Source organism: Nodosilinea sp. AN01ver1 (assembly GCF_050565655.1).
Taxonomy (GTDB): Bacteria; Cyanobacteriota; Cyanobacteriia; order Phormidesmidales; family Phormidesmidaceae; genus Nodosilinea.
The window spans coordinates 1-112,383 of sequence record NZ_JBNXVS010000017.1; the positions used below are offsets into that span (position 1 = coordinate 1).

General features: G+C 58.4%; 99 protein-coding genes, 1 pseudogene and 1 riboswitch. Of the genes and pseudogenes, 59 read left to right on the plus strand and 41 right to left on the minus strand.

Annotated elements, in window-relative coordinates; all coding sequences use genetic code 11:
• Positions 1-289 precede the first annotated feature (289 nt).
• Positions 290-3,955, plus strand: a complete 3,666-nt coding sequence (locus ACQ4N7_RS14420) for a CAAX protease (protein ID WP_430712203.1) — start codon at positions 290-292, stop codon at positions 3,953-3,955.
• A 33-nt stretch (positions 3,956-3,988) separates the two neighbouring features.
• Here ACQ4N7_RS14420 and ACQ4N7_RS14425 read toward each other — a convergent pair whose 3' ends face one another.
• Complete coding sequence (locus ACQ4N7_RS14425; protein ID WP_430712292.1) at positions 3,989-4,342, minus strand: resolvase; 354 nt, start codon at positions 4,340-4,342, stop codon at positions 3,989-3,991.
• A 437-nt stretch (positions 4,343-4,779) separates the two neighbouring features.
• On the opposite strand from ACQ4N7_RS14425, the gene smc reads away from it, so the two are divergent.
• From smc to ACQ4N7_RS14450, 5 genes are all read left to right on the plus strand, one after another.
• On the plus strand, positions 4,780-8,496 hold the full coding sequence (gene smc, locus ACQ4N7_RS14430) for a chromosome segregation protein SMC (protein WP_430712204.1): 3,717 nt from the start codon (positions 4,780-4,782) through the stop codon (positions 8,494-8,496).
• A 164-nt stretch (positions 8,497-8,660) separates the two neighbouring features.
• Complete coding sequence (locus ACQ4N7_RS14435) at positions 8,661-9,263, plus strand: hypothetical protein (RefSeq protein ID WP_430712205.1); 603 nt, start codon at positions 8,661-8,663, stop codon at positions 9,261-9,263.
• 104 nt (positions 9,264-9,367) lie between these two features.
• Positions 9,368-10,741, plus strand: coding sequence for a flotillin family protein (locus ACQ4N7_RS14440; protein ID WP_430712206.1), 1,374 nt, complete (start codon positions 9,368-9,370; stop codon positions 10,739-10,741).
• Positions 10,738-12,030 carry a flotillin family protein gene (locus ACQ4N7_RS14445; protein ID WP_430712207.1) on the plus strand — a complete coding sequence of 431 codons (1,293 nt, stop codon included), beginning with the start codon at positions 10,738-10,740 and terminating at the stop codon, positions 12,028-12,030. Before ACQ4N7_RS14440 ends, ACQ4N7_RS14445 begins: the two co-directional genes overlap by 4 nt.
• A gap of 207 nt (positions 12,031-12,237) precedes the next feature.
• A complete protein-coding gene (locus ACQ4N7_RS14450; RefSeq protein WP_430712208.1) occupies positions 12,238-13,161 on the plus strand; it encodes a PRC-barrel domain-containing protein in 924 nt (307 codons plus the stop codon).
• Between the two features lie 12 nt (positions 13,162-13,173).
• Here ACQ4N7_RS14450 and ACQ4N7_RS14455 read toward each other — a convergent pair whose 3' ends face one another.
• The 3 genes from ACQ4N7_RS14455 to bchD all read right to left on the minus strand — a co-directional run bounded on the left by ACQ4N7_RS14455 (position 13,174) and on the right by bchD (position 18,295).
• Complete coding sequence (locus tag ACQ4N7_RS14455) at positions 13,174-14,166, minus strand: pentapeptide repeat-containing protein (protein WP_430712209.1); 993 nt, start codon at positions 14,164-14,166, stop codon at positions 13,174-13,176.
• Positions 14,167-14,183: 17 nt separating this feature from the next.
• Positions 14,184-16,106: an adenylate/guanylate cyclase domain-containing protein gene (locus ACQ4N7_RS14460; protein ID WP_430712210.1), complete on the minus strand. Its 1,923-nt coding sequence runs from the start codon at positions 16,104-16,106 to the stop codon at positions 14,184-14,186.
• Positions 16,107-16,249: 143 nt separating this feature from the next.
• A complete protein-coding gene (gene bchD / locus ACQ4N7_RS14465; RefSeq protein ID WP_430712211.1) occupies positions 16,250-18,295 on the minus strand; it encodes a magnesium chelatase ATPase subunit D in 2,046 nt (681 codons plus the stop codon).
• Between the two features lie 334 nt (positions 18,296-18,629).
• On the opposite strand from bchD, the gene ACQ4N7_RS14470 reads away from it, so the two are divergent.
• The 4 genes from ACQ4N7_RS14470 (at position 18,630) to ACQ4N7_RS14485 (ending at position 25,686) form a co-directional block, all read left to right on the plus strand.
• Positions 18,630-19,238 (plus strand): hypothetical protein, encoded by a 609-nt coding sequence (locus ACQ4N7_RS14470; RefSeq protein ID WP_430712212.1) that lies wholly within the window; start codon positions 18,630-18,632, stop codon positions 19,236-19,238.
• 109 nt (positions 19,239-19,347) lie between these two features.
• A complete protein-coding gene (locus ACQ4N7_RS14475) occupies positions 19,348-19,746 on the plus strand; it encodes an allophanate hydrolase-related protein (RefSeq protein WP_430712213.1) in 399 nt (132 codons plus the stop codon).
• 686 nt (positions 19,747-20,432) lie between these two features.
• Positions 20,433-23,549 (plus strand): PAS domain S-box protein, encoded by a 3,117-nt coding sequence (locus tag ACQ4N7_RS14480; protein WP_430712214.1) that lies wholly within the window; start codon positions 20,433-20,435, stop codon positions 23,547-23,549.
• A gap of 7 nt (positions 23,550-23,556) precedes the next feature.
• Positions 23,557-25,686: a putative bifunctional diguanylate cyclase/phosphodiesterase gene (locus ACQ4N7_RS14485; RefSeq protein WP_430712215.1), complete on the plus strand. Its 2,130-nt coding sequence runs from the start codon at positions 23,557-23,559 to the stop codon at positions 25,684-25,686.
• Here the strand turns inward: ACQ4N7_RS14485 and selD are convergent.
• Positions 25,683-27,974, minus strand: a complete 2,292-nt coding sequence (selD, locus tag ACQ4N7_RS14490) for a selenide, water dikinase SelD (protein WP_430712216.1) — start codon at positions 27,972-27,974, stop codon at positions 25,683-25,685. The genes ACQ4N7_RS14485 and selD overlap by 4 nt on opposite strands.
• Before the next feature lie 143 nt (positions 27,975-28,117).
• On the opposite strand from selD, the gene ACQ4N7_RS14495 reads away from it, so the two are divergent.
• The gene (locus ACQ4N7_RS14495) at positions 28,118-28,822 is read left to right on the plus strand and encodes a PRC-barrel domain-containing protein (protein ID WP_430712217.1); all 705 of its coding nucleotides are present in this window, start codon (positions 28,118-28,120) and stop codon (positions 28,820-28,822) included.
• Between the two features lie 42 nt (positions 28,823-28,864).
• Here ACQ4N7_RS14495 and ACQ4N7_RS14500 read toward each other — a convergent pair whose 3' ends face one another.
• Complete coding sequence (locus tag ACQ4N7_RS14500; RefSeq protein WP_430712218.1) at positions 28,865-29,995, minus strand: cob(I)yrinic acid a,c-diamide adenosyltransferase; 1,131 nt, start codon at positions 29,993-29,995, stop codon at positions 28,865-28,867.
• Between the two features lie 128 nt (positions 29,996-30,123).
• Here ACQ4N7_RS14500 and fraC point away from each other — a divergent pair, with 128 nt between their 5' ends.
• From fraC to ACQ4N7_RS14515, 3 genes are read left to right on the plus strand one after another with little or no spacing between them, the layout of a single operon-like run.
• The gene (gene fraC / locus ACQ4N7_RS14505) at positions 30,124-30,714 is read left to right on the plus strand and encodes a filament integrity protein FraC (protein WP_430712219.1); all 591 of its coding nucleotides are present in this window, start codon (positions 30,124-30,126) and stop codon (positions 30,712-30,714) included.
• The gene (locus ACQ4N7_RS14510) at positions 30,708-31,739 is read left to right on the plus strand and encodes a DUF5357 family protein (RefSeq protein ID WP_430712220.1); all 1,032 of its coding nucleotides are present in this window, start codon (positions 30,708-30,710) and stop codon (positions 31,737-31,739) included. Before fraC ends, ACQ4N7_RS14510 begins: the two co-directional genes overlap by 7 nt.
• A gap of 29 nt (positions 31,740-31,768) precedes the next feature.
• Positions 31,769-32,548 carry an ABC transporter permease gene (locus ACQ4N7_RS14515; protein ID WP_430712221.1) on the plus strand — a complete coding sequence of 260 codons (780 nt, stop codon included), beginning with the start codon at positions 31,769-31,771 and terminating at the stop codon, positions 32,546-32,548.
• Between the two features lie 172 nt (positions 32,549-32,720).
• Here ACQ4N7_RS14515 and ACQ4N7_RS14520 read toward each other — a convergent pair whose 3' ends face one another.
• The 6 genes and pseudogenes from ACQ4N7_RS14520 to ACQ4N7_RS14545 form a co-directional block, all read right to left on the minus strand.
• Positions 32,721-33,311: an HdeD family acid-resistance protein gene (locus ACQ4N7_RS14520; protein ID WP_430712222.1), complete on the minus strand. Its 591-nt coding sequence runs from the start codon at positions 33,309-33,311 to the stop codon at positions 32,721-32,723.
• Positions 33,312-33,511: 200 nt separating this feature from the next.
• Positions 33,512-34,792: a M14 family metallopeptidase gene (locus ACQ4N7_RS14525; RefSeq protein WP_430712223.1), complete on the minus strand. Its 1,281-nt coding sequence runs from the start codon at positions 34,790-34,792 to the stop codon at positions 33,512-33,514.
• A 28-nt stretch (positions 34,793-34,820) separates the two neighbouring features.
• Positions 34,821-35,627 carry a cyanophycinase gene (locus tag ACQ4N7_RS14530; protein WP_430712224.1) on the minus strand — a complete coding sequence of 269 codons (807 nt, stop codon included), beginning with the start codon at positions 35,625-35,627 and terminating at the stop codon, positions 34,821-34,823.
• Positions 35,628-35,789: 162 nt separating this feature from the next.
• A pseudogene (locus tag ACQ4N7_RS14535) lies at positions 35,790-35,912 on the minus strand (arginine deiminase family protein); the annotation flags it as partial.
• Positions 35,913-36,116: 204 nt separating this feature from the next.
• A complete protein-coding gene (locus ACQ4N7_RS14540) occupies positions 36,117-36,611 on the minus strand; it encodes a DUF1269 domain-containing protein (RefSeq protein WP_430712225.1) in 495 nt (164 codons plus the stop codon).
• A 147-nt stretch (positions 36,612-36,758) separates the two neighbouring features.
• A complete protein-coding gene (locus tag ACQ4N7_RS14545; RefSeq protein ID WP_430712226.1) occupies positions 36,759-37,148 on the minus strand; it encodes a response regulator in 390 nt (129 codons plus the stop codon).
• 432 nt (positions 37,149-37,580) lie between these two features.
• Here ACQ4N7_RS14545 and ACQ4N7_RS14550 point away from each other — a divergent pair, with 432 nt between their 5' ends.
• On the plus strand, positions 37,581-37,958 hold the full coding sequence (locus ACQ4N7_RS14550; protein ID WP_430712227.1) for a Lin0512 family protein: 378 nt from the start codon (positions 37,581-37,583) through the stop codon (positions 37,956-37,958).
• A gap of 68 nt (positions 37,959-38,026) precedes the next feature.
• Here ACQ4N7_RS14550 and ACQ4N7_RS14555 read toward each other — a convergent pair whose 3' ends face one another.
• Positions 38,027-39,085, minus strand: coding sequence for a potassium channel family protein (locus tag ACQ4N7_RS14555; RefSeq protein ID WP_430712293.1), 1,059 nt, complete (start codon positions 39,083-39,085; stop codon positions 38,027-38,029).
• 322 nt (positions 39,086-39,407) lie between these two features.
• Here ACQ4N7_RS14555 and ACQ4N7_RS14560 point away from each other — a divergent pair, with 322 nt between their 5' ends.
• From ACQ4N7_RS14560 to ACQ4N7_RS14570, 3 genes are all read left to right on the plus strand, one after another.
• Positions 39,408-41,492 (plus strand): M3 family metallopeptidase, encoded by a 2,085-nt coding sequence (locus tag ACQ4N7_RS14560; protein ID WP_430712228.1) that lies wholly within the window; start codon positions 39,408-39,410, stop codon positions 41,490-41,492.
• 467 nt (positions 41,493-41,959) lie between these two features.
• Positions 41,960-42,904, plus strand: a complete 945-nt coding sequence (locus ACQ4N7_RS14565; protein ID WP_430712229.1) for a DUF2382 domain-containing protein — start codon at positions 41,960-41,962, stop codon at positions 42,902-42,904.
• Positions 42,905-43,033: 129 nt separating this feature from the next.
• A complete protein-coding gene (locus tag ACQ4N7_RS14570; RefSeq protein WP_430712230.1) occupies positions 43,034-43,831 on the plus strand; it encodes a YsnF/AvaK domain-containing protein in 798 nt (265 codons plus the stop codon).
• Between the two features lie 160 nt (positions 43,832-43,991).
• On the opposite strand, the gene pth is transcribed toward ACQ4N7_RS14570, so the two are convergent.
• The 3 genes from pth to psbH all read right to left on the minus strand — a co-directional run bounded on the left by pth (position 43,992) and on the right by psbH (position 45,439).
• Positions 43,992-44,609: an aminoacyl-tRNA hydrolase gene (pth, locus tag ACQ4N7_RS14575; RefSeq protein ID WP_430712231.1), complete on the minus strand. Its 618-nt coding sequence runs from the start codon at positions 44,607-44,609 to the stop codon at positions 43,992-43,994.
• Positions 44,610-44,631: 22 nt separating this feature from the next.
• Positions 44,632-44,991, minus strand: coding sequence for a TatA/E family twin arginine-targeting protein translocase (locus ACQ4N7_RS14580; protein ID WP_430712232.1), 360 nt, complete (start codon positions 44,989-44,991; stop codon positions 44,632-44,634).
• A gap of 244 nt (positions 44,992-45,235) precedes the next feature.
• A complete protein-coding gene (gene psbH / locus ACQ4N7_RS14585) occupies positions 45,236-45,439 on the minus strand; it encodes a photosystem II reaction center phosphoprotein PsbH (protein WP_026073000.1) in 204 nt (67 codons plus the stop codon).
• 74 nt (positions 45,440-45,513) lie between these two features.
• Here psbH and psbN point away from each other — a divergent pair, with 74 nt between their 5' ends.
• From psbN to ACQ4N7_RS14605, 4 genes are all read left to right on the plus strand, one after another.
• Positions 45,514-45,645, plus strand: a complete 132-nt coding sequence (psbN, locus tag ACQ4N7_RS14590) for a photosystem II reaction center protein PsbN (protein ID WP_040697336.1) — start codon at positions 45,514-45,516, stop codon at positions 45,643-45,645.
• 239 nt (positions 45,646-45,884) lie between these two features.
• Entirely contained in the window at positions 45,885-46,175 is a 291-nt protein-coding gene (gene rpsP / locus ACQ4N7_RS14595; protein WP_106920757.1) for a 30S ribosomal protein S16, read from the plus strand.
• 32 nt (positions 46,176-46,207) lie between these two features.
• Positions 46,208-46,552, plus strand: coding sequence for a KH domain-containing protein (locus ACQ4N7_RS14600; RefSeq protein WP_430712233.1), 345 nt, complete (start codon positions 46,208-46,210; stop codon positions 46,550-46,552).
• Between the two features lie 41 nt (positions 46,553-46,593).
• On the plus strand, positions 46,594-47,577 hold the full coding sequence (locus tag ACQ4N7_RS14605; RefSeq protein ID WP_430712234.1) for a PhoH family protein: 984 nt from the start codon (positions 46,594-46,596) through the stop codon (positions 47,575-47,577).
• Positions 47,578-47,618: 41 nt separating this feature from the next.
• Here the strand turns inward: ACQ4N7_RS14605 and ACQ4N7_RS14610 are convergent, their stop codons facing one another.
• Together ACQ4N7_RS14610 and ACQ4N7_RS14615 are read right to left on the minus strand one after the other, a co-directional pair.
• Positions 47,619-48,485: a 6-carboxytetrahydropterin synthase gene (locus ACQ4N7_RS14610; RefSeq protein WP_430712235.1), complete on the minus strand. Its 867-nt coding sequence runs from the start codon at positions 48,483-48,485 to the stop codon at positions 47,619-47,621.
• A gap of 54 nt (positions 48,486-48,539) precedes the next feature.
• Entirely contained in the window at positions 48,540-48,794 is a 255-nt protein-coding gene (locus ACQ4N7_RS14615; protein WP_430712236.1) for a hypothetical protein, read from the minus strand.
• A riboswitch (Glutamine riboswitch) is annotated at positions 48,755-48,840 on the plus strand. Its footprint overlaps the gene before it by 40 nt.
• A gap of 45 nt (positions 48,841-48,885) precedes the next feature.
• Here ACQ4N7_RS14615 and pirA point away from each other — a divergent pair.
• A complete protein-coding gene (gene pirA, locus ACQ4N7_RS14620; protein ID WP_430712237.1) occupies positions 48,886-49,302 on the plus strand; it encodes an arginine synthesis PII-interacting regulator PirA in 417 nt (138 codons plus the stop codon).
• Between the two features lie 352 nt (positions 49,303-49,654).
• Here the strand turns inward: pirA and ybaK are convergent, their stop codons facing one another.
• Positions 49,655-50,149: a Cys-tRNA(Pro) deacylase gene (gene ybaK / locus ACQ4N7_RS14625; RefSeq protein ID WP_430712238.1), complete on the minus strand. Its 495-nt coding sequence runs from the start codon at positions 50,147-50,149 to the stop codon at positions 49,655-49,657.
• A 288-nt stretch (positions 50,150-50,437) separates the two neighbouring features.
• Complete coding sequence (locus tag ACQ4N7_RS14630) at positions 50,438-52,609, minus strand: glutamine synthetase III (protein ID WP_430712239.1); 2,172 nt, start codon at positions 52,607-52,609, stop codon at positions 50,438-50,440.
• A gap of 821 nt (positions 52,610-53,430) precedes the next feature.
• Here ACQ4N7_RS14630 and asnS point away from each other — a divergent pair.
• From asnS to ACQ4N7_RS14645, 3 genes are read left to right on the plus strand one after another with little or no spacing between them, the layout of a single operon-like run.
• Positions 53,431-54,816 carry an asparagine--tRNA ligase gene (gene asnS, locus ACQ4N7_RS14635; RefSeq protein ID WP_430712240.1) on the plus strand — a complete coding sequence of 462 codons (1,386 nt, stop codon included), beginning with the start codon at positions 53,431-53,433 and terminating at the stop codon, positions 54,814-54,816.
• A 28-nt stretch (positions 54,817-54,844) separates the two neighbouring features.
• Entirely contained in the window at positions 54,845-55,174 is a 330-nt protein-coding gene (locus ACQ4N7_RS14640; protein ID WP_430712241.1) for a DUF433 domain-containing protein, read from the plus strand.
• 2 nt (positions 55,175-55,176) lie between these two features.
• Entirely contained in the window at positions 55,177-55,527 is a 351-nt protein-coding gene (locus tag ACQ4N7_RS14645; RefSeq protein ID WP_430712242.1) for a DUF5615 family PIN-like protein, read from the plus strand.
• A gap of 65 nt (positions 55,528-55,592) precedes the next feature.
• Here the strand turns inward: ACQ4N7_RS14645 and ACQ4N7_RS14650 are convergent, their stop codons facing one another.
• Both ACQ4N7_RS14650 and ACQ4N7_RS14655 read right to left on the minus strand, forming a co-directional pair.
• Entirely contained in the window at positions 55,593-56,918 is a 1,326-nt protein-coding gene (locus ACQ4N7_RS14650; protein WP_430712243.1) for a recombinase family protein, read from the minus strand.
• 3 nt (positions 56,919-56,921) lie between these two features.
• Positions 56,922-57,266 carry a hypothetical protein gene (locus ACQ4N7_RS14655; RefSeq protein WP_430712244.1) on the minus strand — a complete coding sequence of 115 codons (345 nt, stop codon included), beginning with the start codon at positions 57,264-57,266 and terminating at the stop codon, positions 56,922-56,924.
• A gap of 299 nt (positions 57,267-57,565) precedes the next feature.
• Between ACQ4N7_RS14655 and ACQ4N7_RS14660 the strand changes: the two genes are divergently transcribed.
• Positions 57,566-58,528: a ribonuclease Z gene (locus ACQ4N7_RS14660; protein WP_430712245.1), complete on the plus strand. Its 963-nt coding sequence runs from the start codon at positions 57,566-57,568 to the stop codon at positions 58,526-58,528.
• A 53-nt stretch (positions 58,529-58,581) separates the two neighbouring features.
• Here ACQ4N7_RS14660 and ACQ4N7_RS14665 read toward each other — a convergent pair whose 3' ends face one another.
• The gene (locus ACQ4N7_RS14665) at positions 58,582-59,001 is read right to left on the minus strand and encodes a hypothetical protein (RefSeq protein ID WP_430712246.1); all 420 of its coding nucleotides are present in this window, start codon (positions 58,999-59,001) and stop codon (positions 58,582-58,584) included.
• A 582-nt stretch (positions 59,002-59,583) separates the two neighbouring features.
• Here ACQ4N7_RS14665 and ACQ4N7_RS14670 point away from each other — a divergent pair.
• A complete protein-coding gene (locus tag ACQ4N7_RS14670; protein ID WP_430712247.1) occupies positions 59,584-60,339 on the plus strand; it encodes a HEAT repeat domain-containing protein in 756 nt (251 codons plus the stop codon).
• Positions 60,340-60,428: 89 nt separating this feature from the next.
• Here ACQ4N7_RS14670 and ACQ4N7_RS14675 read toward each other — a convergent pair whose 3' ends face one another.
• From ACQ4N7_RS14675 to ACQ4N7_RS14705, 7 genes are all read right to left on the minus strand, one after another.
• Positions 60,429-61,349 carry a DMT family transporter gene (locus ACQ4N7_RS14675; protein WP_430712248.1) on the minus strand — a complete coding sequence of 307 codons (921 nt, stop codon included), beginning with the start codon at positions 61,347-61,349 and terminating at the stop codon, positions 60,429-60,431.
• Positions 61,350-61,402: 53 nt separating this feature from the next.
• Positions 61,403-62,233 carry an AraC family transcriptional regulator gene (locus tag ACQ4N7_RS14680; RefSeq protein WP_430712249.1) on the minus strand — a complete coding sequence of 277 codons (831 nt, stop codon included), beginning with the start codon at positions 62,231-62,233 and terminating at the stop codon, positions 61,403-61,405.
• Between the two features lie 150 nt (positions 62,234-62,383).
• Complete coding sequence (locus ACQ4N7_RS14685; protein ID WP_430712294.1) at positions 62,384-63,490, minus strand: LptF/LptG family permease; 1,107 nt, start codon at positions 63,488-63,490, stop codon at positions 62,384-62,386.
• Positions 63,491-63,705: 215 nt separating this feature from the next.
• On the minus strand, positions 63,706-64,434 hold the full coding sequence (gene lptB / locus ACQ4N7_RS14690; protein WP_430712250.1) for an LPS export ABC transporter ATP-binding protein: 729 nt from the start codon (positions 64,432-64,434) through the stop codon (positions 63,706-63,708).
• Positions 64,435-64,810: 376 nt separating this feature from the next.
• The gene (locus tag ACQ4N7_RS14695) at positions 64,811-66,058 is read right to left on the minus strand and encodes a glycosyltransferase family 4 protein (RefSeq protein WP_430712251.1); all 1,248 of its coding nucleotides are present in this window, start codon (positions 66,056-66,058) and stop codon (positions 64,811-64,813) included.
• 142 nt (positions 66,059-66,200) lie between these two features.
• The gene (locus ACQ4N7_RS14700) at positions 66,201-67,082 is read right to left on the minus strand and encodes a hypothetical protein (protein ID WP_430712252.1); all 882 of its coding nucleotides are present in this window, start codon (positions 67,080-67,082) and stop codon (positions 66,201-66,203) included.
• 820 nt (positions 67,083-67,902) lie between these two features.
• The gene (locus ACQ4N7_RS14705; RefSeq protein ID WP_430712253.1) at positions 67,903-68,442 is read right to left on the minus strand and encodes an LptA/OstA family protein; all 540 of its coding nucleotides are present in this window, start codon (positions 68,440-68,442) and stop codon (positions 67,903-67,905) included.
• A 229-nt stretch (positions 68,443-68,671) separates the two neighbouring features.
• Between ACQ4N7_RS14705 and ACQ4N7_RS14710 the strand changes: the two genes are divergently transcribed.
• Both ACQ4N7_RS14710 and ACQ4N7_RS14715 read left to right on the plus strand, forming a co-directional pair.
• Positions 68,672-69,721 (plus strand): threonine aldolase family protein, encoded by a 1,050-nt coding sequence (locus tag ACQ4N7_RS14710; RefSeq protein WP_430712254.1) that lies wholly within the window; start codon positions 68,672-68,674, stop codon positions 69,719-69,721.
• A gap of 93 nt (positions 69,722-69,814) precedes the next feature.
• A complete protein-coding gene (locus tag ACQ4N7_RS14715) occupies positions 69,815-70,819 on the plus strand; it encodes an NAD(P)-dependent alcohol dehydrogenase (RefSeq protein WP_430712255.1) in 1,005 nt (334 codons plus the stop codon).
• Positions 70,820-70,831: 12 nt separating this feature from the next.
• Here ACQ4N7_RS14715 and ACQ4N7_RS14720 read toward each other — a convergent pair whose 3' ends face one another.
• Positions 70,832-71,359, minus strand: a complete 528-nt coding sequence (locus ACQ4N7_RS14720) for a plasmid pRiA4b ORF-3 family protein (protein ID WP_430712256.1) — start codon at positions 71,357-71,359, stop codon at positions 70,832-70,834.
• 131 nt (positions 71,360-71,490) lie between these two features.
• Positions 71,491-71,829, minus strand: coding sequence for a hypothetical protein (locus tag ACQ4N7_RS14725; protein WP_430712257.1), 339 nt, complete (start codon positions 71,827-71,829; stop codon positions 71,491-71,493).
• Positions 71,830-71,904: 75 nt separating this feature from the next.
• On the opposite strand from ACQ4N7_RS14725, the gene ACQ4N7_RS14730 reads away from it, so the two are divergent.
• From ACQ4N7_RS14730 to ACQ4N7_RS14830, 21 genes are all read left to right on the plus strand, one after another.
• A complete protein-coding gene (locus tag ACQ4N7_RS14730) occupies positions 71,905-72,495 on the plus strand; it encodes a chromophore lyase CpcT/CpeT (RefSeq protein ID WP_430712258.1) in 591 nt (196 codons plus the stop codon).
• A 98-nt stretch (positions 72,496-72,593) separates the two neighbouring features.
• On the plus strand, positions 72,594-75,188 hold the full coding sequence (leuS, locus tag ACQ4N7_RS14735; protein ID WP_430712259.1) for a leucine--tRNA ligase: 2,595 nt from the start codon (positions 72,594-72,596) through the stop codon (positions 75,186-75,188).
• A 151-nt stretch (positions 75,189-75,339) separates the two neighbouring features.
• Positions 75,340-76,203 (plus strand): ABC transporter permease, encoded by an 864-nt coding sequence (locus ACQ4N7_RS14740; protein ID WP_430712260.1) that lies wholly within the window; start codon positions 75,340-75,342, stop codon positions 76,201-76,203.
• 94 nt (positions 76,204-76,297) lie between these two features.
• Entirely contained in the window at positions 76,298-76,723 is a 426-nt protein-coding gene (locus ACQ4N7_RS14745; protein WP_430712295.1) for a DUF4351 domain-containing protein, read from the plus strand.
• 212 nt (positions 76,724-76,935) lie between these two features.
• A complete protein-coding gene (locus ACQ4N7_RS14750; protein ID WP_430712261.1) occupies positions 76,936-78,258 on the plus strand; it encodes an ABC transporter ATP-binding protein in 1,323 nt (440 codons plus the stop codon).
• A gap of 11 nt (positions 78,259-78,269) precedes the next feature.
• Positions 78,270-78,995, plus strand: coding sequence for a class I SAM-dependent methyltransferase (locus ACQ4N7_RS14755; RefSeq protein WP_430712262.1), 726 nt, complete (start codon positions 78,270-78,272; stop codon positions 78,993-78,995).
• 91 nt (positions 78,996-79,086) lie between these two features.
• Positions 79,087-80,640 (plus strand): class I SAM-dependent methyltransferase, encoded by a 1,554-nt coding sequence (locus tag ACQ4N7_RS14760; protein ID WP_430712263.1) that lies wholly within the window; start codon positions 79,087-79,089, stop codon positions 80,638-80,640.
• Positions 80,637-81,548: a class I SAM-dependent methyltransferase gene (locus ACQ4N7_RS14765; protein WP_430712264.1), complete on the plus strand. Its 912-nt coding sequence runs from the start codon at positions 80,637-80,639 to the stop codon at positions 81,546-81,548. The genes ACQ4N7_RS14760 and ACQ4N7_RS14765 overlap by 4 nt, the downstream gene beginning before the upstream one ends.
• A 55-nt stretch (positions 81,549-81,603) precedes the next feature.
• Positions 81,604-81,936 carry a DUF433 domain-containing protein gene (locus ACQ4N7_RS14770; protein ID WP_430712265.1) on the plus strand — a complete coding sequence of 111 codons (333 nt, stop codon included), beginning with the start codon at positions 81,604-81,606 and terminating at the stop codon, positions 81,934-81,936.
• A 6-nt stretch (positions 81,937-81,942) separates the two neighbouring features.
• On the plus strand, positions 81,943-82,296 hold the full coding sequence (locus ACQ4N7_RS14775; RefSeq protein WP_430712266.1) for a DUF5615 family PIN-like protein: 354 nt from the start codon (positions 81,943-81,945) through the stop codon (positions 82,294-82,296).
• A gap of 175 nt (positions 82,297-82,471) precedes the next feature.
• Positions 82,472-82,936, plus strand: coding sequence for a cupin domain-containing protein (locus tag ACQ4N7_RS14780; protein WP_430712267.1), 465 nt, complete (start codon positions 82,472-82,474; stop codon positions 82,934-82,936).
• Positions 82,937-82,942: 6 nt separating this feature from the next.
• Entirely contained in the window at positions 82,943-84,058 is a 1,116-nt protein-coding gene (locus ACQ4N7_RS14785; protein WP_430712268.1) for a DegT/DnrJ/EryC1/StrS family aminotransferase, read from the plus strand.
• Entirely contained in the window at positions 84,055-84,825 is a 771-nt protein-coding gene (locus ACQ4N7_RS14790; RefSeq protein WP_430712269.1) for a class I SAM-dependent DNA methyltransferase, read from the plus strand. The genes ACQ4N7_RS14785 and ACQ4N7_RS14790 overlap by 4 nt, the downstream gene beginning before the upstream one ends.
• Entirely contained in the window at positions 84,822-86,084 is a 1,263-nt protein-coding gene (locus tag ACQ4N7_RS14795; RefSeq protein WP_430712270.1) for a glycosyltransferase family 4 protein, read from the plus strand. Before ACQ4N7_RS14790 ends, ACQ4N7_RS14795 begins: the two co-directional genes overlap by 4 nt.
• A gap of 187 nt (positions 86,085-86,271) precedes the next feature.
• A complete protein-coding gene (locus ACQ4N7_RS14800) occupies positions 86,272-87,177 on the plus strand; it encodes a glycosyltransferase family 2 protein (protein ID WP_430712271.1) in 906 nt (301 codons plus the stop codon).
• A 9-nt stretch (positions 87,178-87,186) separates the two neighbouring features.
• Positions 87,187-88,107, plus strand: a complete 921-nt coding sequence (locus ACQ4N7_RS14805) for a glycosyltransferase family 2 protein (RefSeq protein ID WP_430712272.1) — start codon at positions 87,187-87,189, stop codon at positions 88,105-88,107.
• Positions 88,108-88,376: 269 nt separating this feature from the next.
• Complete coding sequence (locus tag ACQ4N7_RS14810; RefSeq protein ID WP_430712273.1) at positions 88,377-88,802, plus strand: hypothetical protein; 426 nt, start codon at positions 88,377-88,379, stop codon at positions 88,800-88,802.
• Positions 88,803-89,203: 401 nt separating this feature from the next.
• Positions 89,204-89,569 (plus strand): hypothetical protein, encoded by a 366-nt coding sequence (locus ACQ4N7_RS14815; protein WP_430712274.1) that lies wholly within the window; start codon positions 89,204-89,206, stop codon positions 89,567-89,569.
• A gap of 84 nt (positions 89,570-89,653) precedes the next feature.
• Positions 89,654-89,992 (plus strand): hypothetical protein, encoded by a 339-nt coding sequence (locus ACQ4N7_RS14820; protein WP_430712275.1) that lies wholly within the window; start codon positions 89,654-89,656, stop codon positions 89,990-89,992.
• Positions 89,993-90,031: 39 nt separating this feature from the next.
• A complete protein-coding gene (locus ACQ4N7_RS14825) occupies positions 90,032-90,400 on the plus strand; it encodes a hypothetical protein (RefSeq protein ID WP_430712276.1) in 369 nt (122 codons plus the stop codon).
• Between the two features lie 30 nt (positions 90,401-90,430).
• Positions 90,431-91,072 carry a hypothetical protein gene (locus ACQ4N7_RS14830; RefSeq protein ID WP_430712277.1) on the plus strand — a complete coding sequence of 214 codons (642 nt, stop codon included), beginning with the start codon at positions 90,431-90,433 and terminating at the stop codon, positions 91,070-91,072.
• A 17-nt stretch (positions 91,073-91,089) separates the two neighbouring features.
• On the opposite strand, the gene ACQ4N7_RS14835 is transcribed toward ACQ4N7_RS14830, so the two are convergent.
• Positions 91,090-93,402, minus strand: coding sequence for a ComEC/Rec2 family competence protein (locus ACQ4N7_RS14835; protein WP_430712278.1), 2,313 nt, complete (start codon positions 93,400-93,402; stop codon positions 91,090-91,092).
• 195 nt (positions 93,403-93,597) lie between these two features.
• Here ACQ4N7_RS14835 and ACQ4N7_RS14840 point away from each other — a divergent pair, with 195 nt between their 5' ends.
• The 5 genes from ACQ4N7_RS14840 (at position 93,598) to ACQ4N7_RS14860 (ending at position 99,498) form a co-directional block, all read left to right on the plus strand.
• Positions 93,598-95,016: an SPOR domain-containing protein gene (locus ACQ4N7_RS14840; protein ID WP_430712279.1), complete on the plus strand. Its 1,419-nt coding sequence runs from the start codon at positions 93,598-93,600 to the stop codon at positions 95,014-95,016.
• A gap of 99 nt (positions 95,017-95,115) precedes the next feature.
• Positions 95,116-95,814 carry a PspA/IM30 family protein gene (locus ACQ4N7_RS14845; protein WP_430712296.1) on the plus strand — a complete coding sequence of 233 codons (699 nt, stop codon included), beginning with the start codon at positions 95,116-95,118 and terminating at the stop codon, positions 95,812-95,814.
• A gap of 256 nt (positions 95,815-96,070) precedes the next feature.
• Positions 96,071-97,366, plus strand: coding sequence for a cytosine permease (codB, locus tag ACQ4N7_RS14850; protein WP_430712280.1), 1,296 nt, complete (start codon positions 96,071-96,073; stop codon positions 97,364-97,366).
• Between the two features lie 112 nt (positions 97,367-97,478).
• Positions 97,479-98,801, plus strand: coding sequence for a phospholipase D-like domain-containing protein (locus ACQ4N7_RS14855; protein ID WP_430712281.1), 1,323 nt, complete (start codon positions 97,479-97,481; stop codon positions 98,799-98,801).
• Positions 98,802-99,024: 223 nt separating this feature from the next.
• Positions 99,025-99,498 (plus strand): N-acetyltransferase family protein, encoded by a 474-nt coding sequence (locus tag ACQ4N7_RS14860; RefSeq protein WP_430712282.1) that lies wholly within the window; start codon positions 99,025-99,027, stop codon positions 99,496-99,498.
• A gap of 1 nt (position 99,499) precedes the next feature.
• On the opposite strand, the gene ACQ4N7_RS14865 is transcribed toward ACQ4N7_RS14860, so the two are convergent.
• From ACQ4N7_RS14865 to ACQ4N7_RS14880, 4 genes are all read right to left on the minus strand, one after another.
• A complete protein-coding gene (locus ACQ4N7_RS14865; protein ID WP_430712283.1) occupies positions 99,500-100,414 on the minus strand; it encodes a branched-chain amino acid transaminase in 915 nt (304 codons plus the stop codon).
• A 270-nt stretch (positions 100,415-100,684) separates the two neighbouring features.
• Positions 100,685-104,368: a Yip1 family protein gene (locus tag ACQ4N7_RS14870; RefSeq protein WP_430712284.1), complete on the minus strand. Its 3,684-nt coding sequence runs from the start codon at positions 104,366-104,368 to the stop codon at positions 100,685-100,687.
• The gene (locus ACQ4N7_RS14875) at positions 104,361-105,287 is read right to left on the minus strand and encodes a PHP domain-containing protein (protein ID WP_430712285.1); all 927 of its coding nucleotides are present in this window, start codon (positions 105,285-105,287) and stop codon (positions 104,361-104,363) included. The genes ACQ4N7_RS14870 and ACQ4N7_RS14875 overlap by 8 nt, the downstream gene beginning before the upstream one ends.
• Before the next feature lie 53 nt (positions 105,288-105,340).
• Positions 105,341-105,868 (minus strand): hypothetical protein, encoded by a 528-nt coding sequence (locus ACQ4N7_RS14880; RefSeq protein WP_430712286.1) that lies wholly within the window; start codon positions 105,866-105,868, stop codon positions 105,341-105,343.
• A gap of 227 nt (positions 105,869-106,095) precedes the next feature.
• On the opposite strand from ACQ4N7_RS14880, the gene ACQ4N7_RS14885 reads away from it, so the two are divergent.
• A complete protein-coding gene (locus ACQ4N7_RS14885) occupies positions 106,096-106,677 on the plus strand; it encodes a hypothetical protein (protein ID WP_430712287.1) in 582 nt (193 codons plus the stop codon).
• A 254-nt stretch (positions 106,678-106,931) separates the two neighbouring features.
• On the plus strand, positions 106,932-107,381 hold the full coding sequence (gene ndk, locus ACQ4N7_RS14890) for a nucleoside-diphosphate kinase (RefSeq protein WP_106872266.1): 450 nt from the start codon (positions 106,932-106,934) through the stop codon (positions 107,379-107,381).
• A 435-nt stretch (positions 107,382-107,816) separates the two neighbouring features.
• Here ndk and mtnC read toward each other — a convergent pair whose 3' ends face one another.
• The 3 genes from mtnC to ACQ4N7_RS14905 form a co-directional block, all read right to left on the minus strand.
• Positions 107,817-108,530, minus strand: coding sequence for an acireductone synthase (gene mtnC, locus ACQ4N7_RS14895; protein ID WP_430712288.1), 714 nt, complete (start codon positions 108,528-108,530; stop codon positions 107,817-107,819).
• Positions 108,517-109,068 (minus strand): 1,2-dihydroxy-3-keto-5-methylthiopentene dioxygenase, encoded by a 552-nt coding sequence (locus ACQ4N7_RS14900; RefSeq protein WP_430712289.1) that lies wholly within the window; start codon positions 109,066-109,068, stop codon positions 108,517-108,519. Before ACQ4N7_RS14900 ends, mtnC begins: the two co-directional genes overlap by 14 nt.
• A 62-nt stretch (positions 109,069-109,130) precedes the next feature.
• Complete coding sequence (locus ACQ4N7_RS14905; protein ID WP_430712297.1) at positions 109,131-109,760, minus strand: methylthioribulose 1-phosphate dehydratase; 630 nt, start codon at positions 109,758-109,760, stop codon at positions 109,131-109,133.
• A 198-nt stretch (positions 109,761-109,958) separates the two neighbouring features.
• On the opposite strand from ACQ4N7_RS14905, the gene ACQ4N7_RS14910 reads away from it, so the two are divergent.
• The gene (locus ACQ4N7_RS14910) at positions 109,959-110,357 is read left to right on the plus strand and encodes a response regulator (protein ID WP_430712290.1); all 399 of its coding nucleotides are present in this window, start codon (positions 109,959-109,961) and stop codon (positions 110,355-110,357) included.
• A 123-nt stretch (positions 110,358-110,480) separates the two neighbouring features.
• On the opposite strand, the gene ACQ4N7_RS14915 is transcribed toward ACQ4N7_RS14910, so the two are convergent.
• A partial coding sequence (locus ACQ4N7_RS14915) for a hybrid sensor histidine kinase/response regulator (RefSeq protein WP_430712291.1) occupies positions 110,481-112,383 on the minus strand: 1,903 nt, incomplete at its 5' end.

Sequence of the window (112,383 nt, forward strand, 5' to 3'; positions counted from 1 at the left end):
TGTCCTTGAGGCTCGCTGCCGCACCTTGCTGTCAATGCAATCCGAGATTAAAGCCTTGACCAACTATCACTGGTGGCCCGCATGAAGAGCCCGATCCTTTCGGGGGTATGTTATCCGGATTTAGTATTATTCACGCAGCGCATAGCCTGAAGCATCTCAGCCGCGGAACCCGCCTCAGAACCAGCGCCGGTTGCGTAATTGCTGTTCAAAATCCTTCATTTAACCTAACAGAGGCCGTTTTGGCTCTACCCTTAGAGTAAAATCCCCCCATACCATTGAGGCTGGGCCAATGCTCGATCGCTTTTGGGAAGTGCTGGGGTACGTCTTTGCCCTCAACGAGCAAGCCTTTCGCATTGCCACCACGATCCCCAATGGGCAGGGGCTGGCGCTGGTGCTGGTGCTACTGGCGGGGCTGTCCCAGGGCATTGGTCAAAGCATCATTTTGTTTATCAACCAGGTGCGGCCCGCCCGGTTTGCCCTCAGCCTGAGCATCAATGCGGTGCTGTTTGCTTTTGGCTTTTTGGCCCTGGTGCTGGGCACCTGGCTAGTCACCCTACTGCCCTGGACACGAAGCATCCCCTTTGGCTATCTGGTAACGGTGCTGGGGGCGGCCTACGCGCCGCTGCTGTTTGCGTTTTTGGGGGCGCTGCCCTACCTGGGGATGCCCATTCTCAATCTGCTGGCGGTGTGGCACCTGCTGGCCATGGTGGTGGGGGTAGCGGCGATCGCAAACCTGGGCATCAGCAACGCCTTTGGCTATGTGGCCCTGGGCTGGGTAGTGCTCCAGGTGCTGCAAAACACCGTTGGTCAGCCCATCGCCAACCTGGGCAAGCGGATTGCCAGCCGGGCTGCTGGAGTCGAGTTGATGACCAACCGCCGCGACCTGGTCGAGTCGTACCGCGCCAACCTGGCCGAAACCTCCACCCGCTGGCAGGAGGAGTTTAACCAGCGCATGGCCGCGTTTAACCAGGGCAGCGTCATGGCCGCCGTGACGGGGGAACCAAACGCTCTAGCGATGGCCGGGGCCGGGGCAGCGACCGCAGGCGAATCGACCGTCGCTGTCAATGCTGGCCCCAATGCCGAACGCCTGGGCCACAGCCTGAAGCCGCTGCTGGGCTTGGTTGCGATCGCGCTGCTGACAGCGATCGTGCTGACCCTGCTGCGGCCCCTGCGCCAGTGGTGGTTTGGCTGGTTGGCGGGTCTGCCTGCCCCGATGCAGCTGATGCTGAACCTGATCTGGATTGGCCTGGTGGCCCTGGTGGTGGCCGGGCTGCTGGCCCCGCTCGAAACCCTAGGCTGGTGGGCCGGCTGGTACGAAGACGAGATCAACACCACCGTCAACGCCGGCAATCTGGCCGACCCCGTGGCCGACCCCAGCCAGATCAGCCGCTACGTGGTCTACCTCGACGGCATTGGCATCTCCAGCTTTGAGTACCTGCCCGACATCGAAGAATTTCTCGACACCCTGGCTCCTACCCTGCCCGAAAATGTGGCGCTGATTCGTGGCATTATGCCCTACTCGGTGATGAACGCACCCCTCGACCAGGACCGGCCCCTGTCGTTTTTGTGGCGCTACGCCGACCGGCTGCGCTTTGCCAACCCCATGAGCCTGCTGGGTCTGCTGGTCAATATTCGCAACGTGCTGATCGTGGGGGTGTCTGCCGACAAGCGCTACGGCCCGCTCTACAACCAGGGCATTGCCCAGGTGGTGTTCAATGGGCTGGTCAAGAACGGCTACCCGGTGGGCAGCGGCATTCCCGTCACCCTGGTGGGCTACAGCGGCGGCGGGCAGATGTCCTGCGCCAGTGCCCCTTACCTGAAGCGGGCGCTGGGGGCTCCCATCGACGTGATCTCTTTGGGCGGGGTGATCAGCGCCAACATCAACCTGCTTAAGCTCGAGCACCTCTACCACCTGGTGGGCGACAAGGACGTGGTCGAAAAGCTCGGCCCCAAAATTTTTCCGGGGCGTTGGAAACTGTTTCCGCTGTCCTACTGGAACCGGGCCAAGCGGCGGGGCAAGGTTTCGTTCGTTTCGCTGGGGCCGGTGGGGCACCAGGTGCCGGGGGGCATTCTCGACCCCAAGCTGATCTTGCCCGACGGTCGCAGTGCGCTGGGGCAAACCATCGACACCATCAACGCCATTCTGCGGGGCGACATGCTGGAGACGGGGCTACAGCGCCGCAGCCAGGCCAACAACTACGACATTTTTTGCGCCAATCCTCTGGTGCAGTACCAGAGCTACCCCCTCGACCAGCAGCCCGATGCCGATCGTTATGTGCCGATTAGCGACTGGATTGGGCGGCTAATTCTGCCCGCTAAGGACAGGCGATTTGGCGGTGTCTTCTACGAAATCCACCACGCGCCGAGCGATCATCACCGGCTGGTGGGCCAGGTGGTAAAGCTGCGCTGGTCGAACAATCCCCTCACCCAAAAACTGGTGCAGGCGGTCACCCACGACGTGCACTTTAGCGCCGATGCCGAATACGCCAGCCGCTTTGGCGGCGTGATTAACCCGGTGCGGCTCAACCACTGGCTGCGGGTCGATCCACTGGAATCGCTGGCCGGGTCGCTGCCTGAGGACGACATGATTGTGGTGGTAGAAACGCCCCAGGTCATGCTGGATAGAGACGGGGTGACGCTGTTTATTGATGCCCAGCCTATGGAGGTGACCGGGCGCTACTACGGCCTGGTGCAGTTTATTGAGCCCGTTGTGGGTACCGATCAGTGGCGAGTGCGGCACTTCGATCGCGGCAGCCGGGCCTTTGCTGGCCCCGAGGAGATGGTGAGTCTGCCCCCGGTCGCCAGGATGGAGGTTTACGGCAGCAACCCGTCTACCACCAAGGGAATTGAGACCTCGCCCTACAACGAGTCGGGCTGGTACATCTACGGCGCGCCGGATGCCAGCGGTACCTTTGTGGTGCAGTCGCTTGGCCCCCGTGCCCTGTTTCGCCTGCAGCCCCAGCGGGTGGTGCTTGGTGGTGCGAAAGCGGCCTACCGCTACATTCGCAAGGAAGCGTGGGCCGATGTAGTGGCCCAGAAGGGCAAGATCGGCTCAGTGCTCTGTACCGCCCAAGACAATGGCCGTCCGGAGGCCATCGCAGCGGCTATCGACGACTGGCAGGTGGGCGATCGCGCCCTCATTCTGCATACCTACGGCGGCATCGGCGGCGAGCAGAAAGAACCTGCGGCCTTTAGCCCCATTTTCTTTGGCCACTTTGCCTACGGTCGGGCTGAGGTGGTGCACGATCGATTGGCTGACGAGCGCCGGTTTGAGATTCGTTACTACCAGGTCTACGCCCACAACATCGACGGGCTGATTGCGGGCACCCTGCACTGGTCGCGGTACCAGGGCGATCGCCAGCGGGGCTGGCTGGGCACCCGCCCCACCTGCGACATTCTGGTCAAGCTCGATGCCTTTAGCCGCTACTACTACTTTGACGACGAGCGCAGGTCGCCCCTCACCCGCATGGAGGCCCACCTGCAGGCCATGACCGCCCGCTACCGCATTGGCGACGGCACGGGGGGCACCTTTGTCGGCCCCTCCAACAACTGCTCCCAGGACTCCAACCAGGCGCTATTTGCCAGCCTGCAAAGCATCGGCACTAGTCTCTACCGCCACGCCGACGCCCTGATCGATCAACACCCCGACCAGGCCGAGCCCCTGCACCAGCTCGCCCTCTTTAACAAAGACCTCAAAGATACGCTTCAGCCCCTGGGCGGCCTGCGCCCCGCCTGGGAGAAGAACGAGTTTAACCTGGGCAGCTCCATCGAAGACGAGCCGATTCGCAACTTAATTATGGGCCTGGGCAGCTGGCGCACGGTGTTTCCCCGCAAGGCCAGCGACGTGGTGGTGCACAAGTTTCTCAAGTACGGCGCGTCGGCCTGGGTGCTGCGCACGAGCCAGGTGGGCGGGCACGACCCAGCCATTGAGCCGATCGCGCCAATGACGTTCTAGCCCAGATAGCTTGAGCGGCAGCGACGTAGGGCTCTAATCGCCCGTTAGCCGGTTCAGATAGCGCTCAATCAGCAAAATGGCCACAATATCGTCAATCGGGCGAGAAATTTTGCGTAGCGACTGCGGTATCAGCCCCCCCAGCCCCGATGGCGGATACATCTGCCAGTAGCGATCGCGCGCCTCCAGCGTCGTATACCGTTCATCGACCAGCATGATGCGTGGCGGGTCGGGAAGCTGGCTGAGCGTATCTTTCCAGCCCTGAGACGCGGTTTGGTCGCCCAGCACAATCATCGAAATCGGAAATCGCTGGCGCAGCGCCGTAATCTCGTCCAGCACGGCCTCGGCGGCGATTACCTGCTGGTAGCGCAGCATGCGGTCTAGCCCCATAATGGCGAGGCCACACTTCTGCCGTCCGGGGTCAAAGCCCAAAATCACCGGTTGAGACAGGGGTGGCGGAGTAGGCTGGCTCACGGGGTTTGGGGGTAGACTGTCTCCTTCATTGTGCCACCCTGATCCGATTTGCTCAGAAAATTGCGGTTCCAGCGATGCAAGGGGCAAACTAATGGGGGTTTTGCACTAAACTTAGTCGGCAGCACCACAAGATGGCGCTATGGATCCTAAAGGCTGTTGTCAACAAATAACTGATGGCCCAAGCATCAGCGGTTACGGCCTTTAACCCGCCCTGGTTTGTTCTGAGAAGTCGGGCGCAGCCGCGCTGATGGGCTCAGGATCGTGGCCAAAATCGATGACACGCCCAGAATTAGGGTGGCCAAAAGAAAAGCTCTATAGTACACTTGTTTCAAGCCCGAGGTTAACGCTGGCCAGTGCACATTAAGCGCGTCGAGTTGTCCCATTTTAAGTCGTTTGGGGGTACGACCCAGGTTCCACTGCTGCCTGGGTTTACGGTTATTTCTGGCCCTAACGGCTCGGGCAAGTCAAATATTCTCGATGCGCTGCTGTTTGGACTGGGCCTGGCCAGCTCTAAGGGCATGCGGGCCGATCGCCTGCCCGACCTGGTCAACCAGAGCCAGATGAGTCGGCGCGCAACCTCTGAGGCCAGTGTCACGGTTACCTTTGACCTCAGCGATGTGCCCGCCGAACTGCTGATGGAGGGCGTCGACGATGGGGCGAGCGATTCAAACGGCAGCGGTAGCTCGACCAACGGCAACGGCAGTAACAGTCACGGCGAGAACGGCAACGGCAGCAACGGCCATTCCCCGACGCTGGATATCTCGACCGCTGAAGATTCTGGTGCGAACCTGGTTCCCCTACCCGTGGGGCGCGAGTGGAGCGTGACCCGCAGGCTGCGGGTGACCAGCCAGGGCACCTACACATCGAACTACTACATCAACGGCGAACCCTGTACGCTCAACCAGCTCCACGAGCAGCTGCAGCGGTTTCACGTTTACCCCGAAGGCTACAACGTGGTGCTGCAGGGGGATGTCACCAGCATTATTTCGATGAACTCCCGCGAGCGGCGAGAGATTATTGACGAGCTGGCCGGAGTGGCGGCCTTCGATCGCAAGATTGACCAGGCCCGGGGCAAGCTAGAGGCCGTGCGCGACCACGAGGAGCGCTTTCGCATTGTGGAGCGCGAGCTGCAGGCCCAGCTAGAGCGCCTGGCCCAAGATCGGCAAAAAGCCGAAAAGTATCAGCGCCTCAAAGAAACCTTTCAGGCCAAGAGCCAGTGGGAGGCGGTGCTGCTGTGGCAGAGCCAGCAGCGAGCGATCGCGGCCCTGGAGCAGACCATCGAGCAGGGCGAGGCCAAGTCCACTGCGCTGGCAACGACTATTGCCCAGGGGCAGGGAGCGATCGCCACGTTAGAAGCCGAACTGGCCACCCTTAACGCCCGCATTCGAGCTATGGGCGAAGACGAGCACCTGGCCCTCCAGGCTCAGGTCGCCACCCACGAAGCCGAGCTGCGCCAGCTTCAGCGCCAGGAGCAGGAAAACCGCGCCGCCACCAACCAGGCCGCCGCCCAGCGCCGCGACACCGAAATTGCCCGCCAGCAGCAGCAGCGCGACCTGGAGCAGGTGGGTCAGGCGATCGCATCCCTGACCACTGGCGAACTGGTCGCCCTCAGCGCCGCCAAAGATCGGGTGCAGCAGGCCCTGGAAGAGCGCCGCCAGGCCACCCTGGCGATCGCCTCCGCTTCCCAGACCAGTATTCAGCAGCAGAGCCAGATGCGCCAGGCGATCGAAACCCTGCGCCGCGAGCTTGAGCCCCAGCGCACCGAGCAGATTCGCCTCCAGGAGCGGCTGCGTCAGCTAGAGCAGCAGATTGAGGCGCTTCACGAGCAGAGCAGCACCCTGGGAGATAGTCCTGCTGCCGCTGAGGATGCTAGCCTCGCCCAGCGGCTGGCGGCAGCGGAGCAGGCTATTCAAGACACCGCCGCCAAAATTGCCGCCGCCGAAGCCGAGCTGTCGGTGCAGCGCGATACCCAAACCCGCCTGCAAAAAGAGCAGCGCGACAAGCAGCGCGATCTCGACAAGCTAGAGGCCCAAACCCAGGCCATGCAGGAGAGCCAGGGCACCCACGCCACCCGGCTGCTGCTGGAGAGCGGCATGGCGGGCATCAGCGGCCTGGTCGCTCAGCTGGGCAGGGTCGACCCCAAGTACCAGCTGGCCCTTGAAATCGCCGCCGGAGCGCGACTGGGCTACCTGGTGGTCGAAGACGACCGGGTGGCGGCCCAGGGCATTCAGTTCCTCAAGCAGCGCAAGGCCGGGCGGGCCACCTTCCTGCCGCTGAACAAAATTCGCGCCCCCCGCTTTACCCCAGTGCCTGACTGGAAGCGCCCCGACGGGTTTTTAGACTACGCTGTCAATTTAATCGACTGCGAGCCGCGCTATCGCGATATTTTTGGCTACACCTTCGGCAGCACCGTGGTGTTCGACACGCTGCAGTCGGCCCGGCAGTACCTGGGCGACTACCGCATCGTCACCCTGGAGGGCGAGATTCTCGAAACCAGCGGGGCGATGACCGGGGGCAACGTGTCGTCGCGCTCCGGCAGCCTGCACTTTGGCACCGTCGAACCCGCCGAATCTAGCGAAGCCCAGGCTCTGCGCCAGCGGCTGAGCGACATCGAGGTGATGCTGGAGCGCTGCGATCGCGACCTCAGCGCCACCGCCGCCGCTCTGCAAACCCTCACCCAGTCGCTGATGGCCCAGCGCCAGCAGTACCGCGAGCTACAGCTGGCGGGCGAGCAGCAGCAGGCCCAGCAGCAGCAGCAGGCCCAGCAGCGAGCTACCCTCGCCACCCAGCTCAGCCAGCACCAGCAGGAGCTGGCCAGCACCCAGACCCGCCTGCAAGAGCTGGCCGAGTTGCTACCCACCCAGGAGGCTGAAATCGCCCGTCAGCAGCAGGCCCTCAGCGAGCTAGAGCAGTCGGCGGCCCACAGCGAGTGGCAGCAGGCCCAGGCGGCGGTGGGGCAGCTCGAAGCTCAGCTCAGCGATCGCCAGCAGGAACTCCAGGCCGCCGAACGCCATCTGCAAGATCTGCACACCCAGCGCCAGCAGCTCGATCTCGCCCTCAACCAGGCCCAGCAAACGCTGACGACCCTGGCCCAGCAGCAGGGCGATCGCGATGGTCAGCTCACCCAGATCCAGCAGCAGCAGACCGCACTCAACGGCGAAATTGCCCAGCTGCGCCAGCAGATGGCGGCTCTCGACCAAACCCTCGCCACCGAAAAAGCCGCCCGCGACGAGCTGGAGCAGCGCCTGCGGGCCCAGCGCACCCAGACCCAGCAACAGGAGTGGGAGCGCCAAAAGCTGATCGAAACCCAGCAGGAGCGTCGTCAGCAGCTCGCCGAGGCCCAGGAATTGCTGGCTACCCAGGCGGCAGAGCTGCCCGACCCGCTGCCCGAGATTCCGCCCGAGACCGATTTAGAGGAGCTGCGCAAAGAGCTGCGATCGCTCCAGCGCCGCATGGAAGCGATGGAACCCGTCAACATGCTGGCCCTCGAAGAGTACAACCGCACCGAAGAGCGGCTGGGCGAACTCACCCACAAGCTCACCACCCTCGAAGAAGAGCGCACCGAGCTGCTGCTGCGCATCGAAACCTTTACTACCCTGCGCCGCCAGGCGTTCACCGAAGCCTACAACGCCGTCAACGAAAACTTTCAGGCCATCTTTGCCGAACTCTCCGACGGCGACGGCCATCTTCAGCTCGAAGACCCCGAGGACCCCTTCAACGGCGGCCTCAACCTGGTGGCCCACCCCAAGGGCAAGCCCGTGCGGCGACTGGCCTCCATGTCGGGGGGCGAGAAATCGCTTACGGCGCTGGGGTTCATCTTTGCCCTGCAGCGCTACCGCCCTTCTCCCTTCTACGCCTTCGACGAGGTTGATATGTTTCTCGACGGGGCCAACGTCGAGCGCCTCTCGCGCATGATTAAGCGCCAGGCCGAGTCGGCCCAGTTTATTGTGGTCAGCCTGCGCCGGCCCATGATCGAGTCGGCCCAGCGCACCATTGGCGTCACCCAGGCGCGCGGAGCCTACACTCAGGTGCTCGGCATCGACCTGCAGGCCCAGAGCGCCACGCTGTAGGCATCGCGTTTGCGCCGGGTGGGCTGCACAGTGCGCCAAATACTCCATCTACCCAAAGCAGGATTTCAATTAAGGACGGTAAAGAAAACGGGCGTGGGTCATGGCGGCGCGAGTACCCTGGCAACGGGAACTAACATCAGACGCCCACGAGGTCTCGTCAAGCCATGCTGGTCTACGGTCTTTGCTTTACAGTCGGCGGCATTTTTGTGCTGCTGGCGGCCGCTGGCGGACTCGATGGAGTCGATTTTGCGGCTGACTTTGATATCGATGCCGAAATGCCCGTCGATGTGGATGATATCGATGTCGGCACCCAGATCGACCAAACGCTGACGGCCCTGCGCAACCGCTGGTGGCTGCCTTTCCTCAGCCTGCGGTTTTGGACCTTTGCCCTCTGCTTTTTTGGCCTTACGGGGCTGCTGCTTACCTGGGTACAGCCCGATTTGGCCAGATGGCTGACCACCCTTTTGGCGCTGATGATGGGGCTGTTTTGTGGGCTGGTAGCGGCCCTGGTGCTGCGATCGCTCGCCCGGCAGCCGGTCAGCAGCCTGATTCGCCCCGACGAGTTGACCGGCCAGATCGCCACGGTAGAAATTCCCTTCGATGCCCACAGCCGGGGCAAAGTGTGTCTGCGCCTGCGCGACTCGACCATAAGCTTCTTCGCTATGACCCAGGAGGAGCGGGAATTTCAGAAAGGAGACTCCGTGCTGGTGGTGGGGTTAGAGCACAACAAGCTGTGGGTAGCGGCGGCGGAAGAGGTAGAGGGATAGGGGTTTGCATTTTGACCTTTGCATTTTGAATTCAAAGGCAAAGTTCAAAATGCAAAATTTTCGACAGGAACGAGATCCATGAGGTCTAAAGGAACGCATTGGGTATGGCGGACGGCATGAACAGAACAGAGCTAGACACGGTGGCGTTGGTGCCGCCCTCTCAGCCAGTGGTTGGGCAGACCGGCGGTCGAGCCTTAGGGGGTGGGGCGATCGCCGTCCTCATCTTTGCTATTTTGATAACGATCTGGGGCGTCAATGCCCTGGTACAAATTTGTGACCCTAACAAAATTTTGATCATCTCGGGCCGCAAGTACCGCCGCCCCGATGGCCAGACCACCGGCTACCGCGTGATCTATGGTGGGCGCACCTTCCGCATTCCCATTCTTGAAACGGTCAAAACTATGGATTTGACCACCATGCCCGTGCCCATTGAGGTCACTAACGCCTACTCCAAGGGGGGTACACCGCTGGATATTCAGGCGATCGCCAATGTTAAAATTGCCCGTGACGAAGCCCTGGTGGGCAATGCGATCGAGCGCTTTTTGGGTCGGGGTGCCGAAGAAATTGCCCGCGTCGCCCGTGAAACTCTGGAGGGCAACCTGCGCGGCGTAGTTGCGACTCTGACGCCAGAGCAGCTCAACGAAGACCGGCTAGAGTTTGCCGAGCGGATCGCTAGCGACGTGCGCAACGACCTGGTCAAGCTTGGGTTACAGCTCGACACCCTAAAAATTCAAAGTGTCTCGGATCAGGTTGACTACCTCAACTCCATCGGGCGTCGCCAGATTGCCAACGTGGTACGCGATGCCGAAATAGCCGAGTCGAACGCCGTGGCCGAAGCCGAACAAATCGAGGCCGACAGCACCCGCCAGGCCGAAGTCGCCCAAACCCAGGCCCGCACCGTCATTCAAGAAAAAGAAAACGAGCTGCGCCGGATTACCGCCGAAGTCGAAAAGCAGGCCCGCATTGAAGAAGAGCGCACCCTGGCCGCCGCCGCCGAGGCCCGCGCCCGCGCCCAGCGAGAGCTACAGGCCATTCGCGCCCACCTGGAACAGGCTCGACTGGAGGTAGAACAGGTGCTGCCCGCCAAGGCTCAGCAGCGCGCCCAAGAGTTCCAGGCTCGCGGCGCTTCCGCCACCCTCGAAGAAAACGCTAAAGCCTCAGCCCAGGCTAGCCAAATGCTAGTCAAAGTGTGGCAAGACACGGGGGTGGATGCCTCCCAAATCTTTCTGGTGCAGCAGCTCGAAATGGTGCTGAAAGAGGCCGGTCAGATTCCTGGCCGCCTTCACCTCGGTCAGGTAAACGTGATCGATAACGGGGACGGCAAGGCGATCGCATCGCTGCTCAACGCCTATCCCGAAATGGTGAAGCAGTTTCTGCGCCAGTCCGAAGAAATTCTTGGCATTCCCCTGGCCGCCAGTCTAGCGACCCCGGTGCCGCCCCAGCCGAACGCCCCTATTCACCCTCTGGAGAAACTATGAGCCTGATTTTTGCTCTGCTGGTGGTCATGTTTGGCGCTACCGGCAGTCTCCTACTGATCATCAAAAACCTCTACTACATCTGCCAGCCCAGTGAAGTGCTGATTTTTGCGGGCGATCGCAGCACGGTCAGCGATGGTCGTCGGGTTGGCTATCGCCTGGTCAAAGGCGGCAGCAGCATTCGCAAACCCCTGCTGGAAAAAACCTTCCGCATGGAGCTCACCAACATGATCATTGAGCTGCGGGTCACCAATGCCTACTCCAAGGGCGGTATTCCTCTCCGCGTCGACGGCGTGGCGAATATCAAAATTGCTGGCGAAGAACCCGCTATTCACAATGCGATCGAGCGGCTGCTGGGCAAAAGTCGCGAAGAAATCGAAAAAATTGCCCGCGAAACCCTGGAGGGCAACCTGCGCGGGGTGCTCGCCACCCTTACCCCCGAACAGGTCAACGAAGACAAATTGGCCTTTGTGCGCAACCTGCTCGACGAAGCCGACGACGATCTGGCCCAGCTCGGCCTGATTCTCGACAACCTGCAAATTCAAAACATCTCCGACGATGTTGGCTACCTCAACTCGATCGGGCGCAAGCAGCGAGCCGACCTGCTGCGCGACGCCCGCATCGCCGAAGCTGAGGCCAAAGCCCAGTCCGCGCTCCAGTCCGCCGAAAACCTGAAGCGCACCTCTCTGCGCCAGATCGAAGCCAAAATTGAAACCACTCGCGCCGATGCCGATCGCCGCCTGCAAAACGCCCTCAGCCAGCGCCAGGCTGCCATCTCCGAAGCCGAGTCTGAAATTGCCGCCGAAGTGGCTCGCACCGAAGCCGAACTCGCTGTTCAGCGCGAACGCCGTAACCAGGTCGAGCAGCAGCTGCAGGCCGATGTCATTGCCCCCGCCGCCGCCGCCTGTCAACAGGCCCAGGCCCAGGCCAAGGGCGACGCCGCCAGCATTGTCGAAGACGGTCGCGCCCGCGCCGAGGGCATTCGCGAACTGGCCACCACCTGGAAAGCTGCTGGCGACCACGCCCGAGAGATCTTTCTGTTTCAAAAGCTAGAGGCGCTGCTGGTCAACCTGGTCGCCACCGTGCCCGACGTGGAGGTAGAAACCATCACCGTGATTGATCCCGGCGGTGGCAGCAGCGCCACCAAGCTGGCCAGCTTTATGGAGCAACTCAAGCAGACCACAGGGTTAGACCTCACCCAGACGGTGCAAACCCTGGGCAAGGGCAGCCTGCCCTCAGCTCCGCTAGCCCCGCCGATGAGCACTCACCCAGATCAAGGATCCGAAAGCTAGCCAGACTGTTATCAAGGCCATCATCCTCCGTAGCGCAGGTCGTCTAGCCTGGTCTGGTAGTTCGGTCTTCCCTCCTGTAGAATTAGACGATTCTAGTTAAGATAACTATTCAGGCTAAAGGGTTCTATCGTCTTTTAGTAAGGCGATTTACTGGCTAGTCCTGGCCTTTTAGCGATCTGTTGTCTCGGTTTACGAGATGGATTAAACATGACCTTAGACAAATATCGTCTTCGCTCCGACTTCTTGGGTACTCAGGTAATTACCCGCAACTCTGGCCAGCGACTGGGAATCGTCAGCCAGGTTTGGGTTGATGTTGACCAGCGAGAAGTCGTGGCCATTGGTCTGCGAGAAAATATTATGTCTGGGCTGGTGTCGAGCACTCAGCAGGTCATGGCCCTGACCAACATTCGCCAGATTGGCGACGTGATTTTAGTGGATGACGAAGCTGCGCTAGACGACGAAATGAGCGTTGCCCCCTACAGCACGTTAGTCAACTGCGAAGTGATTACCGAAACTGGCGAGCCCCTGGGTCGCGTGCGCGGTTTCAAGTTTGACGTCACCAATGGCCGCATCGAAACCATTGTGATCGCTTCCTTTGGGCTACCCCAAATTCCTGACCAGGTGATTAGCACCTACGAACTCTCCATCGACGAAGTGGTCAGCAGCGGCCCCGATCGCCTGATTGTCTTCGAAGGTGCCGAAGAAAAAATGGTGCAGCTCAGCGTTGGCCTGCTAGAGCGCCTGGGCATCGGCAGCGCCCCCTGGGATCGCAACGACGACAGCGAATACATCATGCCGGTATCGACTGCGAACCAGCTGCCCTCTGGGGTACAGGTACCCGCCGAATTTAGCAAAGCTCGACCGGCTGCCGCCGAAGAGCGCTGGAGCGACGACGACTGGGGCGAACCCGAGCGCATCGAAGAGCCGCTTCAGGCGCAGCAGCCCGCCGAGCGCTATCAGGCGGCCACCCTCGACGAGCAGAGCGACTACAAAGCCTACGACGCCGATTTTCAGGACGTTACCGAAGACGTTTGGACTGAAGAAGACGAGGGTCAGCCCTACGAGCCCAAGCCCCTCAACATTCCCCAGAAGAAAAAGGTCACCGAGTACGAAGAAGAGCTGGACTATTAGCCTGGCTCGCTACTACCCGTGAATCGTACCGTCGGGCATGGTCGCTCCAGTCAGAATGACGTTGGTTAGGGTGGTGCTGCTAATTTCGGCCCGCTCTAGAATTGCTTCGCTGAGGTTGGCGTCGGTGAGGTCGGCCCGGCCCAGGTAGGTTTCGACCAGCAGGGCTTTAGTCAACACTGAGCGGCGCAGGTTGACCCGAGCCAGGTCAGCCCGGCTAAACCGGGAGTTGGCCAGGTCGCAGTCATCCATTTGGGCCAGGGCCATAACGGCTTCGGTAAAGTCGGCTCCCTTAGCGCTGGTATGGTTGAGGTTGGCCTGGCTGAGGTTGCTGCGCGGAAATCGACAGTGGGTCAGATCGGCGGACTCTAAGCAGCTTTGACTGAGATCAACATCGCTGAGGTTGGCATTGCGCAGCAGTGCCCCCTGTAGGTTAGCGCCCTTCAGGTTGGCATCGCGCAGCACGGCCTCGCTCAGATTAGCCCCGCTGAGGTCAACGTAGGCCAGATCCGCGCCCGACAGGTTAGTGCCTCGCAGGTCGGCGAGGCGCAGCTTGGCTCCCCGCAGGTTGGTTGTGTACTTGCGGTTTTCCTGGCGCAGGTTGGCCCCGCGCAGACAGGCTCCGGTGAGGTTGGCCCCGCTGAGGTCGGCGTTGCGTAGGTCAGCCCCAGTGAGGTTGGCGTCGAGCAGGTCGGCGAGGGTCATATCGGCGCTGCGCAGATCGGCTCCCTGCAGGCTGGCCCCGTGCAGGTCGGCATCGCGCAGCATGGCCGCCGACAGATCGGCCTGATTGAGATTGGCACCGCCCAGGCGCGCCTTCGATAGATTGGCCTGGCGAAACCGTACCCGCGTCAAAAAGGCCAGCATCAGGTTGGCATTCTCAAGATCGGCCTGCACCAGGTTTGCCCCAATTAAATCGGCCCCGGCCAGATCGATGCCAACCAGGGTCTTGCCTTTAAAGTCCATCTCGCCACGGGCATAGGCATCGAGCAGTTCACGGGCATTCATATCGAAAACCAGGGGCCTTAGGCGGAGGATCGGGCAGAGGAGCGAGCGGAGGAGTGAGCCACTACGGCGGGGCGATCGCCACGGCTGGTCAACTCGCGCCCAGCGGCAGGGGGGTGAGGCTGACTGGGAACATCGGCCCGCCCTGGGGCTAGGGGCTCTAGGGGGACGTTGGGGTCCTGGGGGTAGTAGGCTCGCATGGCCTGGGTAATGGCGCTCGCCACCTGGCCGCCATCGCCAGCCCGACCCAGGCAGTGGGCAATAATGGATAGCTTACTGTCTAAATCGGTGTAGGTGGGGCAATATTCGAAGGTTTGCTCAAGCAGGTCGTTGAGCGTGCGCCGATTGAGGTTTGACCAGTCCTGGGGGGTGTAGCCAAAGGGGCCGTGCAGGCAGGAGTACAGCAGAATTTTAGCGCGCAGGGGATTGGCGTACTGCACGATATCGCCCCGCAGGTCGAACAGAGATGAGCGATCGCGCCGGGGACCACCATCCTCATGGCCTGCGCCCAAGGGGTGGGAGAGGGTGCCGTGGAGGGTGGTTAAATCGGCGGGCTGCTCAGGCCCAGCCAGACTGGTGAGGGTAGTGTAGCCGCCCTCGCTGCCGCCGGAGGGGCCAGAGGGTTCGGCCAGGGCTGTCGACTCGGCCAAAACTGTCGATTCGACCAGGGCTGTCGGTTCAGCTAGAGCGGTGGCGTCGGGTAATACCCCAGACTGACTTTGGTACAGGGGCTGAAAGCCCGCCACGATCTGGTTAGCCAGGCGCGTATACTGCTGACGTCGGTTGAGGTGCTTAACAATGCGGCCCAGGCGGTAGCGCAAATCTTGAGGCTTGGGCGCTACTATCAGCGTCTGCTGAATCAGCGCCGGCAAATGAATCTGGTTGAGGCGGCTGGGGTCATTTTCCCAGCTGCCATAGCAGATGCAGTGGAGCAGCTTGCGCAGCCGCAGAGCCTCAAGGCTACGGTCAAGCTGGTCGGCCAGGGTCTGACATTGTTCTTCTACCGAGCGTACCGTCAGCTGAGTAAAGCCTGACTCGGCCCCGTCGGGGTTTTGAAACAGCGATCGCCCGTACCAGGGCTGAAGCTGTTTGAGAATGGCGTCAGTCACCTCGCTGTAGATATCCTGGCGGTTTAATCCCACCACCACCCGCTTGAGCTGAACTTCAAGGTCGGCCAGGGCAGGGTAGCGATCGCGCAGCGACAGCAGCAGCACTCGGAGGTCAAACTGTTCTAGTACTTTGGGGTCGTTTTCCCAGGCCTGCTGGTAGGTGGCAAACACCAGTTTTTTGATCCGCAGGCTTTGGGTGTGCGTATTGAGGACGCGAACGGCGTTGTCTAGCAGCGCCTCGGTGGTCATTGGCAGGGTGCAGGTGTGGTCCTCAGACCCGTGGGGGCCTGGCTCGGTATCTTCGGCCTGGAGGGCAAGCTGGTAGGCGGGCACCGGCTCGTCAATATTTTTGAGGTGTAATGGCCCCAGGAAGGTGGCATGCAGGGTAAGCCGAGCCTTCACCACGTCATAAATAGTGCGCGACACGCATAGGCCGCGGGGTTTGGCGTAGGTTTGCAGCCGGGCGGTGATATTCACCCCGTTGCCCATCACGTCTTGCTCGCTGACTAGAATATCGCCCAGGTGAACACCAATGCGGTGATCTAGGTACTGATCGGGCTCTAGCCCCTCGGCCAGTTCGACCAGCCTTCGCTGCATTTCTAGCCCGCAGGAGACCGCCTCAACAGCGCTCAAGAAGTAGATCAGCAGGCCGTCGCCCGTTGACTTGAGTACGGTGCCCCCAAACTCTCGGCAGATATCGCCAATCAGCGTCAGGTCGCGGTCGATCAGTCGCAGAGTGCGCTCTTCGTCTACCGACATGCGGGTGCTGAAGCCGACCGCGTCGGTAATCATGATGGCAGCGAGCAGGCGTTGCCCCTGGGATAACGATGACACTCGACGTTCCATGGCGACTCGCAATGGTGCACAGCAGGTATGGGCCGCATCTAGGACAGGGGCAGACCCCCAGACGCTCATACTTTACATATTGCCCGTCTAGACCGGGCAACGCGCCAAATAGAGGCCAAAAGCAGAACGGTTTACCCACTCTTCATATCGGCGATCGCCCCGCGAGCCATAGAAGCAATGGCCTGGTCGGTCGCCTTGGGCAACTGGTAATATCGGCCCCCGGCGGTCTTCGCCAATTCTTTACCAAACCCGGTGGAGACAAACTTGCGCTCGGTGTCGATGATCAAGAGCTGATAGCCTACCCCGCGAATGCGTCCGGCAATCTCCAGCAGCTCCTGCTTGATGTCGGGCTTAGGGGCGTCGGGCTCCGGCAGTTCGCCCAGCGAGCGCGCCAGGGGCACGTTGCCGCGACCGTCGGTAATCGCCACAATCACGACGCTGCCCACATCCCCCGACTGCTGCGCATTGACGCCTACCCGCACCGCCTGGGTGAGGCCGTGGGCCAGGGGCGAGCCGCCGCCGCAGGGCATGCGCTCTAGCCGCCGCCGGGCCATGGCGATCGAGCGGGTGGGGGGCAACAAGACCTCCGCCTGCTCGCCCCGAAACGGAATCAGCGCCACCTGGTCGCGGTTTTGGTAGGCCTCGGTGAGCAGCTCCAGCACCGCCCCCTTGGCCGACTGCATGCGGTTGAGCGCCATCGAGCCCGAGGCATCGACGACAAAAATAATTAGCGATCCGGCCTTGCGGGCCAGGCGTTTGGCGCGAATATCGCCCTGCTCGACAATGACGCGGCGGTTGGGCTCGCGATCGCGGCGGGCCTTTTGGTAGGGGGCAGCGGCCCGCAGGGTGGCATCGACCGCGATGCGGCGCACCGGCCCCTGGGGCAAGAAGGGCTTGATATAGCGACCCCGCTCTTCTGAAAAAATCAGGTTGGCGCTGCCCGATTTGCCCTGGCGGCCCATGGTTTGAGCAAACAACAGCATCGACGGATCGATGATCACGCCCTCGGGGTCAAAGACAAACTCCTCTGGAATGCTCGGCGGGCTGTCGTCCTCGTCGGGGCTGTCGTCCTCTTGATCCTCCTCCTTGTCTTGATCCTCCGTATTGTCCTGGGGTTCGTCTTGATCCTGGTCGGAGGGCGGTGGCGGCGGTGGCGGCGGCGGCTCTTCGGGCCTGTCCTGGGGCAGCAGGGAGCGGGGCACAATCACCAGCTCGACCGCCACGCGCAGGTCATCGGCGGTCACTTCGGCGCGGCCTTCCAGGGCGGCGTGGGCCTTGGCCACCCGTACCGCAAACAGCTCGGCCCGGTGGCCCTGAATGCCGCCCCGCAGCGCCTCTGTCACCAGGTACTGGATCTGCTCACGGCTAATAGTGACGTCTTTTAGCCACTCGCGAGCCAGAATGATTTGAGTTTTAAGAGCGTCAATTTCGTCGGCATAGGCGGCCAGCACCGCCTGGGGATCGTTGGCAAACTGGGTCGATTGATCGACTGCAGCCACCCGATCGGTGAGGCTCATGACCCCATCGGCAGAGAGGGCGATCGCAATGCGATCGAGCAGGTGCTGGCGCAGCGGCCCGGCCTCGGGGTTGTAGGTGGCAATTAGCAGCGGTTCGCAGGGGTGCTGAAAGCTCAGGCCCTCACGCTCGATCTGGTTACGGCGGGCGGTGAGAGCCGCCAGCAGCAGGTTGGCCACCTGGTCGTCGAGCAGGTTGATGTCGTCAACGTAGAGCACACCCCGGTTAGACTCGGCCAGCAGGCCCGGTTGAAACACGCTCTCCCCGGCCTGAATCGAGCGCGCCACATCGACTGAACCCAACAGCCGATCTTCGGTAATACCCAGCGGAATTTGCACAAAAGGGGCGGGAATAACGCGGGTGGGCAGGTCAGCAAGATTGGGGGTAGGGCCAAAGCGATCGCGGGTTTGGTCATCCCACAGCTGGGGGGTTGTGGGGTCGGCATTGCAGCAGGAACCTTCAACCACCTCAATGGGGGGCAGGAGCTGGTGCAGCGCTCGGGCCATCACCGACTTGGCCGTGCCGCGCCGTCCGGCAATGACGACTCCGCCCAGGTTGGGGTCGACCGCCGCCAGCAGCAGGGCCATTTTAATCGCCCCCTGCTCGACCACCGCCGCCAGGGGAAATACAACCGGAATTGGGGAATCTACTGTAGCCGTCATGGCGCAGGCAACGTACTCAGAATGGGCAAGGGGTCAGTCTTTTACCTTATCAGGAATTGCCAAACCCTACCCCTGTCCTGGTCTGGCCCAAACCAAATCGGCTGCTCTCACAGCAGGCCAACGGACCCAACAGGACAGGCATAGTGTTGCGTTATGTTGCTATCGGCTCTTAACTTCCGTATTTTCCTCAATCAAAGCTTTATTAAGCCAGCGAAACCTCCGTTATTTCAACATTGGGAAATTACTGACTATCCCCCATGCTGTTGAGTAAACCTACTGTTGTCGGGATTGTTCCCCCGGTAATGGCCCCACCCACCGCAACTTTTCCTGCCCTATGAGCGTTTCCCCCCGCCTCGATTCTCTGGCCTCTTTGGCGGCTGTGCCAACTTCGGCCATGGCTTGCAAGCTGCTGTTTGACCGCGATCTATACGCGCCCTGCCACGTTCGCGTCCCCGACACCGACCACCGGCTGTCGGCTATCTATGTAGACAACCAGTTCTACAGCTTTCTCAAAATTGTGCCCGAGGCTCGCAAGGCTGTTGATATCGTGCTGCGGCTGGGCAAACGAGACCACACCGCCGCGATAACGCTGACCCGGCGGGGCTATGCGGTGTGGGCCCACGAACCTGGAGCCCGCTATGCGCCCCCAGCCCGGCAGCCAAACTATGGCATTCGCCCTGTGTTTGGGCCTCAGCCCTGTCTTATGGTGGCCGACAAAAGCGCCTACCAGACCTGCCGCCTACAGGTGCCCGATGTCACCAAACCGCTGATGGCATTGACCTACAACAATCGCTACTACAGCTTCTTTAAACAAGACACTGATGCGGCCAGGGTGCTTGAAATTGCCGCCAAGCTGGCTCGTCGAGGCGACGAAACACTGCTGGTGATCGAGCCGCCGACGCTGACTCTGGCATTGCTAGAACCCAACGGTCGTCTGGTCTGAGGGCGGCGACGAAGGGTTGTATACAAAAAAGTGTGTCGGGGGCAGCGTGATCCTCTAAGGTTGTAGTCTATAAACTCTTTTGCGCTACCCCTGGACTGGAATGCTCGCCATGACTGACGCTACGGAAACTATCACCGTCTTTATTTGTGGTTCGGCCCTGCGTGGTCAGCCCGACAACCAAAATCTGCAGGATGCCGAGTTTGCAGGAGCCACAGCAACGGCTCCTATTTACCGCTTGCACGCGGTGAAGGATGGCTGGCACCCGGGTATTTACGAGGTTGAGTCGGATGGGATTGCTATTCCGGGAGAGCTATACATGATGACGGCGGAGCAGTATGCCTACCTGAAGGATAACGAGCCGCCGCACATGTATCCCCACGAGGTAAAGCTGGCGGATGGGGGAACCGCGATCGCGTTTCTCTACCCCAAAGAGCTGATTGATAAGCATGGCTGGCCAGATATTTCGACCTACGGTGGTTGGGCCGCCTACAAAGCGGCCACGGCGTAGACGCTGAGCAGTACGACATGTTTAAACGGCTCCATAGTCGTCTTTTAACCTGTGTCTAATCGGCTTATTTAGCTGATTAGACATTTTTTTTGTCGCTGCTTTGAGCCCTGGCCACAGCTTTCGTGTAGCCAGAGTCCCTGGGTTAGAACAATCAAGAGTTTTAGGAACGTCTAAACGTCCAAATGCTTTTAGGGGAACTACCCTAGCCAGACGGACTAAAGCTATACGGCTGTGATAGTCTCTCAAAAAACTTTGCTTTGCACTGTTATCTGAGTAGCTTGACTTCGTTAGTATGAGTACCTTACCTATGCTGATGAGAGGCAGGTTTCGCACATTTCTGCGGCTCAGGCAGAATAGCTATATGGACTACTGTAAATTTTACGCTAGAGAAAAATAGCTTTTTTTTATTTCGGGAATTTTTACTAAAAGACTGGCTAGATCTGTAACAGCCCCTGGTACTCAATTCGCTGAGCGGGGGGTGCTGATGCAGCGGCTCTGGACGGGAGCAAGCCAACGCCCCTGGGGACTGCCCCCTGGCCGGGGCAGCTCTGCCCAATTGGCGCTGTGTAGAGGGTGCACGATCGCTGTTGTTGGTTATCTCAAAGGCTTAGCTCTGGGGGCGCTGTTGGTCGCTTTCGCCGATTTTGGGCAAGACGTCCGTTTGGTGGTTGTGCAAGGAGATAACAATGGCTGAGACAACGGGTGTAGATCGGTTATCGCCCTATATTCTGCTGGCCGATGACAACGATGACACACAGGTCTTAGTGACGCTGCTGCTGCAGGAGCACGGGTATACCGTTGAGGGAGTGACCGATGGTAGGGCGGCCCTAGGGGCTATTCGCCGTCGCCGTCCCGATCTAATTTTGCTAGATGTGATGATGCCGCACCTGGATGGGCTGGAGCTGCTGCGATCGCTGCGGGCCGATGCCCAAACTTGTGAGCTGCCGATCATTTTGATCTCGGCGCGGGCGAGGGAAGACGACCGGATTGAGGGACTGGAGGCCGGGGCCGATGCCTACCTGACCAAGCCTTTTTCCCATCGAGAACTGCTGGTGCAGGTGGAAACCTGCCTCAAGCTGGCCAACATGCGGCGCGAATCGGCCCAGCGGGAGTATCAGCTCCGTACTATGGCTGAGGCGGCTCAGCAGTTGGCTGAGGCGGCGGCGGCCCGGCTAACCCAAATTTTAGAAAGCATGGGGGATGCGTTTATTGCCCTCGATCGCGACTGGCGCATCACCTACCAAAACGCCGCCAGCGAGAGGATCAACAACCAGTCGCGAGCAGCGGTACTGGGCAAAACCTGCTGGCAGGTATGGCCAGGGCTGGTAGGCTCTGAGCTGGAGGTTTACTATCGTCGGGCGATGGCAGAGCAGAGGTCGATTGCCGTCGAACATCACTACGTTGAGACTCCCAACCACGACCTCTGGCTGGAAGTGCATGCCTATCCGACCCCTGAGGGGCTGAATATTTTCTATCGCGACATTACCGAGCGCAAACGCCTAGAAGCCGAACGCAAACGGATTGAGGCCAGCCTGCAGGCGCAGCAGGTGCAGTTGCAGCAGCAGCTGGCTGAAATTGAAACTATCTATCGGTCGGCCCCCATTGGCCTCAATGTGCTCGATCGCGAGCTGCGCTTTGTGCGCGTCAACGAGCAGCTGGCCGAGATCAACGGGCTGCCGGTAGAGGCCCACCTGGGCCATACGGTACGGGAGCTATTGCCCAATTTAGCTGAGCAGGCCGAGGCTATGCTGAACACGATTTTAGATACCGGTGAGCCGCTGCTCAATATTGAAATTAGCGGCGAAACTCCAGCTCAACCGGGGGTGCAGCGCACCTGGGTAGAAAGCTTTTGGCCGCTCAAAGACGGCGATCGCGTGATTGGCATTAGCACCGTCTGTCAGGAAATCACCGATCGCAAACGGATGGAGGCGGAGCGCCAGCAGGCTCTGAGCGACCTGCACCAGGCCAAGGCCGAACTGGAACAGCGGGTGGCCGAACGCACCGCCGATCTGCAGCAGATGAACGATGACCTGCGCCAGCGTAAGTCTGTTCTGCGCAGCTTTTTCAACAGCGCCGCTATGCCCATGGGGGTGATAGAACTCTATAGCGATGATATTTTACACATTTCAGATAACTGGGCCGCCGCCGAGTTTTTTGGCACAACCCCAACGGCGATGGAAAATCGGTTTGCCAGCGAGCTGGGCGTGCCTGTGGCTACCATTCAGCGCTGGATTGGCTACTACCGTGAGGCTGAGCGCACCCAGGCTCCCGTCAGGTTTGAATACGGCCACAGGACCGCTGAGGGCGCACAACGCTGGCTGGCTGGCAGCGTTTGCCCGATTGCCAACAACTCCAGGGGGTATCCTCGATTTTCGTACATTGTCGAAGACATTACCGAGCGCAAACAGGCCGAAGCCACCCTGGCCCGTAGCGAAGAGCAGCTGCGGCTGACCCTGGAATTTACCCACATCGGCAGCTGGGACTGGGACGTGCAGCAGAATGTGGTGGTTTGGAATGACAATCACTTTAAGCTGCTCGGGTTAGATCCCAGAGATACAGACGATCCGTATCAGTGCTGGCGCAGGGCTATTCACCCCGACGACCTGGATCGCGTTGAGCAGGCACTGCAAAATGCCCTGCATCAGCACACCGACTACGAGGCTGAGTACCGTGTGACCCACCCCGATGGCCGTCTGCACTGGCTATTGGGCAAGGGCCGGGGCCTTTACGACGCCGACCAGAACCCGGTGCGCATGCTGGGGGTGATTATTGACATCAGCGATCGCAAGCAGGCCGAGCAGCTGCAAGAATTTCAGGCCGTTATTACCCGCAATATGGCTGGGGGCGTCTGCGTGGTCAGGGCCGACAACGGCAAAATTGCCTATGCCAACCGCAAATTTGAGCAGATGTTTGGCTATGACCCCGGTGAGCTAAATGGGCAGCACGTCTCTATCGTCAACTACGAAACCGATGAATTTAGCGCTGAGGATGTCAACCAGGCCATTCGCCAGATGGTTTTAGCCAGTCAGGAGGCTACCTACGAAGTTCACAATGTGAAAAAAGATGGCACGCCATTTTGGTGTAGCGCTACTACCTCTGTCTTTGAGCACCCCGAGTATGGCACTGTGCTGGTGGCGGTGCAGCAGGATATCAGCGATCGCAAGGAATTTCAGGAAAAGCTCCAGGCCTCTTTAAAAGAAAAAGAACTGCTGCTCAAGGAAATTTACCATCGGGTTAAAAATAATCTTCAGGTGGTTTACAGCCTGCTCAACCTGCAGTCTCGTAGCGTGCCTGACTCGGTAGCTTTGTCGGTGCTGCGAGATAGCCAAAGCCGCATTCGGGCCATGGCGCTAGTGCATGAAAAGCTTTACAAATCCTCCGATTTGACCCGCATTGATCTGGCTGACTATATTCACAGTCTGGCCTACAGCCTGCTTGAAACCTATCGTTCGAGCCGCAATCATATTTCTCTACACCTAGAGATTGAGCCCTGCAGTTTAGATATCGAAACCGCTCTACCCTGCGGCCTGCTGCTCACCGAGCTAATATCCAACTCGCTTAAATATGCGTTTCCGGATGGCCGAGCGGGTGAAGTTACCATTACTCTATCTCTTGACCCCGATCGTCAAGTTTTTCTGAGGGTGGGAGACAATGGAATGGGTCTACCAAGCAATTTTGATCTGCGGCAGGTGTCTTCGCTAGGCCTGAGCCTGGTGCGCAACCTGGCCCACCAGATCGGGGGAGAGGTGGCGATCGCGCCTCAAACCGTTGGCTCTGCTTTTGAAATTGTGTTTCCGGCGTAAGCATTCTATGGATAAAAAGACCATTCTGGTCGTTGAAGATGAAATTGTAGTCGCTATGGACCTACAGGCGACACTGATTGATTTAGGTCATGAGGTGCCTGAAATTGTCATTTCCGGCGAGGCGGCTATTCAAAAAGCCCTCGAGCTGCGCCCCGATTTGGTTTTGATGGATATTCACCTCAGCGCTGACCTCGATGGAATTGACGCGGCGGCGGCTATTACTCAAGTCTTAGATATTCCAGTCGTTTACCTGACCGCCTACGCCGACGAAAAAACGCTTCAGCGGGCCAGCCTTACGGCTCCCTTTGGCTATATTCTCAAACCTTTTGAGGTCAGAGAACTGCGGGCCAATATTGAAATTGCCTTCTACAAACACAGCCTCGAAAAAACTATTAAAGAACACCGTCAGTGGCTGTTGGCCGTCTTAAACAGCATCAGCGAAGGCGTTGCCGCCAGCGACCCCACTGGCCTGATCAAGTTTATGAATCCGGTGGCTGAAGCCTTGAGCGGCTGGTCGCAGGCGGAGGCCGTGGGGCGATCGCCCGCCGAAGTGTTTCACTTTATGGATGAGATGACGCGCCGCCTGATCGACAATCCCCTGCTCAAGTCGCTGCACGAAGACCAAACGGTATATTTGCCAGAAAACGCGCTGCTGCTCTCCAAACAGGGGCATGAAATTCCGGTGTCCGACAGCGCGGCTCCGATCTACAGCGATCGGGGCCAGCTGGAGGGAGCGGTAATGGTGGTGCGCGACAGCACTGAGCAGCGCCGCATAGAGGCCCAGCTTCAGCACAACGCCCTGCACGATGCTCTGACTCAGCTGCCCAATCGGGGGCTGTTTTTAGACCGCCTGCAGCAGGCGATCGATCGATCGCGGCGATCGCCCGGGTTTAGCTTTGCGGTCATGGTGCTCGACCTCGATCGCTTTAAGAGCATCAACGATACCCTGGGGCACCTGCTGGGCGACCAGCTGTTGGTTGAGGTTGCCCCCCGGCTCAAGACCCACCTGCGGGCCGTCGATACCGTGGCCCGCTTTGGCGGCGATGAGTTTGCGGTGCTGCTAGAAGACATCAGCGATGTGGCTGTGGCCTGCCGCGCGGCGGAGCGCATCTTAGGCGAAATTAAGCAGCCGTTTACCATTGAAAACCATGAGCTGCTGATTACGGCCAGCATTGGCATCGTCATGAACTCCATCCCCTACGAGCAGGCCACCGATCTGCTGCGCCATGCCGATATCGCCATGTATCGCGCCAAGAAGCGAGGGCGGGGTGACTACGAACTCTTCGATACGGCCATGCACAGCCAGGCGCGAGACCTGATGCAGCGAGAGCATGCCCTACGCCAGGCGATCGCCTACAACCAGCTAACGGTGCACTACCAGCCCATTGTTGCGCTAGCCACCCACGAAATCACCAGCCTAGAAGCCCTGGTGCGCTGGCAAAAGCCCGATGGCGAGCTGATTTATCCAGACCAGTTCATTGCCCTGGCCGAAGAGATGGGTATTGTCACCACCATCGACCAGTGGGTGCTGCGGCAGGCCTGCCAACAGCTACGGGCCTGGCAGCGAATGGGCCTAGGGGCCTGGGTTCTCGTCGGTGGGCAGCTCACCAGGCAACCCGATAGCACCAGTTTGCCTCCGGCCCTGTCGATCAACGTCAACCTGTCCACCTATCATTTTGGGCAGAAGAACCTGGTCGAAACCTTTGCCGACGTTTTGCAAGAGACCGACATAGACGGTCACCACTTGAAGCTAGAAATTACCGAAAGCGTATTTATTGAAAATGCCAAAGAAGCGGCAGCCATGCTGGCGGATCTAAAGCAGCTCAACGTTCAGATCTGCCTCGACGATTTTGGCACTGGTTATTCGTCTCTCAGCTATCTGCATCAGTTTCCCATTGATATTGTCAAAATCGATCGCTCCTTCGTTCAAGGCATGGACACCGACACAGAAAAGCTTGAAATCGTGCGCGCCATCCTCAATCTGTGCCATACCCTGGGTATGGCCGTCACCGCCGAAGGCATTGAAACCCCTCAGCAGCGCGACATTTTGCTGGATCTGGGCTGTGAGTATGGCCAAGGCTACCTGTTTGCCAGGGCGATCGATAGCGCGACCATTACCCAAGACCTGCAGCGTTAAGGGTTGATGTCTGTCAGGGTCAAAGGCCAGGTTTTGTCGCTGGCCGCAACCTCCCCAATCAAGGCCGCAGCCGTATAGCCCTGATGATGGAGTACCGTCAGGCAGGGTTGAGCCAACGCCGCCGGTATAGCGGCCAGCAGCCCTCCGGCGGTCTGGGGGTCAAACAGCAGCGGGTAGAGGGGATGGCGGGTAGTAGTGGGATCGATAAATTCAGCCGCCTGCAGGTTTTGGGGCTGAAGGGTGCTGACTATGCCTGCAGCCAAGGTTTCAGCGGCCCCGGCCAGGACAGGCAGCGCGTCGAGGTAGAGGGTAGCGGTGACCCCGGAGGCGCGCCCCATTTCGAGCAGGTGACCGGCCAGGCCAAAGCCGGTGACATCGGTGCAGGCAGTGGCTCCGTGGGCGCGAAAGATCTCGGCGGCGGCCTGGTTGGGGGTGAGCATATGGGCGATCGCCGCCTCGATCCATCTCCCCTTCGCTTTGCCCTGCATCTCAGCCGCAAATAGGGTACCGGTGCCCAGGGGCTGGGTCAAAATCAGCACGTCCCCAGGCCGCATGCCGCCCTTGCGCAGCAGCTGGGTGGGGTCGGCCACACCGTTGCAGGCAAAGCCCAGGGCAAGCTGAGGGCCAACGACAGTATGGCCACCGACCAGGGGCGTGCCGCTGGCGAGAAGCCCTTTTTGGGTGCCCGCCAGGATTTGGTACAGCATCTCGGCCTGTTTGGCCGGGGTAGCGTAGGGAACCTGCACGGTGGCCAGCACGGTGTGGGGTGTTGCGCCCATGGCGTACAGGTCGCTGAGGCAGTGCTTAAGGCAGATCTGGGCAAAGATAAACGGGTCGTCGATCAGGGCAGTGAAATAGTCGACGGTGTGCACCATCACCTGACCGGGGGGCACGGTAACGACGGCGGCATCGTCTGGAGCATCTAGCCCAATCAGCACGGCGTCGCTGGGCAGCGCGGGAAAGTCTTGCTGCACCCGACGCAGGGCCTCGGAGAGGGCGGTGCTGCCGACTTTTGAGCCACAGCCGGCGCAGGGGGGGGAGGAAGGGGGGGGAGGTGAGGAGGATGGGGGAGATGAGGGGGGGGAGGAAGGAGGAGGGGAGGACATCTGGCCGATAGGGAGATCCTGGAAGCGGGCCATGAACTTGCGATCGATGTGGTCTTTCCAGCGGTGGGCCAGAGGCGACTGAATTGAAAGGGGGCCGCGATCGGCGATCGCGCTGCCGTTGCCGGTTTCGATCAGGCTGAGAAACTGCCGCTGGGGGCGAAAGGGTTTGAGCGACTGACCCTGAATGTAGCGGCGCAGGTTGTTGGTCAAAGGCGGCCCCTGGCGCACGGCAAACACTCCGGCTTTGGGGCGAGGGTGGTGCACCATGGTAGCCACATCGCCCACGGCAAACACGTTGGGGTGGGAGAGGGTTTGCAGGGTATCCCCTATCTGAATGAAGCCCTCATCGGTGAGGGAGAGGCCGGACTGCCGGAGCCAGGCGGGGGCGGCGGCGCTGGTGACCCAAAAGAGGCGATCGCAGGCTACCGTCAGCCCAGATGCCCCCTGCACCAGGCGCTGCCCGGTGGTTTCGTCCAGTGCCACCTCGACCACCGCTTCGCTGAGGTGGAGGTGAATGCCGCGCGACCTCAGCACTCGCTCCAGGCGGCGGCGGGTCCAGCGGTTGCGCTCGGCGGCCAGCTCCTGGCCTCGGTGAAACAGGTGCAGGGTGAGATTGGCCGGTGATGCTCCCAAATCGTTCAGCAGGCCCACCAGCCGTTCGTGCAGGGCAATGGTGAGCTCTACCCCGCCCACGCCACCGCCCACCACGGCCAGGGTCAGCGGCCGCTGCGGATTCGCTTCGACGCTTTCCACCAGTTCCTGCCACTGGCGCAGCAGCTCGGGCACGGGCTTGGCAGCAATGGCATAGTCAGCGGCTCCGGGTACCGTCACCGTCGCCGGGGTGCTGCCGGTGTCGATCGACAGTACATCGTAGGCGAGGGGTGGATGATTGGCGCACAGCACCCGCTGCTGGGCCAGGTCGAGCCCGACGGCGCGATCGACCATTAGACGGCACTGGGCAAAGCGGGTGAGGGGGCGCAGGTCGATGTGGGCCTCGTCAAAGCTGTAGCGCCCGGCCACGTAGCTAGGCAGCATGCCCGAGTAGGGCGTATCGACCAGATCGCTGAGCAGCGTGAGCCGCACCCCCGGCAGAGGAGCCATGCCCCAGCGCCGCAGCACCAGGGCGTGGGTGTGGCCGCCGCCCACCAGCAGCACGTCGGTTGTAATCGGTTCAGTCTGCATCACGGCCTGTCGTTATCTGTTCACTGCGCTCTATTGCCCTAATGTATGCCTACTGAGGCCGAACTTGCCTGCCGCTCGAGCGATGGAGGAGCAAAACTGACTCGATAAGCTGGTGATTTGAGATGAATTTAGGGGGGGCTAGTATGCCTTTACATCGACTTGAAGATTACTATCCTGACTATCGCGAAACCCTGGCCGATGGGCAAATGGATAGAATCGGCTCCTATTCGGTCTACGCACAGGGTGAAGACAAGGTGGGTTCAGCCAAAGATGTACTGGTCGATGACTCCGGTCGTTTTCGCTACTTAGTTGTGGATACTGGCCCCTGGATTTTTGGCAAGACTGTTTTGCTGCCCATTGGGCTGGCCCGTTTTGACTACGACAGCACCCGCATTTACGTGGATGATTTAACCAAGTCTCAGGTTGAGCATCTGCCTACTTACAGCGATGACATGGTAGTGGATGAGCACCACGAAGAGCAGGTGAGAAAGGTGTACCAGCCGATTGCCCAGGGCCGCTCCAACCGTCAATTTTTTGGCAATAACTACGGCTCTACCGATCGACCCAGCGAAACCGTGGGCGATCTGCGCCGGATGCCGCCGCTCGGTAATACTGGGTCCGCTAGTGCAGACGAGGGCGACCTGCGGCGAATGGGGCCTCTAACGGGCGGCGATCTCACCACCGTAGCCGACCGCCAAACCGCTATTCGTCAACAGGATTTGCCCCGGCACAGCCCCAGCCTCTACGACCAGGAAATGGGCTACTACGGCCTCAGCGAAGAGGAGAACCACGGCCTCTTGCGCTCCTACGAGGAGCGTTTGATCGCGCGTCGCTATCAGCAAGACTAGCCCAGTCTGGAGATCGCTTAAACCAGGCCGCAGGCTATACGGCTAGAAGTCGACGCCCCGCTTGAGGTCGATGCCTTTTTCGGCGTAGTGTTTGTGGTTAAACACCTCGGAGTGGGTGCTGGCCAGCTCAAAGTAGGCGGGGCGATTTTTGCAGCGCCCGGTGATAATCACCTCGGTGCCGCGCGGCTTGCGTAGCAGCGCCTGCACAATGGGCTCTTCGGGCAAAAGCTCCAGATCAACGGTGGGGTTGAGCTCGTCGAGAATAATGGTTTTGTAGAGGCCGGAGGCGATCGCCGTGCGGGCAATTTCCCAGCCCCGCTCGGCCTCGACGTAGTCGATTTCCTGCTGCTGACCGCGCCAGACAATGGCATCGCGACCGCAGCGCTGGTGGTCGACCAGGTTGGGGTAGATCTTGCGCAGGGCCGCGATCGCCGCGTCTTCGGTATAGCCGTTGCCCCCTTTGAGCCACTGAATAATCAGCACCCGGTGAGAAAAATCCTGGCTGATGCCGCGACCGATCGCCTGCAGCGCTTTGCCCAGGGCGCTGGTCGATTTGCCTTTGCCAGAGCCCGTGTAGATCTCGATGCCCTCGATGCCCTCGATGCCCTCGGGTTTGGGCTGGGGCTTCATTTCGGAGTGCAGATTGGCGACGTCGAGCAGGGGCTGGGGGGCACCGCGCCCGGTGGCGATAATTTCCAGGTGGTCGGGCTTGTTGCGCAGGGTTTTGGCCACTTCATCCACGTCGAGCAGGCCCAGGTCGAGCACCGGATTGATTTCGTCGAGCACGACTACGGAATAGAGGCCTGAGGCGATCGCGCCCTTGGCCACATCCCAGCCCCGCTGCGCCTCCTGTTTGTCGAACTTGGTGATGTCTTCAGGGCCAAAAAACTCGGCCCGCCCGGTACGCACCTGGTCGATCAGGTGGGGAAAGCCCCGCTGCAGGGCCTCAATGGCGGCATCTTCGTCGTAGGTGCGGCCCGGCCCCTTGAGAAACCGCAGCAGCAGCACCCGGCTCTCCAAAAAATTCTGAATGCCCAGGCCGATCGATCGCAGCACCACCCCCAGGGCTACCTGCGACTTGCCCTTGCCCTCACCGTCGTAGACGTGAATTTGCCCCGTCAGCCGCTCGTTGCCCTGCTGAGCGGTGCGAATGCCAATGCCGGTTCTAACCATGGGTGTTGCGTATTGCGTAGTTTGTTGATGGGGCCGCTACAAAATCTTAGCGAAAGCTGGGTCGAGGTTATACCCTTGATAGTGCACCAAGAAACCCCGGTTAAACCCCGGCGTTTGTCGCCCGCCCTATGCCCCTCAACGATGTATTGTCAGAACTCGGCATGATGCCGCTGCGGGCGATCGCCTTTCAGAGTCTGCTGCTGATGGTGGCGATTGTGCTCGAAGCCATGGTGCTGCGCCAGCAGCTGCGCCTGGGCTACCGCACCAGCATGCAGTACGCCGCCACCCTCAACCTGCTGGCCACCAGCCTGGGCTGGGTCGCGTTTCTAGCGATCGAAGCAGTGCTGCCCCTGGCCCTGCGCAGCCAAATTATTAGCTACGTGTTGTTCAACCGCTTTTACGCCAACAGCTGGCTCGACGTGCTGCCGGTAGTGGTCGTGGTGGTGGCGATCGCCGCCTTCTTTGTCACCTACTGGATCAAGCTTCAGGGTCTGCTCTGGCTGCTGCAGCTGCTGGGGCAAAAGCCCGTCGATACCACCCCAGAGGCGATCGAAAGCAACCGCCGCCAGCTCTACGCGCGGGCTCGCCGCGCCCAGGTCGAAGGACAGCGGAGCAGCTCACCTCGGGCCCTGGCGGTACTACAGGCCAACGCCCTTAGCTTTACCGTTATTTTGGTGCTGTTGCTGGTCGTCAATCAGACCGAGGTACTGGGATGGTAGGAGGGCTATTAAGTTTTCTGCGTCAAACGCTGATCGAGGTGGGCAACCTGCTGGGCAATCTGGTGCCGCCGCGCTACTTTTCCTGGCAGACCGTCATTTACCTGAGTCTGTTTTCGTGGCTGTTGTCGCTGCTGGCCCGCCTGCTCGACACCACGGCTTTCACCATCGGGCTACTGGCGACCATGAGCTGGATCTTTCTGGCGATCGGGGTCGGCTGGGCGCTCGAGGCCAACAAAGCCCGGATTTTTGGCGTCCCCATCGCCCCCTGGGTATCGGGGGCTATTCTATGCCTGTTTTTGTTTGGCTCCTGGGGCGGGCGGTGGCTACAGCCGGCCCTGGTGACCTGGCCTCTGGTGTCGTTTGCGGTCATCGCGGTACCGACCCTGGTCAGCTGGGATTTTTCGTTCAAAAATCCGCCCCCCGTCGAGCGGCAGCGGCTGGCGCTGCTGTTTTGCCTCAGCCTGCTGTTTAGCAGCTGGTTTCAGTTTTATTTTCGCATTCAAACCTGGGTGCGCGACTACCCCAGCCTGGTGGCCGACAGCGTTGAGAACAGCGCCTTTGTCTACCGCATACCGGGGCAGACCGTTGCCCTACCCGCCGGGGTCACCCACCTGACCGTGGCCGAAGAGCTGCTGCGCGAACAGGTAGACAACAAGCCCTGGCCCTCGGTCGAGCGGTGGCTGCTCAACCTCGACGGCCAGCGCCAGGTCATGCGGCAGCGGGTGCGCAGCCAAACGGGGCGCGCTACACCCCTCGAAAACTCGCTCTGGCAGCTCGATTTTCAACCGATGTCTAACGGCGATGGCTATACCCTCAAGCTGTGGGCGATTTGGTCGGGGCCAGCGGCCAGCCCCAGCGGCTATTACCTAGAAAAAACCTGTCTGCTGATGCCCGTCAATCGCGGCGGTCTGGTACCCGAGAATGCGCCACCGGGCTACAGCACGACTCAGTGGGCCAGTCTGACCTGCGATTTGGAAACGCCGCGTTTGGCTGGGCACCCTAGAGGGGCAGGCGCAAGAGGCTAGTTATGCGGTTAGCAGGGGAGTTGAAACCAATGGTGCTATCTCGGGTGGGGGTAATTGCCCGCACGGTGTTTTTAGAGGTGATTCGCGATCGCATTCTGTACCTGGTCGCCCTGTTCGCCCTGGTCATGGTGATCGCGCGAGTGCTGCTGCCCGATATTTCTGCCGGGGCCGAAAATAAGATCCTGCTCGACCTGGGGCTGGCCGCCATTCACCTGCTCAGCGTGGTCGTGGCCGTATTTGTGGGCACGGGGCTCATCAACAAAGAAATTGAAAAGCGCACGGTGCTGGTGCTAATTGCCAAGCCCGTCAGCCGAGCCGAGTTTATTGTCGGCAAGCACCTCGGCCTGACGGCGGTACTGGCTGTGCTGATTGCCGCGCTGGGGCTCATTTTTGTAGTGGTGCTGGGGGTTAGCGGCGTACCCTTTTCGCTGAGCAGCATTGGGCTCGCCCTGTTGTTCATGGCGCTGGAGGCGGCGCTGCTGGTGGCGGTGGCGATTGTATTTGGGGTATTTACCAGCTCGCTGCTGGCCACCCTGCTGACCTTCGCTGTCTACCTGATGGGCCACCTCAGCCAGGACATGGTGGCCTTTGGCGAACTGAGCGAAAACCCGGCGGTGCAGCGCCTGACCAACGCCCTCTACCTGGTGCTGCCCGACCTGGAGCGCCTCAACCTGCGCAACGCCGCCGCCTACGGTATGGAACTGCTGCCCTCAGCTGCCGCCCTGGGAGGGCACGCCCTCTACGGCCTGCTCTACACTGCGCTGCTGCTGGCGGTAGCCATTCTAGTTTTCTCGCGCCGTCAGTTCTAGATGCCAGTGCAGAAGCCCGATTTCTGGATCAGCAGGTTAGTCACAACACAATTCGATTTAGTAAACCTCGATTCATAATCGGGAAATCCGTAGGGGCGTAGCATGCTACGCCCCTACGCCCCTACAAATCGGGGGTGTTCATTCGCGATTTGGTATCCGGTAGGGTGTGGGATTAGACATCGGTGACTGAGGTATCGGTCATTGGGTTGTCGTTGCCGATTTTGCGGGCGGCCAGGGCGGCGGCCAGCAGGCTAATGCCCGTCAGCAGCAGGCTGATGCCCACGTAGAGACCAATCAGCCAGAGGGCGCTGACGGGCCAGCGGTTGAGCACCATAATGCCCAAAACTAGGGTGACAACCCCGTTGAGCACCACCAGCCACGACATGCTGCGGCCTACCTTTTGGGTGAACCCCATGATGATGGTGTAAATACCTTCAACAATAAATAAAATGCCGAAGGCCAGGGTGAGGGCGAGCAGCGCCGCACCAAGGTTAAACAGAATATAAAGGCCAGAAATGGCGTAGAGAAGACCCACTATTAGGTTGAGCCAAAAGCCCCGCACAGGGTGCGATCGAAAGGACTGAATTACCATCAAAATACCGCTGATCAGGGCAATCCATCCCATCATGGCGGTGAAGAAAGCCGAGGCCACCATCGGCGAAATAATCGCCACAATGCCGAGCACAATCAGCGCAATACTCAGAAAAATGACCCAGTTTGTTGCCTTTTTGATCTCTTCGCTGGAGAGAAGATTGGTTGTCATAATCGTTTCCTCGCGTTCTGTTACTAAAGGGTTGTTTAGGGAGGCCGAAAGTTAGCAAGCGTGACATGAAACGACTGTGAAAATTGTAGGCGGTGGCCAAAGCCCGTGAAATTAATAGATGTAAACCGCGCCTGCGCCATTCAAAACCCATCGCGGTACTTCAAGAATGACAATCGATCGCGAACCGCCCCCCGGCTCGTTTAAATAGACTCTGCCCCCCGACTGTAGAGAATCTGCATCACCCGTGAGCCGGGTTCGCAGACAGCGTCGCGGGCTACCACCGCGACTTCGCCTGTGACGCCAGCCCGGTACTCGGCTACCACATCGCCAAAGGCATTGCGCTGCAGGGCAACGGGCTGCTCGGGGGTGACGCGATCGCGCAGATCCACCAGCAGCTCCAGAAACCCGCCCGTGGTGGCGCGAATGGTTTCCAGGGCGTCGCCGTAGACCGTACCGACGGTGGCGGCGGTGCGACCCAGCGGCCCGCTCACCAGGCCGTAGTGCTTTAGCACATTGAGGCTGCCCTCCACCGCCCCGGCAATTTTGGCCGCATCAAACCGGCGAGGGCCGCCAATTTCCACCGTCAGCGCCGGAATTCCCGCCTCCACTAGGGCCGTTTCGAGGGTGCCTGCCAGGCCGGGGTCGTTTTGAATTTGCTCGACCGGAAACAGCTCGGCCATCTGTCGTACCGTGGGCTGGCGCAGATCGGCAAACATAAACAGGGTGAAGTCGTTACCGGTAGTGACGGTGTGGTAATCAATCACCAGCTCCACGTTGGTGATCAGCAGGCGGTTCCACAGCAGCCCGGCGTGGCGGGTGGCGGCATTGGCCCCGGTCTCATCCCCTGGCCACACCCGGTTCATATCCACCTGGGAGCCGCCGCCCTGGGCCGTCAACCAGTGCGATCGCGTGTATTCCACCGCCGGGCGCGATACCCCCAGCACCGCCACCACGCTGCCCGCCATCGCCTGCGGGTCGAGCTGAGCCATCACCCGCTGCACCGCATCAATGCCGCTCACCTCGTCGCCGTGAATGCCCGCCACCAAACCCACGCAGGGGCCGGGGCGATGGCCCACCGCCACCACCACCGGCACGTACCAGTGCTGGCCCGTACCCATCTCCACACCCTGAAAAAAGAAGCGATGCTTCTGCCCTGGGGGCAGGTCGCCCACCCCCAGGTGGCTGATCACCGGCACCCCCTGCAGAATGTCGCCGGTGTAAACCGTTTTAGCAATATCGGGAATGGCACCTGGGTTGATCAGCGTAGTCATGGTGGTTAGCGGGTGGGTAGACATTAGCGCCAGATTACACCAGTTAAAAAAGGACGCAAAGGTGCAGAATGAGCCTAGCCTCACCCCTACAGAAGCATCGGTGGCCACCAGCCCAAAGCCAGTAACCACCCCCTCAATCAGTTCAATCAGTACCACCCGAGTAACGAGGCATCCTTGGGGGAGGGGGGCGCGGCGATCGCGATTCGTCAAAGGGCTGAACCATAGAGCATCTCCTGTTTTACACGATGGGGGTATGGGTCTTGAGGTTGAAGCGGTAGCCCTGGGGCAAAATGTGCAGCTTTACCCCACACAGGGCAATGGGTTCATCCTTGAGCAGCCCTTCCAGGTTGTTATGGGTGGCGGTGGTTTCATCGACCACGGTGATGGCCCCGGCCCCCACTACCTCAAACTCATCGCCCGTGACAATAATGGCCGTGTTCTCGTCAATCCCTAAGCCAATTACGGCTGGCTGCAGCACCAGCGCCGCCAGCAGTCGCCCCAGCCGCCCCCGCTGAGCAAAATGCTGGTCGACCACAATCCCGGGCAAAAAGCCCATGCCTGGTCCCATCTCCACCGCATCAACGCTGGGGTTCGATACCGAGGACCCACCTACAATCATTTCGTCGGGCATCATGGCGGCCCCGGCGCTGGTACCGCCGATTACGGCTCCTTCGTGGTGGCGTCTGTGAATAACATCGTCCAGGGGGGTGCCTTTGATGCAGTCGACAATCCGCGACTGGTCGCCGCCGGTAAAGAAGATGCCGGTCGCCCCTTCAATTCTTTCCAGGTTGTCGCTGCGTTCAGAGTCTTCGCGGCGCTCGGTGTGAACCACATCGACGCGCTTGGCCCCCAGCCGCTCAAACACGCGAATGTACTCGTCGCCCACTTCGCCAGGCAGGCTGGTGGCTGCCGTCATCACGGCAATCTGTGCTTCCACGCCGCCAGCGGCCCGGACAAATTCTCGCAGGACCAGGCAGTCGCCTTCTTTATCTTCCGCGCCGCCGATGATCACAAGCGAGCCGGGCTGTTGTTGTTCGGTACCCATGGTGGTGACTCCTTAAGGTGTCTGTTGTTACAGAATCTCAGCATCCCAGATCCATGAGCTGGTCGTGCTATATCCACCGGCTGAGACCTGAGGGCAAATGCTGACATGGATGACCTCTGGCACCAGCCCAGAATAGGTAGGCAGAGAAAACCGGCATCTATTCAACCGCATCGCCAGTCCCCAGGAGTTGCGCTCGCTCATGCCCACCAGCACAATGCCTTTGCCGATGGGCATTACGTCGCCGCCCTCGCAGGTAGCGGTGCCGGGATGTGCCGTCGGGCGGCCATTAAATTGTCGAGACGAACGAGTTATTTGATGAGTAAGATGCAGGATTTAGGAGCACTATTCAAAATGACTGAACTATCAAGCGAACCCAGTTGAACTTGGCCTGCAAAAACTCGACTCAGTGCTAATACTTGATAGGAATTCTGCATAGCAATATCCCTATCAAGTATTAGTATGAACCAACTTGGTGAAGCGAAGCTCAATCTATAGCTCAGCGCCAAAGTCTTCACGCAGTTTGGCCTCTTGCTCAGCACTCAGGTTTGACTGAATCAGTTCGCCCACTTCCTCGGGGGCAAAGGCTTCGCTCACCTTATCAACTGTCACTTGGCCGGTGAGCAAAAATAGGGCCGAAGTGCCTTCGGTTACCTTGTCGCGCAGGTTTTTAATAAAGTCGTCGTTGATGCCGTAGTCGGTAAATTTTCCCGACACCGCCCCCGCCGCCGCACCAACCAATAGACCAAACAGCGGTACTAAAAAGATCAGACCAAACAACATACCCCAAAAGGCCCCGCCCAGAGCACCAATGCCAACGGTACTGACAGCCTGATAGGTTTTAGGCTTGCTGCGTCCCTGGGGCCAGGATACGATCGCAGCATCAAGCACTTTAACAATCTCCTGCTTTTGCAGATCGCCTAGCTTAGTCAGAGCGTTTTCAGCCCCATCTACGGTATTAAACTTCCAAACGGTCAGCGTAGACATATTGTTTTCCTGCAGATAGTTTTGTCAATTTATTCAACAGCCCCACAGCTGCCCAAACAGACAGAAAAATCAGTCTTTACCAGGCAGCTATTCGTCGGCACAGGCTACTATCTCAGCCCAAGCCAAACCCGCCTGAGCCGAAACCCGTTAGCTTTCGGCTTCACTGAGTTTGGCCAGGCGCACAACTTGAGAAGATAGCGTCGATGGATTAAAAGGTTTACCAATAGCGCCTGAGAAGCCCATGCCGTGAAACTCTTTTCGTGTGAACCAATCAGCCCTTGAGCTAATCAATAAAATAGGTACTGCCTGACGAATGGAATACTGTTTTAGCTGCTCGATCAAGATCAAGGCATCGTCTTCTGGAGCAGACGCATCCATCAAAATAACGTCTGGTCGGCTCGTTTTGCAGAGCTTGATGGCCTCCTGAATAGAGTTAGACAGTACAACATCCCAGTCGCCCAACTCGCTTAGGCAGGCACCTAAAACAGCTCGAAGACTGGCCTCATATTCAATCAAAAGAATAGAGCGGTTGGGCATTACGACGCCCCTTGAAATTTCTCAGGGGAACGTCCCATTCTGAAGCGAGTTAAGCTTCAAAAACAGGGCTGTTGTGACGACCATGGCAGCTACAGTAAAGCAACACTATAGGAAAGTCATAGGAAGTAAGTGTCTTCAATAACCAGGCTGGCTGAGCGAAGCTATTGTCCTTTGGATAGGCTGCGCCAACGCGAAATGTCTCCCACAGGGAGAAAGCCAAAACTTACTTGATACATCTCCTGGCCCCTTTGGGGTGGCAAAGCCTGCGGCTCCGCGCAGGGAAAGACTACTGTGGGAATAATGTTGGCCTCAGTTTTTGCCGATGTAGAAGTGGCCAAAATCTTGATATGCTTTTAGCTGAGCAGGACCAGATTGAACAATAGTTCACGGGCTAAAGGTTTACCTGCAAATTCTTGCTAGAAAGGACTGACTGTGGCTGATAAGCGACTCATCATCGAAATGGGCATGGGAGTAGACCAGCACGGTCAAGACCCCACCGTGGCGGCAGCGCGAGCGGTGCGAAATGCGATCGCCCACAATGCTCTACCCGGCGTGTGGGAGGTCGCGGGCCTCAGCCACCCCAACGAGATGCTGGTCGAGGTGCAGGTAGCTGTCCCCTTTCCCGACCAGGTGCGACAGGATGAGGTGCTAGCGGTCTTGCCCTTTGGCCAAAAGACTCTGGTGCTGAAGGAGGGCGGTATGGTGGTAGCCGGTCGCGCCATCCCTGAACTCGACGACAAAAACGACGACATGTATGTGGCGATCGCCGCCGTCACCGTTCTCATCCCCGACAAAGTAATTTTGGATTAGCGATTTTGGATTTTGGATTCAGACCCGCCTCCAAAATCGCCAATTCAAAACCTAAAATCCAAATCCCTCTATCGCAGCCTCGCTCCCCGATACCGCATCTCCTTCTTCAGCGCGTTCTGCTGGGCAAAGCTGGGCATATCCCCCTGGTGGCCCATCAAAATCACCGAGTCGCCCAGGGCCAAATAGGTCGCTCGGCTGGGGTGAATCACCACCTCGCCATCGGCCCGCCGCAAGGCCACGGTAATGAAGGTGCCCTGCCCCTTGAGCTCAATGTCGCCAATGGTGCCGCCAATCAGCGGCGAACTGGCTTCGATCACCAGCTCGTTAAGCTGAATATCTAGCTCTGCCAAAAATTCGTTCAGCCCCTGGTGACCGTTGGTTTGCGACAAAAAATCTACCGCTGAGGGGTGCGAGATCAGGTGAGCCATGCGCATGGCGCTGATGCTGGCGGGCAGCACCACGTGGTTGGCCCCGGCCAGCCTTAGCTTTTTCTCGGTAGACGGCATTTCGCCCCGCGCCAGAATCATTAAATTGGGATTCATCTCTCGCGCCGTCAGGGTGATAAACACGTTGGCGGCGTCGTTGGGCAGCACCGTCGCCAGCGACTTGGCCCGGTGAATGCCCACCGCTTCGAGGGCCGTTTCGTCGGTGGCGTTGCCCTGGTAGACGAGGTAGCCCTGCTCCTGGGCCAGCGCCACCCGCTCGGGGTCGCTGTCGAGAATGATGAAGCGATCGCGATCGCGCTTGAGCTTGCGGGCCACCAGCTGACCAATCCGGCCAAAGCCGCAGATAATAACGTGGTCTTCCAGGCGTTCAATATCCTTAGTCATACGTTTAAGGTTGAGGGCACGACGAATTTCCCCTTCCGTAATCATCTGTACAAAGCCCGACACGGTGTAGGCCACCGACAGCGCCCCGGCAATGATGACAAAAATTGTAAACACCTTCAGGGTGGGCGAGGACAGGGGCTGTACCTCGCCATAGCCCACCCCAAAGATGGTGATCACCACCATATAGATGGCATCGAGAAAATTCCAGCCCGCCACCATATAGCCAATCACCGCAGCCAGCACCGTCAGCGAGAAAAAGACGACCCCCGTAATAATCCGCTGAAATGAGCTATTCAGCATCTACACCTCAGACAGCGCCCAGGCCTCGACAGAAATCGGATCAGTTTTCAAATAAAGGCTATGGTAATTGACAGCCTGCCCATCAAAGAGTGCGGCACATAGCAAATTACGATACACTATAAAGTAAACTCATAATGACTTCGACTAAATCCACTACTTACTAAAAATCTGCCGTTCAATCGGCGAGTCTAAGGGCTGGGGGCGATCGCGTTTGCGTTTGCAACGCTCTCTTTCAGAGCCAGCGTCTCCGAAGGAGAACTGCCCTAGTCCGGTCAGTTTTATCGGTTTTTGTCCCTCCACCACGATTGATTCTTCGACTATGACAGCTACCACTCTGCAAAATCCTCTACTCATTGGTGCCGGTCTGCCTCCCTTTGACAGCATTGAAACTGCCCACATCGTGCCCGGCATTACGGCTCTCATCGACGACCTCAGTACAGCTCTAGAGGCTCTAGAAACCAACGTTGTGCCCACCTGGGAGGGGCTGGTCGAGCCCCTCACCCGCATCGAAGAGCGTCTGAGGTGGAGCTGGGGCATTGTTGGCCATTTAATGGGGGTGAAAAATAGCCCCGAGCTGCGCGCCGCCTATGAGGAAGTGCAGCCCACCCTGGTGCAGTTTGCCACCCGCCTGGGCCAGAGCAAGCCCATCTACGAAGCCTTTAAGCAGCTGCGCGCCAGTGACCAGTGGGCCAGCTTTGACCCAGCCCAGCAGCGCATTGTCGAGTCGTCTATTCGCGAAGCTGAGCTGTCCGGGGTCGGCCTGGAGGGGGCAGAAAAAGAGCGCTTTAACGACATTCAGCAGGCCCTGGCCGAGCTCACCACCAAGTTTGGCAACAACGTGCTCGATGCCACCAAGGCCTTTAGCCTCACCCTCACCACTGCCGACGAGATTGACGGTCTGCCGCCCAGTCTGCTGGCCCTGGCCGCCCAGCTGGCCCGCGATGCTGGCGAAGAGGGTGCGACCCCAGCCGCTGGCCCCTGGCGCATTACCCTCGACTACCCCAGCTTTGGGCCGTTTATGCAGCACAGCCGCCGCCGCGACCTGCGCGAGCAGCTCTACCGCGCCTTTGTCACCCGCGCGTCCGCAGGCGACCTCGACAACAGCCCCAACATCGAGAAAATTTTGGAGCTGCGCCATGAGATGGCCAACCTGCTCGGCTACGCCACCTACGCTGAGCTCAGCCTGGCCCGCAAGATGGCTCCTTCTGTCGAGGCGATCGAGAAGCTGATGGGTGAGCTGCGGGTCGCCAGCTACGACACCGCCGTCAAGGAACTGGACGAACTCAAAGCCTTTGCCCAAGCCAAAGGTGCCGCCGAAGCCGACAGCCTCACCCACTGGGATACGGCCTTTTGGGCCGAGCGCATCCGCGAAGAAAAGTACGGCCTCAACGACGAAGAACTGCGGCCCTACTTTCCGCTGCCCCAGGTGCTAGACGGCCTGTTTGCCCTGGCCCACCGCATCTTCGATGTCACCATTGCCCCCGCCGATGGCGAAGCGCCGATCTGGCACCCCGACGTGCGCTACTTTCAGGTGCTCAACGGCAGCGGCGACCCCATCGCTCACTTCTACCTCGACCCCTACAGCCGCCCCGCCGAAAAGCGCGGCGGAGCCTGGATGGATGACTGCATCAACCGGGGCAAAATCAACGGGCAGGTGCGGCTGCCAGTGGCCTACCTGGTGTGCAATCAGGCCCCCCCGGTTGACGGCAAACCCAGCCTGATGACCTTCCGCGATGTCGAAACCCTGTTCCACGAGTTTGGCCACGGCCTCCAGCACATGCTAACCAAAGTGGACTACGTGGGTGCCGCAGGCATTAGCAATGTTGAGTGGGACGCGGTTGAACTGCCCAGCCAGTTTATGGAGAACTGGTGCTACCACCGTGACACCCTGCTCACCCTGGCTCGCCACGTCGATACCGGCGAACTTTTGCCCGAGGATCTGTACCAAAAGATTGTTGCCGCTCGCACCTTTATGACCGGCAGCGCCATTCTGCGGCAGGTTCGCTTTGGCTGGACCGACATTGAGCTTCACCACCGCTACCGTCCGGGCAGCGATGAAACGGTGCGGGAGGTGAGCCAGCGCATTGCCGAACAGTCGTCTATTCTCAAGCCCCTGCCGGAGGATGCTTTTCTGTGTGCCTTCACCCACATTTTTGCCGGGGGCTACGCGGCGGGCTACTACAGCTACTTCTGGGCTGAGGTCTTGAGTGCCGATGCCTTTGCGGCCTTTGAAGAAGCGGGGCTAAATGACGAGGCGGCGATCGCAGAAACCGGGCATCGCTTCCGCGATACCGTGCTGGCCCTGGGCGGCAGCCGTCACCCGATGGAGGTGTTCAAAGCCTTTCGCGGTCGCGAGCCCAGTACCCAGGCGCTGCTGCGCCATCGTGGCCTAGCCGCAGCCTAGCATCGCTCTAAAAACCGGGCTGTTGAGGCGTCAAACCCCAGTTAGGGGGACTTGAACTCAACAGCCCGGTTTTTTATTTGAAATCTCCATGATTGGCCAAGCATGGTGCGTTTGGCGAGAGATTGCGCCCTCAACCTTGCCTAAGGGCCGAAGAGCGCATTTTGGTGCCCCTGCCCAATTGAAATTCATGGTGTTTGTTCAGCTCTCTGTCTATATAAAAAGCGCATAGGCGATCGCTCAGAAATATTAGGTTTGCAGGTCTCTATCTGGCATCTTTACCAATGTGGAGATAGGCCCAATGGTGAACATAGACTAATTACAATATTTACAAATCTTTAGATTTTTGATTGATATAGAAATGACTAAAAAGCTATGCCTATTGAGGTTGCCACTGCCTTTCCATTGGACGATGAGGCACTGAGGCTATCTTCCTATGCTCTATAAAGACGAATTAAAGGAGGCTTCATATGCCTTTACATCGACTTAAAGACTACTACCCCAACTATCGCGAAACTCTGGCCGATGGGCAGATGGGTGATCTCGATTCTTACTCCATTCACACTCAGGGAGACGAGCGAGTAGGTACTGTCAAAGATTTGCTAGTAGATGATTCAGGCCGTTTCCGCTACGTTGTGGTCGATACGGGCCCGTGGATCTTCGGGAAAAATGTTTTGCTGCCCATCGGTTTGGCCAACTTTGACTACAACAAAAAGCGCGTTTATGTAAACGGGCTATCTAAGTCTCAAGTAGAGAATCTGCCTGAGTACGACGATAAGACCGTTGTCGATGAGCGCTACGAAGACCGAGTGCGGGGGCAGTATCAACCGATTGCCCAGGGTCGTTCTAACCGCCAATTTTTAGGTAGTAACTACGCTACCCCTAACGACGCCGATCGCATGAACGCCTTAAACACCGACAAGCAGGCCATGCGTCCTTTGGAAAGCAACGCAGGTGCGCGCACCACTCAGACCAATGCCAATCGTTACGACTACGATCGCGAACCTCATTTTTATGGCCTGAGCGATCAGGACAACCAGGGCCCGCTGCGGTTGTACGAGGAGCGCTTGATTGCTCACCGCGAGCACAACAAAGTTGGTGAAGTGCGGGTTGGCAAGCAAGTCAAAACTGAGACCGCCGAAGTTACCGAACCGATCACCAAAGAGCGAGTTGTGATTGAACGCCACGACGTTACTGGTCAGCCTGCGGTCGGTGCTGATCACGCCTTTGAGAACCAAGAGGTAGCGCGTATGGACGTCTACGAGGATGAAGTCACCGCTGAAAAGCAGGCTTTCGTCCGCGAAGAAGTCAACGTTCGCAAAGAAACCGAGCAGGAAACTGTGCGGCTGCGGGATCAGGTGCGCCGTGAAGAGCTAGACATTGACACTGACGGTAACCCCAGAGTCAAGCGATAGCACTGAAGTGCTGACACCTTAGAAAGATTTGGGCCAGAAAATCTGGCCTGGTCTTTCTGTCTAAACTCAATGGGGCGTTGTCACAGCAATGCCCCATCCTTAAGCTGTTTAATTCTCTCTGTAGCTGCTATGCCTGAACATCAATTGATTAACGGTTCTGTACTCGATCGCTCTGGATCTTTAATCGGAACGGTGACCAGAGTGAATCCCCTCGCAGGAGGTGATTTTTCCCTGATTGTACAGCCGGTCAATGGGGGACAGGCTGGGGCCGAGGTCACCATCGACAATACCCAAATTAAGGGTATCGATGCGGAACGAAAAACGGTCACTCTCGATGTTGATCGTCAGCAGCTTATGGCTAACGCTGGTCAAACTATTCAGCTAGTTGAAGAACGGTTAGTCGTCAATCGCAGGCGGGTTAAGGTCGGCGAAGTCAGCGTGCGCCGTATAATCGAGACAGAAATAATAGAGGTGCCGATTCGGCGAGAAAAGCTAGTCGTTGAAAGAATCGGTGAGGGCGAACCTCTAGTCGAGGTTAAGTTAGGGGAACCCCGCCTGCTGGGAAATGCGATCGCCTCTGATGCTGACTCCGACTTTGGCATAGAGTCTAATACTCACGAACTAACCGCGATCGGCCATTTAAATACTATTCGAGATGCCGTGAACTTTTTGGAAACGGCCAAAACTCTAGATGATCACTGCGAAAAAATTAGAATTTATATCTTTCTCAAGCAAAAGACTGGGCTAAAAGCTACCGTTCACCAGTTTGAAGCATCTGAAACGGCCGTTCAGGTGCTCTTAGGTTTAGAAATGACGTTGTTAAAGCAGTGCAGCAACGTTCGCCTAGAGCTGTTTTTGAAGGATAGTACAATGCTGCAAACCTATCAGAACTGGTTTGCCCAGTACGGCTCGCCTCCGGCACCCTAGGGCAACTTGCTCGGGCTCAATGCCAGCGATCGCCTCAGCCTGGGATCAGCTTGCTGCTGAACTATTGCCATGAGGCCCGATCGCTGGATCATTCTGTTCTAAAGCACTCTACTGGCCTACAACTAGCGGGATCCCTCACAGTTTGAACGGCCTACATCGCTCAAGAATCGCTTAAATCAACAGGATTGTAGAGGCTCATTGCCTTTTCAACCCCGTCAACGATAGCCTTTTCCAGGGCGCGCAGGGCCGTATCGACAACGGCATCCATGGTGGTGCGCTCAGCTTTTGAAAAGTTACCCAACACGTGGGAGATAACGGCTCCGTCGCTGGCGCGATCACTGGCCCCAATCCCAATCCGCAGGCGAGGAAAGTCCTGGGTGCCCAAATGCGCGATCGCCGACTTCATGCCGTTGTGTCCACCCGCCGACCCCGACAGTCGCAGCCGCAGCCGTCCCACCGGCAAATCCATATCGTCATAGACCACCAGCACCTGGGCCGGCGACAGCTTCAGCCAGTCCAGCGCAGCTCGCATCGACTGGCCCGATCGATTCATGTAGGTGAGGGGCTTGAGCAAGTACACCTTGTCACGGCGGGGGCCAAAGCCAGCCCCGTATTCGGCCTGAAACCGCCGCTCCTGCTTGAGCGGGATGGCCCAGGTTTTAGACAGGCGATCGACTACCTCAAAACCAATATTGTGGCGGGTGCCCGCGTACTTGTCCCCCGGATTCCCCAGCCCAACAATCAGGCCGGGGGGCGGGGGAGGTAATGTTTCAGCCATAGCGCAACGGTCCTCAAGCAACTTAGGCAGGATCGGTCTCAGCCGACTCAGCCACCGGGCTGCTGCCGTTGATGTCGCTTACCTCTAGCGGGGGCTCGGCCACGGCGGGCGCAGGCGCAGCGTCAGCAGCAGCGTCTGGAGGGGTTAGCACCTTTTGCGAATCGGGCTCTAGCGTCGCCTTCATGGGCGTAGTGACCGCTTTTTCGATCTGCTGAGCTTCCTTCTTAAACTCCTCTTCAAACTCCTTCGAGGCATCCTGAAAGCCCTTAATGGCTTTACCCAAGCTGCGACCAATCTCGGGCAATTTTTTGGGACCAAACACCAGCAGGGCTAGCACCAAAATCAGCGCCATCTCTGGCAAACCCACACCAAAAACGTTCATAGGCCAACCCCCAGGGGCAATCTGCGTGAACTACTGCTGTTATGCATGAAATGGCAAAAGAGGCTGGGTAGTCAAGGGTCTACGCCAGCCTCAGACAGGTGAATTCTGGATATCTACCAAATCCAAGTCCAGAAATAGAGCTTTGCCGGTAAGACAACTTCAGATCCTGAACTGGACTTGATCTAAACCCAAATTTGATCGCAAAGGTCAGTGCCAAACCGCTGAGGCTCAGCCCTTCAATTCCCTAGAGACCTACGCTGCGCCAGTCAACATCAAAGCTGTCTAGCACGATGGAAGAATTGTAAAGCTGCAAAATAATCAGCAAAAACACGAAGAACAGACCGATGAAAACCGCCATCAGAGGGGTAGTGCCCCAACCGGGAGCAACCTTACCGTACTCAGAATTAAGGGGCTTCAACACGTCTCCTAGCCAAGTCCGTTGTGCCATGGATCCTTCCACAATCAACACTTTATAGTTCGTAATATTATAGGATGGAGTGGTTTCTTATTCTCATAAACTCCATGGAACCTGCAACAGTTCTTATCATTTCCGTCGCGACCGTGCTCGTTGCCGTCACGGGTTACTCAGTTTACATGTCCTTTGGGCCGCCCTCCAAGCAGCTGGCCGACCCCTTCGATGATCACGAAGACTAAAGATAGTCATTAGACCCCCCAAATTCCAGTTCGGCGAATTGGATCCAAGATTTTGGGGTATTCTGCGAGGTGCAGCGCCACGCCCAGGTCGCTGCACCAGAGTTCTAGACTTATTCAGTCAAGCCATTGCTGTCGGGGGTTTCTGATGTTAGGATTAGAAACCTGTGGATTCAGTTTGGCTGTCTCGTCATCATCCATTTGAGAACTCTTTCACCCTTACGATTGTTGCTCTAAACCCTATGATTAAGCTTCGACTCAAGCGTTTCGGTAAAAAGCGGGAAGTCAGCTACCGCATCGTGGTCATCAACAGCGAGGCCCGTCGCGATGGTCGCCCTCTAGAAGAAGTTGGTTTCTACAACCCCCGCACTGACGAAACTCGGCTAGACGTTCCCGCGATCACGCGCCGTCTAGAGCAGGGTGCAGAGCCCACCAAGACCGTGCGGCACATCCTCGAAAAAGCCAACCTGCTGGAGCGGCATAAGGTTGCAGCCAAGGTTGAGCCTAAAGTCGAAGCTAAGGCTGAAGCCTAGATCAGTTACTGTCTTTAGCCCCCACCCCCGACATGGATAGCCCGGATTTCCCAGGTCTGGTTCGGTTTCTGGTAGAGCCTTTTTTAGACTCGCCCGATTCGCTGCGCATTGACTGCGAAGAAAATGCAGCCCAGGCTAAGGTCTGGATCAGAATTGCCTTCAAGGGTGATGAGCGAGGCAAGGTGTTTGGTCGGGGCGGGCGCAATATTCAGGCCATTCGCACCATCGTGCGGGCGACAGCTGCCCTATCGGGATGGTCGGCCTATGTGGATGTCTATGGTGCTTCGGAGGCCGATAGCGGCTCTGACCGTAAGCCTTCCAGAACACCGCAGCGATCGTCCGGTAAGCCAAAGCCCCAGCTGCGGCCAAAACCCTAGAATGGTTACATGCAAGCCTAAAGGTTAGGCAACTGGTTTAGATGTCTTCTCCCCTTCAGATCGAATTGCCCAGCCTGGAGGGTGCCCTTGCTCTGGCTGGCTACCGCGACGAAAACCTCAAACTCCTGGCTAGCCAAACTGGAGCATCTCTAGTGCTGCGCGGTCAGGAGTTGTTTGTTACGGGCACAGACAATGGCGTTGCCCTGGCCCAGCGGTTGGTGCAGGCCCTAGAGCCGCTGTGGAGCCAGGGGCAACCGGTCACCAGTGCCGACATTATGACCGCCCGCCAGGCGCTCGACACCGATCGCATTGACGAACTCCAGGCCATTCACCAGGATGTGGTAGCCCGCACCCGCCGGGGCGAGGTGATTCGGGCCAAAACCTTTCGCCAAAAGCGCTACGTCAAGGCGCTGCGCAACACCGATATGGTGTTCTGCGTTGGCCCAGCGGGCACCGGCAAAACCTTTTTGGCCACCCTGGTGGGGGTACAGGCTCTGCTCAACAATGAGTTTGAGCGGCTCATTCTCACCCGTCCGGCGGTGGAAGCTGGCGAACGGCTGGGCTTTTTGCCCGGCGATTTGCAGCAAAAGGTCAACCCCTACCTGCGCCCCCTCTACGACGCGCTCCACGAGCTGGTTGACCCCGAAAAAATTGCCAACCTGATGGAGCGGGGCATTATTGAGGTGGCGCCGCTGGCCTACATGCGGGGCCGCACCCTCAACAACGCCTTTGTAATCATGGATGAGGCCCAAAATACCACTCCGGGCCAGATGAAAATGGTGCTGACCCGGCTGGGGTTCAAGTCGCGCATGGTGGTCACGGGCGATGTCACCCAAACCGACCTGCCCAGTGATCAAACCTCGGGTCTAGCGATCGCCCAAAAAATTCTCCAAGGGGTCGACGGTATTGCCTTTTGCCAGCTTAACCAGGCGGATGTGGTGCGCCACCCGCTGGTGCAGCGCATTGTCGCCGCCTACGAAAACTACGAAGGCAGCAGTGCCCCCCGCCGAGGCGGAAGACCCTAGCCGATAGATTGAGCGTGGGTTAGGGGCTTCAGGTACTGAGGTTACACAGCGGCTAATTCGGGGGCGGTGGTGGGGATTGTTTGATCGTCTGACACGGGCGCGTAAACTTCGGCGGAGTTGTTAGGGCTTTCGATCAGCTTCACCTTGTGCAGGCTGGCCCCAAGGGCGGCGATCGGGCTGTGCAGCAAATCGCGAATGTGGACGGCAATATTTTCGGCGGTGGGCACTACTTCGGCGAAGTAGGGAATGTCTTTGTTGAGAAAGGTGTGGTCAAAGGGCTCGACGACGTGCTCATCAATGGCGGCCTGCAGGGCGGCCAGGTCTACCAGCATGCCGGTGCGGGGGTCGATTTGGCCCTTGACGGTGACCTCTAAGTGATAGTTGTGGCCGTGGCCGTGGGGGCGAGCGCACTTGCCGTAGATTTCGCAGTTTTCTTCGTAGCTGAGGCGCGGCGAGGCCAGGCGGTGGGCGGCGCTGAAGTGGGTGCTGACGGTGAGAAAAGCTTCCATAGCGTTACCTGAGTAGTCGGACCAGAGTTCGGGGTGTTCAAAAAGCTGAATATTGACGAGGGGCAGGTGAGGGGCGAGGCGATCCCAAATCACCTTAGCCAGGTACTCGGTGGTGGGCAGGGTGCGCTCAAACTCGGGCCAGACCTCGTTGAGGTAGGCAAAGTCGAGCTGGGCGGTGACCTCTTTTTTGATCACGTGCTTGACGTCTGACAGATTGAGCACCATGCCATACTCGTCGAGGTCGCCCTCCATCGATACGTAGAGCACGTAGTTGTGGCCGTGGCCAGGGGCGTTGACGCAGGGCCCAAATCGCTGGCTGTTTTCGGCGGCGCTAAGCTCGCTCAGCCAGTAGCGGTGGCTGGCAGAAAACTGCGCCCGGCGGTTAATGATGCATTTCATAGAAGGGGAAACCCCGTGAGGTGTGCCAACAGTTGTTAAGCAACTGTTACATCTTCAGCATAGTGTAAATTGCTGTTCTTTGAAGGTTGAACAACGGGCGGTAAAGACTGGTGCGGCTACGTAAAGAATTGCAGCCGAGCGATCGCCTGACTTTTGCCCTAAACCCTTGCCCAGCAAGCTCTTTCTGGGGATAGATATTGCCCCAAAATCAAATGCCATGACTTGCTGACATCGAAAATAATCGGTAAAATTGAATACAGAAATACGTTGACGTTCATCTTGTTGGCAGGTGTGGGGTAGTTGCTCCACTGGCCCTAGACGGAAGTAAGGAGACTGACTCCTGAAGGAACGCACCCTGCTTACGCAGTTTGTTAAATCCTTGGTCAACAGGAGACATGACATGAAACTCTGCTATCGCGGCGTGGAATACGACTACAATCCGCCGTCCCTCGAAGTGCGTGAAAGTGAGCTAACTGGGCAATACCGGGGTCGTCCCCTGAAGTTCTCTTACGTCAGCCATTTGCCCGTGACTCAGCATATTGGCAACTATACCTACCGTGGGGTTGCCTACAGCACCAACTGCCATGGGCAAGTACAGCCTCCGGCAGCGACTCCCGAGCGTCAGCCTGTGTTTCAGGCTGGGCGTGTGGTGGCTGGGCGGGGTTTGCAAGCCCGACGGCATCTGCTGCGGGAAGCCGCAGAAGCCCATCGCGTCAATATTCAGCGATCGATTCAGCATCGCATTGAAGTGGCACGGGCCCAGGGCAACGACCAGCTGCTGCAGCAGCTTGAGGATGAGCTGCATCAGCTAGCTTAACTCACTCAATATTTGCGCCATTGATTCAGCTTTGTGCTGTAGCTGGAGCAGTAAGGGGCACCTCATGGGGTGCCCTTTTTTTAGGTGTAGCAGCTAGCGCCTGGAACGGGTGATCTCAGATCGCAGCAGCCGATTTAGTTAGGACAGTTCAGCAGGCGAAAGTCTCTGGTAGGGACATTATGGACTGCCATGCCCCTACGCTAAACCTGTTCTAGCCCAGTGGACGATTGGTATAGCCGTCGCCAGAATGTTAGGACATGACCAATATTCTTGGCGTGATGGCTATAAGCCGTTGCGCCGTCCCAGATTTTAGCCGTGACCGGGGTTGATGTCCTGGGCACAATGGCCGTCGCTACTTTAGGGGCCGATCTTGGGCGATCGCGCCTGTGGTTGCCTGGGTTGCCGCCAGGTAATCCTGCGGGGTCAGCCACAGCATTAGCCCCCGCTTGCCCGCCGATACGGCCACGGTTTCAAAGGCTAAAATCGAGTCATCCACATAGACTGGGTAGGCTTTTTTGGTGCCCAATGCGGTGACGCCGCCGCGAATGTAGCCGGTGAGGGGCTGCACATCTTTGAGCGGTACGGTGTCGGTTTTGCGATCGCCCGCCAGCGCCGCCAGCGCCTTGAGATCGAGCTGGGCGCTGCCGGGGATGACGGCTAGGCACACGCCCGTGCGATCGCCTTTGGCCACCAGGGTCTTGAACACCTGCTCAGGCGGTAGGCCCAGCTTTTCAGCCGTGCTCTCGGCGGCCAGATCGTCGGGGTCAACCTCGTACTCCAGAATGTCGTAGGGCAGCTTGAGGCGATCGAGAATACGGGCGGCGTTGGTTTTAACGGGTTTGCTCACGGGGCAGCGCTAAATATCGGAAATGTCATCGAACGTTTAGTCTTCAATAACCCCCAATTCGACAAGATATCCTGTAGGGGCAAATGGCATTTGCCCTGCCAAACCGAGGTAATTCAGACAAAACTCTGCTTACGCCAATATAAAGCCCTCCGTCATTTCCCAACCAAGAAACGACGGAGGGCTTTGCATCAACTAGATGATTGCTCCCTTGGGAAAACCTGGAATGCTTGAATACAGGGGCGAACCAGGCATTTCAAAGTCCTGGCGGGGGCAAACGGCCGTTTGCCCCTACTTGATAAACAGCATCTCCTGGTAGGTGGGCAGGGGCCAGAGATCGTCGGCCACTTCGCCCTCTAGAGCGTCGGCGTACTCCCGCACCTGGTCCATCAGGGGGCGAATGGTTTGGGCGCAGAACTGCATGTGCTCTTCCACCGACATGAAGTGCTTGGTCATCATGTCGCTCAGCTCGCCCACCGAGGCCATCATCGACTTGGTCAGCTCGGCTACCTTGACCACGCTGTCTTTGCCAAACTCAATGCCGATCTCATCGAGGCTGTCGATGGTTTTGGCCAATTCGCCCATGTGCCGCATGGCAGCGGGATAGATGATGGTTTTGGCCATGCTGATCACCAGCTTGGCCTCGACCTCAATGTGCTGGATGTACTGCTCTGAGTAGGCCTCAAAGCGGCTGCCCAGTTCCACTGGGGTGAGCACCTTCTCTTTGGTAAACAGGTCTTCGATGTACTGTTCGCGCAGCACGGGCAGGGCGTCGGCGGTAGTGCGCAGGTTGAGTAATCCCCGCTCGTTGACGGCCATTTCGTGCCACTCAGCAGAGTAGCCGTTGCCATTAAACACCACGGCCCCGTGGTCGCGCATCACGTCGCGCAGAATGTCGTGAATAGCGACGTTGAGTTCAACGCCAGCCCCCAGCTTGGTCTCTAGCTGGTCAGCCATCCAGTCGAGCGAGTCGGCCAGAATGGTGTTCATCGCCACCAGCGGCCCCGAGACCGACTGGCCCGAGCCCACGGCACGAAACTCGAAGCGGTTGCCGGTAAAGGCAAAGGGAGAGGTGCGGTTGCGATCGCCTGCATCCTTTGGAAACACCGGCAGGGTATCGACCCCGAGATCCATCTCCCCTTTCGCCTGGGATCCGGTGACCTCGCCTGAGGCAATCTGGTCAAACACATCCTGCAGCTGACTGCCCAGGTAGATCGAGATAATCGCCGGAGGAGCCTCGTTGGCCCCCAGCCGGTGGTCGTTGCTGGCGCTGGCAATCACCGCCCGCAGCAGCGGGCCGTACTTGTGTACCCCGCGAATGACCGCGCCGCAGAACACCAGAAACTGGGCGTTGGCGTGGGGCGTATCGCCGGGGTCGAGCAGGTTGCCCTGGGTGGCGTTGCCCACCGACCAGTTGACGTGCTTGCCCGAGCCGTTGATGCCCGCAAAGGGTTTTTCGTGCAGCAGGCAGACAAAACCGTGCTTTTTGGCGGTGGTGCGCAGCACGGTCATGATCAGCTGTTGGTGGTCGCTGGCCACGTTGGCCGCTTCAAAGAAGGGAGCGATTTCAAACTGACCAGGGGCCACCTCGTTGTGGCGGGTCTTGGCTGGAATGCCCAGGCGGTAGAGCTTTTCTTCCACATCCTGCATGAACACCTGCACCCGCTCGGGAATGACGCCAAAGTAGTGGTCGTCAAACTGCTGTCCCTTGGCGGGCGACTTGCCAAACAGGGTGCGGCCCGCCAGCAGCAGGTCGGGGCGCACGCTGGCAAAGCTGGCATCGACCAGAAAATATTCCTGCTCCGCGCCGCAGCTGGAGTTGACCGGGGCCACTTCGCTGTGGCCCAGCAGCTTGAGCACCCGAGTGGCGGCCTTGCTCATGGCCGCGTTGGAGCGCAGCAGCGGCGTTTTTTTATCCAGCGCCTCGCCGGTCCACGACACAAACACCGTGGGAATAAACAGGGTGACGCCGTTTTCGGTTTCCATCACAAAGGCGGGGCTGGTGACATCCCAGGCGGTGTAGCCCCGGGCCTCAAAGGTGGAGCGAATACCGCCGTTGGGAAAGCTCGACCCATCCGGCTCGCCCTGCACCAGCACCTTGCCCGAAAATTCTGAGATTACCGACCCATCGCCCTGTACCGAAATAAAGCCGTCGTGCTTTTCGGCGGTGGCGTTGGTGAGCGGGTAGAACATGTGGGAGTAGTAGAGCGCCCCCTTGGCGATCGCCCAGTCTTTCATCGCGACCGCCACCACATCGGCCACCGACATGTCCAGGGTAGCTCCGGTGGTGATGGTCTTTTGCAGCGATTTGAATACTGACTTGGGCAGGCACTCCTGCATTTTGCTGAGGCTAAACACGTCCTTGGCCCACAGGTCTTCGAGCCGCCCTGGCGTGCTGACCGGCACTTTGGGACGGCAGGCAATGCTGGCAATGGCCTGGGCGCGCAGCTCGTTTCCACTCATAGCAGTCTCCTAATACTTGAATGCAATTATGGCCATGGGACGTAACGTTTTGGTCAACCTGGGCAGGCCCACCTCCTGCCTCAGATCGTGAAAAAGCGAATGGGCGCTAGCTGACATCCATAGGCAAGGCCCGCCTCCGTCACTGAAATAGGATCACTAACGCTTCTACAGCAGAGCGATCGCCCCTGCTTTTTACACTAGAAAAGCCTGAGAAGATTACCCTTAAACAGTCTCAGAGAAACCACACCACAACGACAGAAATCGGCAACCCCTGAACGGGAAATTTCTGGCTGTCATGCTTATCGTCTCAGTGGCCTAAAAGAATCTCTCAGACAAACTCCAACGTCGCTGATACGGCTGCTCAGGGCTGCCATCTATAAGGGTTGGCCAGGTTTGAGGCCCACCCAGCACCCTAGGCCAAATTAATATCAAGACTGACAAAACCTAAAAAAATCGGAACCTAAAAGCCCGCGCAAACAATCTGTAGAAAAACGCTGGCGCTGCAAGGGTTGTCGCCGATCGTTTTTCGCTCCTAGAAGCTGTCTAAATCTCTAGGCCCTGGCGACAACCAGCGGTTAAAACCTAGGGAAATTTGCACTTTGGATAGTAAGGGCAAAGAATAGGGGCTTTTGTAGCTGCTAATACTTTTGCCTGTTCCTTCAACTTCCTTAAAGATTGATTGCCGGGGAGGCTGGGGCTAAAAACCGGCGATCGCCGCCCGAGGTTTGTTGCCGCTGGCCCTGCCCGGACGAGCCGCTGTGGGTCAAAATAGGTAACAACCTGTGTCAACCGTTTACAGACCCCCTACGACAAGTACGACTATGCCGCGCATTCGAGACATTCTGCACGCTGGCGAACCGGGCCAGACCGCTACCGTTCAGGGCTGGGTTCGCACCAAGCGCGAGGCCAAGGGCATCACCTTTGTGGAGGTGAACGATGGCTCGTCGATGGCCGGGCTGCAGGTTGTGCTCAGCGCCGATATGCCCGGCTACGACACCGTGGTCAAAGATCTCACCACCGGCTCCTCGGTCGAGATGGCCGGGCAGCTGGTAGAGTCGCCCGGCAAGGGCCAGCGGGTCGAGCTGCAGGCCAGCTCCATCACCGTCTACGGCACCGCCGACGGGGAGACCTACCCGCTGCAGAAAAAGCGCCACTCGTTTGAGTACCTGCGCACTCTAGGTCACCTCAGGTCGCGCACCAATACTCTAGGGGCGGTATTTCGCGTGCGCAACGCCTGCGCCCAGGCGATTCATCAGTTTTTCAATGAGCGCGGTTTTCTCTGGATCCACACCCCAATCATTACCGCCAGCGACTGCGAAGGGGCAGGGGAAATGTTTGCCGTTACGGGGCTAGACCTGGCCAATCCCCCCAAAACGAAAGAGGGGGACGTGGACTACAGCCAGGATTTCTTTGGTAAGCGCGCCTATCTCACCGTCAGTGGTCAGCTCGAGGCCGAGATCATGGCAATGGCCTTTACCGATGTCTATACCTTTGGCCCCACCTTCCGGGCCGAAAACTCCAACACCTCCCGCCACCTGGCCGAGTTTTGGATGGTGGAGCCCGAAAAAGCTTTCTGCGACCTGGTCGGCAACATGGATCTGGCCGAAGAATTCCTCAAGTACATCTTCCGCTCGGTGCTGGAGCAATGCCCGGAGGATATGGAATTTTTCAACCAGCGCATCGACAATTCGGTGCTGGCTACTGCCGACAACATTATCAACAACACTTTTGAGCGCATCACCTACACCGAGGCGGTCAAGCTGCTGGAGAAAGCCGACAAAACCTTTGAATTCCCCGTGGAGTGGGGCATTGACCTGCAGTCGGAGCACGAGCGCTATTTAGCGGAAGAGCTGTTCAAAAAGCCCACCATCGTCACCGACTACCCCACCGGCATCAAGGCCTTCTACATGCGCCTCAACGACGGCGGCGAAACCGTAGCGGCGATGGACGTGCTGGCCCCCAAGGTGGGCGAAATTATCGGCGGCTCCCAACGGGAAGAGCGGCTCGACGTGCTGGAGCGCCGCATTATCGAGGCGGGGCTACCGATCGACGACTACTGGTGGTACCTCGACCTGCGCCGCTTTGGCACCGTGCCCCACGCGGGCTTTGGCCTTGGCTTTGAGCGCCTGGTGCAGTTTATGACCGGCATGGGCAACATCCGCGATGTCATCCCCTTTCCCCGCACCCCCGACAGCATCGAGTTTTAGGAGCGTATTCTAGGAGCGTAACTTAGCCATGACCCTTGTTCTAGAACAGGAAACACCACCTCTCCACGCCGATGTAACCGGGGTAGTGCGCGTTGGCCATACCAGAGTGTTGCTAGAAACTGTGATTCGAGCGTTTCAGGATGGGGCATCACCAGAAACTATTGTTCAGCGCTACCCGACCCTATCGCTCTCCGATGTCTACAACACAATCGGCTACTACCTTAGGCACCAGAATGCGGTAGAAACTTACCTAACGCAGAGAGAGCAGCTTGCTGAAGCGGTTCAGCAACGGCTTGACAGCGTTCAACCAGATTTAAGCTCAATTCGCAGTCGCTTGCTAGCTCAGCAAAATCAGTAGCTATGCTCAGGTTGCTCAGCGATGAAAACTTTAGTGGAGATGTTGTTCGAGGGCTGTTTTTGCGCAGACCCAGCCTGGATCTGATTCGAGTTCAAGATGCTGGCCTGCGAATGGTTGACGATGCAGCAATTCTGGCTTGGGCAGCGGTGAATGACCGCATTCTTCTGACCTACGACCGCGCCACTATGCCAGATTTCGCCTATGCCCGATTGACCAAAGCAGAACCCATGGCTGGCATGTTTGTCGTGAATGATCGTATGCCAATGCGTCAAGCTATTGATGAGCTACTGCTGCTGATTGACTACAGTGATCAAGCCGAGTGGAAAGACATCGTGCTTTACTTGCCGCTGTAACGGAGTTTATCGCGACCAAGGTAGCTCTATCAAAGGGTGAAAAACTGGCGCATCAACATTCTTCTTCAAAATACCAGCACCAATTCCACCCGCCATTTGTCGCCCTCGCGCACGATCTGAATGTCGCGGATGAATTCGCGGAAGAAGAAGCGGCGCTCGGCCTCTGATAGGTCGAGCCAAAACTGGGGAATCGATACCGACTGAGACAGCTCTTGTAGGTTGACTGGGGGAAGCTGGGCGAGCTGCTGGTGCAGGGTAGCCACTTCGCCCCGCAGCTTGTAGCGGCGCAGAGCGGCGGTTTCGGCATCGAGAACGCCAGAGTCTTCCAGGGCGGGCAGCTGGGCCAAAACGGCTTCTTTAGCCTCGATTTGGCCCTGTAAGCGGGTGCCGGGGGCAGGCGTTCCAGCCGGAATTTTAGCGGTAAACTGAGCTACGGCCTGGGGCAGCACTTGGCAAATTTCGGCGACGATGCGGTCTAGGGCCTCATCGTAAGGGATGGCTTTGCAGCGGGGAGTTTTGGGGCAGCCGCTGGGCCGCAGATAGAGGTAGGGCTTGGCCTGACCCCTGGGCGTGGTTTTGGGGGCGGTTTTGGAAATGGTCAAAGGCTGGCGGCACTCCTGGCAGGTGACGAGGCCAGCCAGCGATCGCGCGGCTCCCGCCGTTCTGGGCGGCAGCGGTCGGTTGCGGCGCAGCAGGCGATCGATCTGGGCGGCCTCGTCGCGGCTAATGATGGCGGCGTGGGTGTCGCGCAGGGTGTTGCCATCCTGGTATTGCAGGTCGCCCCGATACACCGGGTGAGTGAGCCAGCGCCGCCCGGTAGACACCGAAATGCGCTTGCCGTACTTGCTCTCAATGAACCGCACCGCCCCCCGCAGCGAACCGTAGAGCAAAAATTCGTTCACAAAGGCGGTGACGACCGGAGCGGTGGCGCGATCGATCAGGTAGCGGCCCTGGCCGCGACGGTAGCCGTAGGGCGGTTTGCCGGGGGGTGGCAGGGCCTGAAGGCGGCTGCGGGCGTGCCCCTCGCGCAGACGGCGACGACGCTGCTGGCTCGCCAGATCGACCCCCTGCAGCAGGCTGAACACATCCACCGAGCTATCCTGAAGCGAGATTACTTCGGCCCCCGCTGCTTCGAGCTGCTGAACCCAGTGGCAGGTGTCGTCGGCATTGCTGCCCAGGCTGGCCAAATGATCGACTAGCACCAGATCGGGCGGATTGCTTTGGATGTCGGCGAGCAGGCGATCGCGCTCAGGTCGGTACTGTGGCTCTGTTGGCAACGCTAGATCGGTGTAGACCCGTTCAATCGAGGCCAGGGTCTCCTCCCCGAGGGCTGCAAGGGCAGGAAACCCTGAGGCATCGGCCTCTCGATAGCAGTAGGCGACGATGCGCATGACCTAAAACGCCTGCTTCAGCGCCTCACGCAGGGCCAGAGCCTGTTCATCGCTGTCGCTGGCGACGACCACCATTACCGTAGTGATGGCGGGTTGGCTCTCGATACACACAAACATGGCCGTCACGGTGTCAGAACGCCCGGCCACGCTGGTGGCATCGTTTTGCATCGGCTCTAGCCCCTGAGACTCTAGCGCCTGGCTGGCCTGGCTCAGGCATTGGGCGGTATCAATGCCCAACACCTGCCAGGCGTAGTGCATACCTGGCGGAGCCGCCTGGGTCGCGGGCATATTGGCAGCCAAACCCAGCCCGGTCAGCAGCGCTGTCAGTAAATAGGTCATTGAAATCATCGGTGGTTCCTTAGCGCTGCGGCTTTAGTTGGGGGCTCTGGGCAGAACGGACCTGTGTCGATGATACTTCGTAGGGTTAGATTCCGCTGGCTCCGGCCATTGGCTCTGGGTCGTGGCAAGATAGGTGGGTAGGAAGATGGGTGCCAGGTTTCAGGTGCTGGGTATTAGGTTTTAGGTATACGGTTTATGGTTCTGAGGCTGCATGGCACCCGCATCTGATATCCGACCCTCTATATCCGGCAACATCCGACACCTGACATCCGACACTTTGCACCCGTTATCTCCTAGAGGCCGTTCCGTTGCAGATTACATTTTTGGGTACCAGTTCTGGCGTGCCAACCCGCGCCCGCAATGTGTCGAGTGTGGCCCTGCGGCTGCCCCAGCGGGCCGAGGTGTGGCTGTTTGACTGCGGTGAGGGCACCCAGCACCAGTTTTTGCGCAGCGAGTTTAAGTCGAGCCAAATTCGCCGCATTTTTATCACCCACATGCACGGCGACCACATTTTTGGCCTCATGGGGCTGCTGGCCAGCTGCGGACTGGCGGGCAACCGTCAGCAGCGCATCGATATCTATGGCCCTAAACCGCTGAACGACTACCTGCAGGCCAGCCGCCGCTATTCCCAAACCCACTTTTCGCTGCCGATCAAAATTCACACTGTAGAGCCGGGGCTGGTGTTTGAGGATGAGGAGTTTCGGGTGGTGTGCGACCTGCTGGAGCACCGGGTGCCCGCCTACGGCTATCGGATCGAAGAGCGCGATCGCCCCGGTCACTTCGACGTCAAGCGCGCCCAGGCAATGGGAATTCCCGCTGGACCCATCTACGGGCAGCTGAAGCAGGGGCAGCGGGTCAAGCTAGCCGATGGCCGCACCATCAATGGAGCCGACCTCTGTGGGCCAGATTTGGTGGGGCGCAAGCTGGTGTACTGCACCGATACGATCTACTGCGATCGCGCCGTTGACCTGGCCCACAGCGCCGACGTGCTGATCCACGAAGCCACCTTCTCCCACCGCGACGCTGATCTGGCCTACCAGCGGCTGCACTCTACATCAACGATGGCGGCCCAGGTAGCGCTCAGCGCCCAGGCCAAGCAGCTGATTATGACCCACTTCAGCCCCCGCTATGCCCCCGGCAACGACATTCAGCTGCCCGACTTACTGGCCGAAGCTCGGGCCATTTTCCCCAATACGGTTATGGCCCACGACTTCATGATCTACGACATTCCCCGCCAGGACGAGAAGGTGCTGGCTTCGTCGTCGGCATAGGCGCTGCACCATCCGCCAAGATTCGGGCCAGATTTCTGGCGATTCTGACCTGACTACCGCTTCGCGTTGCCCAGCCGCTGCCGCAGAGCAGTCAGCTGCTGCTGGTTATCGACGGCGGTGCGGGGCATGGGCACGTCGGTATTGGGCCAGGTGGGTAAGTCATCGCAGGGGCAGAGAGAGGTCATCGTGCCAGCGGTAGGCATCGCAACGGGCATCTCGCAGCGAGCGCAGGGCGTTATATCCCACACGGGCGACAGCATCTCTGCAATGCTCTGGGTGGTGCCCTTGAGATAGCAGTCTCGACCGCTGGTCACCATAACTTTGTGCCAGCAGTCTTCAAACGACTGGCTGTAGCGACCGTTTTGAAAGATAGGATCGGGCAGATATTCGCCCCGGTTTTCGGCCAGCACTACGGGCTTGCCCAGCTGAAACCAGTGGGCCAAAAAGTTTCTAACTTGATCTTGGGAAGCCATCGATACCATACTCCTGGTTACGTCGCCGGGGTTGTCTTTGGGTTCAGCAAGGCGTCAGTTGACCGATTCCCAATTTGATCAGTCAGGCTAGCGGACAGCATTGGTGAGGCGTTGCCTTGGTAATTGGAGAAAGTCTGACCCGGTCTATGCCTTCATCCTAAAGGCTGTCTGGGTGGGCTATGGAGAACTACGGATATTCTTCGGAAAGTTTGGGACCGCTGCACCTGCCTCGATTTGGTTATTTCGCCAATCTAATGGAGGATACTACCCCTTGCCACCGCTTCTACAGCGCTGACAGCTCGCTGAGGCGTAGAAATTCCGTAATCGCTGGGCCTCTAGGTTAAGCATTCTGCCCGCTGGTAGACAGCCGAGACGGCTATTTCAGCGAGGCTATCTCTTTGCGACTGGCTCGGGCGAAGGCCAGGCTGTGTACCGCTGGAACCTGGGCAATCGGCGTGGTGCAGCTCATCAACCGGGACGCTTAGCCGCCTCAAAGGTAGGGTCTGTGGCTTTGCTTAACGAAAGTTTGCAGGGGTTTGCCGCTACCGCTAAAAGTGCGGCACAACCAGATAAAGTAGCCCTATGTATGACGACGATCTGACAACCCTAAACCCCGATCTGGAGTTTGCCGACCCCCTCGATGCGCTTGGCCCCGTAGACGAGGAGCAGGCCCCCCAGTACGACCCCGAGGCGATGCTGCCGCTGCTAACGGCGACCGATCCGCAGCAGCGGATGCTGGCGGCGCGGGCCTTTTGCGAGGTGGAAGACAGTCGCGCCGTGGCCCCCTTGATCGCCCTGCTCACCGATCTCTGCCCCCTGGTGCGGGTGAGTGCGGCCTACGCCCTGGGCCGTAACCCCCACCCGTCGGCGGTAGAGGCACTGATTGCCCAGCTGGCGACCGACTGGAACGGCTACGTGCGCAAGGGGCTGGTGTGGGCTCTAGGCAATGCCCACGACGCGCGATCGCTGCTGCCTTTGATCGAAGCGCTGCGCACCGATATCTCGGCGGTGCGGCTGTGGGCCGCCAGCGCCCTGGCTCAGATGGCGCAGGTCAGCTACGAGTCGGTGATCGCCGCCATTCCCCCCCTGATTGAGGGCCTGCGTCGCGACCCGGTACCGGCGGTGCGCAGCAACTGCGCCTGGGCCGTGGGCCAGCTCTGCCGTGAACTGCCCTCGAATGTGGTCTATCACACCGCGATCGATGCCCTGATCGAGAGCTTTGCCGAAGAAGATGACCTGGGGGTGCGCGAAGACGCCCGCACCGCTCTGCTCAAAGTGGGCGACACCCGAGGGCTGCAAACCATTGAAGAAATTGAGCAGGACGGGTTTTTCTTTTGAATCGCTGGCTTGAAGGTATTGAATTGTGCATCAATTGAAGTTCAACCCCAGCCGAGTCTCTTCTGTAGAGCGTCTCGACGCTGGCTGTCTCAATGCGCTTGGGCTTTGCCGCTGGAATGAGGCACAGACAGGGTCAGAATGCCAGTGAGGATCAACAGGGCGCCGACGATGTTCCACCCGGATAGCTGCTCCCCCAACCAGACGGCGGCAATGGCGGCGGCAAAGATGGGCGTCATCAGGTTGAGGGCTGTGGTCAGAATGGGCGAGAGATGCTGAGCGGCATAGCTGTAGCACAGGGTCGGCATCACCGTTGAGATCACCCCCAACCCCAGAATTATCATCCCTACAGGTGGCTGCACCAGGTCGTTTAGCCGCAGGGAGGTCGATAGGCAAGCCAGGGGGATGCTCCAGATTGCTCCGATCGCGAAGGTGATAAACGCTACCAGCACCGGGGTCAGCCGGGGCTGTTTGGCCCCGTGAGATTTAAACAGTGAGGCATAGGCCAGGGTAGTGACCGCAGACAGCAGAGCAAACCCCAGCCCCGTCAGGTAGGCCAAACGATCATCACTGTTGCCCTGGAGTTTGGGCAGCACAAATAAAACCAGTCCGCCAAACGCGATCGCTCCACCAATGCCTTCGGCTGCCGTTAGCGGCTGCCTGAGACAGGCTTTGGCGGCTAGCCCCAGCAGCGGCGACAGCCCGACCACCAAAACGACATCGCCCACCGGAGCCAGCTGAAACGCTCGAACCGCAAACAGGTAATAGAGCACCATCAGGCTCGACAGCAAAACCGTTAGGGGGTCTTTCAGCAGCATCCGCAGGTCTGACCAGAGGGGGCGGCGCACGACTAGAATCGGCAGCATGACCAGTCCGGCGATTCCTAACCGCATTGACAGCACCTCCAGGGTGCTGAACTGAGGCATCAGTTTAATAAACGTACCGGTGAGCCCCCAGCCCAGCGCCGCCAGGCAGCCTGAACCGAGGGGAAGGAGACGAGGGGAATCAGACATCTCTGGGCTTCGCAACGACTGGAGCGAGGACGGGACGAGCACGGGCGTGACGGCTAACGAGTCAGCTGCCTGCGGTATTGCCCAGGGGTAACCCCGACCCAGGCTTTGAAGGTCTTGGTGAAGTGACTCTGATCGACAAAGCCCAGCTCTAACGCCAGCTGGGTCAAAGCGGTCTCCTGGCGCAGCTGCTGCTTGGCCTGGGCGATGCGGAGATGGGTGAGGTAGCCGTGGGGCGGTAACCCTACTGCGTCGCGAAACACCCGGGTTAGGTAGTAGGGGCTGAGCCCAAACCGCTGCGACAGATCGTTTAGGGTAAAGTGCTGGTCGTAGTGCGCTTCTAAATGGTGCTTAATCGACTGCACCATCGGGTGGTCGGGCTGGTAGCGTTGTGGTCTTTTACTGCCGTGAACAGCATGACGGCGAACCAGGGTGCGCAGCAGCGTCAGCAAGTGCGTCTCTAGCGATAGGCGGTCTTCTGCCGCTGGCGCAGCCAGCCGCGCGTGGGCCAGGGCTAACTGCCGAAACAGGGGGCGATCGCAGATCACAGGTTCGGCAAAAAAAGGCAGCCCTGTCTGCTGGTCGGCCTCTTCAACCAGCAGCCCCTGAACCAAACTGGCGGCAGGGTAGATGACGTGAAAACTCCAGCCAGCCTCGACGGCGGCCCAGTTGCTGTGGCCCTCGCCCGGCTGCAGCACAACAATGCTGCCCTTGGGGGCCGTATGCGTAGCGCCTCGATAGTTAACCGCCTCTACCCCGTCAACAATAATGCCGACGCAGAAATCTTCATGGACATGCCGAGCAAACGCATGGGTGCGATAGGTGGCGTGGAGCACTTCTAGATTGGTGAATAGCGGCGATCGCCACGCTTTTGCCTCTTCTCTCATGGCCGAGCCCCGTGGCAACATCAGCCCCAAGCATAGGCTTTGGGCCAGGGACTGTCTTGTAAAATCTTGCCCCTTGTTCGCTTCCTTCCCGTCTATGGTGAAGTTCGACGGGGAAACTTCGCCTCAGAACCTCCGTAGGGGCGTAGCGTGCTACTTGGAGGCGCGAAACAGCAGATACAGGCCAATTCCCAGCCCCAGTAGGGTCGGCAGCCAGGCCGACAAAAACGGCGACAGCACCCCCACCTCGCCCATGGCGTTGGTAATGAACGACAGCAGGTAGTAGCCAAAAATGATCACAATGCTGATGCCAAAGCTGGTGGCGCGGCTGGTGCGCTGGGGCAGCACCCCAATCGAGGCCCCCACCAGGCCAAACACGACGCAGACAAAGGGCAGAGCGTACTTTTGCATAATTCGAATTTGCCAGCGGCGAATCATTTTTTCGTCGCCGCTCTGGCGCACCAGCTCCAGCTGCTGAGTGGCCTCGGCAATGTTCATCTCGGTGTCGTTTTTGGTGCGGCTGGCCAGATCCAGGGGCGTGCGGGGCAGCTGCAATTCCTGGGTTTCAAAGGTAATAATGTTGCGGAAAGAGCCGTCGGGCGCGACCACGTAAATAGTGCCATTATAGAACGTCCAGGCGTTGCTCTCCACATCCCAGTTGGCCGACTCGGCACTGACCACCTGGTTTAGCCCCGCCTGGGAAAAGTCGATAATGGTTAGCCCGTGCATGGTGGTGCCATCGAAGCGGCGGGCGTAGAACTGGCGCTTGAGCTCCTGGGCCTCTGGGTTATCTCTGGCGGGCTGAAATTCTTGATAGAAAATATTGCGCTCCTGAAAGGGGGGGCGCTCTGACTTGAGCGCCTGCTCCAGGGTGATAGCGGCCCGGTAGTTGGCCGCCGGGGTGATTAGCTCGTTGAATATAAAGGTGAGGCCCGTCACCAGCAGGCTCAGCACCACCGCCGGGGCAATAATGCGGCGAATGCTCACCCCCACCCCCCGCAGGGCAATCAGCTCGCTGTCGCTGGAGAAGCGGCTGTAGGTCATCATGGTGGCCAGCAGCGTGGACATGGGAAAGGCCAGCACAATGAACTCGGGCAGCTTGAGCACAAAAATCTGCACCGCCAGCGTAATCGCCAGCCCCGACTCGGTGATGCGGCGAATCAGCTCAAACAGTGCCCCAATCGAAATGCCAATCGAGGAAAACGCACCCACCCCAAACAAAAAGGGCATGGTTAGCTCTCTGGCGATGTAGCGATCCATCACCGTTAGCAAGGGTGGCCGAGGGCGGGGGCGAGGGGGGCTGTAGGGAGCGGTGGTCATAGGTGGGGCGGTAGAGGACGGGCAGGGCGCTGAAAGGGGTGAGGAGGTGAGGTGATGAGAAGGATGGGGAGATGGCGTGGCGATCGCATGAGTCTGGAACCCCTTGCAGGATAGCCCACGGGCCTGAACCCTGAGGAGAGGGGGCTGAGGACGGGCTAAATTTCGAAGTCTTTGCCGAGGTAGTGCTCGCGCACTAGAGGATTGCTGGAGAGGTCGTCGGCACTGCCGGAGGCCAGGATTTGTCCGTCGCTCATAATGTAAGCGCGATCGATGATGCGGAGCGTTTCGCGCACGTTGTGGTCGGTAATCAAAATGCCCATGTCGCGATCGCGCAGTTTAGCCACAATTTCCTGAATCTCGTTGACGGCGATCGGGTCTACCCCGGCAAAGGGTTCATCCAAAAACAAAAACCTCGGCCCCTCTGGGCCAGAGGCCAGCGAGCGGGCCAGCTCGGTGCGGCGGCGCTCCCCCCCCGACACCTGAATGCCCAGGGAGTTGGCCACTTTCTCCAGGCGAAATTCTTTTAGCAGGTCCTGCAGGCGATCGCCGTACTCATCGGGGGGCACCCGCGTCTGCTGCATGACCAGCAAAATGTTGTCGGCCACCGATAGGTTGCGAAAAATGCTCGGCTCCTGGGCCAGGTAGCCAATGCCCAGCCGCGCCCGCTGGTGCATGGGCAGGTCGGTGATGTCGATCTGGTCGAGGCAGACCTTGCCGCCGTCGGGCCGCTCTAGCCCAGTTGCCATGTAGAACGTGGTGGTCTTGCCCGCCCCATTCGGCCCCAGCAGGCCGACAATCTCCCCCTGGGCCACCGAAAGGCTAACCCGGTTGACCACCTGGCGCTTGCCGTAGGTCTTTTGCACGTTGTCAAGTACGATTTTCAAGGGCGCGCTGGGGCCAGTAGGGTTTGAGTGAGCTTCGTAAATTGTATCAAAGCTCTTCCCTACTCTAGGTGATGGCCTTGATGGACCAGGTCAGGACGCTTCTGCCCCACGGCTGAGCTTGAGGAGCTGACAAGAGAAGGTACCCGCTGATCGGACGTTTTACCGTTGGGAGACGCTGCGCGTTGACAATGCCCGCCCAGAGAACAAACAACTGCGCTCAGTTCTGGATGATTGAAATAGTGAGGGTTGAGCGCAGTCAACACCTGACGACCGGGTAGCCCTCAACCCCCAGGGATCTGAGGGCCCTGCTGTGAGCAAACGGATAGCTATTGTCATGGAATATGCCCAGAACCAGTGCTAACGTCCCAGCCCCTATCTAGCTAGGGCCGCTCTCCCCAAAGAGCCGTGCCAGGTGAGCGGCCTCGTGGTCGATGTCATGCTGCTGCGCGACTTTCGTCATTCCGGCTTTACCCATGGTCTCTAGCTCTGCCGGGGAGGTATTGAGGGCGGCGCGCATGGCATCAACCAGTGACTCAACCGATCCGGGGACGACCAGCCAGCCGTTGATGCCGGTTTCAACCAGCTCAGGAATACCGGCAATAGACGTGGTGATGACCGGGCGACCCAGGGCTAGGGCTTCCATAATGACAACGGGCAAGCCTTCGGCAAAGCTGGGCAACACCAGCGCCTGCGCCTTGAGCAGCTGATCTTTGACCACCTGGCTGGCGGCCCAACCCGTAATCGAGACGCAGTCTTGCAGGTTATAGGTGGTTATGAGGGCTTCGACCTGCGATCGCATTTCGCCATCGCCCACCAGCGCCACCGTAAACCGATAGCCCTCATCCACCAGCTGCTTAATCGCCTCCAGCAGCAGCAGGTGGCCCTTTTGCCCGCTGAGTCGCCCCACACAGACCAGGTGGCGCTGCTCTGAAATGGGCGTAAACGCCTGGGCTAGAAAGGTTTGGTCGAGTCCACAGTGCACCACATGGATTTTGGGCCAGTCCTCCAGCGCGCTCCAGCGGTACAGCTGGCTCTTGCCAAAGGAGCTAATCGCCACCACAAAGGCCGCGCGCCTGATTTTTTCGGGCAGTGAAATTGCCCTCACCTTGTCAAACTCCTCTGGCCCGTGCACCGTAAAGCTGTAGGGTGGCCCGCCCAGGGCGTGGCACAGCATGGCGACGGTCGTGGAGTTGGTGCCGAAATGGGCGTGCACGTGGTCGATCTTGGCCGCCTCAAACCAGGCCAGCAGCACGCAGGCTTCGGCCAGGTAGGCCAGGTGATACAGCGGCCCCGACTCGTCCTTCAGGCCGCACTGAAAGGCTAAGCCAAGGGCGGTTACAAACGCCATCGGTCGCTGTAGCACAACTCTGGCGATGGTGAGCAATAGCTCAGACCGGGGCTGATCTAGCAGAATCTGAGTTTTATCTAGCTCTTTAATATCATCGGGGTCTACCAGTTCGTCGGCGCAGGAGCGAATTGAAAACCGGGCTACAGTTTGCCCCTGGGCTTCGAGGGCCGCAATTTCGCGCCGAATAAAGCTGTGGCTGACCTTAGGGTACTGGTTGACCAGGTAGGCAACTTTTGGAGTCGTCTGGGCAGGCGCATTCGGTTGAGCGATCGACATTATCTATATCCCAGCTGGTATATTTTGACGGCTTGGAGCCAAAAATAGGGTGCCTTAGCCCAGGGCTGGCAACAGCTGTTTTAAAGACCCCGGACCGCACCATCTTGTCTATAAGAGTTAATCTGCTCAAGCATAGCAAACTCTAAAAGTACCAAATGCGATAGGGGTAAATGCCGTATTCAAGCTGCAGCAGCAGCCGCGGTTGCTGGTCAGGTACGCTACCTTTATGCAAACAGTAAGGATCCCCTGCGAAACCCAGCCCGGCTGGGCCGGTAACCACATGAACGCGATCGCGGCCATAGAGTTCCACTAGGATATCGTCATCAATAGCCGCACAGCCCTGGCCGATCCACTGGTGGCCAAACTGTCGATGGCGATGGCTGCCTTTGATATAGGCATGGGGGCCTTCACCCTCTCCCACATCGGTGAGGTAAAAGAAAAATTTAATCGTCTTAAAGTCATTGATATCGCAGTGGTAAACCCGTGCTGTGCTAACCCTTTCGGCTAAGGTATTGGGAGCCGGAAACCCCCAGGCTAATTCGCCTCGCATGTAAACGGCTGAATGGTTAAGGTACTGGCTAGCCACATCTAAAAGGTATGGATCGGTCTTGAGCTTTTGATAGGCATCGCAGGTTTCGTGGCTGTCTAAATAACCTGCCACCAGCAGCGGGGCACCAAGCTCTTGCTCAAACTGAACCTTATTTTTGACGTAAAACGGCAGCGTCGGATCGCGGTTGGCATAGCAAGGCATTGTTTCAGCAAAGGTGCGCAAATCCTGCAAAATGCTGCTCTGGAGAGAAAAGCCGACGTAGTAGCCGTGGGCCTTGATAAGTTTAGCGACCTGGCCTGAGCTATCTAGGAAGCGGGCCCCTGCTGTTGCCTGTATGACTCCTTGACCAACGGTGGCTGGAGGCGTATAGCTGCCGCGATTGGCCACCCACTCTCGCACCGCAATAAAGCGCGCCAGCCAGCTCATTACCAAAAATCGCGGATCGCCCCGCAGCAGCCGCAAGATTGCCTGCACTTTTTTGATCAACTGTTTTAATAAGCCAACGGCAGAAATCTCTTTCAGTAAATTTGAGGATAGAAAATAAGTAAGCATGTTGGCCTGAATAGAAAATGCATTATTCAGCAACGCTTTACAGGAACAGGTAGATTGCGTTCTAGACGCAAGAGAACGTGCAGATGCTAAACACATCTGCAAAACCTCAGGTTCAGCTCTGCATTAACTACAAAAGTAAAAAAGGTCCTCTGCACACCAGGGCTAAGTCTGCTTAAAAATAAGCTGGCACCCTAGAACCGCAGACCCAAAAGCCTGAGTATCGTTTTCTTTACGTGCATGTGCTCTAAATTAGAGGGTGACTTTGGAAGAAACCATTTAGCCCATTAACAATGCGGTAGATTTCAACTGAGCCAGGAAAACACCAAACATACAGCAGACCTGAATGATCTTTTTTGCCGTGACGTGTGCTTAGCTCATCATATCTATGCTTGCTATTGCGATCGCCAATGTAGAGAGAACCCTTTTTACAATTTTTTTTATTAGCGGCAGATTAATAAAGCCCAGGTAAACAAAATCTACCTTTAGGGGGATGAACATCCATGCAAAACTGTCCAGACAACCATTGAAGCCTAGCACCCTGGTTATTGGAGTCAAGTGGCTCAGACCCCTCACCTGCAGTGCGCTTTAGCCTCACAACGGTACCGAGAGCAGTTCCCAGGCCGCCCCGAGGCCGGATTGAGCAATCTTATAAACACAGAGTCGCTAGAGCTGGTCACTAGTGGCTCATCAGTCTTGTTGTTTGGAGCCACATGTTGCAGCCAGGTCACGGGCCGTGCCGGGACTAATTTTCTTCTAAGGAGGGCGAAGGCTGAGGTTCGGGCTCAATGGGGCTGACGTCTAGCACCGTGGGTGGACGAGGCGCAGGCGGGCGGCTGTTCCCCGACGCTTCACCCTGAACCGAACTGGGCGCTGACTCAGGCAGCGTATACACGGCCTCAACCTGGTCGTTGGGGCGAGGGGTGGCCACAAAGCGATCTTCTTCGATCAGGTAGGTAACCACTTCGGCTCGCAGCGTGTTTCCCCGCTGGGTAACGACAACGCCGCCGCTGAGCACGATGCGCTGCTCGTTGCTGAAATAGTCGGCCTGGGCTGAGGTGGCCTGAATGCTGCGGCTGGGGTAGTCAATCTGCACGTTGCCGCGAGCGGTAATGATGCCTGTCGCCGCGTTAGCCTCTTGAATATCCGATCGCAGCGTAATCGTGCCGCCGTCCTGGGCCTGGGCGGGCGCGCTCCCCAGCTGGGCCAGGTTGCTGCCATCGAGGGCTACCAACATTCCCGCCGCTGCCGCCGTCAACCAACCCCAGCGCCATCCATCCGCCATAGCCCAATCCCTAATCCCGTTGTGGTCTAACGCTTCTCTAGTCCAATCTTACTCCATCCCTCCGTCGCTACCCTCGGCCCTGACCCACCGATCAATTCTGTCCACCCTGCCGCCTCGCTTTCCTAACGCCGCTACTGATCTGGAGTCGCTGCGCGGCGATAGGTCTGCTAAAGACATCCGGGAACTGCACCCCAAGCTATCCTCAAAACACGCCTACCTCCTCATCGCTATGATTTCTGCTCCACCGACCCCGCGCCCGCTCCAGTTTGCCAGCGACAACTACTCCGGCATGTGCCCCGAGGCGATCGACTATCTGCTCAAGGCCAACGATGGCGACGTACCCGCCTACGGCGACGACGAGTGGACTCAGCGGGCCTCTGACCGCTTTCGATCGCTGTTTGAAACCGACTGCGAGGTCTTTTTTGTCTTCAACGGCACGGCGGCCAACTCGCTGACCCTGGCCTCGCTGTGCCAGTCGTACCACAGCGTCATCTGCCACGAGCTGGCCCATGTCGAAACCGACGAGTGCGGCGCGCCCGAGTTTGCCAGCAACGGTTCAAAGCTGCTGCTGGCCCAGGGCGAAAACGGCAAGCTTGACCCAGCCCACGTCGAGCAGCTAATTACCAAGCGCACCGACATTCACTATCCCAAGCCCAAGGTGATCAGCCTCACCCAGGTCACGGAGGTCGGCACCCTCTACACCGTCGATGAGCTGGCTGCCCTGAGCGATCTGGCCCGCCGCTACGGGCTCAAAGTTCATATGGATGGAGCCCGCTTTGCCAACGCCCTGGTGGCTTCGGGCCATACCCCAGCCGAGCTGACCTGGAAGGCGGGTATCGACGTGCTCTGCTGCTGCGGCACCAAAAACGGCATGGGCATTGGCGAGGCGATTCTATTTTTTGACAAGTCGCTGGCCGAAGATTTTGCCTACCGCTGCAAGCAGGCGGGGCAGCTGTGCTCCAAGATGCGGTTTATTTCGGCCCCGTGGCTGGGGCTGCTGGAAACCGGGGCCTGGCTGCGCAATGCCGAGCACGCCAATCGCATGGCCGCCTACCTGGAGCAGCAACTACAGGACATTCCTGGGCTGAAAATGCTGTTTCCGCGCCAGGCGAATGGGGTGTTTGTGCACATGCCCCAGCCGCTAATCGATGAGCTGCATCGGCGGGGCTGGAAGTTTTATACCTTCATTGGCAGCGGCGGCGTGCGGCTGATGTGCGCCTGGAATACGACCGCCGAGGCTATAGACGCACTGGTGGCCGATATTCGAGAGGCGGTTTAATGTTGCGGTAAGTAGGGGGCGCGATCGCTGTCTGTGCTACACCAGCGACCCAGGGAATAGTGCCAATATCTGGCATTACTCCGAAGAAACCCGATGCAAATTAACGCCTTCGCCGCGCTAGAAAAAGGTGCCGCTCTCCAACCCTTTAGCTTTGCCGCGCCACCGCTGAAACCCTTCGACTGCGCCATCAAAGTGCTGGCCTGCGGCATCTGCCATTCTGACCTGCACATGATCCACGACGACTGGGGCCAATCGCGCTACCCGCTGGTGCCGGGCCACGAGGTGATTGGAACGGTGGTTGAGGTTGGCTCCCAGGTTACTCACATGCAGAAGGGCGATCGCGTCGGGGTGGGCTGGCAGCAGGCCGCCTGTATGCACTGCCTGGACTGTTTGCGGGGCGACCACAACCTCTGCGACCAGGCGGAAGGGCTGATCGTCAGCGGCTACGGCGGCTTTGCCGACTATATGGTGGTCGATTCGCGCTTCGCGTTCAAGCTGCCAGCGGAGGTCTCAACGGAAGCTGCCGGACCAATTCTCTGTGGCGGGGTCACCGTCTACGCCGGGTTACGCAATGCGGGCATGACCTCGGGGCAGGAGATCGGCGTAATTGGCATCGGCGGACTGGGCCACCTGGCCGTGCAGTTTGCCAGCCGCCTGGGCAACCGGGTAACGGTGTTTACCACCTCCGCTGACAAAGCCGACTTTGCCACCCAGCTCGGTGCCCATGAGGCCATTCTGGTGCCGCCCGGAGGTTCCCCACCTCTGCCCGTCAACAAGCTAAATATCATCATCAATACGGCTAATCAGGCCCTCGACTGGTTGGGCTACGTGAACTATCTCGACTCCAACGGCACCTTCATGTTTGTGGGCATTCCCAACGAGCCGCTGACAATTTCAATTACGCCCCTGACATCTAAACAGCGCCGCATTATGGGGTCTGAGATCGGCAGCCCGGCCACGATCGTCGAAATGCTGCAGATTGTGGAGAAATTCGGCATTCAGCCCCTGGTGGAAACGTTTCCGCTGGAGCAGGTGAACGAGGTACTGCAGCGGGTGAAGGATAATAAGGTGCGCTATCGGGCGGTGCTGACCATGTGACCCTGCTATGCTCTACAGCGATCGCGCCTGCAAGCGCTGGTTGGCGGCAGCTAAGTCAAAGTATTCGGGGTCGAAGTCGTAGCCAACTTTTTGCCAGAGGGCATCGACTTCGTCGGGGTCACCGCCATCGCTGAGGCGATCGAGCAGGTCAACGTAGTCCCACACGCCCTGGCAAAATTCGGGCGGGCACTGGTATTCGCCAGCGGTGCAGCGCGGTAGAGAATCTTGAGCCGCGTCAATGGATTCGAGGGTGACCTTATGCAGCCAGCCCTGGGCCGGGGCATAGGTATAGATCAGGCTGTCGCCCGGTTCATTCAGCAGGGTAGAGAGCGTTCTTTCTTCGCCGCTCTTTAAACTCTGCCCCTGCCCCTTAACCACGTAGTCGGCCTCCCCCGACCAGCCCATCGCGGCCGTCAGCACCTGGTGCAGCGCTTCCAAAGAGGCATCACCTTGAAGGCAGACTCGCCGCCAGATCGGCGGGTCGCTGTCGAGCAGTTCGATGTGCAGGCAAAAGGTTTCAACGGTGGAGTGAGTCGTCATCGCAAGGGTTCTGTGGGGTGATTGGTGAGAGCTGAATTTCGACATTGCCTGACCCGACAACCGTGGGGTGAGATAAAGGCGCGTGGCAGTTGCAAGCTAAGGGCAGAGAAAAGCGGCGCATCGCCCCAGAGTCATTCCCCTGCTCCAGCGTCAACTCGGTAGTTTGCGCCCGGCCAGATTTCGTTGATCTCGTCGGCCTGGTGGTGGGCGGCAAAGCGCTCCCAGGTAATGCCGTTGACGTCTTTATCCATTGAGAATGACTCGGCCTCGTCATCTTCCCAGCCCAGGTGGCGCAGCTGCCCCGGCGGCACTCCGGCAGCCTGACGAATCGAGAGGTTGAGCTGGTCGGTACGCCAAAGGGCATATATTCCCTCAATCACCAGATCGGGGCGACAGCCCAAACGGGCTGAATAATCGGCCACAGAGGCGGCAATATCCTCAGTAGACAGAGCGATATGGAGCTTCTTCACCACGGCATTTCCTCAAAGTCAGCACCGCCAAACCTGTAAACTAGAACCTTATCACGACGCTTTCTACACCCATCCATGACCCACGCTACCGATACTCACACCCTGGCCCGCTGGATGGCGGCAGACTTTAGCAATCAGCAGCAGGCCTTCGACAACCCGCCTCTGTTTGCCCACATTCGCGTCTGCATGCGCCCCCTGCCCACCGCCACCCTGGGGGGGTTGGGCTTTTACATCGAGCAGGCCTACGACTTTCAGCTCAACCAGCCCTACCGGGCTCGCGGCATGAAGCTCAGCGCCCAGGGCGACCATATTTTAATTGAGAACTACATGGTCAAGGATGGCGAAGCCTTCTACGGAGCGTCCCGCGATCGCGATCGCCTCGCCCAGCTCACCGCCGACCACTTTGAGAAAACCCCCGGCTGCAACATGATCGTCCACTGGACGGGCACCAAATTCAAAGGGGCAGTGGAACCCGGCAACGCCTGTATGGTGACCCGCAACGGCAAGCTCACTTATTTAGATAGCGAGTTTGAAATTGACGCCGACCAGTTCATCAGCTGGGACCGAGGCCGCGACCCAGAGACTAACGAGCACCTGTGGGGGTCGCTGGCAGGGCCGTTCATGTTTAAGCGCAAGGCCAGCTTTGCCGATGAGGTGAACGTTTAGTAAGTTTGCGCTATGGCGCAAACTTACTAAACGCTGTAACTCCACTCCCGTCTATCATGGGGAACATCGCAACAGTGCAGCAGTAGGAGCCAGGGACGGTGGAGTCCAAATACAACCCCGCAGAGATCGAGAAAAAGTGGCAGCAGGTGTGGGCTGAGCAGGGGCTAGACAAAGCCATAGAGAACCCCGATCAGCCGAAGTTCTACGCGCTGTCGATGTTTCCGTACCCGTCGGGGAACCTGCACATGGGCCACGTGCGCAACTACACCATTACCGACGTGGTGGCGCGGGTGCGGCGAATGCAGGGCTACCGGGTGCTGCACCCGATGGGTTGGGATGCTTTTGGTCTACCGGCGGAAAATGCGGCGATCGATCGCGGGGTGCACCCGGCTCAGTGGACGTACCAAAACATTGACCAGATGCGATCGCAGCTGCAAGAGCTGGGCCTCTCCTACGACTGGGAGCGCGAGGTGGCCACCTGTGCCCCCAACTACTACCACTGGACCCAGTGGATTTTCATTCAAATGTTGAAGATGGGGCTGGCCTACCAGAAAGAGGCTGCGGTCAACTGGGACCCCATCGACCAGACGGTGCTGGCCAACGAGCAGGTGGATAGCGAGGGCAAGTCCTGGCGATCGGGGGCACTGGTGGAGAAAAAGCTGCTGCGCCAGTGGTTTCTCAAAATCACCGACTACGCCGAAGAATTGCTGCAAGACCTGGACAAGCTGCCCGGCTGGCCCGAGCGGGTGCGCACCATGCAGGCCAACTGGATCGGCAAATCGACCGGGGCTCAGGTGGTGTTTAAATCTGAGGCTGGCGATGCGCTGCCGGTGTTTACCACCCGCCCCGATACCCTGTGGGGGGCGACATTTATGGTGCTATCTCCCGAGCATCCCTTAGTCGAAAAGCTGACCGCCCCCGATCGCGTCGCTGCCGTAGACGACTACCGCAAGGCTGCCGCCGCCAAAAGCGAGATCGATCGCACCGCCGAAGACCGCGAGAAAACCGGGGTGTGGACGGGCAGCTACGCCCTAAACCCGGTCAACAACGCCAAAATTCCGATCTGGATTGCCGACTATGTGCTGATGGGCTACGGCACCGGGGCGATTATGGCGGTGCCCGCCCACGACCAGCGCGACTTTGAGTTTGCCCGCAAGTTTGATCTGCCCGTCAAGGTGGTGGTGCAGTCCGAGGGGGAGATTCTGGACGGCGACACCATGACTGCCGCCTGGGCAGGCGAAGGGGTAATGGTGAACTCTGGCCCGCTCAACGACATTCCCGCAGGCAAGGGCGAAGGGCAGAGTGTCGCTGCCGCGATCGCCTGGCTCGAAGCCAACGAAAAGGGCCAGGGCGAGTCGAACTACCGCCTGCGCGACTGGCTGATCTCGCGCCAGCGCTACTGGGGCGTGCCGATTCCGGTGGTGCACTGCCCCGAATGCGGCATTGTGCCCGTGCCCGACGAGCAGCTGCCCGTCACGCTGCCGGAAGATGTGGAGTTTTCAGGCCGGGGTGCCTCGCCCCTGGCACAGCTGGAGAGCTGGGTGAATGTGACCTGCCCCACCTGCGATCGCCCGGCCCGGCGCGAGACCGATACCATGGACACCTTTATCGACTCGTCGTGGTACTTCTTGCGCTACACCGACGCGAAGAATCCTGAGTCGGCCTTCGAGACCGCTAAGGCCAACGGCTGGATGCCCGTCGATCAGTACGTGGGCGGCATTGAGCACGCCATTCTGCACCTGCTGTACTCGCGGTTCATTACTAAGGTATTGCGCGATCGCGGCTTGATCTCCTGCGATGAACCCTTTGAGCGGCTGCTGACCCAGGGCATGGTGCAGAACACCGCCTACAAAAACCCCAAAACGGGCAAGTACGTTGCGCCCGAGAACGTCGCCAATCCACAAAACCCTGTCGATCCCGACACGGGCGATGCTCTGGAAGTGTTCTACGAAAAAATGTCGAAGTCGAAGTACAACGGCGTTGACCCTAAAGCGGTGCTGGCCAAGTACGGGGCCGACACCGCCCGCATGTTCATTCTCTTCAAGGCTCCGCCTGAGAAAGACCTGGAGTGGGATGACGCTGACGTTGAAGGTCAGTTCCGCTTCCTCAATCGGGTCTGGCGACTGGTCACAGAATACATCGCCACCGCAGGGGCGAAGGTTGGCTCGCCCGCCGAAGATGTTGCCACAGCCGATCTCTCCAAAGACGAGAAAACCCTGCGCCGCGCCATCCACACCGCGATTCAGGCGATCACCGAAGACATCGACGGCGACTACCAGTTCAACACCGCCGTCTCCGAGCTGATGAAGCTCAGCAACGCCCTGACTGATTCTCCTGCGAAAACCTCCCCGGTCTACAGCGAGGGCATTCGCGCCCTGGTGCAGCTGTTGGCCCCCTTTGCCCCCCACCTGGCCGACGAACTCTGGCACCAGCTGGGCCATAGCGGGTCGGTCCATCGATCCCCCTGGCCTGTGTTCGACCCCAGCGCCCTGGTGGTGGATGAAATCACCCTGGTAATTCAAATTATGGGCAAAACGCGCGGCACTCTGGAGGTACCCGCTGACTCTGACAAAGCCGCGCTCGAAAAGTACGCCCGCGAGTCGGAAGCGGCCCAGCGCTACCTGACTGGCAAGGAGATCAAAAAGGTGATTGTGGTGCCGGGCAAGCTGGTCAACTTTGTGGTGGCCGGATAGTGGGTCAGAGTGAAGGTTGAAAGATTGAGGGGAGCCGATCGTGAATTAGGAAACCTCTAAGGGGTATTCATTCAAGATTTCGTATCAGGTGTTCATCTGATCGACTTTGGCTTTAGGATGGGCACCTTGGCCCATAGAGTAACCTATGCCTATGCCCCGCCTAAAACGTCCTCGCCGCCCCGCCCCTGCCGCCCCGCCCGAACTGATCATTGAAGCGGGTCGCACCGAAGCTCAATATTTTCGCGACCTGTGGCGCTACCGCGAGCTGTTTTACTTTTTGGCCTGGCGCGATATTTTGGTGCGCTACAAGCAGACCGCAATCGGGGTAGCCTGGGCGCTGATTCGCCCGTTTTTGACCATGGTGGTATTTACGGTGGTGTTTGGCCGCCTGGCCAACCTGCCCAGTGAGGGCGGTGCGCCTTACCCCATTCTCGTATTTTCAGCGATGCTGCCCTGGCAGTTTTTTTCCAATGCCCTCAGCGAGTGCAGCAACAGCCTAATTACCAACGCCAACTTGATCTCTAAGGTGTACTTTCCTCGGTTGGTGGTGCCGACCAGCGCCGTCATTGTCAGCTTTGTGGACTTTTTGATCTCGGGCATTATTCTGCTGGGGCTGATGGCCTGGTACCAGGAAATGCCCTCATGGCGAGTGGTGACGCTGCCTGTGTTTATTGCGATCGCCTTCGCTGCTGCCATGGGCGCGGGCCTGTGGCTGGCTGCCCTCAACGTGCAGTACCGCGACTTTCGCTACGTAGTGCCGTTCTTGGTGCAGTTTGGCCTTTACATTTCGCCCGTGGGCTTTAGCAGCAGCATTATTCCCGATCGCTGGCGGCTGCTGTACTCGCTAAACCCTATGGTGGGGGTAATTGACGGCTTTCGCTGGGCGATTATTGGTGGCGATGTGGCGCTCTACTGGCCGGGCTTTTTGCTGTCGCTGCTGCTGGTGGTGGTGCTGCTGGTCACCGGGATACTGTATTTCCGCCGCATGGAGCGCACCTTCGCTGATGTGATTTAGCGGGGGCGCGATCGCGTGAGAACGCCTCAGCCCTGGCCCTGCTCCAGCTGATTGTCTTGCCCAATCCGCCACCGCCCAGGCGGCCCAAAGCCTGCTGCGCACCGTCAAACCCCAAAGGGAAGAGGCGTTTCAGCAGATGCTCAATCTGGTGGAAGCTATACTAATCAATAAATTCCCGCAGCTGACCACTCAGGAGCTTCTAGCGATGTTAGACATCAAAATGGCTGACATCCGGCAAACTCGCTTCTACCAAGAGGTCTTGGCCGAAGGCCGCGAGGAAGGCCGCGAGGAAGGCCGCAGAGAGGCTGAGGTAGCGCTCCTGGTTCGGTTGCTGAGTCGTCGATTGGGCGTGCTCTCAGAGGCACAAACAAAGCAGATCGGAGAATTGTCTTTGGGGCAGTTAGACCAACTGCCGGATGAGTTTTTTGATTTAGCTGATTTGGTTAACCTGAACAGATGGTTGGCAAGCCATTCTGTGCCCCCTGCGGCGATCGCGCCAGAAGAGGCTACAGAAGGTTAGGTAGCCAGAAACTCTGCTTAGGGCGATCGCACATTACCCCTACTAACGGATGGTAGATACTCATAATCCCGCTTCTTTGGGTTGCAGTCAAACTGGGTTGTGGGACTGGGTAACTAAGTGTGAGGACATGCAACTTTCATAAATCCAGGGGGCACAATGAGCACAATGGCGGATGCAACCGCTAAGTGAACAGCCCCCGTTCCACTGGCCCCATGTCTGACACCGTTATTCAGGTCGAAAATCTCGGCAAGAAGTATGTTCTTGGCCACCAGCAGCAGGGTAGCTCCCGCTATGTGGCCCTGCGCGATGTGCTGAGCGATCGCGCTAAATCTCTAAGTCGTCGTCTGCGCCACCCCCTCAAGCCCCAGGCCAACTCCAGGCAAGACGAGTTTTGGGCGCTGAAGGATGTCTCGTTTGAGGTGAAGCAGGGTGAGGTGGTGGGCATCATTGGCCGCAACGGGGCAGGCAAATCGACGCTGCTGAAGGTGCTGAGCCGCATTACCGAACCAACCACAGGCCGAGTGCGCCTGCGGGGACGGGTGGCGAGTCTGTTAGAGGTGGGCACGGGCTTTCACCCAGAGCTGACCGGGCGCGAGAACATTTTTCTCAACGGCGCAATTTTGGGCATGAGTCGCGCGGAGATTAACCGCCGGTTTGACGAAATTGTCGAGTTTGCCGAGGTTTCGCGGTTTTTAGATACGCCCGTAAAGCGCTACAGCAGCGGCATGTACGTGCGACTGGCCTTTGCGGTAGCGGCCCACCTGGAGCCAGAAATCTTACTAGTAGATGAAGTTCTTGCTGTTGGAGATGCTGCATTTCAAAAGAAATGTTTGGGCAAATTGCAAGATGCAGCAACTACTGGAGGTAAAACTGTCTTTTTTGTCAGTCATAACATGCCGACAATCCAAACACTTTGCCAAAAAGCAATTTTATTAGATAAAGGCTTGATTAAAGAACAGGGAGAGACAAACTTTATCATCAAGCAATACTTTTCGCTAGGAACACAATTAACATCGAGCGAAGCCGACTTGTTAGTACATCCAGGGAGAAGACACTCTCGCGAGAAAGCTTTGAGAGCAGTTTGGCTGTCAAACCATGAAAACGAAAGGCAAACTGAATTTGGGATGGGGGATGCTATCAACGTATCTTTTCGTTTCAGTTGCGATCGCTCGATTTCTTCACCAGGATTTGGTTTCGGCTTCGAAGATGAGTCTGGAAGAAGAATATTTTCCATAAACAACTATATGGCTCCCAATTCATCAAATAACATTAGTTCATCCAAGGAAGGTATAGCAGTTCTCAAAGTAGATAAACTACCGCTAATGCCAGGAAAGTATTACATCAACATCTCTATTGTCGAAAATCAGAGTGAATGGGTAGACTTCATAGAGAGAGCGATTGGATTTGAGATCATCCCAAAGGATGTCTTCGGATCAGGCAAAATTCCTGATTCATCTCATGGCTTGATATTTCTGGATGGTGAAATCTCAGTAAAACCATCTGAGTCAATTCAATTAACAAATTTACGACAGTAGAGTTAGTAATTATGGCCGAGATGGAGAAAGAAAGCATAGGCTGGGAATATAAAAAACTAGGAGATTATCATAGAAATCTCGATTTGAACTGGTCGTATGCGCCCACCTATTTGCAAAAAGATAGTTTAGTCAGAAATTTCTTGGAAAATTTAGGCCAAAAGAAAAAAATACTTGATATTGGCTGCGGCGAAGGGGTTTTCGTTGAAGACTTTGCTAAAAACGGATGGAATATTCAGGGGTTAGACCTGAATTATGAAAGTCAATATGTCCGCCGAGGCAGTGTGCTTAATTTGCCCTACGAAGATTTAAGCCTAGATGCAGTAATGTTGCTAGATGTCTTTGAACACCTAGCCTTCAAAGATCAAATGCCTGCCCTTTCCGAGATCTATAGGGTTTTGAAAAAAGACGGCCTATTTTTCACGTCTATTCCTAATCTTGCCCACCTCAACTCTCGGTTTTCACTTGCGTTCAAAGGGGCTTTGGATCGCACGGATCATGAGCTTGATCATCCTGGCGAAAGGCCCTACAGGGAGAATAAAGCCCTTCTTCAAGAGGCTGGATTCAAAATTAATCAATGTATTGGCGTTACGTTAACGGTTCCCTTTCTATACCGTCGATTAATTTGCAGAAGGGCAAAGCAATTGCGATGGCTTCATGATTTGCTTGAACCTGGTGCCAGAGTATTACCTTCTTTAGCAATGATAGACTTCTTTACCTGCCAAAAGACTGAACCATAAAGTTGGCGTCATTTCCATAGCAATAGTATTTGAGTAAGACCCAAATCAAATAAAACACTTGAACGAGGTAGGGAAGGAAGAGTATAAGCTTATGCCAATTCAAACTCACATGACTAGGGCCGAACTTTCTCTTCTTTTAGATTTAGCTCAAAGCCTTGGGTCCAATCCTAATATTGTTGAAATAGGCAGTTACCTTGGCGCAAGCACCTGCGCCCTTTCAGAGGGCGTGAAGGATAAGAGTGGGAAGGTGTATGCAATTGATACCTGGACTAATCTCACAATGAGTGAGGGAGAACGGGATACCTACAACCAGTTTACAGAAAATACCAAGCTTTATAAGGATATCATTCACCCTCTAAGGGGTATGTCCCAGGAGGTTGTAAAAGATTTTGACTTGACAATTGATTTGCTTTTTGTCGATGGCGATCATTCCTACGAAGGCGCATATACGGATTTAAAGGACTGGTTGCCAAAGGTAAAAGATTTTGGTGTAGTTGTTTGTCATGACTACACTTGGGCCAAAGGAGTTAGAAGAGCTATTCGAGAATTGTTAGCACCGATTCAAATAGATGCTGGTCGCACCTTAGACGGTTTGTACTGGACGCAGATTCAACATAGACAAGATCCCAGGTCGATTGTTCATGCTTCGATTGCGATTCCAACCTATCGTCGACCAGATTTGTTGATCAATGCTGTGGAAAGCATTATTAATCAAGAATATAGTTATGACTTTGAAGTATTAGTGCTCGACAACGACTGCGACGCCAAATTGGACGAGGTTTTAGCTAGCCGCTTTGCCAAATTAGGGGACAAAATTCGATACGTTCCCGTAGCTGATTTGGGATTACACAACGGGCGAAATCAAGCTGCTATCACAGCTAGAGGCAATATTGTAGTCTTTACTGATGATGATATAGTTGCTCCGCCAGGTTGGTTAGAAGCTATTTGTGCTCCATTTAGCGATCCTCAAGTGGGTGCTGTGGGTGGTAAAACAATTCCGCAGTGGGACGCCCCACCTCCCGATTGGCTAAAGCAAGTACCAGACGACTACTTTAGCCTGCTCGACTTAGGAAACGTTTCCCGTGAAATGCAGTGGCCAGAAACACCCTACGGTTGCAACATGGCCTTTCGTCGCGAGTTAGTGCTCACCCTAGGCGGTTTTCCTCCCGACGGCGTAGGTGGTGGTTGGATTGAGTGGCGGCGCGGTGATGGCGAAACTGGATTTGCCAAGCGTGTCTACGATGAAGGCTATAAGATTGTATATAGCCCCGAAGCCTGGCTCTATCACCGCATTCCGGCCAAGCGTCAAACCGTAGAGTTTGTTCGTCGTCGAGCCATCAAAGGAGCTATCAGCAGTGCCTATAGCGAAATCAAATATTTTTTGCCCAATAAGTTGGCGCTGCCACTTCAAATTGCAAAGCATATCTTGAAAGCCTTATTTTCAGGACTAAGGCGATTGCTTGCCTCATTTAGAGGGATTGAACACTGGCTGAAATACGACATTCAAGGGATTCATCATCTGATTTCAGCCTTATATAAAATTCGCATTTTACTTGATCCTAACTTGAGAAAATGGGTTCATAAGGAATACTATTGGGCAGACGCATCTCCAGAAGCAAATAAACCGCAGTCAATCAGGTCATGAAATTAAAAGAGTCCATAGAGTTTTGGGTGCCGCCGAGTTTGATCGCAGTGGGTAGATTAGTTGCAGGCAAAACATCACAGCAAAAGATTAATCGCTACTTAAGTAGCGATCGCACTCCCTGGTCGCCTGGCTACGAACCCTTTAAGCAACAAACTATTCAAGCGACGCTTCAAGACCAAAATTTACTTGAAGTTTTTGGTAAATCCAAATCGTTACCCAAAGGCTACGGTCTTTATCTAGATGAGCGCTGCGTAGAGTATCCGTGGCTTTTTTCAAAATTGCCCGATGCGGCCCAGTATATTTTAGACGCTGGCTCTGTACTGAACTATGAGTATTTGCTTGATCAACCCTATTTTGTCAACAAGCACTTGCACATTACCACCCTAGCTCCAGAGTATAAGTGTTTTTGGCAAAAAGGCATTTCTTACTTTTTTGAAGACCTGCGACAATTGCCGATCAGAGATGAGTTTTATGATTCAATTGTCTGTCTATCTACTCTTGAACATGTGGGATTAGATAATACACAATATGCTCAAGATAAACGCTACAGCGAAAATCGCTCAAATGACTATAGGCTAGCTGTTACAGAACTTCGCCGCATTCTTAAGCCTGGTGGCTCTTTATTCCTAAGTGTCCCTTTTGGGAAGTATCAAAACTTTGGTGATTTTCAACAATTTGATGCGGCACTATTGGCAGATGCGATCGCGGCCTTTGGCCCTGCCCAGATGGTAGAGAAAGCCTATTTTAAGTACTCTACCGATGGTTGGCAAGTAGCAACAGAAGCCGACTGCGCTGATTGTGAATACGTTCAGCCCGACGAATGGTTGACTCAAATACCAGGAAAACCTAGGCCCAGTGACGGAGCCGCAGCAGCGCGAGCTGTTGCATGTGTTCACATCCTGCGGTAAGTTCTCTGCTAACCACGCGCCTTTGCTACCATGCGAAATAAACCTCAAAAACCCTATGACTCTGGCAAGTGCCCTTGAGCCTGTACCCCTAGAGACGGATGCTTCCGGCGCTGTACGAGTAGCCAAAACCCGTGTCACGTTAGATACGGTTGTGACGGCCTTTCTCGAAGGCTGTACCCCCGAGGAAATTGCCGAACAGTATCCATCACTTCAGCTATCCGATATTTACCTCGTTATCGGCTACTACCTTCGACATCACGATGAGGTTGATACTTATCTAACAGAACGGCAGCGTCAGTCAAATGCAATGCAGCAGGAAGCAGAGCAGCGGTTCAACCCTGTGGGTATTCGCGCCAGGTTAATGGCCAGGAAAGCTCAGGGTCTCTAAACCGCGATGGTTCGCTTCCTGTCCGACGAAAACTTCAATAATCAAATTGTGCGGGGCATTCTCCGCCAAAACTCGCGGGTAGACATTTTGCGGGTTCAAGATGTAGGGCTGTCAGGAGTTGAGGATCCTGACGTTTTGGCCTGGGCGGCGCAAGAAAATCGAATTGTCCTCACCCACGATGTTGCGACCATGATCACCTTTGCCTACCAGCGCATACAAGCTGGACTGGCAATGCCTGGACTGTTTGAAGTCAGTCGCCGGGTGCCTGTCGGATTAGCAATCGAGGAAATTCTGTTGATTGCAGAGTGCAGCCTTGAGGGCGAGTGGGCCGGACAAGTGAGATTTTTGCCTTTGAGATAGTGTGGATCAGGCTGAAATCGCTGCGGGTGCTAATTGGTCGACAACAGCACACATCTGTTGATTTAGTTAAACAGGCTACGCGATCGCAACCATCCTGGGCAGACTAGAACCAGCAGGCTGCATTGCTCTTCCGCAGGCGCTGCCTACTGTCCTTTTACCCAAAGGCTCTGCCCCCATGCCATCGTCCTCCACTACCGCCCTACAGCTTCCCGTGCAGCAGATCGTCCACAACAGCGAAATGCTGGCGCTGATTCTCTCCCACCGCTTTGCCGAGCCGGGCATTCACTTCTTTACCCCCAACGAGCTCTCGCAGCAGCTCGCCTACATGAAGTACGACGCGGGCAAAACCATTCCCGCCCACGTCCACAACCCCGTACACCGCGACGTGTTTCACACCCAGGAAGTGCTGTTCATTAAAAAGGGCAAACTGCGGGTCGATTTCTACAGCCAGGAGCAGGAGTACCTGGAGAGCCGCGTGCTAGAGGGTGGCGACGTGATTCTGCTCATTACTGGCGGTCACGGCTTTGAGGTGATCGAAGACCTGGAGATGGTCGAGGTCAAGCAAGGCCCCTACATGGGCGATCAGGACAAAACCCGCTTTTCTGGGATATCGTCTAGCCAGGCCACCATTACGGGCTAGGCAGCTATGGCGTTTATTCCGGTCAACGAGCCCGCCCTGGGCGGCAACGAAAAAAAGTATCTGCTGGAATGCCTGGAGACGGGCTGGATTTCGTCGGAAGGTCCCTTTGTCGATCGCTTTGAGACCGAGTTTGCCCAGCGGGTGGGTCGCCAGCACGGCGTGGCGGTGGCCAACGGGTCTGCCGCCCTCGATGTGGCGGTGGCCGCCCTGGGGCTGGGGCCGGGGGATGAGGTGATTTTGCCGACGTTTACGATTATTTCCTGCGCGGCGGCGATTGTGCGGGCGGGGGCCAAGCCCGTCGTCGTGGATGTCGACCCCACCACCTGGAACATGGACGTGAGCCAGGTTGAGGCGGCGATTACCCCCCAGACGCGGGCGATTATGGTGGTGCACATCTACGGACTGCCGGTAGATATGGAGCCGCTGCTGGCGATCGCCCAGCGCCACAACCTAGCCATCATCGAAGACGCCGCCGAAATGCACGGCCAGACCTACCGAGGGCAGCCCTGCGGCAGCTTTGGCGATATCAGCACCTTTAGCTTTTACGCCAACAAGCACATCACCACGGGCGAAGGCGGCATGGTGCTCACCGACGATGCGGCCCTGGCTGAGCGCTGTCGCTCCCTGCGTAACCTCTGCTTTCAGCCCCAGCAGCGCTTTGTCCACGACGAGCTGGGCTGGAACTTTCGTTTGGGCAACCTGCAAGCGGCCCTGGGGGTAGCCCAGCTCGAGCAGCTCGACAACTTTATTGCCCGCAAACGCGCGATCGGGCGGCGCTACACCGAGGGTCTTGCGGGAGTGCCGGGGTTGCAGCTGCCCCTGCCCACCACCGACTACGCCGAGAATGTCTACTGGGTCTACGGCCTGGTGCTCGACGACGAGGTACCCTTCGATGCCGCTGAGGCCATGCAGCGCCTCAAAGCCAAGGGCATTGGCACCCGGCCCTTTTTCTGGCCCATGCACGAGCAGCCCGTGTTCCGCAAAATGGGGCTACTTGAAGGCGAAAAGCACCCGGTGGCCGAGCGCATCGCCCGGCGCGGCTTTTATGTACCCAGCGGTCTGGCCCTCACCGACGCGCAGATCGACCAGGTAATTGTCGCCGTGCAGGAGGTGATGGCGTGAGCGTGTTCAATGCCTATGCCCAGTACTACGACCTGCTGTACCAGGACAAAGACTACGCCCAAGAGGCCGACTTTATTCACCAATTGCTCAAGACCCACGCCCCGGCTGCCCAGCATTTGCTAGAGCTGGGCAGCGGCACCGGTCGCCATGCCGAATATTTAGCCGAACGGGGCTACCAGGTCACCGGGGTCGAGCGCAGCGAAGAAATGCTGGCCCGCTGCAGCGAACGGCAGGACGCACAATCGAGCCAGATTGCCCAGCGGCTCAACTTTTTCCAGGGCGATCTGCGGCAGGTGCGGCTAGAACAAACCTTTGACTGCGTGCTGTCGCTGTTTCACGTAATCAGCTACCAGACCAGCAACGCCGATTTGACGGCGGCGTTTACCACCGTAGCCCAGCACCTCAAGCCGGGGGGCGTGTTTATCTTTGATGTCTGGTACGGGCCTGCGGTGCTGCACGACCAGCCCCAGGTGCGGGTCAAGCGCCTGCAAAACGAGGCCCTGGCCATTACCCGCATAGCCGAGCCGGTGCTGCACCCCAACGACAACATTGTGGATGTAAACTACCAGGTTTTGCTCCAGCCGTTGGGCACCGACACCTGGCAAGAGCTGCGCGAGCTGCACCGCATGCGCTATCTGTTTAAGCCCGAGCTGGAGCTGCTGCTCCACCAGGCGGGGATGGATCTGGTAACCTGCGGTGAATGGATGAGCGATCGCCCCGCCGGGCTCGACACCTGGGGTGTCTACTTTGTCGCCGTCAAGTCATGAAGGTCGCTATTCCGGTTTCCTCAGCGTTTCCGTCAGCCGGGGGTGGTTACACCTTCGAGTCAGAAATTGTGGCGGCGCTGATCGACCTGGCCCCAACAATGCGCCATCAGATCACAATTTTTAGTGGAGCCAAAGGGGATGGGCCGAAGACACCGCACCCCAATCTCACCATCCTGCATCCGCCCAGCCAGTTGATGGCAGGCGCTGGGGCTAGGGTGCTGCGGCAGGGGATGGGGCTGGCCTACGCCAGCGGCAGTGCCAAGCTGGCTAACCAGGCCGACAAAGTTCAGGCCGCCTTTGTGCGACGCTTTATTCTGCAAAATCGCTTCGACTTTGCCTGGGTGCTGGCCCCCGCCGCGCTGATCCAGTGCCCCACCCGGCAAATTCCCTATGCCCTAACGATTTGGGATTTGCAGCACCGTTTGCAGCCCTACTTCCCTGAGGTGAGCCAGGGGCGCGAGTGGGGCAAGCGGGAGCGGTTTTACCGAGTTAACCTGCCTCGGGCTACTTATCTCATTACTGGCACCGAGCGAGGCAAAGCTGAGATCGAGCGCTTCTACCAGATCGCCCCGGAGCGGGTTCAGGTAATCCCCTTCCCGACGCCGCGACTGGCGGAGGCACTTGCCAATCACACTTCCGCAAAAGAAGATTTCTTAGCCCAGCACGGTCTGCCCAGCCAGTACTTCTTTTACCCGGCTCAGTTCTGGCCCCACAAAAATCACTACACCCTGCTCAAGGCATTCAAAACCCTGGTTGACGAGCAGGGTGTGGATACTGCTCTGGTGCTGACGGGCTCTGACAAGGGCAACGCAGGCTACATCAAGCAGCTGATTCAGGATTTAGACCTTGCCGCCAGGGTTCATATTTTGGGGTTTGTTGCTAAGGAAGACCTGGCTAACCTCTATAAGCACGCCCTGGCGCTGGTGTTTCCCACCCATTTTGGGCCAGACAACCTGCCGCCCCTGGAAGCATTTTCCCTCGGCTGTCCGGTGATTGCCTCCCAGGTGCCGGGGGCAGCAGAACAGCTAGGCGATGCAGCCCTGCTGGTCGATCAGCGCGATGCGACTCAGCTAGCCCTGGCGATGAAAGCTGTTTACGAGGACGAAACCCTGCGCCATGAGCTGATTCAAAATGGCTTGACGAGGGCAAAAAGCTGGCAACCCCAAGACTATGCGAAGCGGCTGATTGCGCTTTTGGATGAGTTTGAGCGCATTCGCCACTGCTGGCCAAACAGCACTGTTCGATCAGGCAATACCTAAGGGAAGGGTTCAGTATGGCTAAAAACCCGGTTTCTTTACTGTTTCTCGACCGATATCGCTGGACTTTGGCTGAGAAACCGGGTTTCTGGCCTGACGTTTTAGGTTGTTATCTATCACTGTTGGGTTACACTCCGTTTCACCCAAACTACGAGGCCCGTCTTTAGGTGGATAAATTTCTTAATCTCCCATGAATGACAGCATTTACATTCTGATTCCGGTGCACAACCGCAGGGCGATCACATTGGGCTGCTTGCAGGATCTCAATCGCAACGGCGACCTCACCCACCACCGGGTAGTGGTGATCGACGACGGCTCTACCGATGGCACTGGGGCCGCGATTCAAGCCAGCTTTCCCACGGTTACGGTGCTGGCGGGCGACGGCAACCTGTGGTGGACGGGGGCAATGCGCCTGGGGATGGAATATGCGATCGCCCAGGGCGCACAATACCTCATCTGGCTCAACGACGACTGCCGCCTGGCCCCCGGCACTCTAGACGGGCTAGTGCAGTTTTGCGGCGACCATCCCACCGCTATTGTCGGTGCCCAGGGGTTTGAGCAGGACGATCGCGATCGCCTCTCCTTTGGCGGCAAGCGCAAGACCTGGCAGGGCTACCGCTTTCTCACGCTGTCTCCCGGTCAAACGGTGTCCTGCGATCTGCTCAGCGGCAACTTGGTCTGCATGCCCAGGGCGGTGGTGGATGCGATCGGCTACCCCAATCCGCACACTGGCCCCCACTACGGCGGCGACTCGCTGTATCTGCTGCGCGCCCAAAAGGCCGGGTTTCGGCTCTGGATCGATAGCCGCTACAGCGTCACCAACCACGCTGCCGAGTCGCGCCTGTGCCCCAGCGACTGGCTAATGACCCCCGGCGACCCGTGGCAGCTGGTGCGGCTGGCCTTTAACCCCTACTCCGGGCTGAGCTGGCAGCTGTGGTGGCGGCTCAACTGGTTGGCCTACGGCCCCTGGGGTGTGGTGATGTTCCTCAAAAAATACCTCTCCCTTTTCCCGCTAACCCTGCTGCGGCTGCTGCCCGTCGCCACTCGCCAGCGGCTGTTTCGGCCAGGGCAAGTTTCCTCTAACCCGCTAACCTAGGGGCGATCAATGGCTAATTTACCCACCCTAAGCGTTGTCATCACCTGCTACCGCGAAGGCGACCTGCTGCTAGAGGCGGTGGAGAGCGTGCGCCAGCAGACCCAACCGCCCCAGGAGATCGTCATTGTCAACGATGCCTCCCCCGATGAGCACACCAACCAGATCTGCCGCCAATTAGAGGCCGAGCCTGACATTGCCCTGGTGTGGCAAGCCGTCAACGGCGGCCCTTCGGTGGCCCGCAACGCCGGGTTCGCCGCCGCCCAAAGCGAAATTTTGGTGCCCCTCGATGCCGATGACCTGCTGCCCCCCGATGCCCTGAGCCATATTCAGCAAGCGTTTACAGCTCATCCCGATGCCGGGTTTATCTACGGCAGCTACCTGTGCCAGCGCCACCCTGGCGATACCCGCGTGGTTAAAGCAGCGCCGATTTCGCTCAATTCGCTGCTGCGGGCCAGGCGGTTTTCGCTCAGCACCAACTGGACGCTAATTGGCACCGCACCGCTGCGCAAGTCGCTGTGGGAGACGGTGGGCCACAGCGACCCCGAACTGGGTGCCGAAGACCTGCACGATCTGGAATTTTGGGTACGGGCGATGGCCTTGCCCTGCGGCTACTACGGCACCCCAGCGGTGATTTACATCTGGCGCAAATATCTGGGCAGCAACAGCCGCAAGGTTACCCCCATGTCGTGGTATCGCGTGGCCCAAAAGCATTTTGAGGTCTATCGCCAAAACGGGTTGGAATATCGGGCGCACGAACTGCTGCTGCTGGGCAGCAAGTGGAGCAACCAGGCGGCAGAAATTCGTCGCCATCGACGCGCGCTGATAGCCTGCATTACTCGCGGCAGTTTTCAGTTCTCGTCGCTAGTGGCTTTGATGATACCGGCTGCTTTATTTCAGCCAATGGCTCAGCTGGCGAAGCGGTTTCGCTGAGACCGATAGCAAACCTTTGAGAGACTTGCAGCAAACCTCTGATCTTGGATCCTGTTGAAACATTTCCCCTGTTTTAAAGGCTTGCTAGGTCATGTTTATACAAAGACCGCGCATAAAAGTGGAATGTACGCACAACCGCTCTCTCGACAATTCAGTAATTTTACAGTAGAAATAATTGGCTTCACCTAAGCTTCACGTAGCATTTGGAACCTTAACGGCATCAGTAGGGGTCTATTAAAGTGACTCATTTGCCTATGGATTACACCACAATGAAACAGCGACATGGAGCGTTTAGTCTATTAGGAGCAGCGGCTATTAGCACGCTGGCGCTACCTGTTTTTGCCAACACTGCCACTCAGCAAACTGGCACACAGTCTGCAACTATTGATGGCAGCAATAATCAAGTGATTCAGGTTATTAACCAAGTTAATATCAGCCATCCTGGCCTGGGACGAGGCTTGGGAAATAACGATCGCCGAGGTACGGTACAGGGCACGGTACAAGACAGTTCCCAGAGCGCCACCATTGACGGCAACGGCAATAGCGTCTACCAGGAGACAAACCAGATTAACCAGCAGCGGCAGTCGCCGGGGCGGGGTAATAGCGCTCGCCACAGCGACGATGACAATGATGACGACAAGCGGGGCAATCGAGGCCAGCGACGGGGACATGACCGCGATCGCGATGACGATTAATTCCCGTCTTCGCTAACGGCGCTGGCTTTGCCAGCGCTGGGCATGTTGGCATCAAAATTGGCATCAAATTCATTCTGTCATTATTTCAATCGCTTTCTTTAGCTTCGTCTGAGCAAAGTTTTGGACGAATTAGCGATTGTTTTAGCAATAGATTTCTTGGCGGAATTGCTTTTAATTCCTGAAGGTTTTTGCGCCTTCGGGAATTTTTTATTGCCATCAATTTTCAAAAATTTATTTTTTATTTTCCGGAACCTTTCCGTAATTCTACGGGTCTTAGGGATTGTGAATCGATGAGAATAGATGCTGCTTAGCAAGCACGAAAATTGCTTCTTGAGTCAGCTCTTAACTGTTGATTCACAAGTTCACTCATTTGCACACTTAATATAGTTGAGGACGTTTCAATGCTGAAGCACATCTCTACTCTGGGTCTACTGGGTTTTGCTGCTCTGGGTTTTGTCGCCATGCCCGCCAGCGCCGATACCGCTGTGGTACAGCAGGGCACCCAAGACATTTACATTCAGGGGGATGGCAACGCGACGGTGCAGCGCAGCGAGCAGTTTAACCGCGTTGAAACCCGTGGTCGCGCGGGCCGTCAGGTAGAAAGCACGGGTATTGTGCAGGATGTCTACCAAACCGGCACCGTAGTGGGTGATGACAACGCCGCTTACCAGGAGAGCAGCCAGGTCAACATCATTCGCGAAAGCCGTCCCGACCACCGCGGTCGGGGCCATGGCCGTGGCGGTGCTCGTATCGACATCCGCAAGTAAGTCTTGAGGGGCCGTCGCTGAGCCTAGCGCTGGGCTGGGTGGCGGCCCCACCCTCACCCCTCTTGCCATTGCAAGGAGACAACTATGATGATTTCAACCCTGAAGGTGGGGCTAGTGGGGGCGATCGCCCTGGCCACCCTCACCCCCGCCGCGATCGCCAGCTCGGTATCGATCAATACCGACCGGGTGCAGCTCCAGGTGGGTAACGGTGGCCAGGTCTACATTCGCACCCTGGCCGACCAACCCCTAGATCTACAGCGTCCGGCGATCGCCCCCCAGGCCGACTTAACCCGACCCTTGCCCCGAGCCAGCTTTACTCCAGGCTGCATCGCGCGATCGCACAGTTCCCACGCCACCCGGTCTACCCCAGGTGGCAATGTGGTCTACAGCGAAAACCGCAGTACCACGCGGGTGTGCCAGTAGCTCCAACCCTGTTCAAACCCTCTATATCGTGCCGTAACTATGATTAAACCTCAGTACCTTCTGGGGCTCCTCTGTGCTGGGGCTCTAGGGTCGTTTGCCCCAGGGGTTTCGGCCCAATGTGTGGTTGCCGATGTGTCGATCCAGGCGGCAATTCACGGTGGCAGCAAGCCCGCTGAGCAGGTCAACGATGTCGCCATTGACGCCGAAGACGCCTGCGTAGGGAACACCAGCGTCAGCACCAACCGCCAAATTCAGGTGGGGGGCACTGGCGAAGTGCGCCAGACGCGCCAAAGCCGCCATCAGCTGCGCGGCTCTGAGCGGGCCTCCGGTTCTTCTGGGCCTACTGTCGCGGTTCCTGTCAATGTGCAGGTCGATGTCTACAACCCCGCCGAGCGCCTGCGGCGGTAGCGTCTCTGTGGGAAGGGAACCTACTCGCCCATGACGGTGTCCTGTAGCCTGGCTCAATCAGGTTATCAGTCTTTGACCGGCATGGCGGTATGCCCTAGTTTTGGCCGTGCTAACCTGGCCGAGCAACCGCTGCTATGGCTAGCCCTAGTGCGGCCTTCCCCTTTTCCTGGAGATGTCAATGTGATGAAACATCCGTCGACCCTTGGGGTCGCTCTCTTGATTTTGGTGGCGGTTACTGCCGTGGTAGGGCCTTCCTCAGCCAACGGCAACCAACCCTTTGGGGGCAACTACCAGTCCCTTAGCGCCATCTTGTCTAAGGCCAGCGCCAAGGATGTTATGGATTCGTACCAGCGCCAAACCAACACCATCACCCTCGATCGCGCCAATCTGGATGAACCCCATCTGCTGTCGGTGAGCGTGCCGGGCGGGGCCTCTCTTCAAGGCTATATCGAAATCGATGACCACACCCGCGTGCCCCTGGGCACCAGTTCAGAATTTGTCGACATCAGCCCCTACCTGAGCGAGTCGATCACTCGCGTCACCATTGTGGGCAGCTACTCGCCCGCCTCGGCTTCGGTGGCGATCGCCTTCAACGGCCCCAATACGGTGGTGCAGCAGCAGACCGGCGGCACCGGGCGCATTAACTACCAGCTCAACTTGTTGGTGCAGTAGGGGCTGGTGCAGTAGGCCTAGTCAAGCCCCGCTGCCGGGCGCTGTCGTGCGGCCAAATAGGCCCGGTAGCCCCGGCGGCGGGTCCAGGTGATGGCTCCGTCGCGCTCAGTGCAGAATACCTCAATTCCCTGCTGCTGGAGCCGGGCTTCGGTTTCAGGATCGATAGTAGGGCCAGAGGCGATCGCTACCGTGGGGGCCAACGCCGCGATCGCCGCCTCGCTCAGCGCTTCGCCGTGCCACCACAGCACCTCGCTTTGCAGACCTGGGTGAGCCTGAATCCAGGGCACCTGCTGCTCTGGGGATAGCTGGGGCAAGAGCAGCCAGCTTTGGCGATTCATCAAATCTAGCCGCAGTCCCCGCGCTCCTTCCTGCAAGTACTGTATCCGCTGCCGCCCAATGCTCTGGGTTTGGGCGGGAGTCAGCGATTGGAACTGACTCCCCAAAGGCACAGCTGCCAAAGCTGTGCTGGCCCCATAAAACTGACGAATGGGAGCTTTCTCAGCGATGGTGCGCCAGTTGTCACCGTCGCTGTCGTCGCCGTGAATGGCCCCGCTGAGCTGATTGATGCCCGCCTGCCGCAGAAAGGGCACCACGGTATAGAAAGCGGTATCGTCGGTGCCGCTATTGATGACCAAGGGCGATCGCCCGTCCTGCACCACCATCACCGCGTCGTGGCCCGCCGCCAACACCGTCACCTGAGCCAGTGTTGCCCCTCGGTAGAGCAGCGGCCCCAGGGCTAGCCCCACAATCAGCAGGGCAACCAGCCCTCGCCGCCGCACCGCGCCCCACCCCCAAATCCAGAAAAGCCCGTAGAGGCCAACCATCTGCACCAGCGAAATATGGCCAGTTGCCAGCGCGCTGCCCGGCAATCCCACCTCCCACCGCACCAGCGCAATCAGAATCTGGGTGGGCAGCCACAGGGGCCAGGCGAGTAGGCCACCCAGCCAGGGCCACACCGCCGCCGTCAGCCCGCTGGCCATGCCGCCCAGACTGATCACCATCACCAGGGGCGTGGTTACGATATTTAACAAGATGCTGTAGGTAGTGAGGGTATTGAAGTAATAGAGCGCCAGGGGAATCGTCCACAGGTAGGCGGCCAGGGGTACGGCAGCCACCGCCGCCAGGGTGGTCGGCAGCCACTCCAGCTTTTCGGCGATCGGCTGCACCGCCACCATCAGCCCCAGGGTGGCCAATACGCTGAGACGAAAGCCGATGTCGTCAATCCACATCGGGTTGAGCAGCAGCAGCAGGGTAACCGCCAACAGCAGACAGCCCAAGGGTTTAATGCTGCGCTCCAGGGCAATACCCACCAGCACGGCGGCGCCCATGACCGCAGCCCGCATGACGCTAGGCTGTACGCCGGTCAATAGCACAAACCCCACCAGCGCGGTTCCCCCGGCAATCACCTTGGTTGTGATCGGGTAGGGCAGGCGGGATGCGATCGCCCGATGGCCCACCATCGCCAGCACCACCCCCAAGATCAGCGACACCTGAAACCCGCTGGCCGCTAGCGTGTGGGCCATACCGGCCTGCATAAACATATCTTGAATGTCGTAGGGCACATTCACCGCCTGACGGCCCAGGGCCATGGCGCTGACCAAAGGCCCGACCGGGCTGCCCAACCGTTCAGCTTGGGCATGGGCAATGCGCTGCCGCAGTCGCCACAGCGCCAACCGGGGCGGCAACTGTCCCTGCTCAGGCAGAATGCGATCGCCTGCAAAGCCCGCAAAGCAGCGCTGGCTGGCTAAATACTGCCGAAAATTAAACGCATTGGGATTTTTAGGCAGGGCCGGTTCGTAGAGCTTGCCCTGCATCTGCACCCGCTGCCCCGGAAACAGGCCCTCACTTTGCTCCAGCGGCACGGTGACGTAGAGCTTGCCCCGCACCAGACTGGGGATTCCCAGGGGATTATTCTCGGCATCTAACCGGCGCACCTGGTCGGTGGCGAGCCAAAACTGCCCTCGACCATTACGAGTCAGGCGGGGCAGCGTTTGCACCTCGCCCCAGACGATTTGCTGCGCTCCGGCAGCATCCCCCTGGGTGAGCAGATGGCTGATGTCAAGGACACCAGGGGTAGGGTAGCGCAGGCCGTAGTTGAGGGCGGCCAACAGGGCGATCGCCCCCGCTACCCCCCACTGAGCCGCCGTTGGTCCCTTATACCAGCGCGGCGGCAACACCAGCGCGGCCAGGGCGGCAGCCCCCAGCGCCCCAATACCAGCTATCCCGACCCCAGCCCAGAGGCCCAGCCCCAGGTGACGCACCCAAAGACTGACCCAGAGCAGCCCCGTGCAGTATGCGCCAGCCCCCAGCAAACCCGTCAGATTACCCATATTTTTCACTGCACCCAATAGCTCTAGAAAGCCCGATCTCAGGGGCAGAATCACCGCGATCGCGGCAGGGTCGGGGGCAGTCGTCCTATCGCTTTACACACAGGCGATTTTGTTGAGTGCGTTTCGCTGTTTTTAGTTGCCAACTTTTGAGAAATCAGTAGTATTAATCATTGCCGCATCCAGGAGATGATGACTATGACGCCATTGCCCTCCGGTCTATCCACCAGGCCTGAGAGTTTTGCCCCCACAGGTGAGTCGACCTTGCGCCTGCAGCGGGCGATCGAGAGCCTCGCCCTCAACCTGGATGACGAACTGCACCGCTATCGCCAAAATCGCTCTGGCCAGGGGGCAATTCCAGCGCCAGCCCGACTGCAGCTGCGCCCCAACCGCAAACCGATCGATTTAATCGCCCTTAAAACGGCTGCCGCTGCTCCGGCGACTCCGCCACCGCCACCGCCCAACGCTCGCCTGCAAGAGCTGCTCGGGCAGGCGTCGGTGCCCAGCACCCAGGCCTACCCGCCCAAAACTACCGTTAATCAGGTGCGGCTCAGCCACGGCGGTACCCTGACGACCTATCGCCCCTCCCCCGAGGAGTATCTAGAGAGTACCGAAGCTCTGCTAGGCAGCCACCCCAGCCGCCCTCCAGCGGGCAAGGGCGGGGATGAAAATCCTCCCTCTCTCATTCGTCAGCTGACGTCTCCGCTGGGAATGGGGGCCCTGCTGCTGCTGCTGGTCGGTAGCGCCAGCTTTGGCTATTTGGTCACCTCACCGGAGGCCATCAGCCACCTGAGCGACAACCCGATTGCCCGCCGACTCAAGGGCGCTCCCGCCGATGGTACCGCCAGCGATGCCCAGTCGAACTCGGCCAGCCAGGGCGAGTCCGGCTTTAAGCCCCTTGGCCCCGACCTGTCAGAACAAGAATTTAGCTCCATTGACCTAGACGATATCAGCACCTTGCCCTCGGCCAACTCACCAACTCCCGTGCAGAACGTGCCAGTGCAAACCCAGCTTGGCGAAACCCCTGGCGCTGAGTCTGGTGCTGAAGGCGTTGGCCCTGAGGGGGCAGTCTCCGACCTTCGCGCCGCCGGAGCAGTGCCCTCTGCCCCTCGACCCGGCGTATTGACCCCCGCTGGGGGCCGATCTAACTCTGCTGTAGTGCGAGCCAACATTGTGGCGGCTCCTCGCCCTGCGGCTACCACTCAGCCTAGCGCCGTTCGCTCTGCCCCGGCCCCCTCTCGTCCTGCCCCGACGGCCCCGGCGACTCCACCCCCAGCGGTACGTGTAGCCCCTCCGGCCGCCAATGCCCAGCCCCCGCAGCCGCTGTCCCGCAATCGCGCTCCGAGCGCCCCACCTGCGGCTCCGCCCGCCGTGGCCCCTCCAGCCCCCATTACCCAGGCACCACCCCAGTCCGCACCCAACTATTACGTAGTTACCGACTACAACGGCGCTAGCTCCCTAGAGTCGGCGCGGGGGGCAGTAGGCGATGCCTACGTGCGCGATTTCTCCGGCGGCACCCGCATTCAAATGGGCGCATTTTCCCAAGAATCATCGGCCCGCAATCTGCAGCAGCAGCTAGAAAGCCAGGGGATTCCGGCCCAGGTGATCTCGCCATAAAGACACAAGTCGCTGTAGGCCTACGATGCATCGTAGGCCTACAGCGACTTGAAACCGACTGTTATGCTGAAGCAGGTTACCCTCGCTGGAGAACGATCGATGGGGCTGTTTGATCGGATATGGCGATTGCTGCGGTCTAATCTCACAAGCGCTGTCAGCCAGGCCGAAGATCCAGAAAAAGTGCTGGAGCAGGCAATGGTCGATATGCAGGCCAACCTGATTCAGCTCAGGCAGGCGGTGGCCCAGGCGATCGCCACCCAAAAACGCACCGAGCGCCAGAGTGCCCAGGCCAAATCGACGGCTCAGGAGTGGTATAACCGGGCTGAGCTAGCAATTCAAAAGGGGGAAGAAGAACTGGCTCGTCAGGCGCTTACCCGGCGGCAAACCTATCTGCAGTCGGCTCAGGCCATGGATGCTCAGCTCGACCAGCAGCGCGATGTGGTCAGCGGCCTGAAAGACAACATGCGGCGGCTGGAGGCCAAAATTTCTGACGCCCGCACCAGAAAGGATCTCTACATTGCCCGCGCTCGCTCCGCCGAAGCCTCCCAGCGGATTCAGGAAATGCTGGGGCAGACGGGTACCGGCGGCTCGATCGCTGCTTTTGAGCGCATGGAGCAGCGAGTGATGGAGCTAGAGGCCAACTCTGAAGCCCTCGAAGAACTCAGCGGCGACCCCCTGGAGCGCCAGTTTGCCGCCCTGGAGGGAGGCTCAACCACGGTAGACAACGAACTTGAGGCGATGAAAAATCGCCTGGCCGGGCAGGGCGGCAGCCAGGACCAGCTGCCACCTTCGGGCTAGACCAAGGGGGGCGGTTCACCGATTCTTTGGGCGAGGTTTCGACGATGACGGCGACTAACCCAACACCTGACCTTTGAAAACTACCTGACCTATTGCGATCGCCCACCTTTCCCAACTTGCCGCTAACCGTCAACCACATTCTGGGTTGGGCACTTTACGGCCACCGCTGACTTCCACCCAGGGGAATGTTTAATGAAATACTTTTTGCGCTTTGGCCTATCCTTACAATGCGGGCCAAAGCGCTTTTTAATACCCTATGTCTACCATCTCTGAACCGTCTCTGGGCAACCAGGGCAGCGTTAGCGAAGATTATCCCCTCAGTGCGGTGCCGTTAGGGGCCCGGCGATCGCTTCTGTCATTGGCCCCCATTTTGGTGGGGTTTACGCTCTACTCGGGCACCCTGTTTGCCGGTGGGTTAGTGGGTCCCTCTTTTCAGTTTTGGCCCAACCTGGTGGCGCTGATTGTGGTCGGCAACCTGATTTTGGGGCTGTACGCCGCCCTGCTGGGCTACATTGCGGGCGAAACCGGGCTCACAACCGTGCTAATGGCGCGCTTTAGCTTTGGCAATGTGGGCTCGCGCTGGGTCGATTTTATTCTGGGCTTTACGCAGATTGGCTGGTACGCCTGGGGTTCGGCGCTGATGGCTCAGCTGCTCAACACCCTGGCCGGGGTGCCGGAGTCGTGGAACTGGCTGATTATTCTGTTTTTTACCTACGCCTTTTGCTCGACGGCCTACTTTGGCTACACCGCTATGGACTGGCTAAGCCGGTTGGCGGTGCCCGCTATGGTGCTGCTGATGGGGCTGAGTCTGTCGGTGGCCACGCGCGATGTGGGCGGCTTTGCGGGATTGCAGGCGGCGGCGATCGCCGATCCGCTGCCCCTGAGCGCGGCGATTACGATCATTGTCGGTACCTTTGTTTCGGGGGGCACCCAGGCCACCAACTGGAGCCGGTTTGCCAAAAACGGTCGAGCGGGCTTTATCGCCACGCTGATTGCCTTCTTTTTGGGCAACGGCTTTTTGATTTTCTCAGGCGCGTTTTGCGCCAAGGTCTACGGCGAACCCGATATCGTGCAGGTGATGGCCCAGCAGGGGCTGCTGGTGGGCGGTCTGATCCTGTTCTTTTTGAACATGTGGACCACCCAGGACAACACCATCTACGCCTTTTCGATCGCCGGTTCAAACATGTTTCGCTCTAGCCGTCGCACGTTGTTTGTGCTGGGCGGGGCGACGATCGCGCTGTTCATGGCCTGGGGCGGCATTTACGAAGGGCTGGTGCAGTACCTGATTTTGCTGGGCACGTTCATTCCGCCCATCGGCGGCATTATCATGGCCGACTACTGGGTCAACCGTCGAAGTCAGTTTCCAACGCTGGAGGAACGTCAGCCTGCGTTTAACTGGGCGGGGGTAATTGCCTACGTGGTCGCCTCTGCGATCGCTTACTTTACTGGCCAGGCGGGCTGGGGCATCGTGCCCATCAACGGCATTGTCTCGGCGCTGGTGCTCTATATCCTGCTGAGCCGGGTGCTGCCGTCATCGCGATCGGCGGCGTAGTGCCTCTGAGCGCCAGGGGTTTTTGTCTCTAACGGTAGAGTCCTCGCGAGTCACCAGTGACTATGCTGAGCGTTACCGCGCTTCAGTTGACCTGCCATAGGTTTCACGGCCCATGCCCATTTCGCAAACCGAGTCCGATTCTGATGGAGAGCCTCCGCCCGTCTGGCTGTGGTGGCTGGGCGGTGTGCTGGTCATCGCCGTGCTGGCCCTGGTGGGCTACGGCTATCTACGCGGTATTTTTCGGGCAGAGGCCGATTACGCGATCGCCAACGTACCCAGTACCGACGACCCACGCTTTGCCCTCAGTATGGAAGGGCTAGCCGACTCTGCCGATACCACGGGTCGGCTGATCGGATTTTGGCACAACGTTGACGATATCTACGCGGCTCGCCTCGCCGCCATTCAGAGCGCCGATCACCTGATTCAGTACGAAACCTACTTTATGACGCCCGGTCGCCGGGCCGACGCCTTTGCCGAGGCCATTACCGATCGCGCCCTGGCCGGAATTCAGGTGCAGCTGCTGCTCGACCACCAGGGCACCAGCGATATGCCCGCCAAGTACTGGCGACGCCTGAGAAATATCGGCGTTGAAGTCCAGTTTTTTCGGCAGCCCAGCTGGCGTGCGCCGCTAGACTACAACTCGCGATCGCACCGCAAGCAGTTGATTATCGATGGGAAAAAGGTGCTGATTGGCGGTGCTGGCATCTCCGACTTCTGGGATGGCGTCGCGTTTGACCACGACACCGCCCCCTGGGCCGACTTTGAACTCGCCTACGAGGGCGAGGTGGTCAGCCTGCTGCAGGGCAAGTTTTTGCAGAACTGGGTGTACGCTGGCGGCGAGCTTGACTTAGCCAAAGGCATTCATCGAGTGCAGCGCGAGGGCAGCGTGCCGCTGTTTATTACCGATGACACCTCCAGCCTGGGTGAGTCGTCGATTCGGCTATTAATGCAGCTGGCCATGCTGTCGGCCCGGCGGCGGTTGTGGATTGGCAGCCCCTACTTTGTGCCCGACGGCAACACGGTCCGAGCCCTGATCTCCGCCCGCGAGAAAGGCGTCGATGTGCGGGTGCTCACTATGGGTAGCGCCACCGACAAACGTATCGTGCATCTGGCCAGCCGTGGGCTGTATGGCCCCCTGCTGCGGGCAGGCATCAAAATTTGTGAACACCAGCCCAGTATGCTCCACGCCAAGTTTGTGCTGGTTGACGATGACTGGGTCAGCACCGGCAGCGCCAACTTCGACCCCCGCAGCTACTTCCATAACGATGAGCTCAACATCTCAGGTATCTATCCTGAGCTAGCTGAAAAAATCGAGCAGTTCTTTCTCGACACCGTGGCCAACAGCTACTGTCTCTCCTACGCCGACTGGCAAAACCGTCCTCGCCTTGAAAAAGTTCAGGGGCATCTAGCGCTGCTGTTCAAAAATTTAATGTAGGCGCTTTAGACTCAAAAGCTCGCTCTTAGCCCATCACGCTGATCGCTAAGGACTCTACCCATGCCTATGGACTTATTCGCTTGCAAGGCCATAGTGTCAAGACTCAGGGAATTTTAAGCTGGTCAATGTAGCATCTTGTAGTGTGTCTTAAGATGCGGCTGCCCTGTGAGGCTGCCACAGCATCTTAGCGGTACTTTCCCTTGTTCAATCCTGAGTTTTAAGCATGATTCGACCAGCGATCGCGGCTGACATCGACGGCCTGACGGCCCTAGCCGAGGCAACTGGCCTATTTGGCCCAACCGAGCTGAAGGAGTTGAACATTATGCTGGCCAGCGCCTTTGATACCGGTAAAGCCAGCCAGGCTTTCTGGCTCACCGATGACGATCGCGGCCCCGTGGGCGTCGCCTACTGCGAACCCGAGCGCATGACCGACCAGACCTGGAACCTGCAGCTGATCGCCATTCACCCCGATCGCCAGGGGCAGGGGCGCGGCAAGGCCCTGCTGCACCACGTTGAGAAAACCCTGATCGATCGCGGCGGGCGCATGTTGATAGTCGAAACCGCTGGAACACCCGAATTTGAGCGCACCCGCCAGTTCTACCGCAAGTGCGGCTACGAGCAAGAAGGACGCATTCGCGACTTCTACGCCACAGGCTACGACAAAGTAACCTTTCGCAAACTGCTTCAGTCCGTCTGAGCTAGACCAAATCGATCGCAAACACCCAGTCTTTGTACGCCTCGACTCGCCCTTCGGTAATGGCGGTGAGCTGGTCGCGCAGGCGATCGGTGATGGGTCGGTGGGTAGGCAAATTGTAGGACTCGACCCGGCGCACGGGCGTAATTTTGGCCGCCGTACCGCTCAAGAACACCTCGTCGGCAATCAGCAGCTCCGACTTGTCGACCGGGCGCTCGACCACCTCAATACCCAGATCGCGGGCCACGGTAAGAATGCTGTCGCGGGTAATGCCTTCGAGAATGTCCTGCTCGTAGCCGGGGGTAATCAACTTGCCGTTGCGCACGATGAACACGTTCATGCCGGAGGCTTCGCTGACCTTGCCCTGGGAATTCATCAAAATTGACTCGTCAAAGCCCGACTCGACGGCCTCAGTTTTAGCCAGCGACGAGGTAATGTACGCCCCGCTAATCTTGCCGCGCAGGGGCAGGCTGCGGTCTTCCTGGCGATACCAGGAGCTAAAGCGGCAGGTGACGCCCTCAGGTGAGAGGTAGTCGCCCAGCTCTAGCCCATAGACAAAAAAGTTTTTCTCAACGTTGTGCAGCCGGGGCGAAATGCCCAGGTCTGAGGTGTAGACGAAGGGGCGAATGTAAAACGATTTGTCGGGGCTGTTTTTGCGCACAAAATCTTCGATCACCGCCTGAATTTTGTCGGCGGGCAGGTCATAGTTGAGCAGGCGAGCGCTGGTGCTGAGCCGCTGGCAGTGGCGATCGAGGCGAAACAGCAAGGCCCGGTTGCCCCCTGCCGGGTCGGGAATGCCCCGCAGCCCGCCAAAAGCCCCGGTGCCGTAGTGCAGGGCGTGGGTGGCGACGGAGAGTTTGGCGTCGCTAAAGTCGCAAAACTGGCCTTCAAAGTAGGCGACGGGTAAGAAATTGTGCATGGCTACGGCTGGGCTGAACACGGCATCCTACAAGGATAGACCGAATGGACAGCCTTATTGAGTTGACGAGCCGCAAATCAGCCGTCGATAGTTGACAGAGGCGATTCTACTAGCAGGGGCTTAGCTGAAATCACCAGCCCGGCATTCCTTGCGGAGACGTTGTGCGATCGCCCTCGCCACCGATCATCCTGTAGATTACGCTGCTGTGCCCAGAGGGACGTGTTTTTCGGTCGTAGAGGCTGAAAGACTTGCGCCTGTTTTGATGAAAGCCTACAGGGTGAACGGGGCCAGGGGTGAAATGTCAGGATCGTGGCCGCCAATTTGGTTGGTGCGCAGTACCCAGAGGGCGGCTCCGTGGCTTAGACAGAGCTGAGTTATGGTGTCACTAGCTTTGCGAGGCAGCATGGTGCGCCAGCTCAACAGCCCTCGCCCCAGAGTTTTAAGCGGAAAGTCAGACAGGTTACTACCCAGCGACTCTTGCTCGTCGGCCCAGTCGGCTCGGGCGCTGCCAAAGGGCAACAGCCGTTGCTGAATAGCGCGGCGCAGGGTGAGGAGCTGCTGAAACTGCCTGGCCTGGTCGGGGTTTTGGGCTTCCCAGGCTTTGAGAATGGCGCGGTGGGCCATGACCGCAGCTTCGATGTGAATGGCGCTGGCGTACATGGCCTGGTTAGAGTCCTGGGCGCAGTTGTTGGCGGGGCCCACGTAGGTGACCCCCGTGCCGTCGCCCGTGCGGTAGCGGGCCGTCATTAGCTCTAGCTCCAGGCGCAGGTCATCGAGGGCCGACCAGAGGCTGCCGCCAAAGTCAAAGGGCTGCGTGTAGGCGGGCAGCTTGATCAAAATATCCGACACGGGCCGGGTGCCCATAAAGCCCCACTGGCGATCGCCCATGTACAGCGACCAGTCGAGGGTGCCTGCCACCAGCCCGCGCCGGTTGTGGGTGTAGACCTGGTGATAGTGGATGTCGAACTGCAGCTCGTCGGCAATGGGTTCACGCACCACGGTGGCGATGCCGTAGGCAAAGTGGCCAAAGTAGATGGGGCCCTGGGCGGCGGGCTCGCGCTTCTGGCCACCAATGCCGCCGTAGACATGCACCAGCAGCGCCTGGTCACCCTCCTGCCACCGGGTTATGGCGGCGGCTTCAGCAGGGGCTTTGGGGTCAATGAGAACTGATTCGGTAGTGCCTTTTTTCTGCTCTAAGTCGCTCCACGACTCGCGGCGCAGGTGCTGCCGGCCCTGGCGGGCGTTGGTAATCAGGCGATCGGGCTGAAGCTGAAACAGCCGCCGAGGCCGCAGCGCTTTCACCACAAAGTCGCCAGCGTGGGACTGGGCACCGTAGATATACCAGCCGGTGCTGTTTTGGGGCGATCGCTCCAGCCCGGCATTGGTAAAGGGGGCTACCCCATTGTCGTCGGGCACCACCGTGGGCAGCCGCACCGTTTCGCTCAGCCCGTCAAAGGCCTGCGTAGCCGGGTTGTAGTGAACCACCCGGTAGCGCTCCAGGGCATCGTCGGCTGGGCCTAGAAACTGCACCAGAGCGGTGTAGGGGCCAGAGATTTGGACTGGCTCGTGGGCGATAGTGAGGGTGAGTGGGCGAGTGGGTGAGGCAGATGAGGCGGTGGGGGGATGAGGGGATGAGCTCTGGTTCACCATCACAAGCCCCGGCAGTTTGACGAAGATGTCGTCGATGGGGTGAGCCCCCGCCAGCGATTCGAGGGGGGTAACCAGCCGCCAGTGGTTGAGGCGGGTAGGCAAAATTAGCCCCTGGCGGTGAGACTCTTCGGCCTCGGCGCTGAAGTGAATATCGCGGGTGACAGCCTGGAACCTTTTTTTCAGATCGGTTTCACTCTGCCAGCGCAGAGGCACTCGCTGGCCCAGCCAGCCGCGGTAGGCAGGCGGCGTATGCAGCAGCTCCAGCCACACCCCATCGAGGTGGGGGCGCTGTTCGGACTCGGGCAGCACCAGTCGCCCCACCCAGTCACCTACCGGACGGTACCAGGGGGCGGGCAGGGCTTGCTGTACCGGGTAGTAGCTGGGGTGATTAAAGGCCGCGCTCTGAAAGTGGTAGTAGTTGCCCAGCTTAACCACCTGAATTTTTTGAATATCCAGGTGCTGGCGCAGATCGCCCACCAGAATATCGAGGGTGAGATCGAGGGTTTGCTGCAGGTGGCTGCGGCCATCGGGCAAAATCGCCTGGTCGTCGAGTACGCCCCCTGGCGTCTGGTGGCCCACGGGTCCCAGGTTCACAAAGGTAATTTTGCCCTTGCGCTTGGCCCGGTTCCAGTAGGAGAGCGGCACGGCCTTCCAGCGGCGGGGAAACATGACTGGCCCCAGGCGCTCGACCGGGTCTTTGGTGCCCACCAGGTGATAGATTTGCTCGGCCTCGGTGGCGCGCCCGCTGCCGCTGATCACTCCCGCCAGCGAAATGACCTCAATCGGGGCCCCCAGCGCCTGCTTCAGAAAGGGCAAAATACCCAGGGCGATCTGCCCGCCGCCGCTGTAGCCAATCAGCGTCAGGGGAATGCCGCCCGCAGTGGGGTACCCGGCCTGCACCAGACTTTCGTAGACCCGCTGGGCAACTCCCTGGTTGTAAATGGGGCCAAAGCGCTGGTCGGCAGACACCGCCACAATCAAAATATTGCGCAGGTTGATCACCAGGCCCACCCAGGGGCCAAGGCGCTTGGTCAACGACTCAATGCCGCGCCAAAAGAAGGCCAGGGGTCGGTCCTGGGTCAGCGATCGGTTCAGTACCGAGTAGGGAATTAGCCCTTTGACCAGGGCAATGTTGGTGGGTAGGCGGTGGCTCAGCTCGTCGAGGTAGCGGGCGACGGCGGGCTGATAGTCGGCAGTGGCCTGGTTAATGCCGTCGAGGTAGACGATGAATCGGCGGGGGGCAGCGTGGTCATTCCCCGGTTCATCTCCCCCCTGGGGGCCGAGGGTGTTGACCCCGTCGCCGTACCAGCCGGCCCACCAGCCCAGAGCTTCTAGGGGGGCCAGCATGGCGGCAACCACCAGAGCGATCGCGCCAATCCAGAGTAAATCAGCCAGCCAGCGAGCCGTCCGGCTCTGCGCCTGCCAGGGGGTTAGCATCGATCGCAGGGGCTCCAGGCTCAGGGCTACCAGCAGGGCCAGCAGAGCCAGCCCCAGATAAATCCACAGCAGGTTTAGCCGCCGCGATCGCCGCTGAGCCAGCTCCTCTAAAGCTCCGGGTGACAACGGCTGGGCCGCGATCGCCTCAGCAGAACCGGGTATGGTCGGGGCTGCGATCGCCTCCGGCAGCTGATCTTGATCCACTACCTCTGTGGGCTCCAACCCCAGAGAATGCGCCGCGATTAGAGTCTGGAGGCGATCGCGGTTGACCACCAGCTTGACCCCAGCCGTGCGATTGGTGAGCCATCGTCCCAGGTTAACAACGGGCTGCCCCACGGTCTGCTGCAGCACCAGCAGCACAACCCAGCCCAGCGCCACGTGGTTCACGGCCTGAATGGCGGTGAGGTTGGCCAGCACCGCAAAGCCGACCACCACCGCCAGCAGATTCCACACCTGCAGCAGCCGCAGTACCGGCACCCCCAGATAGGGCATGGCCCCAAAAAAGCTAAATACCAGCGGCAGGTAGCTAAAGGCCAGGCTGTCGGTCACCGCCTGCCACGGAATAGCCTGATCCAAAAACCAGCGGCTGGCCAGCCAAATGCTGAGCGCCCAAAAGAGATAGCCCGCCACAAACAGCAGCGCCGCCAGCACCAGACTCAGCCCAAACCGCAGCGGTTTCACCCGGTTGACAAATAAAATAATGCTCTGGGCCACCGCCTGCGACAGCCCGGCCACAAACACCACCGCCAGCGCCAGGGGGTCAACCGTGTCGGTCGGAAACTGGCGCAGGGCCAAAAACGCCTCGGAGTCGAGGGTTAAAATTCCCGCTAGCGCCCGACCCAGGGTGTCGAACGTCAGGTCATTCATGGTGAGACAGACCTGTTGCCAAACCAGCGGCGGCCTGCTTCAGCGGCTCTAGCAGCGCCAGGGGAAGGTGCAGGTGGTTGAGCCTGATCTGGGTATCGGTTTGTTTTTTAGACGGCTGCCTGGCGCTGGAGCCGCCCTTACCTGACGGTTTGGCCGAGGCTTTGGTCGAAGCTTTTTGCTCTGGGGGGCCGTGATAGTCGCTGCCGCCGGTCATCAGCAGGCCGTAGCGGTGGCAGTAGTCCTCTAGCCGCCGCACATCGCTGGGGCTGTGGTGGGGATGGTACACCTCGACGCCCATCAGCCCGGCCTCCACGAGCTGAGGCATGAGCGCGTCTACGGTTGACCCTTTGAACAGGCAGGGGTGCGCCCACACCGGCACCGCTCCACAGTCTCGCAGCAGCTGAATGCCCTCGGCCGCCGAAAATTTTTCGTACTGCACGTAGGCCGGGCCGCGATCGCCCAGCCAGCGGTCAAAGGCTTCGCGCTTGGTAGCCGCGTGGCCAGCTTTGACCAGCGCCGTCGCCAGGTGGGGGCGACCCGGAGCCATACTGCCCGGCATGGCGGGCAGCTCAATGGGGTAGCCCAGTTCAGCTAGTTTTGCGGCCATTTGCTGAGCGCGGCGGCGGCGACCTTCGATCCGTTCGCTCAGGGGCGGTTCTAGCAGGGCGCGGCTGGGGTAAAAGCCCAAAATGTGCAGCGATCGCCCGTTTTCTACCGTACTCAGCTCGACCCCCGGCACCACTTCCAGCTCGCTGCCCGACACGTCTTGTGAGGCTTTGAGAGCCTCATCCCACCCCGCGAGGGTGTCGTGGTCGGTAATCGCTAGCGCCTTTACCCCGGCGGCGATCGCCGCCGCCACCAGTTCTGTGGGGGTCAGCGTGCCGTCTGAAAAGGTGGTGTGGCTGTGCAGGTCAAGCATTGCGGTAGCGCTAGGCGTCGGGGTATGTCTTTATATTGTGCCGTATGGCCCACCTACGCCGTGGCCCTGGTCTGACCATTCGCCTCACCAATGGCTCCGTCAATCGCCTGCTCGACCAGAGCCTTTGCCTTGTCGTCAAGGGTGAGCCAGTTGATTTCGCCGTCGGGGTCGAGCAGAGCTGGGTCAACGGTGACGGGCTGGTCGGGCCGATAATCGCTAAAGCACACCGCAAAACACAGCTCCCACACGTCGAGGGTAGCGGTTCGAGGCTCCTCGGCTGCGTCATCACCCTGGGTGAGCCGCAGTTCGTAGCCGGGTACCGGGGCGGGCAGCTGGCTGAGCTGCTGACGAATCGCATCTGCTTCTGCTGGGGAAGATCCCTCCAGCTGAGCGGCCAGATCGCGGACCTGCTGCCGCTGGGCGGCGGTGGTGTCTCCCGGCCAGCGCACCTGCTCCAGGTAGTCGCTGCGCCAGTCGAGGGTCTCGGTGTGCTTGCGAATATTGTCGACCACGCGAATCAGGCAGGGCTGCATCAGCTGAGCGGCCAGGGTTTCGTCGGTGGGGGTGGCAAAGGTCAGCATGGGAATGGCTGTGGCAGCATAGGGAGAAACACCAGGGCGGCTCTGCCCCGGCTTGCTCTAAACAGACTGGACTGCCAGAACTATTTACCAGAACCGGCGATCAGTCCAGGGCAATTGGACGTGACAGCATTTTAGCTGACCCCACGCTGCCCCGGTGGCTAAAATCAAATGCCACACTACTGTGCGGCCCCCTTTGCTCTCTATCAACATCAACTTTTGAGGACGGTATGCCCCTGCGGCCCTTCCACAGCTCCGGTGCCGGGCTTGAATATCGCCTGCTGCTGGCCCTAATTATGGCCGGGGCCGCCCTGGTCACGGTACTGCTGATTCAGCTCTTGCTGCCCTGGCTTGTGGTCGGCGGGCTGGTGGGTGGTGCCGTCTGGTACTGGCGACGGCGGCAGGCGCGAGAAAAGGCTTTGCACCGGGTGTTTTATGCCCAAATTGCCGCCCACCAGGGCCGCCTGAGCGTGCTCGACTTTGCGATCGCTGCCCAGATCACTGGCCGCGAGGCCCGCCAGTTTCTCGATCAGCGCGCCGAGGAGTTTTGGGGCGACTTTGAGCCTACCCCCGCCGGAGACGTGCTCTATACCTTTCGCTCGCCAAATACAGCGGCGGTTGAGGTCGCGCCCCTAGCGCTCTCGCTAACCGCCGCCGACCTGGCCCAGCGGCTGGGCTGCACCGTTGCCGATGTGACCAACCACCACAGCCAGCCCCAGTTTGGGCCTTGGAGCCGCGATCGCGACCCCGACGGCTGCGGCTGGCGGTATGATGCCGAGCGCGATCGCTACTGGCCTGATCTTAATGCCTAGGGCGTGCCGTCAATTCTGGCCAAAAACCCTTTAATATCAGCCGTGCCACGCCCGACCAACCAAAACAGGCTAGAGGCTGTAACCGTTAATTTTGGTACCTTCAAAGGCCGATTGACGACAGCCCCTAGGGCTCAAACCATAAATCTTTGGCTAAATCCTTTACAAAGTGGCCACCGTTTCCCAGCATAGAAAAGGTCTTTAAACCACAGACGCTTTCGCAACCAACCCTTTCACCGCATTAGGAACAGGTATCTATGGAACGCACTTTTTTAATGATCAAGCCCGACGGTGTTCAGCGCGGCCTGATCAGCAACATCATTGGCCGGTTTGAGACCAAGGGGTTTACCCTGGTCGGCATGAAGTTTATGGCCGTTTCTCGCGAACTGGCCGAAAAGCACTACGACGTACACCGCGAGCGCCCCTTCTTCGCCGGGCTGGTTGATTTCATTACCTCTGGCCCGGTCGTGGCCATGGTGTGGGAAGGCGAGGGCGTGATTGCCTCCGCCCGCAAAATCATCGGCGCTACCAAGCCCCTAGAAGCTGAACCCGGCACCATTCGTGGCGACCTGGGCGTCACCGTGGGCCGCAACATCATCCACGGCTCTGACGCGCCCGAAACCGCCCAGGCCGAGATTGCCCTGTGGTTTAGCGACAGCGAACTGGTGAGCTGGGAACCCGCCGCCAAGGGCTGGCTCTACGAGTAGTCAACTCAACCCTGACTTAGAGTGGTCAGGCTTAAAACATCGCAGTGTCCCTTTCAGACATTGCGATGTTTTGTTTTCTAAGCCCCTATCGAGTTCTGGTTGCAAGCCGGTCTTATCCCAATTATCCATGCCGTTAGTGCGGCACCCCCAACAATGAATAGCCATAGCCGTTCCCTTTCTCCCTACAGGAGACGCTAGCGCGTTGGCGAAGCCTGTCCACAGGACAAACGACTCCGCTCACGGAACGGGCTTTCTCCCTTCGGGAGACGTTTCACGAACGACTCCGCTCAGCCCTCGGTTATGTTCAGGGCAAGTTAAAGCATATTGAACCGCATAACCCTGGTTCTAAACAGTGGGCTTGCGTAGGGGCATAGGCGCAGCTAAGTCAAAGGCTTTACGGTGGCTAGCCGGGAATTAGCCAGCGGGAATTCAGTATCAGGCTTCGCTAAAGGCGATCGGCAGTTCTCCAAAATGCTTTATGGTCTGCAAATCGGGCTCAAAATCGGGCGTGCCGGGGCGCTGTACCGCGCACACTCGCCAACCGGCCTGTCGCGCTGCCGCCAGCTCACCGGGATGATCCGACAAAAACAGCAGCTCTTGAGGAGATAGTCCTAGAGCTTCGGCAATTTTTTGATAAGAATCGGGGTCTACTTTAGCGCCAGTGGTGGTGTCGAAATAGCCGCTAAAGCAGGGGGTGAGGTCGCCCACAATGGTGTTGGCAAACAGCAGCTTTTGGGCTGCGATCGAACCCGACGAATAGATATAGAGCGGCACCCCCCGCCGATGCCACTCCTGAATGTGGGCGGCGGCATCGTCATAGATGTGGCTGTAGTAGGCCTTGGTGCGGTAGCCCTCATCCCAAATCATGCCCTGCAGCGCTTTGAGCGGGGTCACTTTTTGGTCGGCCCTGGCCCAGGCCAGCAGCTGAGCAATGCAGTCGTCAATAGACAGATCCTCGTTGCCTACCTCGGCGCGCACCTGGGCCAAGATAGACTGCCCCTCAGCCGTTGGGGTTAGATCGGCCATAAAGGCCTCTAGCCGCGCTTCGGCATAGGGAAACAGGGTGTTTTTGACGAAGGCGATGTCGGTGGTGGTGCCTTCAATATCGAGGACGATCGCCCCCAGGGGCTGCTGATCAAGCAAAGGCATGGTAGTCGGGGTATCCCTTGGCAATGGGGCTGTCGGTAAAGTGGGCCACCCAACCCTCGGGGTTGCAGAACAGGCGAATGGCGGCAAACTGCGGGGCCTCGCCCATGTCAAACCAGTGGGGGGTGTTGGCGGGTACGCCAATCAGGTCTCCGGCGGTGCAGAGGGTGGCGTAAATTTTGTCGTTCAGGTGCAGGTAAAAGACGGCCTGTCCCTCGACAAAAAAACGCACCTCGTCTTCTTTGTGGATATGCTCATCGAGAAATTTCTGCCGTAGCTCGGTTTTTTGCGGATGCTCCGGGTGCATGCGAATGACATCGGCGGTGATATAGCCGCTCTCGGCCTTGAGGCGATCGATATCTTTAGCGTAGGCATCCAGAATTGCTTCGGGTTCAGCGTCCTGGGGCAGGGGCGACTGGGTTTGCCACTGCTCAAAGCGCACGCCAACTCGGGACAGGGTAGATGCGATCGCCTCGGCATCCCGATATTCGTCCAGCAGCGTCGCGCCATCCTGGTCGCTAAAAATGCGGAGTAGGGTCATCAGTTGTCCTTTAGGTCAGAGGGTGGTTTAGAGAATTGGCTATGTCTCTAAGTTTAAAGGGGCTAACCAAGTTTTTGGCTAAGTAACAGGTCTTGAAGGGCGCAGCTAACCAGCACCTCTAGCGCTTCGGTCGCCATCCGGGCCTGGGGCACCGTCGCCCCCCAGCTGTATAGCCCGTGGCCCGCGATAATATATCCCACCGGAGCCGTTACGGCCTTGAGTCGAGCCAGTACTTCCTCGCTCAGGGTCACCATATCCTGGCTGTTGGCCACAATCGGCACGGCAACCTCTACCTCGTGGGTGGTAATGCTCGGCAAAGCCTTGAGCAATTCGTAGTTGGTCAAGACCAGGCTGTCGTGGCCTCGACCCAGCAGCCAGCGCGATAGGCTGACGCAGTTGATCGAGTGGGTGTGCAGCACGGCCCCCACTTCTGGATAAGTCTGATACAGGCTGGTGTGCAGCAGCGTCTCTGCTGAAGACCGCTTGCCGGGGCTGAGGGGCTGGCCCTGCAGGTCGACTGTCATAATGTCGTCTGGGGTGAGCTGGCCTTTGTCACGCCCCGACACGGTAATGGCGATCGCCCCGTCGCTCAGGCGGGCTGAATAATTGCCGCTGGTGGCCGGTGCCCAGCCCTGGCTGGCCAAAAAGCGCCCTGCCTCCGCTAGCGATCGCGCGATCGCATCAAACTCCATGCTCAACCGATCCTTTCCAATTCTGCAGAGTCAGCACTATAACACCAAAGCTTTCACGATAAAGGGTGTGGCGGCTGGGGAATGTTGAGATACCTAGCTGAATATTGGGGCATTAAGTATAAGTACGTTATGAAAAGGTGGACTTTTTGGGCATAACTATAGTAAGCGCCCGTATTGACCCCGAGAGGTTGTTTAACTATGTCTACCTGTGTCGCCACAAAGCAAACGGTTTTATCGGTAGATGACAGCTTGATTAGCCAGCAGATGATAAAACGAGCTTTAGATACTAGCTATCGGGTGCTTTTGGCCGACAATGCGGTGGATGCCCTCTCCGTTATTTACCAAGAAGCGGTTGAAGCGCTGCTGCTCGATATTTCTATGCCCGGTATTGATGGCTTTGAGCTGTGCCGCACCGTACGCAGCCTGCCCCGGTTTAAGAACCTGCCCATTGTTATGGTCACCTCCCGCGACACCGAGGCCGACCGCCAAGAGGCCCGTATGGCCGGGGCCTCTGGCTACCTTACCAAGCCCTGCGAACCCGAGCGGCTCAAGGCCGTTATGGGTCGCCTGCTGCCGCAATCCTTAGAAGAAAACTAACGGTCCATAGAGCTTAATTTCGGAGATTCACTATTTGAAACGCTTGGTTGGGGCATTGCAGTGCAATGCCCCGACTTTTAGATCTGTTCCAATCCGATGGACGTTTGCTATATAAGCTCCAACTCAGCTGAGAATCAACCGATTCAGCGTTTCAAACAGCAGATCTTGGGTAAAGCTGCCCTTGGGAATGTAGGCATTGGCCCCAGCCTCAGCGCCGCGGCGGCGATCGTCATCGCTGGCTAAGGTCGTCACCAGCACCACCGGCATCTCGTTGTATTCTCGGTGCTGACGAATGCGCTGGGTTAGCCCCAGCCCGTCGAGATTGGGCATTTGTACGTCTGAGACAACGGCATCGAAGGGCCGTGACTGAAGCTTTTTAAAGCCGTCCAGGCCGTCTACAGCGGTAACCACCTCATAACCCGCCGATTCAAGAATGCGCTTCTCCTGAGTGCGGGTCGCGATCGAGTCTTCGACCAGTAAAATGCGCTTGGGCTGGGGCTCGCTGGGTAAGCTAGCCGTCGTCAGACCCTCCTGGGGCAGTGCTGAAGCCCCAGCCCAGTGGCGCACTGCCGATATCAAATCTTGAGGGTTGAGCACCAGGCACACGTTGCCAGTACCTAAAATGGTGGCCCCAGAAATGTATCGCACCCGCTTGAGCAGCTGGCTCTGGGGCTTGAGCACCACATCTTGCTCGTCGATCAGGGCATCGACAAAAATGCCTAGCCGGTCCTGACCTATCTGTAGAATAATGCAGGAAAGCCGCTGTCGCGCCCGACGGGAATGAGCTTCAGGAGCGCTTTTGCCCAAGCTCTCTGCTGGTTTAGGCAAATCTAGCAGGTCAGACAGCCACACGACCGAGATGGGGTTGTCTTCGTAGACAATGGTGCTGTGGCCTTCGAGGCTAAAAATATCGCTGGTTTGTACCAGACAGGTGGTGCGCACAAATTCTACGGGTAGCGCGAAGGTTTGGCCGCTCGCGGCCACCAGCAGCACATGGACGGTCGCCAGAGTGGTGCCGAGCCGCACGCGGAGGGTACAGCCCTGCCCCGGCGTAGACTCTACCTCAATGGTGCCTTTCAGCCGCTCAACATTGGTGCGCAGCACGTCTAGCCCCACGCCACGACCCGAGATCTCGGTCACCCTGGTGCGAGTTGAGAAGCCGGGTTTAAGAATCAGCGATCGAATTTGACTAGGCGACAGTAGCTCTAGTTCCTCAGGGCGGTATAGCCCTCGCCGCACGGCGGTTTGTTTGATCGAATCGAGGTCGAGCCCTCGCCCGTCGTCGCTAACTTCCAGCACAATGCTCGTGGCGGTTCGAGCGCCGCGCAGGGTAATGGTGGCAACCTCAGGCTTACCCTGTCGCCGCCGCTCCTCAGGGGGTTCAACGCCGTGGTCAATGGCATTGAGAATCATGTGCAGCAGGGGGTCTTTCATGTCTTCGAGAATGCGCTTGTCGGCGCGGGTGTCACCGCCCTCAATGACGAACTCTACCTGTTTGCCCTCCTGGCGAGCTAAATCGCGCACCAGTCGGGGAAATAGATTAAAAATGGTCGACAGCGGCAGCAAGCGCAGGGTGCGAATGCTCTCCTCGAGGCGGCCTGTGATTCGCTCTAGGCGATCGGTGTCGGCGTGAAGGGTGCTGCTGAACCGAGCGGCCAGGGTGCCTAGCTGTTCTAGCCGCTGCTCGGCGCGATGGTGGAAGCTTTCGAGCTGTGGCCACACGGGTTTGCCCTGCTGCGCCTCGTGGAATAGAAAGCGATTGACCAGCAGATCGCGGCTCCATTCTTCCCACAGGTTGGTGATAGCGTCGATCTCTGTCAAACGGTGAGCGATGCGGGTTTTGGCTACCGTTAGCTCACCGCTGTCGTTCATCAGCAGATCGAGGTTGTGAGTAGGCACCCGGATCGTGTCGATGCGGTAGTTAGAGGTTTCGGCGAGGAGAGTGTCGGGGTTGGCGGTGAGGGAGCATGAGGCAGGTGATGCGGCAGGTGAGGGGGATGGAGTGAGGGGGGCAGGTGAGGTGGGG

Excerpts from the sequence above, each read along its gene's own strand:
- mtnC (WP_430712288.1), bottom strand. The coding sequence starts at position 108,530 with ATGCCTTTGCTTGATCAGCAGCCCCTGGGGGCGATCGTCCTCGATATT.
- pth (WP_430712231.1), bottom strand. The coding sequence starts at position 44,609 with ATGGCTGAAACATTACCTCCCCCGCCCCCCGGCCTGATTGTTGGGCTG.
- ACQ4N7_RS14450 (WP_430712208.1), top strand. The coding sequence starts at position 12,238 with ATGACCTTAGACAAATATCGTCTTCGCTCCGACTTCTTGGGTACTCAG.
- ACQ4N7_RS14900 (WP_430712289.1), bottom strand. The coding sequence starts at position 109,068 with ATGACCCTACTCCGCATTTTTAGCGACCAGGATGGCGCGACGCTGCTG.
- ACQ4N7_RS14540 (WP_430712225.1), bottom strand. The coding sequence starts at position 36,611 with ATGTCTACGCTGACCGTTTGGAAGTTTAATACCGTAGATGGGGCTGAA.
- ACQ4N7_RS14705 (WP_430712253.1), bottom strand. The coding sequence starts at position 68,442 with ATGGCGGATGGATGGCGCTGGGGTTGGTTGACGGCGGCAGCGGCGGGA.
- ACQ4N7_RS14905 (WP_430712297.1), bottom strand. The coding sequence starts at position 109,760 with ATGGAGTTTGATGCGATCGCGCGATCGCTAGCGGAGGCAGGGCGCTTT.
- psbN (WP_040697336.1), top strand. The coding sequence starts at position 45,514 with ATGGAACCTGCAACAGTTCTTATCATTTCCGTCGCGACCGTGCTCGTT.
- codB (WP_430712280.1), top strand. The coding sequence starts at position 96,071 with ATGTCTACCATCTCTGAACCGTCTCTGGGCAACCAGGGCAGCGTTAGC.
- ACQ4N7_RS14765 (WP_430712264.1), top strand. The coding sequence starts at position 80,637 with ATGAAATTAAAAGAGTCCATAGAGTTTTGGGTGCCGCCGAGTTTGATC.
- ACQ4N7_RS14880 (WP_430712286.1), bottom strand. The coding sequence starts at position 105,868 with ATGCTGACCTTTGCCACCCCCACCGACGAAACCCTGGCCGCTCAGCTG.
- ACQ4N7_RS14420 (WP_430712203.1), top strand. The coding sequence starts at position 290 with ATGCTCGATCGCTTTTGGGAAGTGCTGGGGTACGTCTTTGCCCTCAAC.
- ACQ4N7_RS14650 (WP_430712243.1), bottom strand. The coding sequence starts at position 56,918 with ATGCGCATCGTCGCCTACTGCTATCGAGAGGCCGATGCCTCAGGGTTT.
- ACQ4N7_RS14865 (WP_430712283.1), bottom strand. The coding sequence starts at position 100,414 with ATGCACAATTTCTTACCCGTCGCCTACTTTGAAGGCCAGTTTTGCGAC.
- ACQ4N7_RS14805 (WP_430712272.1), top strand. The coding sequence starts at position 87,187 with ATGGCTAATTTACCCACCCTAAGCGTTGTCATCACCTGCTACCGCGAA.
- ACQ4N7_RS14480 (WP_430712214.1), top strand. The coding sequence starts at position 20,433 with ATGGCTGAGACAACGGGTGTAGATCGGTTATCGCCCTATATTCTGCTG.
- ACQ4N7_RS14870 (WP_430712284.1), bottom strand. The coding sequence starts at position 104,368 with ATGAATGACCTGACGTTCGACACCCTGGGTCGGGCGCTAGCGGGAATT.
- ACQ4N7_RS14475 (WP_430712213.1), top strand. The coding sequence starts at position 19,348 with ATGACTGACGCTACGGAAACTATCACCGTCTTTATTTGTGGTTCGGCC.
- ACQ4N7_RS14840 (WP_430712279.1), top strand. The coding sequence starts at position 93,598 with ATGACGCCATTGCCCTCCGGTCTATCCACCAGGCCTGAGAGTTTTGCC.
- selD (WP_430712216.1), bottom strand. The coding sequence starts at position 27,974 with ATGCAGACTGAACCGATTACAACCGACGTGCTGCTGGTGGGCGGCGGC.
- ACQ4N7_RS14785 (WP_430712268.1), top strand. The coding sequence starts at position 82,943 with ATGGCGTTTATTCCGGTCAACGAGCCCGCCCTGGGCGGCAACGAAAAA.
- ACQ4N7_RS14425 (WP_430712292.1), bottom strand. The coding sequence starts at position 4,342 with ATGGGGCTAGACCGCATGCTGCGCTACCAGCAGGTAATCGCCGCCGAG.
- ACQ4N7_RS14520 (WP_430712222.1), bottom strand. The coding sequence starts at position 33,311 with ATGACAACCAATCTTCTCTCCAGCGAAGAGATCAAAAAGGCAACAAAC.
- ACQ4N7_RS14825 (WP_430712276.1), top strand. The coding sequence starts at position 90,032 with ATGATTAAACCTCAGTACCTTCTGGGGCTCCTCTGTGCTGGGGCTCTA.
- ACQ4N7_RS14800 (WP_430712271.1), top strand. The coding sequence starts at position 86,272 with ATGAATGACAGCATTTACATTCTGATTCCGGTGCACAACCGCAGGGCG.
- ACQ4N7_RS14605 (WP_430712234.1), top strand. The coding sequence starts at position 46,594 with ATGTCTTCTCCCCTTCAGATCGAATTGCCCAGCCTGGAGGGTGCCCTT.
- ACQ4N7_RS14820 (WP_430712275.1), top strand. The coding sequence starts at position 89,654 with ATGATGATTTCAACCCTGAAGGTGGGGCTAGTGGGGGCGATCGCCCTG.
- fraC (WP_430712219.1), top strand. The coding sequence starts at position 30,124 with ATGCCCCTCAACGATGTATTGTCAGAACTCGGCATGATGCCGCTGCGG.
- ACQ4N7_RS14560 (WP_430712228.1), top strand. The coding sequence starts at position 39,408 with ATGACAGCTACCACTCTGCAAAATCCTCTACTCATTGGTGCCGGTCTG.
- ACQ4N7_RS14600 (WP_430712233.1), top strand. The coding sequence starts at position 46,208 with ATGGATAGCCCGGATTTCCCAGGTCTGGTTCGGTTTCTGGTAGAGCCT.
- rpsP (WP_106920757.1), top strand. The coding sequence starts at position 45,885 with ATGATTAAGCTTCGACTCAAGCGTTTCGGTAAAAAGCGGGAAGTCAGC.
- ACQ4N7_RS14780 (WP_430712267.1), top strand. The coding sequence starts at position 82,472 with ATGCCATCGTCCTCCACTACCGCCCTACAGCTTCCCGTGCAGCAGATC.
- ACQ4N7_RS14675 (WP_430712248.1), bottom strand. The coding sequence starts at position 61,349 with ATGTCTGATTCCCCTCGTCTCCTTCCCCTCGGTTCAGGCTGCCTGGCG.
- ACQ4N7_RS14470 (WP_430712212.1), top strand. The coding sequence starts at position 18,630 with ATGAGCGTTTCCCCCCGCCTCGATTCTCTGGCCTCTTTGGCGGCTGTG.
- ACQ4N7_RS14515 (WP_430712221.1), top strand. The coding sequence starts at position 31,769 with ATGGTGCTATCTCGGGTGGGGGTAATTGCCCGCACGGTGTTTTTAGAG.
- ACQ4N7_RS14740 (WP_430712260.1), top strand. The coding sequence starts at position 75,340 with ATGCCCCGCCTAAAACGTCCTCGCCGCCCCGCCCCTGCCGCCCCGCCC.
- ACQ4N7_RS14760 (WP_430712263.1), top strand. The coding sequence starts at position 79,087 with ATGCCAATTCAAACTCACATGACTAGGGCCGAACTTTCTCTTCTTTTA.
- ACQ4N7_RS14685 (WP_430712294.1), bottom strand. The coding sequence starts at position 63,490 with ATGGATCGCTACATCGCCAGAGAGCTAACCATGCCCTTTTTGTTTGGG.
- ACQ4N7_RS14485 (WP_430712215.1), top strand. The coding sequence starts at position 23,557 with ATGGATAAAAAGACCATTCTGGTCGTTGAAGATGAAATTGTAGTCGCT.
- ACQ4N7_RS14680 (WP_430712249.1), bottom strand. The coding sequence starts at position 62,233 with ATGAGAGAAGAGGCAAAAGCGTGGCGATCGCCGCTATTCACCAATCTA.
- ACQ4N7_RS14580 (WP_430712232.1), bottom strand. The coding sequence starts at position 44,991 with ATGAACGTTTTTGGTGTGGGTTTGCCAGAGATGGCGCTGATTTTGGTG.
- ACQ4N7_RS14810 (WP_430712273.1), top strand. The coding sequence starts at position 88,377 with ATGAAACAGCGACATGGAGCGTTTAGTCTATTAGGAGCAGCGGCTATT.
- ACQ4N7_RS14755 (WP_430712262.1), top strand. The coding sequence starts at position 78,270 with ATGGCCGAGATGGAGAAAGAAAGCATAGGCTGGGAATATAAAAAACTA.
- ACQ4N7_RS14510 (WP_430712220.1), top strand. The coding sequence starts at position 30,708 with ATGGTAGGAGGGCTATTAAGTTTTCTGCGTCAAACGCTGATCGAGGTG.
- ACQ4N7_RS14860 (WP_430712282.1), top strand. The coding sequence starts at position 99,025 with ATGATTCGACCAGCGATCGCGGCTGACATCGACGGCCTGACGGCCCTA.
- ACQ4N7_RS14665 (WP_430712246.1), bottom strand. The coding sequence starts at position 59,001 with ATGGCTTCCCAAGATCAAGTTAGAAACTTTTTGGCCCACTGGTTTCAG.
- ACQ4N7_RS14795 (WP_430712270.1), top strand. The coding sequence starts at position 84,822 with ATGAAGGTCGCTATTCCGGTTTCCTCAGCGTTTCCGTCAGCCGGGGGT.
- ACQ4N7_RS14770 (WP_430712265.1), top strand. The coding sequence starts at position 81,604 with ATGACTCTGGCAAGTGCCCTTGAGCCTGTACCCCTAGAGACGGATGCT.
- ACQ4N7_RS14440 (WP_430712206.1), top strand. The coding sequence starts at position 9,368 with ATGGCGGACGGCATGAACAGAACAGAGCTAGACACGGTGGCGTTGGTG.
- ACQ4N7_RS14435 (WP_430712205.1), top strand. The coding sequence starts at position 8,661 with ATGCTGGTCTACGGTCTTTGCTTTACAGTCGGCGGCATTTTTGTGCTG.
- ACQ4N7_RS14530 (WP_430712224.1), bottom strand. The coding sequence starts at position 35,627 with ATGGGTACCGAACAACAACAGCCCGGCTCGCTTGTGATCATCGGCGGC.
- pirA (WP_430712237.1), top strand. The coding sequence starts at position 48,886 with ATGAAACTCTGCTATCGCGGCGTGGAATACGACTACAATCCGCCGTCC.
- ACQ4N7_RS14670 (WP_430712247.1), top strand. The coding sequence starts at position 59,584 with ATGTATGACGACGATCTGACAACCCTAAACCCCGATCTGGAGTTTGCC.
- bchD (WP_430712211.1), bottom strand. The coding sequence starts at position 18,295 with ATGACGGCTACAGTAGATTCCCCAATTCCGGTTGTATTTCCCCTGGCG.
- ACQ4N7_RS14695 (WP_430712251.1), bottom strand. The coding sequence starts at position 66,058 with ATGTCGATCGCTCAACCGAATGCGCCTGCCCAGACGACTCCAAAAGTT.
- ACQ4N7_RS14875 (WP_430712285.1), bottom strand. The coding sequence starts at position 105,287 with ATGCTTGACCTGCACAGCCACACCACCTTTTCAGACGGCACGCTGACC.
- ACQ4N7_RS14750 (WP_430712261.1), top strand. The coding sequence starts at position 76,936 with ATGTCTGACACCGTTATTCAGGTCGAAAATCTCGGCAAGAAGTATGTT.
- ACQ4N7_RS14835 (WP_430712278.1), bottom strand. The coding sequence starts at position 93,402 with ATGGGTAATCTGACGGGTTTGCTGGGGGCTGGCGCATACTGCACGGGG.
- ACQ4N7_RS14565 (WP_430712229.1), top strand. The coding sequence starts at position 41,960 with ATGCCTTTACATCGACTTAAAGACTACTACCCCAACTATCGCGAAACT.
- ACQ4N7_RS14445 (WP_430712207.1), top strand. The coding sequence starts at position 10,738 with ATGAGCCTGATTTTTGCTCTGCTGGTGGTCATGTTTGGCGCTACCGGC.
- ACQ4N7_RS14495 (WP_430712217.1), top strand. The coding sequence starts at position 28,118 with ATGCCTTTACATCGACTTGAAGATTACTATCCTGACTATCGCGAAACC.
- ACQ4N7_RS14610 (WP_430712235.1), bottom strand. The coding sequence starts at position 48,485 with ATGAAATGCATCATTAACCGCCGGGCGCAGTTTTCTGCCAGCCACCGC.
- psbH (WP_026073000.1), bottom strand. The coding sequence starts at position 45,439 with ATGGCACAACGGACTTGGCTAGGAGACGTGTTGAAGCCCCTTAATTCT.
- ACQ4N7_RS14815 (WP_430712274.1), top strand. The coding sequence starts at position 89,204 with ATGCTGAAGCACATCTCTACTCTGGGTCTACTGGGTTTTGCTGCTCTG.
- ACQ4N7_RS14855 (WP_430712281.1), top strand. The coding sequence starts at position 97,479 with ATGCCCATTTCGCAAACCGAGTCCGATTCTGATGGAGAGCCTCCGCCC.
- ACQ4N7_RS14715 (WP_430712255.1), top strand. The coding sequence starts at position 69,815 with ATGCAAATTAACGCCTTCGCCGCGCTAGAAAAAGGTGCCGCTCTCCAA.
- ACQ4N7_RS14775 (WP_430712266.1), top strand. The coding sequence starts at position 81,943 with ATGGTTCGCTTCCTGTCCGACGAAAACTTCAATAATCAAATTGTGCGG.
- ACQ4N7_RS14655 (WP_430712244.1), bottom strand. The coding sequence starts at position 57,266 with ATGATTTCAATGACCTATTTACTGACAGCGCTGCTGACCGGGCTGGGT.
- ACQ4N7_RS14645 (WP_430712242.1), top strand. The coding sequence starts at position 55,177 with ATGCTCAGGTTGCTCAGCGATGAAAACTTTAGTGGAGATGTTGTTCGA.
- ACQ4N7_RS14640 (WP_430712241.1), top strand. The coding sequence starts at position 54,845 with ATGACCCTTGTTCTAGAACAGGAAACACCACCTCTCCACGCCGATGTA.
- ACQ4N7_RS14630 (WP_430712239.1), bottom strand. The coding sequence starts at position 52,609 with ATGAGTGGAAACGAGCTGCGCGCCCAGGCCATTGCCAGCATTGCCTGC.
- ACQ4N7_RS14710 (WP_430712254.1), top strand. The coding sequence starts at position 68,672 with ATGATTTCTGCTCCACCGACCCCGCGCCCGCTCCAGTTTGCCAGCGAC.
- ACQ4N7_RS14720 (WP_430712256.1), bottom strand. The coding sequence starts at position 71,359 with ATGACGACTCACTCCACCGTTGAAACCTTTTGCCTGCACATCGAACTG.
- ACQ4N7_RS14730 (WP_430712258.1), top strand. The coding sequence starts at position 71,905 with ATGACCCACGCTACCGATACTCACACCCTGGCCCGCTGGATGGCGGCA.
- ACQ4N7_RS14830 (WP_430712277.1), top strand. The coding sequence starts at position 90,431 with ATGACGGTGTCCTGTAGCCTGGCTCAATCAGGTTATCAGTCTTTGACC.
- ACQ4N7_RS14910 (WP_430712290.1), top strand. The coding sequence starts at position 109,959 with ATGTCTACCTGTGTCGCCACAAAGCAAACGGTTTTATCGGTAGATGAC.
- ACQ4N7_RS14455 (WP_430712209.1), bottom strand. The coding sequence starts at position 14,166 with ATGAATGCCCGTGAACTGCTCGATGCCTATGCCCGTGGCGAGATGGAC.
- asnS (WP_430712240.1), top strand. The coding sequence starts at position 53,431 with ATGCCGCGCATTCGAGACATTCTGCACGCTGGCGAACCGGGCCAGACC.
- ACQ4N7_RS14845 (WP_430712296.1), top strand. The coding sequence starts at position 95,116 with ATGGGGCTGTTTGATCGGATATGGCGATTGCTGCGGTCTAATCTCACA.
- ACQ4N7_RS14545 (WP_430712226.1), bottom strand. The coding sequence starts at position 37,148 with ATGCCCAACCGCTCTATTCTTTTGATTGAATATGAGGCCAGTCTTCGA.
- ACQ4N7_RS14500 (WP_430712218.1), bottom strand. The coding sequence starts at position 29,995 with ATGGTTAGAACCGGCATTGGCATTCGCACCGCTCAGCAGGGCAACGAG.
- ACQ4N7_RS14885 (WP_430712287.1), top strand. The coding sequence starts at position 106,096 with ATGCCCCTGCGGCCCTTCCACAGCTCCGGTGCCGGGCTTGAATATCGC.
- ndk (WP_106872266.1), top strand. The coding sequence starts at position 106,932 with ATGGAACGCACTTTTTTAATGATCAAGCCCGACGGTGTTCAGCGCGGC.
- ACQ4N7_RS14570 (WP_430712230.1), top strand. The coding sequence starts at position 43,034 with ATGCCTGAACATCAATTGATTAACGGTTCTGTACTCGATCGCTCTGGA.